The sequence below is a fragment of the Thiothrix sp. genome (assembly GCF_028714775.1).
Lineage (GTDB): Bacteria > Pseudomonadota > Gammaproteobacteria > Thiotrichales > Thiotrichaceae > Thiothrix.
Genome location: NZ_JAQTLS010000008.1, coordinates 56,960 through 166,470 on the forward strand (window position 1 = coordinate 56,960; position 109,511 = coordinate 166,470).

A 109,511-nucleotide genomic window follows, 5' to 3' on the forward strand; every position below is an offset into this window, starting at 1 on the left:
TGTTGGATTGTTATCTGGTGATCAGCCAGGTGGATAACAAGATGTCCTTAAAAGTGAAGGCTTATCACTAATGGGGAGGGATGTGCAGTGGTTGCAAGGGGCTGGCGGGAAAGTCCGGGTATTGCTGATTTTCGTGAGCCTTGTTTATCTGGGCTTGTGTTTGGCGGCGGCGTTGGAAGTTTCACTTCCTTTGCATACCCTGATGGTGCATTTCTTTATGCTGCTGGCGGTGTTGGTGCTTGTCCGGCAAATGTTGCTGCTGTTTTTTGCGGGCTTGGCGCAAGAGTCTGAGTCGCTGCCGTATTTGGCTGACGAGGAGTTGCCTTATGTCAGCGTGATTATTCCAGCCTTTAATGAGGAAGCGGTGATTGCGCCTGCATTGCTCAGCCTGTTGCAACTGGATTACCCGCATTACGAAATCATTGTGGTCGATGACGGCAGTAGCGACCAAACCGTCCGCAATGTCCGGCAATTGCTGAACCACGCCAACCCGCGCCAGATTCCGGTCAGGATCATTTCCCACAGTAATGCCGGTAAAGCCAATGCTTTGAATACTGGGTTGATTCATGCGGTGGGGGAATTCGTCCTGTGTGTGGATTCTGATTCGCGTATTACCCCAGATAGCCTGCGCAATGGCCTGCGCCACTTTCAGGATCAACAGGTGGGGGCCGTGGCGGGGAATGTCATGGTTGCCAATGAAACCAATGTGCTGACCCGGCTTGAGCAGTTGGAATACATGATTAGCCAGAACTTTGTGCGTCAGGCGCTGGCATGGTTTGGTGCTGTCACTATTGTGCCGGGGCCGATTGGTTTGTTCCGGCGCAGTGCGCTTGCCCAAGCCGGTGGCTTCCGTGAAGACCGCCAATTGTTTGCTGAAGATGTCGATTTGAGTGTGCGCTTATTGGTGTTGGGCTGGCGGATTAGCAGTGAAGCCACCATGCAGGCGTTTACTGAAGCGCCCGATAACGTTTTTAGCCTGTTACGGCAACGCTACCGTTGGAAGCGTGGGATTTATCAGGCGATGCATGACAATTTCTTGGCGCTGATCCTTGCGCCGGGAATGCGCCGCCCTTTGATTGCGCTGTTTTTGGTGGTCGAAAGTTTCCTGCTCGAAATGCTGGGTTTCGGTGTCACCTTATTCATGGTGGCGAACATCATTTATTTTGCGCAAGTGAATATGTTGCTGGCGTGGCTTGGCATTCTGTTGTTGCTGGATGTATTGGCTTTGCTGCTGGCGACACCCTTTGCGCAGTTTTTTAAGTGGTTCCCACTGCTGATCCTGCAAAAGCTTTCTTACAGCTATGCCTTGCAAGCGTGGGGTGTACTGGCGCTGTTTGACGAATGGCGTTCCACCTTCATGTCATGGGACAAAGTGGAACGGCTCGGGATGCTGCAAGCAGGCGGTGAAGCATGAACTGGCAATTGCTAGGGGTCATGTTCCTCGTCCTGATCATCGCACTGATATTGGTGGGGGTGGTGATTTTTTACATCCGCCATTGGGCGAGCCGTGGTCAAGCGGCGGCGCAACGTGGGGATGGCTATGAGGGGAATTATTTTGTCCGTTACCTGCCTGCCAAGCAAAAAGCGTTTGTTAACGCGGGCAAGCTTCACGGCAAACCAGCACCTGCGAAGAAGCGGACATTCTTACAGTATTTGTTAACCGCCATATTTGTACTCGGTGTGGCGGGGGCGCTTATTGCCACCTTCTATGGCAACCGGGACAAGCTGGCAGCGCCGATTGACTTGACCGACCAAGAACAGCAAGCGCTGAGTGCTTACAGCTATCAGTGGAAAAGGCATGAAACCCAGCAATTGCTTTCGCTCCCGCAGCAGGTGGCTTACCTAAAAAAGCAGGGCATGGTGTTGGTGTATGACCATGCGGCGCTGGCATGGATGCATAACGGGCGCTCCCCCACGCAAATTGCTTTGTCCCAGTGGCGTAAGTTTGCCAATAGCTATCAGGTAAAAAGCGTCGATTGCGCATGGAAGCAGCTCGCGGAATGCCATAAACGTAATCCTCACGGCTTGTACGTCATCCTGCCGGGGCATTGGTCAGTGCCGCAAATCGACGGGTTGCTGGATCGCGGGGGAAAAGTCCTCGCCTATGGGCCGCCGCAACAGGCATTCCAAGCCGGAAATGCACCATTTACCTTGGATGGTTTGGTGTTTTCCTCAGCGGTTAGTGCCGATATGCAAGACATTGCTTTGGTGGGGGATCGTGAGCTGACCTTGGGCTTGGATGCTGGGCTGGTGCTGTCAGTCCAACCCGCTTTCCCCGATTACCAAGCAAGCAGCGCAAGGCCGCAAGGCATCGCCATCAACGATGACCATATTGCCGGAGGGCAGGGCAGTACCCGTTTATTTGCCCATGCGCGAGGCAAAAACGGGCGTTTGGTATGGATGGATTTTTCCCCCAATGCCGATGATCATGCCCCAGAAATCAACCGGGCGTATTTTCAGGCAACTCTTGCCGCCATTTTCCGCTATCTGGAAGGAAAGCCTTATGCATCTTGGGGGATGTGGCCTAGTGGCGCACCGTTTGCCGCGCTGATGGAGGAGGATACCGAAGACCAGTTCGGCAATGCGGAAGCGGTAGCTAAGTTTTTCCAGGCTAAACATTACCCGATTACTTGGTACATGCTGTCAAACGAGGCGCAACAGCACCGTGAACTCACCCGTTTGTTAGCAGCCACGGGGCAAGTTGCCTGTCACGGCGATAATCACCAAAGTTTTACCCGCAATGACCTCGAAACTCAGCAGCTTCGCTTGGCGCGTTGCAAAAAAGTGCTGGAAACCCTTACCGGCAAACCCGTGCTCACGTTCCGTCCCCCGGAAGAGCGGCATAACAACGATACCCTGAGCGCCCTGCTGAATAACGGCATGACGCACCTCATCACCCATATCGAACGCGATCGCTTTGTGCCCAGTGTGTATACCACGCAAGACGGGCAACATTCACTGGTCAATATCCCGCGCATGAGCACTGACGATTACGTGCTGTGGGACGATTACAAGCTGAGCGACAGTGAAAGCATCAAGCAATTGAAGCAGGAAACCGACTGGATCAAGCAAGTCGGTGGTTTGCTGATGTTTAGTTTCCATACCCAATTCATGGGTGATGAGGCGCACCTCCAGACGGTGGAGGCATTGGCGGATTACATCCATGACAGCAATGCCTATTTCGCCACCGCCAACGATATAGCCGGTTGGTGGCGGTTACGCCAACGTTTGCTGGAAAACAGCCCGGTTACTGAGCAAGACCTACAGGCATTTAAGCCCGTGCATTTGCAGGTGGGGAGCGATGGCAAGCTCACCCAGCAGCCTGTCACGGATACCAATACATTTTCAACACTAAAACATAAGGAACCCCAATGACAATACGAACTCCCCTTTTCGTGGGTACATCCATCGGTTTGGCACTCACTTCCCCCGCCGCATTTGCCGGTGGTGATGGCGGCAGCAATGACGACTGGTTTAGCCAGTTTGACAACGTTAATACCTCCGAGGGCTTTAAACGCCACACGGTCGAGCTTGGCTATGCCACAGAAATGCCGGGTGGTCGTTTAGGCGTCAAAGCTTCCCAACACAATTTGAAAGAACGTGACATCCGTTATAAAGCCTCCGAAGCAAAAGTCTGGGGCAGAAAAGACCTGAATGAGCGCGTTTTCATTGAAGGCGGTCTCGGCGTGGGCAAGGTAAAAGCCAATGACGGTAGCCGCAGCAAAAACCTGACAACCTATCGTGGGCGCGTCGAAGGCAAGCTGAGCGATAAAGTCACGGTCGGTTTGGAGCATGAAAAAGATTTTGCTTTCCGCGACGGCATGGTCGCTGATGATAATAATGACATCTTGACGCAAACCCGCACGCGGGCTGACATCAAATACCGCCCCAGCAAACGGGTACGTTTGGAAGCCAATACCGAACGCCGCCGCTTGAGTGATGGCAACCGCGCCCGCCAAAGCAAAGCCGGGGCGTATTACGGCATTTCCCCAGATTGGCCTTGGGTATGGACGGGGGTGGAAGTCGAACATTTGGATTACGCCCAAGAAAAAACCAATTATTGGACGCCTAAAAATAACCGCTCCGCCGCCGTGGTGCTGGATGCCAGTTTTCCGGTGAATGAGAAACTGGAACTCAGTTCCGGCCTCAGTGTGGGCAGGAGCCGCGCGGCTGGCACGAGTACCAGCAATGATTACGGTGTTTCGTTGGGGGCGAATTACAAAATCAGCAAGAATGCCAAACTCGCGCTGGACGCGCACCGTTACAAATCCAACCAAAATGATTCCAGATGGCATGAAAACGGCGTGACCGTGGGCGTGACCTTCGACTTCTAATTGAGCTTACGGTTGGGCTTGGCTAATGCCTCCCTCAATGCATTGCGCAGGGGAGGCGGCTTGTTTGGCTGCGTGTCATCTTGATCTAAGGCCAGTTCCCATACGATCAAGCCACCCAAGCCCTGTTCCCGGACAAACTCTAGCTTGGCGGCAATCGCTTGCGGGTCGTTGAAATTACAAAACATATCCTGCGCAGGGTCGGGGGAATCCACACTGAACCATGCCATTTGGGCAGCCTTATCCCAGCGGTACGTAGTTGGCATCCAGCCGCTTTGTGACATTTCCGCGTAACTGCGCTTGAAATACTGCGGTGCTTCCACCCACGGCTCCCGCGCTTGGGTAACACCTTGCCCTTCGCGGACGATTCCACCTTGCCAGCAAGCCACATCCAAGCTGATACCGATGCCGAGTTTGCGGCGCGGAATGCCTGCATCCAGAAATGCTTCCACCCAGTTTTCCACTGACGGTACTTCATGGGTGTGTCCGGGGAAAATGAAATCCCCATTGTGCAAGGCGCTATCAAACCACGGAACCCAGCCAGTATAAGGCTGTGCCATGTCGTAAGTCATGATATTGATCTGGTCAAACTGCGGGTAGAGTTTCGCCATTACATGACGGTCATTCAAACTCACCGCAGCGGTCAAGAGCGGTGGCCTGCCCAAACGCGGATTGTGGCGGGTTTGTAAGGCTTTGTGTAAGTCCTTGATGAACTGGATGAAATCAGGGTTGTCTGTTTTGGCCTTGCGGGTAATCGGCTCCATATCAATGTCCACGCCGTCGTAGCCATCGGTATCCAAAGTACGCAGGATATTGTGAATAAACATTTGGCGGGTGTCGGGGCGGATCGCGGCGCTGAAGGTTTCGTATGATCCCATGATCACCAGTAACACCGGGCGATGTGTTGCGCGTGCTGCCTGTACAGCCTGTTGGCGGTGTTCCGGGGTATACACATTCGCGGCTTCATCCAGCGTACCGTCGGGCAAGGGTTGGAATGAGGCGTGGGCAAGGTGGGTTAGCATCGCATAATCTTGCCTGCGCATGAAGCGGATGCCATCGTCACTTTGGCGGTAAGCAGGCAGGTAGCCCGTTACCCACGGGTTGGGGTTGTAAATGGGCGCATCCAGCAGTCGACGGATGGTGTGTTGCAGGAAAACGCTACCCGCTACCAGCGCGAACGCCAGTAAGAAAAATAACGCAAACCGCTGCACCTTATTCATGCTCACTCCCCAAATAGAAAACGCCCCGCAGTGGGGGCGTCTCTTGTCTAGCTTTCCAACCGCGAGGATTAGAGAGAATAGTACATCTCGAACTCGACCGGGTGAGTGGTCATGCGGAAGCGGGTAACTTCTTGCATTTTCAACTCAATGAAAGCGTCGATCATGTCGTTGGTGAAGACACCACCGGCAGTCAGGAACTCACGGTCTTTGTCCAGTGCGTCCAGCGCCATGTCTAAAGAGTGGCAAACCCGTGGGATGAGTTTGTCTTCTTCTGGCGGCAGGTCGTACAAGTCTTTGTCCATCGCTTCACCCGGATGGATTTTGTTCTTGATACCGTCCAAGCCCGCCATCATCAGAGCAGCGAATGCCAGATAAGGGTTGGCAGATGGATCAGGGAAACGCACTTCGATACGGCGGCCTTTGGGGCTGGCAACGAATGGGATGCGGATGGAAGCGGAACGGTTACGCGCAGAGTATGCCAGCATAACAGGTGCTTCAAAGCCCGGAACCAGACGCTTGTAAGAGTTCGTGCCGGGGTTGGTGATCGCGTTCAGGGCTTTCGCGTGCTTGATGACGCCGCCGATGTAGTACAACGCCTGTTCAGACAAGCCTGCATAGCCGTCGCCCGCGAAGGTGTTCACGCCGTCTTTCGCCAAGGACATGTGGACGTGCATCCCAGAGCCGTTGTCGCCTACGATAGGCTTAGGCATGAAGGTCACGGTTTTGCCGTATTGGTGGGCAACGTTGTGGATAACGTATTTCTGGCGTTGCGTCCAATCCGCACGGGTGGTCAGGGTTGCAAAGCGCGTACCAATTTCGCACTGGCCTGCGGTAGCCACTTCGTGGTGATGGACTTCGACCGGAACGCCGACTTCTTCCAGAATGTTACACATGGTGGAACGCAGGTCTTGGAAAGAGTCAACGGGTGGTACAGGGAAGTAACCACCTTTCGTGCCGGGGCGATGACCCATATTGCCGTCTGGATAAACTTTTTCGGAGTTCCAGCCAGCTTCTTCGGAGTCGATTTTGACGAAAGAGCCGCTCATGTCAGCGCCCCAACGCACGTCGTCGAAGATGAAGAATTCAGGTTCTGGGCCGAAGAATGCGGTGTCAGCGATACCTGTGGATTTCAGGTAAGCTTCAGCACGCATCGCGATGGAACGTGGGTCACGCTCGTAACCTTCCATCGTGGTCGGGTCAACGATGCCACAAGTGATGTTGACAGTTACGTCTTGGAAGAATGGGTCAATGAATGCGGTGTCTGGGTCTGGCATCAAAATCATGTCGGATTCGTTAATGCCTTTCCAGCCAGCGATGGAAGAACCATCGAACATTTTGCCTTCAGTGAAGGTGTCGTCTTCTACCGTGTGGGCAGGAACGGTGACGTGCTGCTCTTTGCCACGGGTGTCAGTGAAACGGAAATCAACGTATTTCGCGTCGTTATCTTTAATGAGTTTAAGAACATCTTGTGCGGACATGGACATTGCTGTCTCCTCCTGGTGGATTAAGTTCTAAAAACGGGATTTTTCAACCGATGACGAATGGTACGCAGAGTCAGGTAAACTGTAAATGGCTGTAGGGGCGGTTCGCGAACCGCCCCTACAGGGCTTATTACTTAATGAACAGCATTTCGCTGTACTTAGGCAGCGGCCACATTTCGTCAGCAATCAGCGTTTCGAGAGTGTCAGCGTGGGCGCGGACTTCAGTCATCAAACCACGCACGGTGTCAGCCAAGAAACGCATGTGGTCTTGTGCGCCGTCGAAGTCGTGTTTAGCACGCGCTTCGCTCAGTTTACCGACCGCAACCATCAGGGCATTGGCTTCTGCGGCAACGTTCTGTGCAACTGCGTTATCCAGCGTGATGCCGAGTTCTTGCAAGTTGGCAGCGGTTGCAGACAGCTCTGACAGGTAAGTTACTGCCGCTGGGTAGATCATGGTGGTTGCCATGTTAACCATCAGCTTGGCTTCTACGTCGATGCTGTTGATGTACTGTTCAGCATAAACTTCAAAGCGGCTGTGCAGTTCTGCTGGAGTCAGGACGCCAGTGCGTTCAAACAGGCCAGCGACTTCAGGGCTTAACAGCTCTGGCAATGCATCAGCAGAAGTTGGCAGGTTTTTCAGGCCGCGCTCTTCAACAGCAGCTTTGTGCCATTCTGGGGAGTAGCCATTGCCGCCGAATACCGCGTTACCGTGTTGTTCCATCAAGGTTTTCAGCACAGCCAATGTTGCAGAAGCAACGTCTTTGCCTGCATTGAGTTCAGCTTCCAGTTTGTCAGCAATCCAGTTCAGGGAATCAGCCAACATGGTGTTCATGGCAATCAGTGGGCCAGACACGGACTGTGAAGAGCCAACTGCGCGGAATTCAAAACGGTTGCCAGTGAACGCAAACGGTGAAGTACGGTTACGGTCGCCGGGGTCACGGTCGAAGTGCAGAATCTGGGACAGACCCAAATCCATCTTGCCGCCTTTGTCAGTTTTGAGGATTTTGCCGTCTTTGATGTCTTGGAAAACTTTTTCGAGTTGGTCGCCCAAGTAAACGGACAAAATCGCCGGAGGTGCTTCATTCGCGCCCAAACGGTGGTCGTTGGAAGCAGAAGCGATAACTGCACGCAGCAGCGGGCCAAATTGGTGCACACCACGGATGACCGCACCGCAGAATGCCAAGAAGTGCAGATTGTCTTCTGGGGTATTACCCGGATCAAGCAAGTTACCTTGCGTGCTGTTACCGACAGACCAGTTGACGTGTTTGCCGGAACCGTTGACGCCTGCGAATGGTTTTTCATGCAACATGCACAGGAAGCCGTGGGCTTTGGCGGTGGTTTTCATGATGGTCATCAGCAATTGCTGGTGATCGGCAGCAATGTTAGCCGCTTCAAAGTAAGGGGCAATTTCAAACTGGCCCGGTGCAACTTCGTTGTGGTGCGTTTTAGCCGGGATGCCCAGACGGTAGAGCTTGTCTTCGATGTCCTGCATGTAGACTTGCACGCGCTCAGGGATTGCGCCGAAGTAATGGTCATCGAATTGCTGGCCTTTAGCCGGAGGTGCACCAAACAGGCTGCGGCCGGACAACAGGATGTCAGGGCGGGCAGTAGCGAAGGCTTCGTCGATCAGGAAGTATTCTTGTTCTGCACCACAGCTTGAGTTCAGGGTAGCAACGTCAGTTTCACCCATCAGTTTCAGCACGCGCTGGGCAGCGCTGTTCATGGCAGCGTTAGAGCGCAGCAGTGGGATTTTCTTGTCGAGTGCTTCGCCAGTCCAAGACAGGAATACGCACGGGATCATCAGGGTTGCGCCGTTGGCGGTGTGCATGATGTACGCAGGGCTGGTTGGATCCCAAGCGGTGTAACCACGTGCAGAGTTAGTTGCACGGATGCTGCCGTTCGGGAAAGAGGAGCCATCCGGTTCGCCTTTAATCAGCAGGCTGCCGCTGAAGTCAGTGATGGCATTGCCTTCTGGGCTAGTGATAATGAAGCCGTCGTGCTTTTCAGCCGTGGCGTTGGTCATCGGGTAGAAAATGTGGGAGAAGAATTTAGCGCCTTTAGACATCGCCCATTCTTTCATCGCAGCAGCTACTACGTCAGCCGTAGCAGGGTCAAGTGGTGCGCCAGTCTGGAAAGTTTTCTTCATCGCTTTGAAGGCATTCTTGGAAAGGCATTCTTCCATGCGTGCCAGATTGAAAACGTCACATGCCCAAATCTTGCTCAGCGGATCGGTCTTACCGAGATCCATCGGGGAACGTTGGCTGATGGTATGGATTGCTTGGGTACGCGCTAGATTGCTGCTCATCTCGTAAACCTCATCATTTCATAAAAGCGGGAAGTGCCGCGCATTGGTTAAACGCGCGGTTAAATGAATGGTGAGAAGCAATTTATGTGCCACTTCATGTATTCGCCGAAGGGCTTGAGATTTCCGATGCTTGGTGGTGCATGAAATTTAAACGCGAGATTAATGCGCACCAAAATAACGCATTTCAGGGAATTTACGCGCTATTTTGGTGCAAGAAGCTTACCTGCTGGATACAGCTAACGCCCGCGCAAGCACCCCGGAAATCACTGAGTGCTTCAGCAGGGGGCGTGCTGCCCAAAATGATCTCCAGTTGGATTTTCCCATTGATGTAATGCAAGGTCATGTCTTTGACCAAGGGCCACAATGCGGCAGTTGCCGGGATAGCTTGCAAAGTTGCCAGCAAGTCGACCCGTGATGGCAGGTTTTTGCTGGGGTGGGCGATTTCGTCGTCTTCCGGGTCGATGTGGATCACGACATCACTGATATTGGGGAAGTGCCGCCGCAGCCGGTACATGACGGTTTCGCCAATGTGGTGGCCTTCGGAAACGCTGATGCGCCCGTCGACCTGCAAGTGCACGTCTGCCAGTACCCGCCCGCCCATGCGCCGGGTGCGTAACAGGTGCAAGCTTTCCACTCCGTTCATGGCGCAGATGAAATCGCGGATGTCCTGCACTTCTTGCGGGTCTAACCCGGTGTCGACCAGCTCGCTGGTGCTTTCAGCAATCAACTGGAATGCCATGTAGAAAATCATCACAGCAACCATGATGGCAGCAACAGCATCTAGCCACGGGAAGCCGAGTTGCGCCCCACCGATGGCAAGTAACACCAAAACGGAGGAAATCGCATCCGAGCGGTGATGCCATGCGCTGGCTTTGAGCATCGGGGAGCTGATGCGTTTAGCAACGTGCACGGTGTAATGGTACAACCCTTCCTTGCCAATGATGGCGAGGGCAGCAATAGCCATCGCCGCAGGTTCGGGGGTGATGATGGGGGCATCGCCTGCCAGCCGTTCCCATGCCCGCATGAAAATAACGACGGCGACCCCGCCGAGCAATAAACCGAGGATGACGGTTGCCAAGGTTTCAATGCGCCCATGCCCGTAAGGGTGCTTGTCATCGGCATCCTTGGCGGCATGGTGGGAGGCAAACAACACCACGATGTCGCCGATCAGGTCAGACAGGGTATGCATGGCATCGGCGACCAATGCCTGCGAATGGGTGAGGATGCCGCCGATGATTTGCGCAATGGTGAGGAAAATATTGACGCTCATACCCACCAGCGCGACACGGCGGGTCACGGCTTGGCGGCTATCGCCTGCGGGTATTTCTGTTAGGTGAGGGTGGTGTCCGCTCATGCCGTTTGCCCTGTTTTCAATACGACGGTGTATTCGCGCCCTTCGGTACGGGTTTCAAGTACGGTATGCCCGTGAATCCGTGCCCATGCGGGAATGTCGTGCAGTGCACCGGGGTCGGTGCAAATGGCAGTGATGGTGACGCCAGCGGGCAGCTTTTCCACCGCTTGTTGCACACGGATTACCGGCAAGGGACACAGCAGGCGGCGGGCATTGATGGTCATTTCCATAGGGTTACTCCCTGCAATCCGGTGCAGCAGTTTGGCGCGGAATTCATCCGGGTCTTTTTGTAAGGTCAGTTCGCCATCCAGCGGAGCAAATTTGATGACCAGCCGTGATAGCCAAAAGCGTAAGGCGGCAGCGCGTAGCATGGCAGGCCAGTATTCCTGTTCCAGCGCTTCCCACGGGCGTATTGCCTGATAGCTTTGTAGGCAGGCTTGTAAGCGCGGGGTATCCAGCGAACCGTCCGGCTGGCAACACCAATCATTGGCGACCACCGCAAGGTCGTAGAGCAAATTATCGTTGCAAGCGAAATACAAATCTAATATGCCGCTGAGATGCCCTTCGTGGAACAGCACATTGTCGCGGAACAGGTCGGCGTGGATGGTTCCCATCGGCAGCTTGCTGAAGGGGATGGTGTGCTGGAAAGCCATTTCCGCTTGCAACAGTTGCGCGTCTTTGGTGTCGAGTTGCGGCAACAGCTTTTCTGCGGTTTGCATCCGCCATTCGTGTCCCCGGTCGGCGGGGCGGTGTAAGGGGAAATCTTTTCCGGCAAGGTGCATCCGCGCCAGCATTGCGCCAATTTCTGCGCATTGGCTGACGGTGGTTTGGTCGGGATGGCTTCCCGGTAAACGTGTTACCAACGCTGCGGGTTTGTCATTGAGGAAACTGAGTAACTGTCCGTTATGCGTAGCAACCGGCGCGGCAACGAGAATGCCTGCTTCTGCCCAGCATTGCATCAGCGCAAGGAAATAGCCCAGCGCTTCCGGGCTATGCTGCTCGAACAGGGTGAGGACATATTCCCCCCCCGTGGTCGAGACGAAAAAGTTGCTGTTTTCGATGCCCGCGCTGATGCCTGCAAAATCCACCCGCGTGCCTGCTGGGTATTGCGTCAGGAAAGCATCCAGTTCAGCGGCACTGACAGGGGTATAAACTGACATCGCGGTTTACCAAGAAAAGGAATTTACCAAGAGAACAATTTCCAGCTAGAAATTTTCATGTCGCTTGCTTGATGGGCATTTTGGCTTTTGCCTTGTGAGCCGCTGGATTCGACCAAGTTGTAACCTTCCGCACTGCCGGTGGGGACGTAACGCACTTCGCTACGCATGGCCTGTACGCGGTCTTCTTCAATCGCACCGTAACGGTCTTCCACACGGATGTTTTGGATTTTCAGCTTACCAACGGTTTCTTCGTCGGTGGAAGTGGCGGCTGGCGCGTCAACAGCCGCAGTATCAACAACGGCAGTGGTATCCGCCATGTTATCAACGGCAGCAACAGTCGGGTCAACAGGTGCTGCCACGGTGTCGTCTGCGTAAGCTAGGGGATTGCCAAGGATTGCCAGCCCTAAGGTGACAGCGAGTAATGCTGTTGTTTTCATTCTTATATCTCCATGAAATTAGCGCGTTCTTCTGCGGATGGCCCGGAAATGGCGCGTTCGTAGTATTGGAAAATGTGACTGACGATAGCATCCGCATCATCCAGTATGACCAGCAAATCCAAATCGTCGGCGGCTATTGTACCTTGTTTTACCAGCGTATTCCTGAACCATTCGATCAATCCGCTCCAGAAAGGCTGGTGGACTAGCACAATAGGGATTTTGCGGGTTTTGCCAGTTTGCACGAGGGTGATGATTTCCGCGAGTTCATCCAGCGTGCCAAAGCCGCCCGGCATCACCACGTAAGCGGAGGCGTATTTGACGAACATCACCTTACGCGAAAAGAAGTGGCGGAAAAACAGCGAGATGTCTTGGTAGTTGTTGGTGCGCTGTTCGTGCGGCAGTTGGATATTCAAACCAATACTGGGCGATTTGCCCGCAAACGCGCCCTTATTTGCCGCCTCCATCAAGCCGGGGCCACCACCACTGACCACCGCGAAACCGGCATCGGAGAGCTTGCGGGCGATTTCTTCGGTCAGTTGGTACATGGGGTCATCGGGCGGTGTGCGGGCTGAACCGAACATGCTGACCGCAGGGCGCAAGTGCGCAAGGCGTTCAAAGCCATTCACAAATTCGCCCATGATTTGGAAAATCTTCCAGCTTTCGCGGGCGAGTTCGCGGTCATCAATCGGCAGGAGTGCGGGATGGTTGGAGCGGGCTATGCTATCCATGTGGTTGGCAACTTAAGCGGCTTTTTCAGCAGGTGTAAAGGTGCGGATGGTCAGCGCATGAAGCTGGCCTGAGGTAATGGCAGCATTGACGGCAGCGTAAACGCGCTGGTGGCGCTTGAGGGTGCTCAACCCGGCGAAGGCGTCGCTGACCACTTCGGCTTCGTATTTGTAGCCATCGCCATTGACCTCGATTTGGGCATCCGGGATTTGGGCTTGGATCATTTCTTTCACGGCTTCGTTGCTGATACTCATGCGGCGCTCCGGTCGGCATTATAAAACGCGGGATTATACTACGCGCCCGCCGACAACGCTTATTTCTATGCGTATAATGGGGCATTCAATCCATTTCTAGGGGAGCGTGTCATGAGCAAAATGAATAACGGGTTGGTGGAACAGGTCAAGGATACCTGTCAGGAGTTTTGTGCTGCGCTAACGGATGAAGAAATTTCGCGCTTTGTGCGTTACACCCGTATCCGCGAATTGGGTTCACAGGATGTGGTGGCTGATGTTGGGCAAATCAGCGACCGTTTCTACCTCGTGATCGGCGGTGCGGTCAAATTGCTGCAAGTGGATGGCGATAACGAGTTTGAAGTGGGACAAATTGAACCCGGCGGTTTGGTGGGAGAAATGTCCTTTTTCGACCATCGCCCGCGCACGGTACGCCTGCGTGCCCGCCGTAGCGGGGTGCGTTTGCTGGAAATTACCCGCCCGATGTATAACCGCATCCGCATTGAGGAACCTTATATCGCTACCAACCTATTGGAATTTGTGATCCGCAGTCTGGATTCGCTGGTGCGCCACTTGAGTGACGAAAACGCTAAGTTACACAAGCAGGTCACAAGCGCGGATGGCGCGGAAGGTATTCCGGCATAAAAAAGGCCAGCAGTTGCTGACCTTTTTGGTTCTGGGGGAGTTTACGGTTTAGTTTTGTCGCCTTCGGCAGGCTTAGCATCGGTTTTCGTGCTGTCTGCTTTAGCGTCGGTTTTTGCCTTGGCGGGCTTGTCTTCGGCCTTGGGGCTGTCCGCTTTAGGGGTGTCGGCTTTGGGGCTGTCTGCTTTGGCTTCCGGTTTAGCTTCTGGCTTAGCGTCAGCAGGTTTTGCATCAGTTTTTGCATCGGCTGGTTTGGCCTCAACGGGTTTGGCTTCCGTAGCGGGGGCAGGTGCTGGCGCAGGTGCTGCGGCAGCAGGTGTTGCGGGTGCAGCGGCAGTTTCCGATGCTTTTGCTCCTGGAACCGTGGTCAGGCCGAGTACTTCCCAATCCTGCATACCGCCGCGATACCATTTGATTTTGTCTGCCGGGTAGCCGAATGACAGCAAGGTTTTGATATTGGCTGGCGATTGCCCGCACCACAGGCCGTTGCAATACATCACCAAAGTTTTCGCCCCGGAATAGTCGAATATTTTACCGACCGCATCCCCACCTGCTGTCACTGCTTCATCAACCGCGAAAGCGTCTGCGTCAGCCGCCAGTTTCGCACCAAATTCATTGGTCAGGATTTCGATAATGCCTTCGGTGGTAGCACCTTCCTTGGGGCTGAGGGCTTTCCACGAAATGTTTTTTGCGCCGGGAATCATGCCGCGTTCGACAAAATCCGGGGTGCGCGAGTCAATCACCAGAATGCTGGTGTCGCCTGCACTCATCTTTTGCAGGTAATCCAACACGCCCAGTTCGGCGATGGTATCTACGCCCGGTGCGACCTTGTCGGGTTGTATACAGAACGGTGGGCAGGGGCGGGATGTCTTGGCAAACAGCGGGTTAATCGTGGCGTTATTGTCTTGCTCGCGCTTGATTTCAATGTCTTGCCCGTTGTGTTTGACGGTAATGCCCATCAGTTCGGCGGTAATGCCAACAGGTTTGGGTTCTTCCGCCGCAAACGCGCCAGCAGTTAGGCATAAGCCCGCTGTTAGTGCCGTGATACGGAATAGGTTGATAAATTTCATGCTACATCCTCCAAGTTTTAGTAGTTCCTTGGCGAAACCTTCCTCTCTCCTGAAGGGTTCCGCCAATGCTTGATGGTAACCGATAAGGGTTAATTACAGTCGGCTTCCGGGTTGCCTGCTTTTTTCGTGCCGTCGGCGGTGGCCTGTTGACCATCGGCTGCGGGGGCGGGTGCTGCTTCGGTAGATTTGGCATCAGCGGGTGCTGATTCTGTTGCGCTGGCAACAGTGGTGGGGGGGGGCGGTGCGTCTTTGTCCCCACAAGCGGTGAGGCTCAAACTAAATAAAATAGCCAATAATACAAAAAAGGGTGGGTTTGTCATATTTTGCGATCCTGCTATACAAGTGAACTCTCTCTATAAGCCGTTATAGGTGTAGCAGAAAAATTTTATACCGACAAGGAAACCTGCATTCAAGGTCTTAACCAAAATGTCACAGGGCCGTCATTAAGCAAGGAAACTTGCATATCGGCAGAAAATATTCCCGTAGCCACGACAGGGTGTTGCTGCGCTGCGTAGTCGCAGAATTCAGTAAACAACTGCCGCCCCAACTCAGGCGGTGCAGCCGTGGTAAAGCTGGGGCGCATCCCCTTGCGGGTATCCGCAGGCAGGGTAAATTGCGGCACGATTAACAACCCGCCGCCAATTTCGCGCAGCCCCAAATTCATCTTGCCCGCTTCGTCGGGGAAAATGCGGTAGCCCAATACCCGTTCCAACAAGCGTTTGGCGTGGGCGGAAGTGTCTTCCTTTTCCACCCCGAGCAGCAGCAAGATGCCGCGCCCGATTTGCCCGACGGTTTCGCCGCCCACCTCCACACGGGCGTGGGCAACCCGTTGGATCAGGCCAATCATGCCAGTTTCTCCAGCAATGCCTCGGTGGCTTCCACCAGCGCTTGTTGGATCAAGGCTTCGCTGGCAGCATGACCGCAGCCGGGAATGATGTGGAAATCGGCATTAGGCCACGCCTCATGCAAGGCCAGTGCCTGTTCCAGCGGGCAAATCATGTCGTAACGCCCGTGGATGATGCTGCCCGGTAAATGCGCAATGCGTTGCGCGTCGCGGATCAGTTGGTCGTCGTCGAAAAAGCCTTGGTGGGTGAAATAGTGCGCCTCAATCCGTGCCACGCTCATGGCGGTGTACGGGTCGGAAAAATGCGCCAACACCGATTCTTTCGGTTGTAAGTTCGCCGTGCGCCCTTCCCACACTGACCACGCTTTGGCAGCTTGCATCCGCGCGATTTCGTTTTCCCCGGTCAGGCGTTGGTAATACGCCGCGACCATGTTGCCGCGTTCTGCTTCTGGGATTGGGGCGAGGTAATCCTGCCAGTAATCGGGGTAAATCCGTTCGATGCCATGCCCTTGCTCATAGAACCAGTCGATGTCACGTTGGCGGCACAGGAAAATGCCACGCAGGATCATGCCGCTGACGTGCGCCGGGTATTGTTGTGCATACGCCAGTGCCAGTGTCGAACCCCACGAACCGCCAAACAGCGCCCATTGGTCGATGCCCAGCGCTTCGCGGATCAGTTCCATGTCGCTGACCAAATCCCATGTCGTATTGTTCACCAGTGACGCATGAGGGCGGGAACGCCCACAACCGCGCTGGTCGAACAGCACAATGCGGTAACGGGTGGGGTCGAAAAATTGCCGATGCCACGGTTCGCAGCCGGAGCCGGGGCCACCGTGCAGGAACACGACAGGTACACCGTGCGGGTTGCCACACTCTTCGATGTAAATTTCGTGAGTGTCATCCACTTGCAGGTAAAAATGCCGGTATTCGTGGATAGGTGGGTAAAGTGCGCTCAAACGGTGTCTCCTGTAGGCTAATCCTGCCACAAAGTTTAGACGAAATGTCCGCAGCCCTCAAAGAATGCTACGCTAAGCAAAAATCGCTAGGAAAAGGAGGAGGTTATGGACAAGGTATGGTTGCCAAGTTATCCGTCGCATGTTCCGGCGACAATTGATACCCATCAATACCATTCGCTGGTTGACCTGTTCTTGCGCAGCGTTAGCCAATTCAGCGCCCGCCCAGCGTACAGCAACATGGGTAAAGTGGTTACTTATGCCGAGTTTGAGCGCCTGACCCGCCAGTTTGCCGCTTACCTGATTTTCGGCGCGGGCTTGAAACCGGGGGACCGCATTGCGCTGATGCTGCCCAACTTACTGCAATACCCGGTGGCACTGTTCGGCGCATTGCGTGCTGGTTTGGTGGTGGTGAATACCAACCCACTGTACACCGAGCGCGAACTCGAACACCAATTGAAAGACTCCGGTGCAACTGCCATTGTAATCCTCGCCAATTTCGCCCATACGCTGGAAAAGGTGCGGGACAAGGTTGCCATCAACACCATTATTACCACGGAACTGGGGGATTTGCTGGGTTTTCCCAAATCCCTTGTGGTGAATGTGGTAGTCAAGTACGTGAAAAAGCTGGTTCCCGCGTTCAAATTGCCGGACGCGATTACTTTCAATCAGGCATTGCGGCTGGGCAAGGAATATGCGCACGGCTACAAGGATGCAGCGCCGGGGCATGAAGACGCCGCGTTCCTGCAATACACCGGCGGCACAACGGGCGTGGCGAAAGGGGCGGTACTCAGCCACCGCAACCTGATTGCCAATATGTTGCAAGCCGAAGCGTGGGCAGCGGCTGACCTCGTGCCGGGGCAGGAAATCGTCATCACCGCTTTGCCGCTTTACCACGTGTTTGCCTTAACCGCGAACGCCCTGTTTGCCTTGAAAATGGGCGCGAAAAGCGTGCTGATCACCAACCCGCGTGATTTGCCCGCGTTCGTCAAGGAACTGGCGCGGGAACCGTTCACCTTCATCACTGGGGTCAATACCTTATTCAATGCCTTGCTGAACCAGCCTGAAATTGGCACGGTGGATTTTTCCCGCCTCAAGATCGCGCTTTGCAGCGGCATGGCAGTGCAACGCGCAGTGGCGGAACGTTGGAAAGCCCTGACCGGCGTTACCCTGCTGGAAGCTTACGGGCTGACTGAAACGTCCCCGGCGGTGTGCGTCAATCCGGTCAATCTGGCGGATTATAATGGCATGATTGGGTTGCCGATTTCTTCCACGGAAGTGTCGATCCGCGATTTGGATGGCAATGAACTCGACATCGGTACAGAGGGCGAGTTGTGGGTACGTGGTCCGCAAGTCATGCAAGGTTATTGGCAGCGCCCGGATGAAACCGCCAAAGTCATGCCCGGTGATGGCTGGTTACGCACGGGCGACATTGCGGTGATGAATGAACAGGGCTTCATCAAACTGGTTGACCGCCTCAAAGACATGGTGCTGGTTTCCGGTTTCAACGTGTACCCCAATGAGGTGGAGGACGTGCTCGCCAGCCACCCTAAAGTGCTGGAAGTCGGCGTGATCGGTGTGCCAGACGAACATTCCGGTGAAACCGTCAAAGCTTTCGTGGTGAAAAAAGACCCCAGCCTGAGCGAAACAGAACTGCGCGAATACTGCCGCCAGCAGCTTGCAGGCTATAAACGCCCGAAACAAATTGTGTTCGTGGATACGCTGCCGAAGAGCAATGTTGGGAAAATTTTGCGCAAAGAACTGCGGCAGTTAAGTGTATAGAAAACAATACTTGCGGCGTTACATTTTGGGCAGTAGGATTTCGCGCAGAAATGGCGCACGGCTCTCTTTTTGCTTAAAAGCGCGTCATTTCGTCCCCGTGAAACGTCGTTACATTTTGGAGTATTTATGAACAAACGTTCTATCGCCCTGATCGTTGGCTCTTTGTTGGCAGCTAGCGTTGCCCTGACTGGTTGTGCAACTGCCCCTGAAGCAGCAAAAGCACCTGAAGCAGCAGCACCAGCAGCGAAAGTAGCACCTGCGGCTAAGCCAGCAGCTAAAGCAGCAGCACCTGCTGCGGCAAAACCAGCAGAAGCAGCTCCAGCTAAGAAAGAAGTTTCCCCGCCAAAGAAAAAAGCGAAGAAAGTTAAGAAAGTCGTGAAGAAAGCGGCTCCTGCAAAAGCTGCGGCTCCAGCGGCTGACGCAAAGCAAGCAGCTCCTGCGGCTGATGCAAAGCAAGCAGCTCCAGCTACCGATGCTACTCAAGCAGCACCAGCGGCTGACGCGAAGCAAGCGACTCCAGCTACCGATGCTACTCAAGCAGCACCAGCGGCTGAGCAAAAGAAGTAATCGGTACGCGGTGACAGCTTTGTAACCGCTAACGATGTCCGGTAGGTTTATCACCTGCCGGATTCCTCACCCGCCGCAAATCCCCTCATTTCTTAAAGCGCATCACGACCTTGGTATAACCACCCGCTGGGTATTGGTAGGTATTCAGGTATTTTGCCGCCGACTTATAGCCGACCACGTAAGTCACGACACCTTCAAAATTGCCAACGTTTTTAACGTCTTGAATCTGTGAGTCAGGCAAAGATAACTGATGGTTGGTCGAACACATCCAGTCCATGATCGCAAAATTAATTTGCTTGAATACCGTGCCTTTAACCTTAACGATTGTCCCGCTGGGGTCGTGTTCAAAGGGCGGCTTGACGCTTGAAACTTTGTAAGTGCCAGTCATGGGGGACTTTACGGTGAAAATCACGTATTCATACAAACCCGCAGGGCTGGTGTCTTGGACTTGCACCAACGAGTTAGCAGCCGAACAGGCGGCAGCCATGCCCACATTGGCAAACCCCAACAAGCTGCTGGCTAACAAGGCGGTCAGATAGTATTTTTTATTCATGGCGGAATACTCTTTTGCAGTAAGTCACTCCATGACTGTAGTCCAGAATGCCGCCTATAGCTTAATGTACGTCAAAGACGTATGATCTAACCATGTTAACAGTAATCGAAACCCCATTATTTACTTCGCTATGGCCTGACTATTGGTCGGAAGATGAACGCGGCGCATTTGCGTCATGGTTAGCGGAAAACCCCGAAGAAGGGGATGTTGTGCCAAAAAGCGGTGGTGTGAGAAAGATACGCTGGTCGAGGAAAGGCATGGGCAAGCGCGGCGGTGTTAGGGTGATTTATTACAACCGATTAGCCAACGGTGAGATATGGTTGCTCCTGATCTATGCCAAAAACAAGAATGAGAACATCCCCGCGCACGTATTGAGGGCTATCAAAGAGGAGTTAGAACGATGATGACCGAAGAACAATTGATTGAGCGTGACTCCAAGCGTGATCTTGGGGTGGAACTGCTGGAATCTATCCGCCAAATGAAGGCTGGGCAAAAAGGCGCAGTCCATCAGGTGCAAATATCAAAAGTGGCAGAAGCACGGCACAAGGTCGGGTTCTCTCAACGCCAGTTTGCCGAATTACTGGGTGTGTCTACCCGCACATTGCAGGAATGGGAGCAAGGCAGGCGCAACCCTAGTAGGGCGGCAAGCTCATTGCTGAAACTTGCCATTGAACGTCCTGATGTACTGAGGGATGTATTCAAGGTTGCTGCATAGCGCAATTCCACTGTCTTGTGGGATATGCATAGGCTGTAATTCAACTTATTGAAAAAAATGTTATTTTTCTTCCCGCAATTGTAGCTCCCACATTGGCGGAGAAATTGACTTTTCACGATTAAAAACAACAACTTAACCAACATATAAGGCAAGCAAAAAGACACCAATAGTTACCATTATGACCCTATGAAAAACAAGCACTTACCTGTTAGTTTTACAAATTGATTTTCTGTTGCGAAGAAATAGCAGGGCAACACATCAGCCGACATTGATCGGCTTTTTTGTGCCTGAGTTTCTTGGAATGCCAAGCAATCACCCTGTACTAAAACTTACAATATTTAGTACATAGGTCAAAATCTTGTAGCACGGCGTAGAACAAGGGTTTACGGGGTAGCAAAACTGTACTAAAAGTTGTAACAAAACAGTGTTAGCAATCATCTAAGATATTTAGTACAATAGTTACAAGTTAAGTTACACTTTTGACACAACACGCCACGGCATGACACAAATTTAGGTGATTCTCTATGAAAATCGGATATGCACGAGTTTCAAGCACTGGACAAGACTATCAGACCCAACTCGACAAGCTGCAATTGGCTGGATGTGAGAAAGTCTTTCATGAAAAGCAATCTGGCAAAAGTGCGGATGACCGGGCGCAACTGCAAGCGGCTTTAGAATTTGCCCGTGAAGGTGATGTATTCGTGATTACGAAGCTAGACCGCCTTGCACGCTCCATGAACGACCTGACCACTATCACCAGCCAATTGCAAAAGAAGGGTGTAGGCTTCGTTGTCACGGATCAGCAAATTGACACCACCAGCCCAACAGGAAAGCTACTGTTCAACATCCTTGGTTCATTGGCAGAGTTCGAGAGAGATTTGATTAATGCCAGATGCGAAGAGGGACGCAAGGCGGCAAAGCTGAAAGGCGTACAGTTTGGGCGCAAACCCAAGATGACCGATGAACAGCTTGATGCACTGAGGGCAGACGTTAAGGCAGGCATCCTTTCCATGCAGGCGATAGCGGACAAGTACCAGATTGCACGAAACAGCGTTTACAGGCTGGTAGGTGCAAAAGAAGCAGCATAGCCGTATTCCTCGTAATGAATGCGGCGGTTAGCTTGCTATTGTTGTATAGTCATATTGTGCATACAATTAGGATGTAAGATGAAGATCGACTATGACCCCAAAAAGGACGCTTGGAATGTTGAACATAGAGACTTGCCGTTCGCTTTGGTTGAACACGTTGATTGGGATACGGCGTTGATTCGAGAGGATACGCGCTATGACTATCCAGAACAGCGTTACATCATGTTGGCTTGCATGAATGGCGGCTTATATGTGGTGTGTTTTACGCCCATTGTTGACGGTATCCGAGTAATTAGTTTCAGGAAAGCAGACAAACCAGAGAGGCGGAACTATGAGCGACACTATCACCCGTGCTAACCAACCCCTGACAGATGACAACGGCGAAGTTCGGGAACTGACCAGTGCAGATATGGCAGCATTCCGACCCCTTGGCGATGTCTTGCCAGCACTAGCGCAAATCATCCAGAAACGCGGTAAGCAAAAATCACCGACCAAAGAACGGATTACTATCCGGCTCTCCTCTGAGGTGGTGCAGTATTTCAGGGAAAGCGGCGAAGGCTGGCAAACCCGACTTGATGAAGCGTTAATGAACTATATCGCCGATCACCGAAAAGCGGCATAAGCACTCTGTCAAACCCTACCCAAGAGCCGGACAAGTTCCGGCTTTTTTGTGTCTGGCTTCCTGAGAATCCACGGAAATAACGCAAACCCTTCACTACCCTGCACACTCTGCGCAATCAATAACTTAGCCGTCACAAACCCTGCATCAACCCTGCATCAACCCTGCACTTTCGCAAACTCTGAACGCTGGAAACGCGCCAAACAGACCAACTTGAAACCCGTTTAACATTCAAGTATCGAATTTAACGAGACTTGACATGACCACAAACAATCACGGCGGCGCACGACCCGGAGCGGGCAGAAAGCTGATCGAACGGCTAACGCTGCAAATTGACTTGGGCAAGGGAACGCCCTCCGGCAATCTGGACAATATGGGCTTTGCCGACCTTCACGGAAAACGGCGACAACACCAAGACGCGCTAGTAGTTGCAAATCGCTGCAAGCAAATGTTGCTCGATATTGGGCTTAGTGAAAATCAGCAGCTAAACGACATGGTGCAGGGCTTCCAGCGCGAAATTGCAGACTTAACCGCAGAAATCAATGCCCGCAACGCATCCGCAGCACCATACCTCCGGGCAGCATTTTCGAGGGAATTTGAACTTAACGCCCTAATTTCTCAAGCCCGAAACCGCATCAAAAACGGTCAAGCCGATGCTGAACGCAAAAGAGCGGAACTTACCAAGGCTGGCGTTGACGGCGCAGACACGCTTATCGAGGATTACGACGCATCCAGCGACCTTGCAGAAATCAAAGAGCTTGAAGCCGAAGCCGCGAAATGGGCGCAATTCCAGCAAACGGAACTTGTCCGTGATTTACCGCCAAATGCCGCCGAAAGCGTGGCGCGAATCGGTGTGTACAGCAGCGTAAAAGAATCTTTTGGCATCCCTTTGTGACATGAAGCGACACACTGCATATTCAGCAAAACGTGCAGTAATCAGGCGGTTACTGCAAGGCGAAGTGGGGCGCGTAGAACTTGATCGGTTGATTGATTGGACAAACTGCTGTCAGTGCATCCATGAATTGCGTAGTGCAGGTTTCGGGATTGTGACCACGTTGGATGATGACAGACGGGCTGTCTATTCCCTGCCATTCAGCGATAAGCCCAAGGCGCATGATTTTCTAAAATAGACGGATTTAGACGATGGAAAGCAAAAAAACACGGCTCAAAACAGGTGGACGCAAGCGCGGTTCTGTAAACAAGGCAACGCGCACTATCCGAGAGGCTGCGCAAGAGTACACGGACGATGCTCTTAAGGTGCTGGCAGAGGTAATGAATGACCACGATCAACCCGCACTAGCGCGGATTGCGGCGGCATCTCAAATTCTTGACCGTGGACATGGGCGACCTACGCAATCCGTTGAAGTTGATGCATCCGTGAACAATCGGCGCATGGATTTAAGCCTCATTGATGCGGAACTAGCAAAAGCCGCAGAGGAACGCGCCAGACGGCAAAAGGAGCTTGAGGAAAGTGGTGTGCTTGGCAAGTTTGAAACCTAAAGGATAGCTGATGTACCAATTTTTAGGCTTGAACGAAAACCTGATTGCCAGAATTTACCCCGTGAATCCTCAAGGAATACGGCTAGCTGGCAGTGCTGAAATACAAGCACCACTGACCGGAACGCGCCACAAGCCACAAACCCCATAAAGCCGTAAACTTTCACCATAACACGCGCTAGTCGTCTATACGGGGCGTGTGTGCGTTACTGACGGCGTTTGTCGAGTTCATCGCTCACAGTCTTAACGCTGATTTTTGGATTTTCTTTAGCCGCCGATGCTAACAACATTTGCGTAGCTCCACGGACGGCATCAAGTGGCAGTAGTTCCGCACTAGAAATAATTTTTGCTATCAGCTCTTCTCTCATAGCTTCCATAGCCTTTTCCAATTGAAGCACACGATCTTCCATAGGGATATTCGCGTTTGAGTTCTCCTCCTTGGAAGTTTCAAGTGACACGCCAAGTCTTAGCAAAATCTCTGCATGAAGTGATCTACCACCTGCACGGGCGAATTCTTCCAGTCGCCTACGCATTGAGGCTGGAAGGCGGATTGAATAAGTTGCTGGAAGCTGCTGTTCATCTTTGTTCATACGCTGATTATGCGAATCGAAATGAATACTTGCAAAGTGTTTTTTTGTGTTCATATTGATTACACCAGGGTTATGCTTTATCCTTGTGTTCAAATGTAATCTTGGAGAACACATGAAAGACAAAAAACCACCCCGCTCAATTCGTCTTGACACTGATGTGGATGCTTGGGTGAAAGACCGAGCGAAAGACAGTGACCGCAGCGTAAACGCTGAAATCAACCGCTTGTTGCGACAAGCAAAGGAGGCAGACGAACAGAAAGCGCAAGCGGCATAAGCCACAAACGAAAACACCTAACCCACTAATTTTTAAACAAAATGGCAAGCAACCCATAACCCAACGGAATAATGATGATGAATGTAAAGGCAAAAATCGAGCCGATAGAAAAGATGCTTAAGCAGTTGCGTGACAAGCTGGAAAGCAAAGGCGGGGAGCTGGTAGCCGATGCGGATTGTGTTCTTGACGCTCTTTCTCTGTTGGAAAGTGAATTCAGCGAACACTCGGAAGCACTTAGCGACCAAGTTAAAAGTTTTTTGAGCCAGCAAGCTAAGCAGGAAAACCGTGTTACGCCGAGTTATGCGCGGGACATACAGCAACAGATTACCCAAAGAGAGCTATGGATTAGCAGCTTGAAGCGACAAAAATCAGGCGGCGTATTAACTAGCAGACCGGGTTTACCAGCAGACGCTATTAGCGAAATTGACCAAAAAATAGAGGAGTTTCAACGCGAAATCAGAGAGCTTGGGTGAAAGACAAGCGCATAAACAAAAATGCCCCATCACTGGGGCATCCCGGCTGCAAGGTGTTGGAACCACCCAAACGGCCTACTGAAAAACCCTTACAAAGCATTTATTTAGGAGATTCAGCAATGAATAATCTTAGCACAAAATTGGCTGTAGAAATCAATCAGTCATTACGCGAACAAATCCGCACCGAAACCACGTCTTTCCTTGATGCGGTTGATAGCGGCGACAGAGCGCAAGCACTCTCCGAATTATCGAATCTTTGGGGATTGCTGACCCGAAACCGCTTTGACGATCTGAACGATTTTGAGTTGCGCGAATCCGCAGAGGCGGCACTGACAGACGCAACGTCTCTATTGCGCGTTCTCACATTTTCAGACTTTGACAACCTCACCAGCGATGATTTACGCGGCGTTCTTTCAATGGCAATCGGGAAAATTGAACCCGTCCTTTTGTCGGTTCGTGGGGCGCAACCATGAACGGCCTGATTATCTTCTTCGCTGGCATCATCACCGGGCTATGGGTATCTGCCCAAGCGAAAGCCCTGAACCTGCCCGTGTTCCACCACATCGACCCGCTGGCAGTAGTGCTATGCGCTGGCGTGGTGCTGTTCGCCCTCTCAATGCGCGGCAAGCGCACCGGGGGCAAACCATGAAAGCACGTATCGCTGAATTATTCGCAAACCTGACCTATGAAATGGTTTTCAAGTGGATAACCATTTTATGCGCTTTGGGATTCATCTTGTTCTACGCCATTGCTGCAATACATGGATTTAATCCCGACAACCCACTAACCAGCATCCCGGCACTGATGCGCGTATCGGCCTGCATTGGCATCACGCTTTTAATGGGCGGGACACCTGCATTGTCATTAATGCGTGTCGTTCAATTGCTGACAATGTTGCTAATAGCGAACTTAGGTTAAGGGGGTGTTTTATGTCGATCATTAAGGGCTATGACCTACACGCGCAAATCAGCGCACTAACAGCAGATGCTAACGAAAATGATGCATCATTCAGGGTAACAAAATATGCACAAACATTCCTAACCATTGCCACTACGCTAATTTATTACAGCTTTACTTCTGTAATATTTGCAGGGGTTAGCGTTTGGGCGTTCCAACAGTATGTTTTTGAGAATGGGACAAATGTAAACGGCTTAATCTACACGGTTGCTCTTGTGGTTTCGACTCCCATAGGGCTTGCGCTTGCAAAGCATGGAAATTTCCGCGCAATGGCACACGCGCATTCTTTTAGGGAGTTCGTTGTTAGGGCTATATTGGCGCTAGCGGTGATTACTGGCGTATGGTACGAAGCTGTTAGCAGTTCCAGTAATTTGCAGGAAAAGGCTTTCCATAGCGTCGAATCATCAAATGCAGGTAAGAGCATCCTTAATTCAGGCGTTACCATTTCAAGCGGCAACACTGCTTTAGCTGATGCTGAATTTAAGCTAGTTTCATGCCAGCGCAAATTGAAGGAAGGAAGTGTTAAGGATTGCCTTAATTCAGAGGCAAGAGTTAATTCCCTGAAAGAGCAAGCGGCATTAGACCGACAGTCTGCCAATGATGCAAGCATTAAGGCCGTGACCGTAAAGCAGGCGGCTTTATCAAAGGAACGTGATGAACACGCATTGCCCGCTGCTAAATCATTTGCCGGAATGTTTGATACATCCCTAGCGACTGGGACTATGTTTATCGTGGTGCTTTCGTCGCTGTTCTTCGAGTTAATCCACCTGACAACCATTTACAACGAACGCCAGTATTTAGCCAAATTGCAACATACCCGCGAATCATTGCAAATGCTCAAAGGTGATTATTTCAAAGCTGTCGGAAAAGTGTATTCACCGGATGACTTCAAGGACGATAAGACGCTAGACGTTGATGAATTGCGTTCTAATGGTGTTATCCGTGATTTTAGCGATGAATTGCCGGATACGCTGGACGATAAAGACACCGCTTTTAAAATCACGACACGTGGTAAGCCGTATGAAGACCCTAAACCCGGTTTCGGTTTCGTTCCGCAGAGTGCCAAGCTCTTTAAGTGGCAAGACCAAAATGAACCGCTTCCAGCGAAAGCAGAAAAGCTGCCTTTCGGGTTTATTCCAAAATCGAAGGCGCAAGCAGATAGCCCAGAGATGCGCGAATCTAGCGGCTTCCATCAAACACCTGAACAGCGGGCGAACGTCCAGAAACTTGCTGATGGAATGGCAGTACACGCACCTACACGCAAGCCCCTACACGGGCGTGTAGGCGATTCCGACCCCTTACACGGGCGTGTAGATACACGGGCTGATGATGCGTACACGCAGGCACTTGAAGCCAAGGCCGGGGAGTATGTTGACTGCCCACAATGCGGCGGTAAGTTCCGCAAGGTGAACAAGCAACACACCTTTTGCAAGTCAGCTTGTAAGGACGAATGGCACAACACAAAAGACCCGAAGCGGCTCGAAGCCTTGAAAGCCAAATCTCGTAAGCGAAAAGGGTAGCTGCAAATGGGCGGGGTGTGCAAACCCTGCCCAATGCGGGCTGTTTTTCTTGGAAACACGCAAAAATTAACCACAAAAACACCCCGCACAATATGCCAATCGACACAACAGGATTAGCAAAATGCAACAGACAATTATTACTACCGACGACCCTCTAATGGTTATGACCGAAATCACAGCAGCATCACGGCTATCTCGCTGGACGATTATTCGCAAAGTAAAAGCCGGGACTTTCCCAATGCCTTTACGGTTATCGGAGGGGCGCATCGGCTGGCGAAAGAGTGATTTTGATGCGTGGAAAAACGGACTGACTACGGGAGCGGCGCAATGATTGCAGCAATTGACAGGGGGGCATCCCCCAAAAAAGTAAGCCCCGCCAGCAGCAAACTAAACGGGGCAACCGATAAGAGATACGTTTTTGATTATACCAAAAGCTACGGACAACTGCACCATCTTGATTCCAGTTCAATTGCTGAGAAAATCGAGCATTACCGCGAAGCAATTAAATTAGCCAACACCACGGCTGATTTGTGTCAGCAATGGGCGGACGAATATCAACAAACCGCCGATTATTGGCGCGGTGAGGCTGGACACGCGGCGTTATTATTACGCTTGACCCTTATCCAAAAGTGGAGGGCTGGCAATGTCTAATACTCCCCATGACAAGCAAATTGATGGCAGCTTGCCGCAAAACAAACTAGCAAGTGACATTGCAAAAAAACTAATTACGTCGGTGCGCTGGGATGATTCGACGCAGCAATGGTTTACAAAAAAGGGCTATGTCTGGAAGCCTATCAGAGACATAGTGATTCAACGGAAAATTAAAGGCGAATTGGATAAAGCAAAGTCTGATGACGGTTATTCTTTTGCGCTCATTTCTGCAATCGAGAAATTTTTAAAAATCGAATTGCAAGTTGAAGAATGGGAAGTAAGCCGACATCTGTTACCGATGGCTAACGGAGTCCTTAACTTGCAAACTGGAAAATTAGAATCCTATGGCAATCGGCTGTTTACTTGGCAATTGCCTTACGCATTCGACCCGCTTGCCATCTGCCCAACCGTGGAACATTACCTAACTACGGTTACTGGCAATGACGTATCCATGATTATGTTCCTGAAAGCGTGGATGCGTGTTGTTCTAACGGGGCGCTATGATTTACAAAAATACCTTGAAATTATTGGTAGTGGTGGGACTGGCAAAAGCACGTTTATTGAGCTTTGCACTTTGCTAGTGGGTGACGAAAACCGTGTTGTCACCGATCTAAAGCGACTGGAAGGAAGCCGTTTTGAGTCCGCGAATTTGAAAGGCAAAAGACTGGTTGTTATTACAGACTCAAGCCAACATAGGGGAGAGGTGGCTAACTTAAAGGCTATTGTTGGTAGTGACCCACTGCCTTACGAAAAAAAGGGCATACAAGCTGCTGAACCATTTATTTACAATGGGCTGTTAATGATAGCCGCAAATGAAGCTATCCAGAGCAGCGACTACACTAGCGGGTTATCGCGTCGGAAAATACCAGCAGAATTTAATATTAGAGCGACCGACGAGGATAAAAACCGTTACCGCAAACAAGGCGGGATTATAAAAGTAATGCAAGCGGAAATGCCGGGATTAGTAAATATGCTGTTATCCATCAACGAGGACGATGTGATAGACCTAATTAATAATCCTCAAGGCTCAATGTTGCGCCAAAAGATCGAAACCGAGATTAACACAAACCCTATCCTTGGTTGGCTGGATGATTGCGTTATCCCGTGCGAGAAAGGCGAAAAAGAGAGTGGCATAGGCAATGCAGAGGGTGACTACAGCACACATCTGTATCCGTCCTATGTAAAGTGGTGTTCCACTCAGGGTAGGCAACCAAAGTCTATGACTTCATTCAGCAGCTTGGTTATTGACAACTGCAAAACATACGGCATCGACACTGCAAAACACAAAACAAGCACAGGGATGGTCCTGCTTAAAATTAGATTAAGGACATCTTCCGATTATGGTAAGCCATTATTAATATCTTCCAAAAGTGAAGGGTTAGATAGTAAAAGTGAAGGGTTGATGCAGGGTAAAACCCGCGAAAGTGCAGAGTTTGCAGGGTATGACGGGTTAGAGTCGCCAGTAAAATTTAATGACGAAATGGAGGTTGCACTATGACCGCAATAACGCAAATTATCCGCGATATTAATGCTACTGGTGCGCAATTTGTCATTAATGCGCATGGCGGTGTAGGGCTTGACCGTGCTATACCTGTCGACCTTCTGTCTGTCGCAAAGCAACACAAGGATGGTATCCGAGAGGAGCTAATCAGGCTGGAAGGCATACGGCGGTTGGGAGTGGCGGCGGAAGGTTTGCCGTTGGACTTTGCCGACCTGCAAGCATTCTTTTTCGAGGATTTGCCGGATTTTGGGAGTGGTGCTGTATCAATGGAGGGTATCCGTCATGCCTGCGAGTGGTTTGCTTACACCTACAAGGGGAGGGCGCAAGCGTGAAAAAATTAGTCCTCCTTGAAACATGGGCAAAAATGCGCTATCCAGACCTAACACCCACTATCCGCACACTTCGCCGTTGGGTGAAAGAGGGCAGGATACAGCCACAACCGATCAAACACGGCAAGTACTTCCGCGTTCGTGAGGATGCGGTTTACTTTGACGCTTACGAGGGTATTGGTGAATGAAAAAGCGCAAGCCACAAGGTTTGCATAGTTTCACGGCGAAGAATGGCACGGTGTATTACACCTGCCTTCATCCCGAAACTAGCAAGCGTCATTCGTTGGGCAAGGATTTTGTGCTTGCCTGTAAAGTTCTTCACTCACTGCAAGCGCAATACCGTACTGACCGTGAACAGAAAATACTGAATCGCATCAATGGTGGTGGTAAGACGTTTGCTGTTTTCGTTGACACAAAGTATCTGCCAATGATCGAGGCCACCGATATGCGGCTAAATACCCGTAAGGAAAAGCTGTATTACGCTAAATTGCTGGTAAAGCAATTCGGTCATAAGCCAATGACAGAGGTATCGACGCGAGTCATTAGTGATTTCCTTGATGGATATGTTTCGCAGGGAAAAGAGCGAACCGCTCAAGGTATACGCACCAGCCTGATAGATATTTTTTCCTTGGCAATTGACAAGGGATGGATGCCAGCTACTCACAACCCCGCAAAAATTACCCGTAGCCCAAATGTTAAAACGAAACGCTCACGGTTGACGCTGGAACAGTTCAAGCTGATTTATGCGCAATGTACGGAAGAGTGGGAACGGCGCATGATGGAACTGGCGATTTTAACAAGCCATGCAGGTAGCACAGACCTTTCAGCAATGCAGAAGCCCAAGGACGGCTTCCTATGGATTCGCCGCACCAAGACAGACGAAGGCGTTAAAATCCCCTTAGACCTCACCCTAGACGCGCTAGGATGGAATTTAGGGGATACCGTCAAGAAATGCACATCCACTAAAGTGCTTTCGCCTTACTTGCTGCACCACGTTGAAAACCACGGCGCAGCTAAGCGCGGATGCAAGATGGAAAAAAACCGTCTTACACACGCATTCGCCGCACTGGTGAAGAAGTCCGGCATTGATTGGGGCGATAAGTCACCAGCGACGTTATACGAAGTCCGTAGCCTTTCGGAGCGTCTCTACGCTGACCAAGGCATCGACACGAAAACACTGTTAGCCCACAAATCCGCTAAATCCACTGCAAAATACCACGACACTAGGGGCGATGACTGGCACACGCTGAACCTGAAAAATGATGCAGGGGATACAAAAGGCTTACAAAAACCTTACAACGGCAAAGCAAGAGATTGAAAATAAAGGTTATTTTTCTTCCCGCAATTGCAGCTCCCACATGTGGAAATATTGCCCGCGCAACGCTAGCAATTCCGCGTGTGTGCCTTGTTCCACGACCTTTCCGCCATCCATCACTAAAATCCGGTCGGCGTCCACAATCGTCGACAGTCGGTGCGCAATCATCAGCGTGGTGTGGTAGCCCGCGACTTCGTGCAAGGTTTGCTGGATGGCCTGTTCGGTGGCGCTATCCAGTGAAGAGGTGGCTTCGTCGAAAATCAGGATCGGCGGTTGTTTGAGGATGGCGCGGGCAATCGCCACACGCTGTTTTTCCCCGCCGGAAAGTTTCAAACCGCGTTCGCCCACCACCGTTTCCCAACCGTCCGGTAGGCTGTCGATGAAAGTGCGGATGTGCGCCATGTCGGCGGCGCGTTCCAATTCCGCTTGGGTGGCTTGCGGGTTGCCGTATTGCAGGTTGTAACGGATGGAATCGTTAAACAGCACGGTATCTTGCGGCACGATGCCAATGGCTTTGCGCAGGCTAGCTTGGGTGGCAAGGGCAATGTCTTGCCCGTCGATCAGGATGCGCCCGCCCGTTACGTCATAGAAACGGTACAGCAGGCGCGAGAGGGTGGATTTGCCCGCGCCGCTATGCCCGACGACCGCGAGTTTGCTTCCGGCAGGCACGCTGAACGATACGCCGCGCAAGATCGGACGTTCTGGCTGGTAGGCGAAATCGACAGCCTCGAAGCGGATTTCACCCTGCGTGACTGCCAGCACAGTTGCAGTGGGCGCGTCTTTCACTTCCTGCGGGGTTTCCAGCAGACGGAACACCATGTCCATGTCCGCCAACGTGTATTTTATTTGGCGGTAAACGATGCCGAGCGTGCCGAGCGGCAGGAACAGTTGCAGCATGAAGGCATTCACCATCACCAGATCGCCGATGCTCATTTCCTTGTGCACCACTGCGTTGGCGGCGAAAAACATGATGATGGTGACGCCGATGCCGATGATCGACGATTGCCCAAAGTTCAGCAGCGACATGGAGGTTTGGCTCTTGACCGCCGATTCTTCCCACTGCCCCAGCGTGTTGTCGTAGCGTTCCAACTCCAGTTTTTCGTTGTTGAAATATTTGACCGTCTCGTAATTGATCAGGCTGTCGACTGCTTGGTTGCTGGATTGCGAATCAAAGCGGTTCATGGCGTGGCGGTGATCCATGCGCCATTCGGTAATTTTGACGGTGAAAAGCACGTACACCGCGACGGTCGCAAAGGTGATCAGGGCAAATGCGGGGGCGTAGTTCTTGAGCATAATCACTGCCACCAGCGTAAATTCCACCGCAATCGGGATGATGCTGAACACCATGAAATTCATCAGCGTACTGACCGACCCCGTGCCGCGTTCGAGGTCGCGGCTGATTGCGCCGGTTTTACGTTCGAGGTGAAAACGCAGTGACAGGTTGTGCAAGTGTTCCAACACCCGCACCGACAGCTTGCGCATTGCGTGGTAGCGTACCCGCGCAAACACCGTGTCACGTAATTCATTGAACAGCGCACTCGCCAGCCGCAATGCGCCGTAGCCCAGCAGCAGGATGACGGGCAATACCAGCACTTGTTCCGGCTTGCCTTGCAGGGTGTCCACGATGGATTTGAGGATCACCGGGACACCGACGTTCGCCACCTTCGAGGCAATCAAGCAGATGAGGGCGAATAGCGCCCGCCCCCGGTATTCCCACAGGAAGGGCAGCATGGATTGCAGGTTATGCCAGTCGCGGCGGTCAGCAGCGGGGCGTTCGGTGCGGTTGGGCATCATCGTGGCGTAGCATCCGGTTGGTGTTGTGGCGTGGATGATAGCGCACTACGGGGCGGGCGTGATAAGTAACGCTCCCGTCATTGATTGTTCGTCACCCAATCAATGAAACCTGCATGGTTATCACGGATCAAGCCTAGAAAAGCACAGTTGTATTTAAACCAAGCCTGATAATAGTCGAGCATTTCCTTTGTTTTAGGCGCATTGGGTTTTGGTAATTCAGTCATTTTTAGGCAATATTCTGAAACTTGTTTGCCAGTTTTAAGTATGGCGGCGGTTTCGTTATCTAGCGGTTTTACGCCCTGTATAGCCGCTTGCGACATATCCGTGCTCAATGTTGTTGTCGATGAGTTTCCCGCTTTCCACTCGGTTTTGGAAAGGGGGCGTGTCACATAGCTTCCGTCAAATAGCGTGGCGGGGTTTTTCCCATAAGCAAAGGTGTAGCGAACCCAAACGGTTTCTGATGTCGGTGGCCAGTTTGCGGGAAATAGCGGAGATTCGGTTTTTGTCCACATAATGTTAGTCGCTGGAGTGGCGGTGGATTCGGAGGAATTGGTGGGTAACGAGGTATTTGGCTGTGTTGCATCCGTTGGGGAACTGTTTGCAGAACTGCATCCCTGAAGAAAAACGGCTAATAGAATGCTGTTACCAATAAGCTGTAAGGGGTTTTTCCATACGCAAGCAGAAGGCTGTTTTTTTCTATATGACATGGGTTGTTGCTCCTGTGTCTGTTGATGGATAAGAATCATACGCCTGTGTATTCAGTGCCGACAATATTTTGCCGCGCCCGTCATGTTGAGGTGGTGGGGGCGCTGCGGCGCTTGCAGGGTGTCATTGCCGCCACTGCCGGATCGGGGCAGAATGGGCGGATCGTGCAACATAACCCTAGGTAAATACCATGCCAGACAATCACAGCAACCCCGCCGAACCCGTGTGGACAGTTGTCCAGCAAGCCGCCGCCGATGACGGTTTACACCTGTTGCGGGTGCTGGATGTGGGGGCGAATTTTCCGTTTCGGAACTACCCGGAACGTTTCAGCATCTTGTGGGAGTTTGCCGAACTCGATGCCGAAGGCTTGCCCAGTGCGGCAGAACTCACCCGCATGAAGGATTTTGAAAACGCTTTGTGCGCGGTGATGCAAGCCGACCATGCCGCGTTATTGGTGATGGTGTTCACCGAGCCTGCCCACCGCGAATTTATCTGGTTGGCACGCAATAAATCAGCCTTCCAGAATCGGCTCAATACGGAGGAAAGTTTGGGCGCTAAACTCCCCATCACCCTCGACCATGAAACCGATGCGCAAGGCGAGTTCTACCTGTCGTATGCGACGAAAGTCGTGGAACGCTTGAAACCGGCAGCGGGGTGAACCCTTGACTGGAGTTAACACTATGCAGCGATTCGGCTACAAAATTATGAAAAAGAATCTGGCGGAAGAAGCACAGGTCGTGCACGCCGCCATTGCCCAGCAACGCCCGCTGGAAGTCGGCCTGTATTCGGGCGATGAGACAATCTGGGAATTCGTTGTCGCCACCTTGCGCGAAGCAGCCCAGCCGATCCCCGTCAATACCCATTTCAACCATTACCAAGCGACGCTGTTTGGACTTGATCGGCAGGAAGAGGCATTGCATCAGCAATTTGCCTCCGCCAAAACCCTCGGTTCGGCGTATTCCATTATGCACGCCCACAAGTATTCGCTCAGTCAGCGCCCTGCGTTTCGTGACGCGCTGAGCGAACATCTGGTGCGGCAGTTGCGCTTGTTGGAATGCTTCTGCGCGGAATACGACCATCCGGTTCACATCGAAAATACCTTCCACTCGCTGGCGTTTTATCAGTGGCTGTTTGAACTGGTGGAACGGCTGGAGTTGCGTTATATCCACTGCTGTTTCGATCTGGGTCATGCTAAAATCTGGTCGCCGGAAAGCCTGCCGCAATGGTTGCAGTGGCTGCATGAACTGGAGGGCAAAGGCGTGCGGTTGCATTTCCACCTGCACGCCAACAACGGGTTGACCGACCAGCACCTCACCTTTGTCGAAAGCGAAAGCCTCGGTTTGAACCGGGCGGATGATTATACGCAGGCATGGGATTACTTCACGGCACTGGCGCAATTGCAGCAGCAGTTTCCTGACAGCCGCAAGGTGTTTGAGGTCAAACCGGCGCTGGCGGTGGCGAATATGGAGCTGGTGATGGCGCGGTTGGCTGCGCACTGAATGCCGTGAGTTTGCCCCAGTGCAGGCAAGGTGGGTTTGCTGCCACGACCCGATCGGGGCAGAATGGGCGGATCGTATTTTCAGGAGTTTCACCATGCGAATCCTTCACACCATGCTGCGCGTCGGCGATCTGGAACGCTCGATTGTGTTTTACACCAACGTCCTCGGTATGCAACTGCTGCGCCGCAAGGATTACCCAGCGGGCGAATTCACCCTTGCCTTCATAGGTTATGGCGACGAAACCGACCAGACCGTGCTGGAACTGACCTACAACTGGGGCGTGGATAAGTACGAACTGGGGACAGCGTTCGGGCATATCGCTCTGGAAGTGCCGGATGTGTACGCCGCTTGCGACAAAATGCGGGCAGCGGGCGGCAAGATCATCCGTGAAGCCGGGCCGATGAATGCGGGTACGACCATTATCGCCTTCCTCGAAGACCCGGATGGTTATCAGATTGAGCTGATTGGCGAGAAACACCAGCGTGGTTGATGTTACCTGTTACGGGCGGCTTGGGAGAAAACACTATGACCCAACTCAAACTCTATAGCCACCCCATTTCCGGCAATGGCTACAAGGTGCGCTTGCTGCTCGCCCTGCTGGGGCTGGAATACGAACTGGTGAATGTCGACCTGTTGGCAGGTGAAAACCTGACACCGGCATTCAAACAGCTCAATCCTCGCGGGCAAGTTCCGGTGCTGGCGGATGGTGACACCGTGATCTGGGATTCGATGGCGATTCTGGTCTACCTCGCCCGCCGCTACGGTAATGGCGTGTGGCTACCGACGGATGCGGTGGCAGAAGCGCAGGTGATGCAATGGTTGGCGGTTTCCGAAAACGAATTGCTGTACGGGCTGGCTAGGGCGCGGGCGACATTGTTGCTGAAACGCCCCTTCAATCTGGAACAGTGCCAAACCGAAGGCAGAGCCGGGCTGGCGGTGATGGAACAGCAGCTTACCGGGCATGAATGGCTGGTGGCGGGCAGGCCGACTATTGCCGATATTGCCTGTTACCCGTATGTGTTGCTGGCTCCCGCTGGTGAAATCAGCCTTGAGGCTTATCCCCATGTGCGGCAGTGGCTGGCGCGGGTGGAAGCGTTACCCGGTTGGGTTCCAATGACTGCCTGAAAGAAATCGGCACAACGGCTAATAGTGTCGTTGAGTGAAGCAACCAAACAAAACCAAGCCCTATGACGATCCAGTACCAGATAAACACACCCATTTCCGCAGACCAATTCATCGACCTGCTGCGCCGCTCCACCTTGGGCGAACGCCGCCCCATCGACGACCGCGAGTGCATGGAAGGCATGGTGAACAACAGCAACCTGCTGGTGACAGCGTGGGATGGCGGCAAATTGGTGGGTGTGGCGCGTTCCATGACCGACTTCCATTACGCCTGTTACCTGTCTGATCTGGCGGTTGATCAAGACTACCAACGGCAGGGCATTGGCAAGCAACTGCAAATCCTCACCCAGCAGCAATTGGGCAGGCATTGCAAACTGATACTGATTGCAGCTCCGGCGGCGAATGCGTATTACGGGCGGATTGGGTATACACACATGCCGCGTTGTTGGGTGTTGGATGGGGGGAGTCTTGGATGCAGGTGGAGCGCTAGAAACGAGGCAACACTCCGACCATCGGTTAGTGTAACAAATGGATAATCCCCATTTTCCCTGTCGGAAGTATTTGAGTCCCACCTCCTGCAAAGTAGACTATACTAAGATGCAAGATATGTATGCTTGGTACACTACCGCTGGGAGCGGTTAGTAGGTGGATCGTGCTTGCTTGCATATTGATTGATGTATGCTCATGTGGTAAAATATAAGTGCGCTGTGCTGTTAACTAATTGCGGACATGATTTTAAAGACTTTCTTGGTACAACTCATTGGAATAGGATGCAAAAATGTTTCAGTTATCGACTCACAAGTTGTGTCTAATTAATAATAACAAATAATTGGTAATGCTATGGATAACCTTCCAATAAAGCTTGAGAAGCAGCCGATAATAGATGGTCTTTTTGAGATTAGGTTTGTCTCATCTTCTGTTGTAAGACTGGGTAGTATTTTACCTGGGCTTTTATTTGCTTCACTAGAAGGTGAAAAATCACTTGCTACACTACCATTAAACCAATTTCCAGAACAGATGCGCGATTCTGATCAGAATCTAAAGTATCTTCCAATTCATAGAATGGATTGGGGTAAATTTTATATAAATATAGGTGATCATGCTATATCAGTTGGTTTTAAGTACCCATATCCTGGATGGGGTGATTTTAAAAAAGCCATTATGGATGTAATGATGCTTGTGCTAAAGAGCGGCGTCATCCAGACTATAGATAAATATATGATAAAAGCTGTTAATCTTATTTCATCAGATGATATTGGCGAGCAGGTGTCTTTTACAAACCTTAATGTAAAAATTGCGAATTATGCACTAAAAGAGAATTTTTTTAGTGTTCAGCTAGAAATTCCGAGCGGTGATTTCCTTCATAATATCAAATTGCTATCATCTGCAACGGCGAAAATTCACACTAATGAAGAAAAGCACGGGTTAATTATTGATATTAGCACTATATCTAATGTAAATGCTCTGATGACTGATGTTATGGATGGACTCCCATTAAAGCTAGAGGACATCCATACATCAAGCAAGAGAATGTTCTTTTCTTGCTTGACACCTGAAACACTAGATGGATTGGGGCCTATTTATGAGTAGCTATATTTCCAGCCAAAGTAGATTATTTGAAAATAATCAATTCGCAAATAGCTATTTATTGCCAACATTAATATTGGCAGGCAGTACTATATCTCCTGCTGTTGATATTGATCAGGGCTATAGTTCTGACTTCTATCGACATGAATTGGTTGAGTTGTTGGTCGATCTCCAGCAATCAAAAAGCTATGCAACATATACGGCTGGTTCGGACTTATTGTCTGAAAAAGATTATGCTGGAATCTTATCTAGCAGGAATAAGTATACAGAGGATGCAAAATCATTTTTATTAAATCAGTCCAATATTGCTCCAAAAGATGTTTCTGATCTATTAAGCTCTATTTTTTCAATTTATAATAAAGCTTCAACAAAAATAAGTATCTATAGAGACCTTGAAGAAGGGTGGGTTAAGCCAGTAATAATTATTGACTCAGGAATTAATGATTTTGATATGATTTATGATCTAGAAGACAAGCTCTTTGAAATTATGAGCGGCAATGACAGGCTATTAAAGATAGCTTCTTTCTTCATTATATCGCAGATTTAAATGAACTTTGATCCTGTAAGCTTTTATTTGTTGGCAGGCGCTCTTCATTGTAGTAAAGAGTTAGATTCAACATTAGACGAAGCTAAGTATCGAACTTCTATTTCAAAGTCTTATTATGCTGCCTTTTTGAAGGCAAGGGAAGGTTCTAGTGTCACAACAAGATCGGAGAGTGTTCATAAGCAAGTTATAGATTTTTACAAAGGAAAAAGAAAAGGATCACTATCCAATAGACTTGATAGCCTAAGAATAATGAGAGGAAATGCTGACTACGATATGGACTGTAAAATAACAGGAAGAGAATCTGGCAATGCATTATCTCTATCTCGCAAAATTTTAGAGGAACTCGGAGAAAAATTCCTGAACAAGTAGTTAAATGCAAATGAAATTTATATAGATTCTCTCTCTGAGTGAATTTAAGACCATTCATCATCTTTTTGCTTGCTGACGTTGATTGATAGTAAGATATATTAAGCATATCTCCTTGTGTGAGTTGAAAGTCCCTTAAAAGTCAATAATTTAATTTCGACGCCAAGCGCTTGATTTATATATAATTATGATAATATTGAGCGCCTAGGTAAAATTCTTCATGGTCTAAGAAATGCAATATACCCACGGTAATTGAGTTTTCGGTTTTCATATTTTGATGGCCTTGAAATTATCAGTCATCAGCGTTTTTAGTTCATCGTGGTACTTGCCGATCCCCCGGAAGAAATCCTTCTCTTTGATATTATTCGTGACTAGCGACACCTCCAAACTCAGCGCATTAGCAGCAATCATCATGTTCAGTGCCCCAATCGGCTGGTCATATTTTTCCAGATCAGCCCGTAGCTCGCCATAAGTATATGAACCTAAGTTTTCGTGCATTCGTAGCATGAAGATTCAATGAGTTACGTTCATGGAATGCGTGAAAACTTCAGCCCGGCTACTTACAAGAAGGATGTGGACTCATTGTAATCAACAATACGGAACGGCAAGAGGAAAGCATTCAGGGCTTCCAGATTGGTTTGTGCCTGCTGGCTTTTTTGTCAGTGTCTCTACTGCAAATTATCTTGCATCTCAATAAAAATGCTATTAAAGTCATATTACCTGCAAATCATTAAGAGCAACAACAATGGCATGGATAGTCCTGTTCGAGACACATTTTGAAGAAGAATTCGACGATCTGCCTGATGCCGTACAGGATGAATTGTTGGCTAAAGCCAAGCTGTTGTCACACTTCGGCCCCGTTCTAAGCCGCCCACATGCTGACACGCTCAAAGGCTCAAATTATGCCAACATGAAAGAGTTACGATTCTCCGCTGCGGATGGGGTATGGCGTGTTGCATTTGCGTTTGACCCGGAGCGGCAAGCGATTCTGCTGGTTGCTGGAGATAAATCCGGCAGTAGTGAAAAGCGGTTTTACCGCGACTTGATAAAAAAAGCAGATTCCCGTTTTGCGCAACACCTGCAAACACAGGAGGCAAATAAACCATGAAAACCCTAGAAGAAAAGTTACAGACATTGCCAGCACATCGCCAACAGGCCATTGCAGCCCGCGCAGATGCCCTGATTCTGGAGGAAATGACCCTGCAAGCCTTACGCAAAGCCCTGACCATGACACAAGAAGAAATGGCGGCGCGGTTGCAGGTTAATCAGGAAAATATTTCCCGGTTGGAAAAACGCTCCGACATGAAAATTTCGACCCTGCAAGGTTATATTGAAGCATTGGGCGGCAAGTTGAATCTGACCGTAGATTTTCCCGGTCGTGCGCCTATCCGCTTGCAGGAGATTGGTACGGCAGTTTGATGGTGGGCTGGCTTACAGTCGCTCCTGAACCCGACGGTTATGCAGCCACAACAGCAGCCCCGCGCCCACGATCAGCCCGCTTCCCACAAAGAAATTCCACCCCAGCACATCCTGAAACAGCAACACGCTGAACAACGTCGCCGCAACCACCTGCGCATTCAGCCAAGGTGACAGTTCCGAGGCCGGGAGCAGCGTATACGCCTTGATCAGCAGGAAATGCCCAATCGCACCGAACGCGCCCATGCTGATCAGCAGCAGCCATTGCAGCGCATCGGGCGTTTTCCACCACAGCGGAATCAGGCAGCTCAGCACCACCGCGCCGACAATCGAGGTATAAAACAGCGAAGTGCGCGGATCATCGACACCCGCCACCTTGCGGGTCAGCAGAAAATACAAAGTCAGCAGCAGGGAGGCGAAAAACGCCAGCAACAACGCCGGTTCAAAGCTCTGGAAACCGGGGCGGATAATCACCAGTACCCCGACAAACCCGGCAGCCACCGCCAGCAAATGACGCGGCAGGATGCGTTCCCCCAAAAATACGCCCGCCAGCAGGGTAACGAGTATCGGTGCTAGGTACAGCAACGCGGTGGCTTCCGCCAGACTCGCCGTCTTGAGCGACATGTACAGCAAGGTATTGATGCCGACCATGCACAAGCCGCGCAAAAACTGCATTTTCGGCGCACGGGTCACAGCAAAATGACGCAAACCCTGCCCATAAAACAGCAGCGACACAATAATGCTGTGGAACAGGAACCGCGCCCACGTCACCTGAAAGGTCGAAAACTCGCGCATCAGGAATTTCCCCAGCGAATCCATGCCCGCCAAAATAACGGAGGCAATAATCGTGAGGACGATGGCAAGCAAGGCAGGGCGGTTTTTCATGGCAGCAGATTCTCATCATTCAGGGCGGGTGCTATATTCCCAACAAATCGGCGGATGTGAGCAGCAGACATGAAACCCAAAACAACCGTGGTAATGCGCAACATTATCCAGCAAATCCGGGAAAACTTCCCGTTTGCGATGAGCGAGCAAGAGCTATGCGCCGAAACCTGTAGCCACGGCTGTTCCATGAAACTGTTGGAGTACATGGATATGGAAATCACCGAGTGGGAACAGCGGCTGGACAATGGCGAGGTTCCCAATCTGGGCGATATTCAAAAGCTGTCCAAATCGAGCACCAAAATTTACCAGACGTTGGAAAAGAACCAGTTGGTGAAGGGCGCTGAAAGTAAACGCGGCTAAGATTTTTTACCTTGTAAAATGAAAGTTTAAGTTTTAAATTACATGGTATGGAAAGACACTTTACTGCATTCATCAACGAGCTGCTGACCCTGTTTCCGTGCGTGGCACTCACGGGGGTAAGGCAATCGGGCAAAACTACCGCTTTGCGTGATCTGCCGCAGCCGTGGCAACGCTATGATCTGGAAACTGCCAGCGATTACGACCTTGTGGCGCGTGATCCCGACCTGTTTTTTCGCCTGAACCCCAAACAGGTGGCATTGGACGAAGCACAATTATTGCCAGCCCTGTTCCCCGCCTTGCGCGTAGCGATTGATGCTGAGCGTAATAGCAATGGGCGTTTCGTTATCACAGGTTCAAGTTCACCGGAGTTGCTGCATTCCATTTCGGAAAGTCTCGCGGGGCGTGTGGCAATGGTGGAAGTTGCGCCGCTGATGATGAGCGAGGCATTTGCACAACCACCCTCCGGCTTGTATGAACTGATCCAGTCGCGGCGTTTGCTGGCGGATTTTGCCAGTTTGCAACCGAGCAACACCGATTTGCAGCAGCACCATGATTATTGGTTGCGTGGCGGTTATCCCGAACCTTGGCTCAAAAATAATGCCCGTTTCCACAAGTTGTGGATGCAGAACTACGTCAAAACCTATCTGGAACGCGACATTTTGCGCTTGTTCCCCAGTTTGCAACGTGAAAAGTACCAGTTATTCCTGCAAATGCTGGCGCAATTGTCGGGGACGATCATCAATTATTCCGACGTGGCGCGGACATTGGGTATTTCACCGCCGACCGTGCGCGAATATTTCAGGATTGCACACGGTACATTCATCTGGCGGCACATCCCGCCGTATGAAAAGAATGCCGCCAAGCGCATCGTTAAGCACCCCAAAGGTTACTTGCGGGATTCGGGGTTGTTACACCATTTCCTGCACTTGTACACCCAGAATGACTTGCTGGCGCATCCGCGCATGGGACATTCGTGGGAAACGATGGTGATTGAAAACCTGATCCGGGGGCTGAATGCGCAGGGTATCCTGTTTGATTACTACCATTACCGCACCAGTGCCGGGGCGGAAGTGGATTTGGTGCTGGAAGGCGAGTTTGGCCTGTTACCGATAGAAATCAAGTACAAGCAAACCGTATCGCTGCGTGACCTGAAAGGTATCCACAGTTTCATGGAGGAATACCAATGCCCTTACGGGATTGTCGTCAGCAATAACGAGCGGTTGGGGTTGGTGGGTGAAAAGCTGATCAATGTGCCGTTCCGGTATGTGTAAATATCCGGGCTGGATACCTGATAAGCGGTCATTCAGCGCCCTATGAGCCGTGACAAACAGCCTATACTATTAGCTGAGCATTTTGGTTTGAAAATATTTGTATAGCGGCACGAGGGTAGCAAACGGATGAAATCCTATTGGACGCACTGACTTCACGGACGTTTCGCCGTTTTGCACTGGCTGTTATCCTGCTGGCTACTGGTCTGTTGGCGTTCTATTGGCAGCAGGGTAACGCCAGCCAAGGCTCAGGAGTTACCCCTAAAATCAGTTATTACCATTGGGCGAATACCTATACGGATGACCCCGCCCGCCTCCACACTTACGCGCCCGTCCAGCTTTACCTCAAGCTGTTGGATATAGGCTATCGGGATCAAAACCTGTCGATCAACCCGACGGATATTCGCACGCCGCCTTCCGTACCCGTTACACCAGTGGTGTTTCTGGACAATGACGCCTTGAAGGATGCCGCACTGGACACGGTGTATGCACAAATCCTTACCCATATCCCGCCGCAAAAATACCAGCGTTTGCAGGTGGATTGTGACTGGACAGAACAGACCCGCGACACTTATTTCGCCTTCCTGACGCGCTTGAAAACCGATTACCCGTACCTGAGCGTTACCCTGCGCCTGCATCAGGTCAAATACGCAGCACGCACGGGCGTACCGCCGGTGGAACGCGCCGCGCTGATGTATTACAACATGAGCGATATTCGTGACCCGGAAACGCAAAATTACATCCTCGACACGGAAGTAGGGCAGCGCTACCTGCAAAACTTTGAGGAATACCCGCTCCCGCTCGACCTTGCGCTGCCGCTATACCAGCAAACGCGGGTGATCCGCCAAGGCAAGCTGGTGCATTTAGCCAACAGTGCCGAGATTAATGCGGCTAAAACCGAACGTTTGGAAGACAACCATTACAAGGTGACGCAAGGGCATTATTGGCAGGAATATTACCTTTACCCCGACGATGAGTTGCGGGTGGATACGGTCGACCTTAAAGCCTTGCAACAAGCCGCGCAGCAATTGACTGCTGTCATGCACCCCGATGAAGTTATTTTTTATACCCTCAGTGATGCCGCCCGTTTTACCCCAGACGGACTTGCCGCCATCGCCGCCGATTTTTCGCTAAGGAGCCAGCCGTAATGAAACACCTTAAAAAGCTATTCTGGACAGTGTGTATATCCAGTTTCTTGTTTTCCACGGCTGTTTTTTCGTGCGGCTGGAGTGAGACGGCGTATTTTTACTATAATAAAAGCCTCGATATTTTGTATGGCGAGCTGGTCAAACAGCATTTTGATCGCCGCCGCAGTTACTTTCCCGGCTCCTACAACAGCGATGAATACGATGAATCACAGGTAACGCAAACCTACAACGTGCAAACGTGGAGTAGCTACCTGAAGGTTTCGGCGGAAGATGCCAAAGCCATTGTGTATGACAAGGATGCGGAAAAACTGGCGGCCCAACCTGAAGCGGTCAAAACCTATCTGGGTATCGTGGCGAAACAAGACCCCCTTGCCAACCAGGGCGACCCACGCTGGTTGAACAAGGAAGAACAGCAGCAACAGAAAGAAGATAACCAGAAACTCGGTAAAGAAGTTCTTGGCGAGATCAAAAAGCAGCTTGAGACCGAAAAGGATGCCTTTTTACGCCAGCGTTACGCTTACTTGTTGATTCGCAGCCTGCATTACACCGGGCAATACCCGGAGGTGCTGAGCGAATACACACGCCTTGCACCTGACATCCAGCAGCCGGATAAGGAAGTCGCCGTCTGGACAGGCTTGCTGTATGCCGGGGCGTTGCAGCATACCGGCAAACGCGCGGAAGCGGCCTATCAGTTTGCCACCCTCCTTGCTAAAACCGACACCAAAAAACTGCAAGCCCAGATCAATTTCAGCATCAAGACTGACGAAGAGTGGAATGCCTTGATGGCCTTGTGCAAAAGCGAGGATGAAAAAGCCTTGATGCACTTCGTCCGCGCTTTGCGGGTCAATGCCAATTCGCTGGAGGAACTCAAGTCGATCTATGCGCTTGCGCCGGATTCCGAGTGGTTTGATGCGATGCTGTTCCGTGAACTGGCGTTTGTCCAGTTTGCCGACCGTGTGCCCGGCAACGAAGCCAACCCGTGGCTGCAAGCCTCCCGTGGGATCAACAAGGATGTCCTGATCGACGATCTGGGGGCGTATGAGGAAGCCAAAACCGACGCGGCGAAACAGAAATTACGTGACCGCCGCAGCCAATACCTGACGCAACTCAGCCAAGTGGTTGAGCAGGTCAGGCAGGACAAAAAGCGCAAAGACCTGTTCCTGTCCGACTATGCCTCGATCTACCTGAAAGTGTTATCAGCACAACCGATTGCAGTGGCAGATGTTAATACGTTCCTGTCAGCCTACCCGAATGATGCCCGTCTGCCCTATGTCAAACCGCTGGAACACCTAACCTATCTTGAAAACTTAGGTGCAATTGACCCCAGCAGTGAGACAGTGATTGCTGACGACATAACAGCCGTGGAAGCGCTGGAAAAATCCCTCAACAAAGAGGGCGGTGACGACGAATACAACAATGCATACAAGCGCCGCACCCAAGACATCATGACTTACACTTACGCCAAGCTCGAACCGCTGTATGCCAATGCCAAACAACCGGGCAAAGCCTACCTCGCCAAACAGCGTGGCAACATTGTGCTGGATGACATCAAGGTGGAGGAAATCCGCGAGTTGCAAGCCCTGCAAGCCAAACCTTCCCCGAACCGTCTGGAACAAAAGATGGTAGCCGATTTTGGCAATGCCTTCGGCGAGATCGACTATGAAACCAACAAGTTTGTGCTGAACAATGACCCCACTGAACTGATTGCCAGAAAGTACCTCGCTGCCGGTTCACTGGATCAAGCGAAAGCCGCCGCGCTGGAAGCCAAGGACAAGATTTTCAAAACCACTTACAACCCGTTCACCACCGGGCGCAGCGGTAATAACCGGGTCAAATCCAAACCCATGACCCTGCTGGAAGTGATCGACACCATGCAGTCACTGGAAAGCAAGGCTAAAAGCGACCCAAGCGATGCCCTCACTCAGTTCCAGTTGGGCACGGCCTATTACAATATGTCGTGGTTCGGGAATTCCCCCGTCCTGATCAAGACCGCACGCTCGACCATTTCTTGGAAAAAGGGTGAAACCGATTTCAGCAAGGCACGCGAACATTACGAACTGGCCTTGCAACAGACGAGCAACCGGGAACTGAAAGCCAAAACACTCTATGCCTTGGCAAAAATCGAGGAAGACGAGTTTTACATGCAGCAGGAGAAAAAGGGGACTGACATTTACAAGTATTGGCCTCATGGTCAAAACGACAAATATGCCAAAGCGGTGAAATTCGCCAAGAAAAATGGCCTCGGCACATACTTCAAGCAGATACGCGCTTATGAAGATACGCAGTATTTCAAAGATGTGATCAAACAGTGTGCAGATTACCGCTACTATTTCGCACGCTGAGCATGAAAGCCGTTGCTTTGCCTATGCTGCTGGCTTGCTGCCTGATGTTGGTGGTGGGTGTTCGTGCCGGTGAATTAACCGCTGCGCAACAACAGGCGCTGGCTTCGCCGCCCGCCAAAGTGACGCAGGAAATCGAGCATTTCCTGCCGCGCCTATTGGCTTGGTACGCAAAAGCTGAAACCGGGCTGTTACCGCAAGGCCGACCGCTGAACCCGGCAGAACGCAGCATTGCCCATACGCTTGCGATCCGCCAGCCGGACAACATCCGTATCGTGGTATTGGAAACGTTTCCTTTGCCGGATGATGCCGAACTCCGCGCCGATGCCGAAGCTAGCGGCATGGGCAGCGAAGATGCCCGCACGATGGGTGATGCCATCTTACTCAAGCCTTACGTGCACGAAGACCCCGCCGTGATTGCCCACGAACTGGTGCATATTGCCCAGCACGACCGGCTGGGGCGCGAAGCTTTCATGCGCCGTTACCTGACGGAACTGGAAGTGCTGGGCTATGACGCCGCGCCGCTGGAGGTGGAAGCCTACGAGCGGCAGGATGCATTGCTGGGTAAGGTCGCCGCGTTACGTTAGCTCGACAGCACCCGTTCCAGTTCCGCCATCCCCGCCGGTAAATCCAGCTTCGCGCCTGCATCACGCATACTCGAACCCAGTGCGTGCAAGGTGCGGAACAGGTTATAGGCGCGGCTTTGTTCGCCCATTTGCCCGATCCGCAGGATGTTCAAACCGAATGCGCCGGAAATTTCGACCTTGTGGATTCTCGACATGTGGGCGCGGACAGCATCGGCGGAAACGTGTTCCGGCACGACAATGCCCACCACGGAATTGAGGCGATGCGGCTTTTCGATCAGCAAGCTCAAGCCCATTGCTTCGATGCCCGCCTGCAAAGCGTCGGAACAGCGTTGGTGACGGTGGAAACGTTGCGGCAAGGTTTCGTCGCAGACCAAGCGCAGCGCTTCGTGCAAGGCGAGGATACCGGAAACCGGCGCGGTGTAGTGGTAGGATTTCTGGTTCCAGAACTTGTCTGCCAGTTGCGCATCTAGACACCAGTGGAACGGCAATTCTTCGCGGTGGGCGATTTTTTTCTCCCACGCGGTTTCGGAAAACGCCAGCAATGAGACGCCCGGAATTGAGGATAAGCCTTTTTGCCCGCCAGTGATGATCGCGTCGACTTGCCAGTTGTCCATTTCCAGCGGCATGGTGCTCAAGGTGCAAACCGCATCGACGATCACCAAGCAGCCGTAATGTTTGGCGAGTTTGGCAATTTGGTCGAGGTTTTTGTTGCACACGGTGTTGGAGGTTTCGCCCTGCACCAGCGTAACAGCGTCAAACTGCCCTTGTTGCAGGGCGCGTTCCACCACTGCCACATCCGCGCTTTGGTTGTGGGGGACTTCCAAAATAGTCACTTCGGCACGCACGCGCCGCGCAATTTCCGCCATGCGCTGGCTAAAATAGCCATTGGTGATGCACAGTACTTTGGAGCCGGGCGTGACCAGATTGGCAATTGCCATTTCCATCGCCGCCGACCCCGGCCCGCTGACCCCCATGACATGGCTGGAAGCGGTTTGGAACACGTAGCGCCCCATGTCTTTGACTTGTTCGATCACCCGGTTCATGGTTTCGCCCAAGTGATTGATGACAATGGAATTTGCCGCCGCAACTTTTTGCGGAATCGGTACAGGCCCCGCACCCATCATCAACAGTGGTTCATCCGGCAGGATATGCTCAAGCGGCACAATACTGGGCGGGGGGAGTAGTTCGATCATCTGCTGTGTCCGTTTTGTTAAAATAAGCCAAAGACCGCTATTGTAATGCAAAACCGGGAGCGGGTAGCAATCCGTGTGGGGGGCTTTATCGGTTTCTAGAAATATACTGGGCTTATAGGTAAAGTACAGGGATTGTACAATAGGAGGTAAGCAAGATGGATAGCCCCCAACGCGCTGCGGTTGAGTTTAGTCTGGCGTGGCAAAGCGAATTTGCTACCCATACCGACCGTTTCCATGTCAGTAAGCTCAGTTTTTGGCGCGATATTTTGCCGCCCGTGATGGAGCGCGATATTCAAAGCCTTACGCCTGGTTCGAGTTGCGCGGCAGATTTTGCGCCCGGTGAGTTAGTGCCAGCGCAGGATGGTCGGCGCATTACCACATTCCCGCGCCATGGGTTTGCGAGCCAGCAAGCCTGCTTGAGTGTAGAGCCGTGTGTGGGGCGTTTCTATCCGCAAGGGTATGCATGGGAAGCCTTGCATTGTTACAAGGGGGATTTTCGTCCGTTTCGCGTGATTGGTGCGGCGGCGGATAAGCTCATGGCTGACCCCAATCATCCGTTGGCGCGTTACCCTTTGCGCTTGCGTGCTTATTGCGTGCAAACCCTGCCACCACTGCCTGAACGCGGTGGGATGTGCAGCGACATTGCCGAATTGGTGACGGAAAAAGGCCCCGGAATGCAAGCGCCTTATCCGGCGGTCGCCAGTGATTTTTACCGCACTTACCCGTTTACCTGCCTAGATGGGCGCGATGATGGGTTGTTTTACGCCGCACCGCGCATGGTTCGCCATCTGGATGCCACCGCAATTGCACAGGTAACGGCGTTGTATGCCCGCTTGTTGCAGCCGGGGATGAAAGTCCTCGATTTAATGAGCAGTTGTGCTTCCCACTTGCCTGAAACGTTGGAAGGTTTGCATGTCACGGGCTTGGGAATGAATCAGGCGGAGCTGTCTGCCAACCCGCGCTTGCAGGATTCCTTGGTGCATGACTTGAACCAATCGCCCGCGCTGCCGTTTGCCGATAACGCTTTTGATGCGGTCATTTGTACGGTATCTGTCGAATACTTGACGCAGCCGTTGGAAGTGATGCGTGAGTTGGCGCGTGTCACCCAAACGGGCGGTTTGGTCATCATGACGTTTTCGACCCGTTGGTTCCCCAGTAAAGTCATTTCATTGTGGACGGAAATGCACCCGTTTGAGCGCCAAGGCTTGGTGTTGGATTATTTTTTACAGACAGGACGCTTTACTGGCTTGCATACCGAATCTATCCGGGGCTTGCTGCGCCCTGAAAATGACCCGCATTACCGTGAAACAGCCGTGTCTGATCCGGTGTTTGCCGTGTGGGGTTGTGTGAGTAGTTAGGTAAGTTGTGAGATTTTGTGAAAATTTGCGATATATCTATACAATACATGTACAGAATTAGTGTTTATTTGCTATTTATTGCATTTTTTCCTAAGCAAGATGCATCTCTATACTATACTTGGTTGAATTTTAGTGAATGCTTATAAACTAAATTCTTTTACTACAGCGTATTCTGGAGGCATACCATGAGTTCCAATGTACTGGGTCACATCTTGCTTGACCTAAATGAAACAACCCCCGCCATCGAAGCATCGGCCGTCATTTCTGTTGATGGGATGTTGCTGTATTCAGCACTACCCTTGGGCATGGACGGAGACTTGGCGAGTGCGATGAGTTCTGCTTTGTTGGCGGTGGGGGTGCGTGCTTCCACAGTATTGTCGCGTGGAAAAGTTGAGCATCTGTTGGTGAAATCAGCAGGCCATTATATTTTGGTTATCCCCGCCGGAGAGAGTGCTCTGGTCGCTTTCTGGGTGGCAGAAAACGCGCAAATGGACGGGGTATTTCTTGCTGCCCACCAGCTTGCCACGCAAACACGGGAATGGTTTGCTGTAAATGGCATTACCTGCCGCGAAACATGGTGACCCGTGGGTTCAATGCATCGCTGACAAGCAATTCCTCGCTGGCGACTGCATTACTTTTTTCTTGTGCTTCCCCTGCCTCGTGAAGGGTGTTTTCAAACAAGACGAAGGCTTCGCCCAAATTCTCGGGTAGCCAATGGATGGGCGCATCGTCGCTATTGCTGTCGGTGCTAACGGTGTTGCCCGCCATACCATAAACAAACAGTGGAATGCCTGCCAGCCTTGCGAGTACGGGCAGCGTTTCGGTATTTTCATGATGTATCAACACTACCGCATCCGCTTGGATACGCCCCAATGCCATTGGCAGGTGGTTAATGGCTATATCCCCCAGCACATTGACTTTGTACCCGTGGATATTGAACAGGTTCGCCAATAATAAGGCTGTTACCTGTTCATTTGTCCCGCTCGTGTTTGCCAGTAACAAGTGCTTGTTGGTCGCATGGACATTATGCTGCAAATAGCGCAGCCCCAGTTTGGCGCACAAAAATTCATGCAGGAACGTAAAGTCCACGGTCGTGGATGGCAGCAATTCGGCTTGTTTGAGGGTTTGGCGATACACTGGGAAAATCAGGTGTTCGGCAACCAGTTCGAGTGGGTAAAGGAAAATGGCCTCATTAAAAGCGGCGTCCAATGACTGTATGTCGAGCTTTTGGACGCAACGCCGAAACAGTTCCCGAAAAGCTGCCCACGGGGTATCACCGGATTTGCTCGCCAGCAGGGAAACGCTGGGGGCGGTGCTCATATTGTTGTCTAAGGCTTCGCGTACTTGGCTGGCGGCAATACCTTGCTTTAACAGCCCCACGATTTGCTTAACTCTATCCACGTCTTGTTGGCTATAAAGGCGGTGGCCTTTGGGGGTGCGGTAAGGTTCCAAGAGCTGATAGCGGCGTTCCCACGCCCGTAAGGTAACGCTGTTTACGCCAGTTTGCTCAGATACTGTACCGATAGGGAATAGCGCGGCTTCTTCGATGAGTGGCTTTTGCATGTGCTTTGTCAGCCTTGTGGAAATATCCTTTAATTATAAGTAAAGTACAGCCTATGTACAACATTAGGATTCCTGCCAAGAACGATGGAGATGCTGCATGACTAACGAAAAATCACCTGCCATCCGTCCTGTCCTGCTGCAAGCACTGCTTGACCATGCCGAACACGGTATCACCATTGCCGAGCGCGAAGGCAGCGACACCATTCTGCTGTACGTCAACCAAGCATTTGAACGGCTCACGGGATATGCAGCGGATGACTGCCTCTATCAGGATTGCCGCTTCCTGCAAAACGACGACCGAGACCAACCCGAGCGGGAAAAAATCCGCGCTGCCATTGAAAACGGGAAATCTGTACAAGTTATCCTGCGCAATTACCGTAAAGACGGCAGCTTGTTTTGGAATGAGTTAAGTATCACCCCTTATTTCGACGCGCAGGAAGGCGTGACGTATTACATCGGCATCCAAAAAGACGTAACCGATTTAGTCCTGTTGCAACAACAACTGGCAACCGCGCAAGAGCGCATCAAACAACTGGAAGAAAAGCCATAAATACCGAACCTTGCAACGATTCCCCCCAACGCATCACCATCGGTGTTAGCGCCTGTTTGATCGGGCACGAAGTCCGCTTTGACGCAGGGCACAAACGCGACCCGTACATCACCAATGTGCTGGGGCAATATTTCGATTTCGTGCCGCTATGCCCGGAAGTCGGGGCGGGTTTGGGCATCCCGCGCCCGACCATCCACTTGATCCGTCGTGATGACACGATCCGTGCGGTGAATGTGAAAAATGAAACCATTGACCACACCGACGCGCTGGGCGCTTACATCCACACCGTCATTTCCCAATTGCAAGACGTTTGCGGTTACATCCTGAAAAAGAATTCGCCCAGTTGCGGCATGGAACGGGTGAAAGTCTACAACCCAGACAAGCCGAAATTGCCGCCGGAGCGTGATGGGGTGGGGATTTTCGCACGAGGCTTACGCGAACATTTCCCGTTGTTGCCGATAGAGGAAGAGGGGCGCTTGTGCGATCCGGTATTGCGGGAAAATTTCATCGAGCGCGTGTTCGTCTATCACCGCTGGCGCAGTTTGGTGGCTGGCGGGCCGACTCCGGCGAAATTGGTGGATTTCCACGCTGACCACAAATACATCCTGATGGCACACGACCAGCACAATGCCAAGCAATTGGGGCAACTCGTGGCGCAAGCGGGCACGGCTGCCGATTTCCCGCAACTGATGGCAAGCTACATCCAATTGCTGATGGCGGCACTGGAAAAACGGGTGACACGTGGGCATCACGCCAATGTGCTGATGCACCTGATGGGCTATTTGAAAACTCAATTGGATGGCGAAGACCGCGCCGAATTGCTGGAAACCATCCACGATTACCGCAGCGGCTATGTGCCGTTGGTCGTGCCGATTACTTTGCTGAAACACCATTTCCGGCGGCATCCCAATGCCTACATTGAACGCCAGCATTACCTGAACCCGCATCCGGGCAAGCTGATGCTCAGAAATCAGTTGTGAGCAAAGACGCTCCATGACCGCTATCGTTTGGTTCCGCCAAGATTTGCGCCTCTCTGACAATGCCGCGCTCTACCACGCTTGCCGTGCGGCGGGGCAGGTAATTCCGCTTTTCATCCACGACCCCACGCCGACCACCGTTAGCCAGTTGGGGGCAGCGAGTTCTGTGTGGCTGCATCACAGTTTGCAAGCTTTGGATACGGATTTGCAGGCCGTGGGCAACCGCTTGGTTTTGCGCCAAGGCGAAGCATTGCCCATCCTGCAAGCCTTGATCGCGGCAACGGGCGCAACCCGCGTGTATTGGAATCGGGTTTACGATCCCGCCAGCCTTTCCCGCGACACGCAGATTAAGGCGGCGTTGCGGCAGGTTTGCGAAGTCCACAGTTTCAACGCCAGCTTGTTGAAAGAGCCGTGGGAAGTGCTCAAAAGCGACGGCACGCCTTACAAAGTTTTCACACCGTATTGGAAGGCCATGCTGAAAAGCGGCATCCAGCGCTTGCCATTGCCCTCGCCACCACACATTCCCGCCCCTACAGTGCCTGTTGCCAGCGAATCGTTGGAATCCTTCGGCCTGTTGCCGCGCATCCGTTGGGACACGCCAATGATGGCGCATTGGCAAGTGGGCGAAACCGCAGCGCTGCAACGGTTGCTTGATTTCCTGCCAGACAGCGGCGCGGATTACAAGGATGCGCGTAATTTCCCCGCCCAACCCGCGACCTCACGCTTATCCCCGCATTTGCATTTCGGGGAAATCAGCCCCCAGCAAGCGGTTTACCACACGGAACACTTTCTTACGCAACACCCCGGCGCGGAAAGCGGCTTACGCCATTTCATGCAGGAAATCGGCTGGCGCGAGTTTAGCTATTACTTGCTTTGCCACTTTCCGCAGACGATTGATCAGGCGTTGGATGTACGTTTCCGGCAATTTCCCTGGGCAGAAAATACAGCAGAACTGCTGGAACGTTGGAAGCGCGGGCAAACGGGTTTCCCTATCGTGGATGCGGGAATGCGCGAGTTGTGGCACACGGGTTGGATGCACAACCGCGTGCGCATGATCGTGGCTTCGTTTTTAACCAAGAATTTGCTGATCCCGTGGCAGGCAGGGGAAAACTGGTTTCGTGACACCTTGGTGGATACCGACCTTGCCAGCAATGTATTCGGCTGGCAGTGGACAGCAGGCTGCGGGGCGGATGCTGCGCCGTATTTCCGTATCTTTAACCCGATCCTGCAAAGCCAGAAATTTGATGCGGCGGGTGATTATATCCGCCGCTGGGTTCCTGAATTGCCCTGTTCTTCGCCCATCGTTGACTTAAAAGCTAGTCGCGAGCGGGCGTTGGAGAGGTTTAAGCGGATTGCGGGCAGTGGCACGGTTTGAGTGAAAATCAGCGGAATCTCGCGCTTCACCCATTCGTAAACAGCAGCAGAACCACCGCAGCCTTTCCCACACCCGCCGGAACCACACCCCGCCGCCATTTCCCGTACCTTGCCCTGCTTTTGCCAATAACCCAGCGCAAAGCGGGCAGTGTCGGTGGCAATGTCGAAATGTGTCGCTACATCCTGCAAGCTGGCGTTACCCCGTCGTTGCAGATAGTCGCGGATTTCCCCCAGCATCATGACCTTTCCTCCCCGCCAAGTAAAAAGCATAAACGGTTAATGTAAATGCGCCCAGAATCAGCGCCGTCCACACCAGCGATTGCACGGGATGCAGCGCGAAAGTGGCAAGTTGGTAAAACAGCACTGCCGCGCCATACCCCAAGCCCGTACTCCACGCCACGCCCAAAGCCGCCCAGCGTGCGCCGGTTTCGCGGTACATCGCGCCCGTCGCTGCCACGCAGGGGAAATACATCAGGATGAACAGCAAGTAAGCAAACGCGCCGATCTTGCCATCAAACCGTTGCTGCATGGCACTAAAAGTGGCGCTGTTGACATCTGGTTTCTTATCGACCGCGCCAAAACCCAGCGGGTCGCTCAAGCTGCCTAACTTATCGGCAAGGTTAGCCGGAATGGTAGCAAGCGCTGCCTGCAAACCCGTGCCCAAATTGAAAGTATCATCTTTTGTAGGAGCCTGCCCCGCAGGCGATCCGCCCGTTTCCATCTGCCCGTACAGCGCATCCAACGTCCCCACCACCACTTCTTTCGCCAGCAAGCCGCTGACAATGCCGACCGTGGCAGGCCAGTTTTCTTGGCGTATCCCCATCGGGGAAAATGCCGGGGTGATGGCTTTGGCGGTGGCGCTCAGTACGGATTTTTCGGTGTTCTGGTTGCCGAAACTGCCATCCGTGCCGAGGCTGTTGGCGATATTGATCACCATCACCACCAGCACAATGATTTTGCCCGCACCGATGATGAAACCTTTCAGCTTGCCCCAGGTGTTGATCAGGATGTTGTACAAGCTAGGCACTTGGTAAGTCGGCATTTCCATCACGAAATGGTCAGCGCCGCCTTGCAGCAAGGTCTTGCGCATGATCAAGCCGGTGAGGATGGCAAACGCAATGCCCACCAGATACAGCAGGAACACAATGTTTTGCCCGCCTGTGGGGAAAAATGCCGCTGCGAACAGCGCATACACCGCCAGCCGCGCCCCGCAGGACATGAATGGCGCCATCAGCACGGTAAGGACGCGCTCGCGGTGGCTATCCAATGTCCGCGCCGCCATGATCGCCGGGACATTACAGCCGAAACCAACAATCAGCGGTACAAAGGCTTTGCCGGAAAGCCCCAGTTTGCGCATGAATTGATCCATCACGAACGCTGCCCGCGCCATGTAGCCGGATTCTTCCAACAAGGTCAGGAACAAATACAACGCGGCAATGATGGGGATAAAGGTCGCCACCACTTGTAAACCGCCGCCTAACCCATCCGCCAGCAATGTCACCAACCATTCCGGCGTACCGAAACCGCCCAGCCAATGGCGCGTACCATCCACCGCCACGGTTTGCAGGGTCAGGTCGAAAAAGTCGATGAAGGCCCCGCCCAAATTGATGCTAAACAGGAACAGCAAATACATCATCGCGAGGAAAATCGGCACGCCCGTCCAGCTTCCCAGCACCCAACGGTCTACCTTGTCGGAAAGGGTACGGCTGATCTTGCCGCGTTCGTGCACCACTTCCCGCGCAATGCGGGTGGCAAGGTCGAAACGCGCATCCGCCAGCAGGAAATCAAAGGCTTCACCGCTTTCGGTTTCGACCTGCTGGTGCAATGGGGCAACGCTGCTTTCGGTTTTGCTGGTTTGTAAGGTCAGTAAGGCTTCGCTGCGGTCACGCCCTTGGGTCTGCATGGTGTGCAGCACCTTTTCCACGCTTGCGTGATAAGGAATGTCGAAATGGATGGCGGAAGCGCTGGGCAGGTAGTGGCAAATCGCATGGTGGACAGGGTGTAAGTCTTTGTCTTGGCGCAGTGAAACCGGGATCACCGGGCAACCCAAGCGTTCGTGCAAGGCTTGGATGTCGATTTTCATGCCGCGCCGTTCCGCCACATCCATCATGTTGAGCAGCACGATCATGGGGACATTGAGTTCGCGCAGTTGCAGGGTCAGGTAAAGGCCGCGTTCCAGCGTGCTGGCGTCCACAATATTGAGGTATAAGTGGTCAGGATGCTCTTGCACGAAATTGCGGGCAACCCGCTCATCCGCTGAGGTATCGCTGTAATCCAAGGAATATGTGCCGGGCAGGTCAACCACATGCAAATCTTCGTTGAGCAGGCGGCATTGGCCTTCCTTGCGCTCAACCGTCACGCCGGGCCAGTTGCCAGTGCGTTGGCGTGCGCCGGTCAGCAGGTTGAACAGCGTGGTCTTGCCTGCATTGGGGTTGCCGAGCAGGGCGATTTCCCGTGCCAGCAGTGCTTTGGGGCAACGTCGGTCGTCGGTATTACAGCATTCCTTCGCCACAACTTACTCCTGTACGTGGACTACGATTTTATCGGTAATGGTATGTCCAAGGCTGATGCGGTTGTTGCCATTGCCCAGTACAATGTCGCCTTTACGGTTGCGCAAGATTTCGATCCGCGTACCCGTGCCTAGCCCCATGCCCAGCAAGCGGATGCGTGTCGGGGTGTCGGTCTGGACAGCATGGATGTGAGCAGAAGCGTGTTCCGCCACTTGGGAGAGGGTTTGGGTATTGGCTAAGCTCATGCTAGGGCTACCTGTATATGAAAATGATTCTCAACTTTATATCACGTCATGCTAATATTCAAGAGTCGCTGAACATTTTCTATAAAGGAATGTCATAAACCCTGACACGCAAGTTTGACTGTTGCGTGTTGGTTGTGGACTCCTCAAATTCCTCCCCGGCAATGTACCGGGGAGGGTATTTTTACTCTTCACAGATATGAGGGCTGCTGTGAAAACAACAAATTACTTACTTGCTGCATCAATCTTGCTGCTCACCGTGGGGGGCTGTGGTCGGGTGGAAAAAGACATGCTGGCAGCACCGGACGATGACCAACTTGACCGTTACGGTCTGGATGCGGTGAAACTGGGGGACAAACGCGCGGATGCAGGTAAACAATTGGATGCGCTGCTGAGCAAACCGATGCAATGCAAACCGGGCAAAACCGGGTTGGGTGACAAGCGCAAGGCTTACATCACCGAAGATTGCACTGCCGTGCCTGTCGACGGGCAGGTTGGCAAGCTGTGGGATGAAAAGCTCACCAGCTTTTCCGCTACCTTTGTGGAAAACCAACTGTGCCACCTGAAACTTGAGTTGCAGACTTCCGGCAATTACGAAGCCTTGTACGACAAGCACGGCAAGAAAATCATCAACCTGTTCGGCAAGCCCGATGAAACTGGCACGCAGTCGGTGAAATGGCAGCGCCAAGGCGATGAAGTTACCGTGCAAGACTTAGGCGATGGCAAGGTTGCGGTCGACATCAGCAATAAAAAGGTCATGCAGGCGCTGCATCATAAAGGCGACTGAAACCTGACGGCGGCAAGTTCTGCTATGATGCACGGGTGTTGACTACCTTGTGCATCCATGTCCCGTATTATCCTTTTCAACAAGCCGTTTGATGTCCTCTGCCAGTTTACCGACGGGCAGGGCAGGCAAACTTTGGCTGATTTCGTCACCGTCCCCAACGTTTATGCAGCCGGAAGGCTCGACCGCGACAGCGAAGGCTTACTGCTGCTCACCGATGATGGGCGCTTGCAGCATAAAATCGCCGACCCCAAACACAAAACCAGCAAAACCTATTGGGTGCAAGTGGAAGGCTCGCCAACCGAGGCCGATGTGCAGCCCTTACGTGATGGGGTAATGCTCAACGACGGCATGACCCGCCCCGCCAAAGTACAGATTATTGCCGAACCTGCCGGATTATGGGCGCGGAACCCGCCGATCCGCGTGCGCAAAGCCATTCCCGATGCTTGGTTGGAAATTACCATCAGCGAAGGGCGCAACCGCCAAGTGCGGCGCATGACCGCTGCGGTGGGTTTCCCGACCTTGCGTCTGATCCGCTACCGCATTGGTTCGTGGACGCTGGACGGCATTGCCAGTGGCGAATGGCGCGAAGCCTGACCACTTATCCCCGTAAAACCGCCAGTCATCGGCCTTCAGGTGTTGTTCAGCTATAAGCTGGGCGTATAGTCAGTTCATCGGCGTTTTATAGCCGCCGATACCCCCTATAACCAATTGAATACTAAAAATAAATGGAGAGTCGTTATGAAACTGCACGTTTTATCCGCTGCTGTATTAGGTCTGTGCCTGTGCGCCCCGGCGTTCGCGGGTGGTGATGGTGTTGCTTTGGAAGGCCAGAGCAAGCTGAACCAAGAGCTGTTGAAATACGATACCAATAAGGACGGCGTAGTCAGCCTTGAGGAAATGGCGGCGGCGCGGTCTGCTGAATTTGATGGCGCTGACATTGATAAGGATGGCTTCCTGACATGGGCGGAATACAAAGCCATGCTGGATGCCAAACGCAGTGTCCGCTTGGCGACCATGTTCAAGGTGATGGACAAGGACAACAGCGGTGGGGTGAGTTCCGATGAATTCCTCAGTGTGTTTGCCGTTGGGGAAAATGTTGCCCAAGCCGCCACGGTATTTTCTATCATGGATGGCAACAGCGATTTAAGCCTTTCCACCGATGAATTGAATGCCGCGTTGGTAGGGAATGAGCCGGTTGCCGGACAGATGTGGAAATTCGCCAGCATGGATACCATCACCCCGGATGCCAAGCTGTCAAAAGACGAATACGTTGCCAAGCCTGCCAAGTTGCCAAAACCACCGAAACTGCCTAAGCCAAAGGGCAGAAAGTAAAAAGCTGCTTGGGTAAATCCCGTAGGGGCAACTTCCTGTGGTTGCCCTTCTGCGGCAAACAGGGCAGACACCGAGGTCTGCCCCTACATCAGATTTAACCCGCTTGGGTAAGGCCAAAGTGCGCCGTTAATATTTCTGCGTGTTCGTGCGGTTCAAGGGTGCGTTGGGTGGTGATGCCATCCGCGATTTGCTTGAAACTGTCGCCAAACAGGATGTTGCGCCCGTTTGCGGTGAACAGCACCACCAGCGGTTTTTGGGTAAACACCGCGTCGGGGTGGGTGGAGTTCAACCAGTTGGCAGGGGCAAAATCAATCCACTCGACCGGGCAGCGGTTAAAACCGTACTGCTTCGCCCATGCGCCATCCACTTGCGCTTTGAGGACGAAATCGCCGCCTTCTTCGTCCAGCATGAAAGTATCGCCAGCTTGCATCACGGGCGTTTCCAACACATCCACGCGCAGCGGTTCGCGGATGCCGTAACTGCCAAACCCCAAATCACACAACCATTCCGCGCCATCCAGCGTGACCAGCAAAGCCATGTGGGTTCGGGGGCGTTTCATCGGGTAAAACATCGGGCGGGCAGCAACGAATTGGTAAGGAATCCCCAATGCTTGCAACGCCATCGCAAATAAACCATTCACCTCGTAGCAATAACCGCCGCGCTGCTGCCCAATGATTTTCGCCACAATGTCATCGGGGTTGAGCGAAATCGGCTTGCCTGCCAACACATCCAGATTTTCAAACGGCACACTGCGCAACTGGTGCTGCATCAATGCTTGCACGGTCGCAATGTCAGGGCGCAATTCGCCATCAAAACCGATGCGCTGGCAGTAATCGGTGAGGTTGAAAGTCTCGGCAATCATCGTCATTCCTTGGTTAGCTGTTCTGGCGGAAGAGTATAGGCGCTGCGGGGCGGGCGATACAGATGCAGGATACGGAAGTTTGCTTGTCGCTGTATATCTATCGGCGCTATACTTCCGGGCAAGGTTTGCTTATGCTTTGATTTTTTATCTAAATCAAAAGTCTATGGACTGACCGCAAGGCTTGCTATTATGACAACGGGAAAACCCGTAGCGATAGTTTCCGCAGTATTAACACTGTTAGCATCGAAGATGAAAAAGTACGAAATAACATTTAGCACCTTATACCCTGAAACTCCTCTTACTTTTTGGGTTCATGTGCCAAAAGTTAAAGGTGCAGCCTTTGATGTAAATAACTATGAGCCGCCATTGTCTAGGTTAGTTGGTGGTAAAGGCTTTCCTGTGTTAAGGCTTTATTTCTTGGGTATAGAATTACGGTTCAGCTCGCTGCATGAGATTTCGCATTTTACTGATGTGTTAGATCAGAAAAATTTACCTACCAGTATTTCGTTATCTTTAAAGAGAAATGCTGGAGTGGGTCCAAATGGTCATTGGCTTAGTAGACTTCCGGCAAAGCTAAAGCCATGGAAACAAAGAGTAAAGCTAGTACAATTGTTAAAACTCGCAAAAGCAGATTTTGCTAGTGTTTTCCTTTAATATAAAAATCAATGAATTTAAGTTAATCATTAACCATCAGGAATCGAGCGCTAATGCGTAAATTTGCTGCTGTGGTCGTACTCGCGGGTGTTGGAGCTTCAGTAGCGCATATGCAGTTTTGCAAAATAGCACCTCCGAAAGCCACTCGCAAAAACTTCACCATGCCCGAAGAAACGGCGCGGGAGTTGGATTTTCTGGCAACCTTGCTCCACAAGAAGCAAAATCAGGTCATTCATGAGTTGATTCACAATGTATCAACAGCCCAGCGTAATGATATGCGTCTTGCCAAGCTCAAGTAACTGAACGGGGCTTTTACGGGTTTGATTGGTGATGCATAGTCGATCCCGGACATGAAAGAGGTTGAAAATCTTGGCAATCATTGTCATTCCTTGGTTAACTTGTTCTGGCGGAAGAGTATAGGCGCTGCGGGACGGGCGATGCATATGCAGTCTGCGGAAGTTTACTTGTCACTTTCTATCCATCGGTTGTATAATTTCATGCAAGGTTTGCTCATGCTTTGATTTTTCCACATGAATCATAGCCTGTTGCATGATCGAAAGGCTTGCTATTGTGATAAGAGGAAAAACCTGGTGCGATAGTTTTCGTATTATTGACACTGTTAGAGTAAAAAATAGAGCAACTATGCTGCCGAAATTTAAAATTAGTACTATATTAACAATTATTGCTGCTATGGCATCAGTATTTGTCATGTATCTGCAATATAGAGATGGTCACTATTTTTATAGTAAAGATATAGAAAATACGCCCACATATACTTTTAATATTAAGACTTTTGATAAGGATAAAATACCAGAAGACATATATGATATATTATCAAAAGACCTCATTAATAAAAAGCAAGACATTAACAATGAATTTGATGTTAAGCATGTTTCGGGTAAGTCCCTAAAAGATATAAAAATAGATATAAAATCGGAAACTGAGATAAAAGATGTGGTTATTAAAAATGGAGATATAAAAACGAAAGTTGATATTTCAAAGGATAAGAAGTCGGCACGCATTGCAAAAGATGAATTAATCCCTGGTTCTGCGATGTCAGGAGTTGTAATAACCACAAATCTTTCTAAAGTAGAGATGCTCGTGTATTCTGATAACGCAAAATACGTAAAAATAGAAGAAAAAAGTGAACAGCCCAAAAAGATAAAAGAGGAATCTCTTATTTCTTCGGTTATGAAGTTGGTGCAAAGCATGTTTTCTATCATTTTTCTACTGGCTATCCCGTATCTTATATACAAATCTATTGATCATGAAAAATACAAGTATACTTATGACAATGTATACACATATTACTTATATCTAGGGTTGGCAATAAGTGCAAATTGGGGTTCTATTTTGGCAAATATGTTTTTTGCTCATGCGTTATATTTTCTTGGAACTCGTGAAGCATTAATTACGGCGGCGCTAGAGAAAATAACTAATCCAGAAGTCAAGAAACTCTAACGATTATGCCGACGATGGACGCAATGACAGCCCGCAACTTCACCCAATTTATTCCATGCCGTGCTCGTCATGTTGACATTAATGTGGAAGTTTGTTTGTCGCTGTATATCTATCGGCTGTATAATTTTATGTAGGGTTTGCTCATGTATTTATTGTGTTTTGTAAATCAATTGGTTAGGTTTGACTGAACACTGAGCGGTTGGCTATTGTGAGTAAGAGGGGAGGGGCGGTTTTATAGTTTTCGTGTCGTTGATGCTGTTAGATTTGGAGATGCATTTTACATATGAGTTTGAAAAAATTTTTCTCTATTTGGTTTTATATATCTATTATTTTAATTTTAATTGGGCTGGTTGTAAGTGATGTTGTGAGTACTCATGAATCACATTTATATATATTAAAATTAATATCTTCTTTATTGCAAAATATAGGTATTGCTATTTTTGTGGCTAATATATTTACTTTTATAATTGGTACTGAGGAGTTTTTAACTCTTGTTAGGGAAAGGCTTGTAAATATTATTATTTCCAAAGATTTTATTGCGCGTTTGAGTTCTGAAGAGCAAAGAAAACTTCTTCATATTGTTTTGAAGCCAGCGAAAGAATTGTCTAATGTGTATTCTGGGATTAATGATTATTTCAATCAATATATTAATGATTCGATGAGTCTATTTGATAAATGTTACCGTGGGCACATGATATTGGATGCTGTCGCCTCTTATAATGAAGACAGAAATTGTATTCAGGTTGAATTTGATATTGATTATATAGTTTATAAAATTGGAGATAAGTTTGAGCCGATACTTCTTGGTCTTGAAGATGGGCGGTCAAAACATATTAAGACCATAATTCGAGGTTCGGGAGATATAGAGGAAGTATTAACGGATAAAAATGCAGAGTCAATTGAAAATAAAGACTCAACTATGTCCCAAATGTGGGAGATCAAAGTCCCTGAAAAATTCAATAATTTATCTCAGATCAATGTTTCAAGAAGAATAATAGAGTATGGGGAAGATCATTGGCAGGTTTTTTCATATAAAACTATTAAAGCTTGCGATCAATTGACTATAATTCTCAGGTGTGAAGATGGGCTGGTAATTAAAAAATGTAGTACATATGGTGTACAAAACAGATATTCTATTGATCAAGAAGATTCAAGAATTAAAGTAACCTATGGTAATTGGTTGAGTCCGGGATTTGGAGTTAATTTAATGGTTTCAAAACAAGGATTTCATGGAAAATCTAATAAGAACATCAGCGATGAACTCGGCGTCAGTCCGTGATTATTAATTTCTACTCTCCACCAAGTCCGTCATGTTGACGTTGTAGGAAAAACCTAAAATTGAAAGTTTCTTATAAAAACTAATGCACTGTGAGTGCACTGCTAACCATTTGCCTGATCGTAAAACTCGCTGAGCGACAAGCTGATCCCCAACGCATCCAGCACCAGCACATCATCCCGTTCGCTATAGACGCGCAGTAGCCATTCATCCCGTTTCAGGCGATGAAAGTGTTCGACAGACACGGCTTCGGGGTCAACCAGCAGATAATCCTGCAAGCCGGGAATCGAACGGTAATGTGCAAATTTGCTGCTGCGGTCGTACTCGCGGGTACTGGGCGATAACACTTCGACCAACAGGATCGGATTCAGCAGGGTGGTTTGCTTGTCGCCCAATTCCGGTTGCCCGCAATACACCGACACATCGGGGTAAGTGTCCAAACCCGACGGCGTATGCACGCGCATATCGCTGTTCATTGGTTGGCACGGTTTGCCGCGCAACAACTGGCGCAAACTCGCAAACAGGTTGCCCGCTACCCGTGCATGGTTGAATGTGCCGCCCGCCATTGCATACGCTTGCCCCTGCAAAAATTCGTGCTTTTCACCACTTTGCGTTTCCATCTGTAAATAATCTTCGCGGCTAAATAGCGGTTTTGCCTGCAACATCAACATTCTCCAACGGGCTGGACGATGCGAACCATTCTATGCCCGCGCCTACAGCCGTGCAAACGCAATGGTGTAGAATCAGGGGGTATGAAAGTACATGAAGGTACGTAATGGACACTCTGACTGATTTGATTGCCCAAAAAAAGCGCGATAAAGATTTCGATTTCTTCGCTGAGGTCAGTAAGCTCGCCGAAGTGCAGGGGTGGCGCTACGTCCTGAAGGCTGCTTTCAGCGTCCTTGAGAAAGCAGAGCTTGAGCCAGACTGGGAGGATGCCATAGATGTGGTGAGCTTCGGTCAGACGCACGTGAAGTTGCTGCCGTATTCTGTGCCGGAATGCATTGCCCGCCTGTATTTTTGCTGTGAAGCCAGCCCGACACTCGATACGCCCGACATGGATAATCAGGTTTGGTCGGCGGTGCATCAATGGTTGGGGCTGCCGTACACGTCTGGATGGGGGCCTTCTGACGATCCTGAAATCGTGGCAATCATGCAGCGGATGGAGCATGAGGCTAAAAATATTTCTGCGGATGCTGCTAAACAGTACAACCACTGCGTAGAATGACGGTCTAGAATAAGACGATAAGTAACATTAACTATACTGCGGGGAATCTTATAATGACAAAACCACCATCCTTGTTGCGTTTCCTGCTGCTGTTATGGCTGATGTCAGGTGCAGCGGCTTTGAGCGGTTGTGATTCTGGCTCCAATCCCCCCTCGGCGGACGTGGCGGCAACAACCTCTGCCCAGCCCGACCCGGCAGCGCAAGACCGTTCCCGTTTGCTCACCGAGCTATTTAGCCAACGCCCACCTAATGTGCAGCCGCGCAATAAGCCGCTCGCTATCGGTTTCCGCCAGCCCGTGATCAGCGCCGATAAAGTGGGCAGCAGTGCCGATGCTTACCTGAGCTTTTCGCCGAATGTCGCAGGCAAAGCGCAATTTGATACCCTCAGCAGCATCGCGTTTATGCCGGATGCGCCACTGGCTTCCGGGCAAGCCTACACCCTGACGGTAAAACCTGATGGCTTGCTCAATATCCCCGCTGATACCAAGCCTATCGACTTCGCCTTCAAAACCGCTGCACTGGAAATGGAAGTGCAAACCCAAGGGCTTGACCCGGTAGCTGATAAACCCACGCAAATGCAGTTGGAAGGCAAAGTTTTTACCTCCGATTTCGTGGCTGCTGATGTCGTGGAAAAAGTCCTGCAAGCGACCTCGCAGAAAAAACCGTTGGGCATCGGTTGGGAACACAATGAAACTGGCACGGAACACCGTTTCGTCGTCACCGCCATACCGCGTGAAACTTTCGCCACCGACTTGCACCTGAGTTGGGATGGCAAGGGGCTGAATGCGCAAGGGGCGAACAGCAGCGGCGCACGCGATTTCGTGATTCCTAGCCAACAAACTTTCAGCGTTACCCGCATTGATACCTTGAGCGAAGACGCGGAAGGCAAGCCGCACGTCAGCGTGAGCTTTTCCGACGCGCTCGATACCCAGCAAGACCTGAAAGGCTTGGTGCAATTGGGCACAGGCGATGTCAGCACCCAAATCGTCGGCAACCGTCTGCTGGTTTACCCCGCTACCACGCTCGAACCGGGCGAACACAAACTGATCCTGCAAGCGGGCATCAAAGCCGCTTCCGCCACTTTGGGCAAACTCGCGGAACGCAGCGAACAATCCATTACCCTAGGGCCACCGAAACCAGCGGTACGTTTCGTCGGCAAAGGCAGCATCCTGCCTGACAACGAGAGCATGACCATTCCGTTGGAAGCGCGTGGCGTGAATGCCGTGCAAATCACCGCGATGGAAGTATACCCAGAAAACATTGCGCAATTCCTGCAAGTCAACGGCTTGGATGGCGACTCGGAAGTGGAGCGCGTCGGGCGTTACGTATGGCGCAAAACCATTCCGCTGACTTCCGCCAACCCCAACCAGTGGAACCGTTACAGCATTGATGCCACGCAATTGTTCAAAACCAAACCGGGCACGCTGTATCGCTTGGAACTGTCGATTGACCGCCGCCACTCCACGTTTCCTTGCCCCGCTGGAACACCAGCGCCTGAAATCAGTGACAAACCGCTGGAAAACCACGAAGACGACAACAGCGCCCAAGCCAGCGGTTGGGATGGCATTGAAGAATACGCTGCCGACAGCGACGGCCCCGATTACGACTGGGACAAGCGCGAAGATGCCTGTAATGACAGCTACTTTGCTAACAGCGACGACGTTAAATCCACGCACAATTTCATTGCCAGCAACCTCGGCCTGATTGCCAAGCAAGACGGCAATGGCAAAGTGCACGTAATCGCCACTGATTTGCGCACTGCCGCCGCAGCGAACAATGTCAGCCTGACCATGCGCAATTTCCAAGGGCAAACGCTGGCAACCACCACCACCAATGGCGACGGCTTTGCTGAACTGGCTAGCCCCAACACGCCATTCCTGTTGATTGCCCAACAAGGTGACGACCGCGCTTACCTCAAACTCAACGGCGATAATGCGCTGGAAACCAGCCAGTTTGATGTCGGCGGTGAAACCGTGAAAAAAGGCTTGAAAGGCGTGCTCTACGGTGAACGTGGCGTGTGGCGTCCCGGCGATGACATCCACCTCACTTTCGTCATGCAGGATCGCGCTAAAACCTTGCCGTCCAATCACCCGGTTACGGTGCAACTGTTTGACCCGACTGGCAAGCTCAAGCAAACCGTCACCAATAAAGAACCCACCGGGTCGTTTTACCCATTCACCCTGAGAACGGCAGAAAGCGACCCAACCGGCGATTGGCTGGTGAAAGCGGTACTCGGCGGCAGCACTTTCGACAAAACCCTGAAAATCGAAACAGTGCGCCCCAACCGCCTCAAGGTTGAACTCAATTACGGCGTGACCGCACTGCATGGCTACCGCCCACTGCCGGACGGCAAGCTGTTTGGCCAATGGCTGCACGGCGGTACGGCTAGCAATTTGAAAGCGGATGTCAGCGTGCGTTTGCGCGAAAAGACCACCGCGTTTACCCGCTTCAACGATTACACCTTCGACGACCCAACCCGCAAACTCGACAGTGCTGAACAGCAATTGCTTGAAGGCCGTTTGGACGAACAGGGCAACCTGACTTTCAACAAGAGCTTCCAGCCAGAACAACCTGCGCCGGGAATGCTCAGCGCGTGGTTTACCAGCCGTGTGCATGAAGAGGGCGGCGGTTTCAGCATCAGCAAACAGGAAATCGACTACCACCCGTTTGAACATTACGTCGGCATGAAACTGCCCAAAGGCGATGATGAACGCGGCATGTTGCTGACCGATACCGAACACACCGTCAGCATTGCCAGCTTGAATGCGGATGGGCAGGAAGTTTCCCTGCCGCAAGTCGAAGTCACCCTCTACAAAATCGAGTGGAAATGGTGGTGGGATAAAACCCCCGATTCGCTCGCCGAATACGCCGATTCCAGCCACAGCAGCAAATTGCAGCAATCCATCGTCAGCACCACCAATGGCAAGGGCGAATGGAAATTCCAGATCAAATACCCTGAATGGGGGCGTTATTTGATCCGCGCTTGCGACTTGCAGGGCAAACATTGCACTGGGAAAACCTTATACGTCGATTGGCCCGGTTGGGCAGGGCGTGCGCAGGAAGAGGGCAGTGGTGCTGCCGCGATGTTGCGTTTCAGCAGTGACAAAACCAGCTATCAGGTTGGCGAAACCGCGCAAATCCAATTGCCGGAAGCGCAAGCCGGACGTGCCTTGTTCACCGTCGAAACCAGCAGCCAGATTCTGGAACAACGCTGGATCGACTTTAACGGGCAACGTACCCAAATTCCGTTGCCGATTACCGCAAACATGGCTCCGAACGCCTACGTCAGCGTGACCTTGTTGCAAGCGCACCAGAACAAGCAGAATGACCGCCCGATCCGTTTGTACGGCATCATTCCGCTATTGGTCGAAGACCCGGCAACCAAACTGCAACCCGTGCTGAAAGCGGCGGAAGAATGGAAACCAGAAAGCACGCAAACCTTCAGCATCAGTGAACAATCTGGGCGGGCAATGGATTACACCCTTGCCGTGGTGGACGAAGGTTTACTCGGCTTGACCCGCTTTGAAGCCCCCGATTTGCACAAAGCCTTCTACCGCAAAGAAGCGCTCGGCATTAAAACGTGGGACTTGTTCGACAGTGTAATCGGTGCATACAGCGGCAATCTGGAACGCATTCTCGCTATCGGTGGTGGCGACGAAGCGCAAATCGACGATGCTGCCAACAAGCCGAAACGCTTCCCACCCGTGGTACGTTTCCTCGGCGCATTCCATCTGGATGCGGGGCAAACCAAGGAGCACAGTGTTGAGCTGCCGTCTTACCTCGGCGCGGTACGCATTATGGCGGTTGCCTCGGACGGTACAGCTTACGGCAAGGCGGAACAGCCTGTGTTCGTGCGCCAACCGTTGATGTTGCTGTCGTCTTTGCCGCGTACTTTGAAAGTCGGCGAACGTATCGAAGTGCCGCTGACCGTGTTTGTTTCCGACCCAGCAGTGAAATCGGTACAAGTGAAGGTGGAAGCCGATGGTGCATTCGCCAGCGTTGGCCCCGCACTCACCGTACCCTTCACGCAAGCGGGCGAAAAAGTCGTGACCCTGTTCCTCAAAGCGGGCGACAAGCCGATGCAAGGCAAGCTGAAATTTACCGCTACCAGCGGCAAACTCAGCAGCAGCCACGAAGTGAACTTAGCGGTGCAAGCCCCGAACTTGCCAAGCCTGCGCACGGTCAGCACCACGCTCGAACCCAAAGCAGACTGGCAATCCGCCATTACCCCGCACGGCATGGTCGGCACGAACCAGAGCACTTTGGAGCTTTCCAGCCTGCCGAACCTGAATCTGGAACAGCATCTGGATTACTTGGTGAACTACCCGCACGGCTGCTTGGAGCAAACCACTTCGGCGGTGTTCCCGCAGTTGTACTTGCCCAAGCTGCTCAAGCTTGACCCGGAACGCCAGAAACAGGTGGAACACCACATCAAACGTGCCATCGCCAAACTGGGCGATTTCCAGAGCAGCAATGGCAACCTGATGTACTGGCCCGGTTCAACCGAAGCCAATGATTGGGCGAGTTTGTACGCTGGGCATTTCCTGATTGAAGCGCAAAAGCAAGGCTATAGCGTGCCGCTGGGCATGATGACTGCATGGCAAGCCTATCAGGCCAAACAGTCGCAAGACTGGACGCCAGTCGCCAGTGGTACGGAAGACACCAGTTCCACCCAAGCCTACCGCTTGTACGTGTTGGCTGTGGCAGGCAAACCGCAGATGGGCGCAATGAACCGTTTGCGCGAATCCGGCAAAGCCAACCCGCAAGCCCGCTGGTTACTCGCCGCCGCTTACCTGTTGTCAGGGCAAGCCGAAGCTGCGCAGCAAACCACGCAAGGTTTAGTGGCTACCGAGCTGAATACGCCGACTTCCGAGCAAACCTTCAGCCAGAAACTGGGGCAACTCGGTTTGCAACTGGAAACCTTGCTGGCACTGCAAAAAATGCAGGATGCCGATCTGGTGGTACAGCAAATTGCCACGGAACTGGGCAGCACTACTGCGCAGAATACCCACGACATTAGCTGGGCATTGCTGTCGGTCGCGCATTACCTCAGCAGCAGCAAGCAACCGTTGGCCGCGAGTTTCACCCTCGACCAAGCTGCCGCTACGCCGTTGAACAGCGCACAACCGCTGATCAGCCAGTTGCTCACCGCGCAGGATAAAGCCTTCCAGCTTGCCCTGCACAATGACGGCGACCGCAAGCTCTACGCCACAGTGACCCAGCGCGGCATTGCTCCGGCTGGCAACGAACAGGCGGAAGCGCAAGGCATGACCCTGCAAGCCGAACTGCTCGACAAGCAAGGCAACAAGGTTTGGGACACCGCCACGCCATTGGCAGAAGCACTGAAATTGCAGCAAGGCCAAGACTACGACCTGAACGTCAATGTCACCAACAGCGGAACGGCAGCGCTTAAGCATGTAGCACTTTCCACCTTGCTGCCATCCGGTGTGGAACTCGGCACGACCGTGACCGAAACGGCTCCCGAAGCTAAACCTGCCAAAAAAGAGGACGGTGCAGCAACGGAAGGCGACGGCGAGGGTGAAGGGGAGGCTGCGGCTGCAACCACGGCAGCAGCAAATATCGCTACTACCCCTGCGCCAGCGGAAAAACCAGCCGCTAACCCTACTGGGCTGAGTTATCAGGACGTGCGTGACGACCGCGTGTTGAGCTATTTTGATCTGGCAGCAGGTGAAACCAAAACCGTCAAGGTCAAACTCAATGCCGCGTTCTTGGGCGAGTTTTACTTCCCGGCAATCAGCAGCGAAGCGATGTACCAGCCTGCGACACGGGCGCGGACAGCGGGTTTGCCAGTGAAAATCATGAGGGTTGTGCCAGTGGCGGCAGCAGCGGCGGAGGTTAAGCCGGAGCCGACCAACTGAAAAGGGTATTGAGGGGGATATTCCCCCTCCTGTTGGTGGCATTCGTGGGGTGGTGGTATTTCTACAGCCTCCCCACGACGCTCTTCGCCACCACTCATTCCCACCTGCTGTTAGACCGCAACGGCAGGCTGTTGAGTGCACACATTGCCGCCGACGGGCAATGGCGTTTCCCCGAACTCGAAAGCGTGCCGGATAAATTCGCTACCGCCCTAATCCAGTTTGAAGACAAGCGTTTCCAGCAACACAGCGGCGTGGATTTTCTCGCCCTTGCCCGCGCTACCTATGACAACCTGCGAGAACAGCGCATAGTCAGCGGTGCAAGTACCTTGAGTATGCAAGTCATCCGTCTATCACGCGGCAATCCACCCCGTACTTTGACCGAAAAGGGTGTGGAACTGCTTCGGGCATGGCGGTTGGAAAGCCGTTACAGCAAAGATGAAATCCTTAAACGCTACGCCAGCCACGCGCCGTTTGGTGGCAATGTGGTGGGTTTGGAAGCGGCCGCTTGGCGTTATTTTGCGCGTAGCCCCGAACAATTGTCGTGGGCAGAAAGCGCCATGCTGGCGGTGTTGCCCAACAATCCCGCGCTGATCCACCCCGGACGCAACCGCGAGCGTTTGCTAGCGAAGCGCAACCGTTTGCTCAACCAGCTTTTCACCCAGAATGTGCTGTCGAAGCTGGAATACGAGTTGGCAGTTGCTGAACCCTTGCCCGAAGCGCCGCATCTGTTGCCCCGCCTTGTGCCACATTTGCTGGATACGTTGGCAGCGCAACACCCTGACGGGCAACGTTTCCGCACCACGCTGGATGCCAATTTGCAGCAGCAACTCAATACCTTGGCGCAACGCAGCGGTGAACAACTGGCTCTGGAAGGTGTGCAAAATCTGGCAATTCTGGTGCTGGATAACCGCACGTTTGAGGTGATGGCGTATGTGGGCAATCGTCCCGACATGGCTTACAACGTGGAACAGGGTCACGCGATTGACATGATCCAGCGTCCGCGCAGTACCGGCAGCACCCTCAAGCCCTTGTTGTTTGCGGATATGATTGAGCAAGGGCTGATCTTGCCGGATTCGCTGGTGGCGGATGTGCCGGTGAATTACAGCGGTTTTTCCCCGCAAAATTACAACCGCCATTACCACGGCGCGGTGAGTGCGCGGGAAGCTTTGGCGCGGTCGCTGAATATTCCGATGGTGAATCTGCTGAGTGTGCGCGGGGTCGAGCCGTTTTTGATGCAATTGCGCCAACTGGGTTTCAGCCACTTGACCCGTTCGGCACGGGATTACGGTTTGAGCCTGATTCTGGGCGGGGCGGAAGCGTCGTTGTGGGATTTGAGCGTGGCCTACGCCAACCTTGCCAACCGTGCCGCGCAAGATCAGCAGCACCAGCAAACCTTTTGGCAACAAGGCCGGATGCTGCTGGCGGACAATGCCAATACTCAGCAGATTGCTACACTTTCCACGGCTTCCGCATGGCTGACGATTGATTCCTTGCTGGAAGTCGCCCGCCCCGGCGACGACGGTTACTGGGAGAAATTCAGCAGCAGCCGCAAAGTCGCGTGGAAAACCGGCACGAGTTACGGGCAGCGCGATGCGTGGGCGATAGGCACTACCCCGGATTACACCGTGGGCGTGTGGGTCGGGAATGCCGCTGGCGAAGGGCGAGCCGGACTGACCGGGACGCAAAGTGCCGCGCCGATCTTGTTCAATACCTTCAGTCTGTTGCCGTCGAATCGCGGCTGGTTCCAACGCCCCGATTGGCAAATGAGCAAGGTGGAGGTATGCCGTGATGATGGCTATCTAAGCAATGGCGCGTGCGAAACCAAAACGGTGTATATGCCGCTCAGCAGCCACTTTGCGCGGATTACGCCTTACCATCAGCGTATCCATCTGGATGCCAGCGGGCAATGGCGCGTCACCAGCGATTGCGAAGCGGTGGCGAACATGCAAACCCGCAACTGGTTTGTGTTGCCACCGGATCAGGCCGATTATTACCAGCAATTTCATGCCGATTACCTACCGCTGCCGCCGTGGCGTGCCGATTGCCAAAGCGATATCGACAGCCAGCAGGACGCGCTTACGCTGGTGTACCCGCAAGACCATACGCAGATTTACCTGCCGCGTGAACTTGACGGTAAGTTGGGGCAAACGATTTTCCGCGCCGTGCCTAGCCGCCCGGAAACACTGCTGTACTGGCATTTGGATAACCAGTTTATCGGTACGACCCAGACGTTCCACCAGCAGGCAGTGCAACCCGCAGCGGGCAAGCATCGGCTGACGGTGGTGGATGAGGCGGGCAATCGGGTGGAGCGCGAGTTTGAGGTGTTGGTCACGGCGCAGGAGAAGTAGCCTGATAAGCTGCTGGGGCTAGGCGCTATATGGATTAGATTGTCCCGGCGGTGTATTTTTATAGCGCTTGTAAGACCACATATATTGTGCTGGGGCAATGGCAATGCACTGTTCAACGCCTTCATTCAGCGCCCGTGCAGCCAGTAATTCATCAGGCGAAGTAAACTCTGGGTTCACGGGCAGAAAATGGATGCGGTATCCGCGTCCTTTGGGGAGCCGTTCTGCAATTCCCCACAATACGGCTGCTTGGGCGGTTTGTGCCAAGCGTGAGGCTAAAGTCATGGTTTTGGCAGGATGCCCGAAAAAATCTGCATAAACCCCTGATGACTTGCCGGGGTCTTGGTCGGGTAGAATGACGCTGACCTGATTTTCGGCGAAGGCTTTGCGCAATGCCTTGACGCCACGGGCATTGGTCGGCACTAAGGTTGCCCCAGTGCGTTCACGGGCGCGAACGGTAAAGGCTTCAAGGCTGCTCAAGCGGGGAGGGCGGTACAGCGCAGTCATCGCTGATTTGCTGGCAAGGTAGGGCGAAAATAATTCCCAAGCGCCCAAGTGAGGGGTCAGGATCATGACGCCTTTGCCATGTTGCTGTGCCTGCTCGAAAAGCGCTAGCCCCCGAACTTCCACGATCTTTTTCAGTAAGGTGGTAGGTTGCCATAACCATAACGGGGCAATTTCAGTGGTGGTTTTACCCAATTCGATCAGGCTTTGTTTAGCAAGGAGCAAGCGTTCGGCTTCACTCAACTGTGGGTAGGCAATTTGCAGATTCTGTAAGGTGACGCTGCGTAGCTTATTGGGTAAGTACCAACTTAGTAGACCTAGCGCCGCACCCAGTGCATGATTTATCTGTAGCGGCAAAGTGCTAAGAATATGCATAAGACCAATAAAAAGACTGCCACGAAGCCGGTCTTTTACAGGGATGGTTTGGGTGGGGGGTAATGCTGTCATTGGCTGTGGATGCTACCATCATGCGTTTGAATCTTCCATTCAGGTTTTGAGCATGAGGCAAGGTATTGCACGCATTGGCATTTTGACAATTTCCGACCGCGCTAGCCGTGGCGAGTATGAAGACAAGGGTGGCCCGGCGATCCATGCGTGGTTTGCCCGTGTCTTGAGCAGCCCGTGGGAAGCGGTTGCCCGCGTGATCCCTGACGAACAGCCGTTAATCGAAGTTGCCCTGCGCGAGTTGAGCGATGTGGAAAAGTGCAGCCTGATCGTCACCACCGGCGGTACGGGGCCTGCTTTGCGTGACGTGACCCCGGAAGCTACCGAAGCCGTATGCAGCAAGATGATGCCGGGTTTTGGCGAGTTGATGCGCACGGCTTCGCTGAAGTTTGTGCCGACCGCGATCCTGTCGCGCCAAACCGCAGGCATTCGTGGGCAAAGCCTGATCGTTAACCTGCCGGGAAAACCCTCGGCGATTGACGACTGTTTGCAGGCGGTGTTCCCGGCAATCCCTTACTGCATTGATTTGATTGAAGGTGCGTGGCTGGAATCTGACCCGGCACAGTGCAAGGCATTCCGCCCTGCCCATGCCAAAGTACAGTCACCAGCTTAAACCAGCACTTGGCGCGTTTCTGTGAGGAAAAGCTGGATTTGCCGCTCAATGCGCGGGTTAACCATCACCGCAGGATGCTTGCCATTCGGGCAGGCCAGTCGTGGGGTCGTGCCAAACAGACGGCAGATCAGCGGGCGTTCCGCATAGACTTGACAGCCTTTTTCACCAAGGTGCGGGCAGCGTAGGTCAGCGAGCGCCTCTTCGTGCTCCGCATCAGTTTTGACCGGCAGCCGCGCCATCTCTTCGCTGGAAGTGGTGACGGGGCCGCAGCAGTCGTGGCAACCGGGTTCGCAGGCAAACGCGGGAATGTGTTTGCGGAAAAACCGGATTTTCTGGCTATTGGTGGTCATTGCGGTGTTGCAAGCCTTAGCAGCACTTGCCGCCGCTGCAACAATTACCCACGCTGATTTTTGATCCCAGCAACCAGCCTTCCACACTGGCTTTGGATGGAATCCCACCCGCGTGAACCACCTTGCCATCCACCACGACACCGGGCGTCGACATCACGCCGTAACCCATGATGGTGGGTAGGTCTTCGACCTTTTCCAATTCCAGCGTCACGCCTTTGGCTTTGGCAGTGTCTTCGATCAGCTTGTAAGTGGTGTTGCAGCTAGCACAACCCGTGCCGAGTACTTTGATTTCCATAAAAACTCCTGAATGAAACGTTATAAAACCAGATTAAATACATAACCGACCAGCAAGATGCCGAGTGCCACAATGCCCACGAATGTAGCAATCAGTCGCGGTTTCAGCACCTTGCGCAGGATGATCATTTCGGGCGCTGACAGGGCAATCACGCTCATCATGAATGCCAGTACCGTGCCCAGTGCTGCGCCTTTCGCCAACAATGCCTGCACGACGGGTATCACACCAGCGGCGTTGCTGTACATCGGCACACCCAGCAATACTGCTGCGGGAACTGCCCACCATACATCTTTGCCCATGAAAGACGCCATGAAATCTTGCGGCACGTAACCGTGGATCAACGCGCCCAGTGCGACCCCCGCGATGATATAAGGCCAGACTTTGCCGACGATTTCACGCACATGTTGGAAACCGTGGTTGATGCGTTCCGCCCACGCCATGCGACCACCCGGCACATCAGCGGAGCGCGTGTTTTGCATGGCACGTACCCAGTCTTCGAGGTATTGCTCCATCCCCAGCTTGCCGATCAGCATTCCGGCAACGATGGCAATCAGCAAGCCCATCGCCAGATACAGCGCTGCCACCTGCCAGCCAAACAGCCCGAACAGCAATACCAACGCCACTTCATTTACCATCGGCGCAGCAATCAGGAACGAGAACGTCACTCCCAACGGTACGCCCGCTTGCAGAAAGCCAATGAACAGCGGCACGGCGGAACAGGAGCAAAACGGTGTAACAATGCCCAGCGTTGCCGCCATCACATTACCCACACCGAGGCGCTTGCCGGAGAGCATCGCACGGGTACGTTCCGGCGACACGAAGGTGTGGATGATGCCCATCACGAACACGATGCCAGTGAGTAACAGCAACACTTTGGGGGTGTCGTACAAAAAGAACTGCAACGCACTACCCAGATGGCTGTCACGGTTGAGGGGCAGGGCGGCAACCAGCGCTTCCGAAACGGGGATCAGCGATTGGTAGAGTAAAAACCAGACCACCGCCGCTAACGGTAAAAACCAGCGTTTTTCTGAAATGACCATCAGCAGCACGCCTGCCCGGAAGCGGTTGGGGTGCAGCAAGCGCCACCCACAGTGACCACAGGTGCGGCAACGGACTGTTCATCGAATGCAACATCCAGCTTTTGCGCCGCTTCATCGCGGATGTGGCGGGCGATTTCCACCGCTGTGTTGATATGGTCTTCCGACACACCTAAGGAGCGCAGCCGCTGGACTTGGCATAAGCCCATGCTGGGGTGTTTGGCGGCAATCCCCGCTGCTAGCGAAATCAGCGCGACAATGGAAGAATGTAAAGGGGGTTGATCATTCATATTTTAAGCTCCAAGTTAAGGGGTGTGAGATACAGGAAAATGTTGATGACAACCACACTCCGCCGCGACCGTTTCAATCTGCACGGTCGGGTGGTGGATGCCAAACTGTTCTCGCAGCGCAGCCGCCAAGTCGGTCAGGAATTGATCCCCCGGACTGTCGGCGGGCATCAGCAAATGCGCCGTCAACGCCACTTCTGACGTTCCCAGCGCCCAGATGTGCAGGTCATGCACCTGTTCCACACCGGGCAAGGCTTCCAGATGGGCTTTCACCGCTGGCAAGCTGATATGGTGTGGCACGCCATCAAACAGTAAGTGCAACGATTGGTGGAACAAACCCCATGTTCCCAGCACGATGATGATGGCAATCGCCAGACTCACCAAAGGATCAAGCCAGCCCCAGCCAAACCACAACGCCAATGCCCCGGAAATGACCACGCCGATCGACACCAGCGCATCCGCCGCCATGTGCAGGAACGCACCCCGGATGTTCAAATCCTCTGAACCACGCATAAACAGCAACGCCGTCAAAGTATTGATCACCACCCCCACACTTGCCACCCACATGATGGTGTAGCCATCGGGCGGAATACTTGACCCAACGCGCCCGACCGATTCCCACATCAACGAACCCATTACTACCAGCAATAACAGCGCGTTAGTGAATGCCGCTAAAATCGAGGCACGCTTCCAGCCGTAGGTATGGCGCACATCGGCGGCTAACCCACCTGCCAGCATCCCGCCCCATGCTACCACCAGCCCCGCCACATCACTCAGGTTGTGGCCTGCATCCGCCAGTAATGCCAGTGAATTGATTTTCCAGCCGAAAAAAGCCTCAATGCCGACGAAACCAAGATTCAGGGCAATACCCAAGCCGAATGCTAGATTGAAAGAAGAAGGGGCATGATGGTGGTCATGAGAGTGTTCCATGGTGTTCCCGTTGTATTAACGTTGGACAATGCCCTGCCAAACCCACCACGAACCCGCCAGCAACAGGATCATGGCGAAAGTGCGCCGCCCCGGTAGCCAGTGGTCGTACTGGGCAATCTGGCGGATCAGGGTATTTGCCGTCGCAGGCATTGCCCCTGCGACAAACAGCAAGATACTGTGACCGATGCCGTAAACCAGCAGCAGTAACATACCCCACCACAAAGACGCGCCCAGCCATGAGCCAGTGCTAACCAGCGTCAACACCGCCGCCAACGCGGGCGTGGCACACGGGCTAAGTACCGTACCGATCAGCCCACCCAACACAATTGCCCCCCATGTCCCTGAATGGGCGAACTTTTGCTGGATACCGACGGGGAGGCTTAAACCACAGGATTGGGCAGGGCGCAAGCCCAACCACAATGCTGCTGCTACCAGCAATGCCCCGACTAAGATTGACCAAGTGCCGGAGACATTACCGAACAGCAGCCCCATCCGCGCCGCCAGCAAACCAAAGCCCAACAACGTCAAGTTCATCCCCAGCACAAAGGCAAACGACAACCACCAAGCACGGCGCGGGGTGTCGGCACGACTACCGACATAACCGACCGTTACGGGAATGGCTGCCAACGCGCACGGTGAGGTCGAAGTCAGGATACCGCCCAGCAATGCAACGAGCAGCCCTTCCCACCCCGACATCAGGATTTGCCTGCCGGAATGCCTAAAGCATCCAGAATTTCCTGTTGGGTAAGTGGCCCCATGTGCCGCCAGGTTTCCTGCCCATTGGCATCGAAGAACACTTGGGTAGGCATCAGCATGATGTGGTACTGCTTGGCATAATCCGGTTCTTTGACAATATTGACGTGCGCCACTGACAACTGCGTGGCGTAGTCTTGTTCTAACTGATTCAGCACTTTCGACATTTCTTGGCAGGTGCGGCAACTGTCAGAACCGAACTCTGCGATGGTAGGTTTACCCTGCTGCAAGGCTTGCGCAACCATGTCACCTTCGATTGCGTGTGCTTTGGTGGATAGTTGCACCGTGCTTAAGCCCAGTATCCCCACTAGCGCCAGCAGCATCAGCCACGTCATGATGGGCAGTTGGAACTTGCCTGATTGCCATTTCATAATGCGTATTCTTCATCATAGGCGTTGTCGCCTTGTACCACTGGCAAGGTCATTGCCCTATCCCATACACCCCAGCCACCGTTGAGGAAGCGCACATCTTTGTAACCTAAATTCTTGAGTTGCAGCCAGCCTAAACTCATACGGAAACCGTCGTGGCAGTAGATGTACACCGTTTTGTCGTTGGGGATGTCCTTGTACAAGGCAGCAATGTCTTCAGCCGATTTCCACAGTTGGGTTTGCCCATCCGTGCCGTCAATGCTGACGATGTTGATCGCACCGGGAATATGCCCACCCTGCACGGCATGTTTGATGACTTTGCCTGTATACATATCAGCCGGACGGGCATCAACTAGCACCACGTTAGGGGCACGGCGGGAAACCACATCGTCGTACACAGCCATCCATTCCACCAGCATCTTGGGGTTGGCATCTTTTAGGGTGACGTTGCCTTCTTTTGGCGTGGGAGTGGATTCTTTGGTGAGTTCGTTGAAACCAGTCCAGCCAATCGTGCCACCATCAAGGATTTTCACCTTGCTCATGTCATAGCCAAACAATTCCAGCGTGCCATACAGCCTAGAAGCCAAAGCCGTACTGGAATCGTCATAAATCACCACTGTAGAGCTGTTGTTGATGCCCCATGAACGTAAGGTTTTCTCAAACACATTTTTTGCCGGGAAGCGCATGATTGGACTGCCCAGATTATCGCCCAAATCCTTGAAACGCTTTACCTGCACCGCACCTTCAATATGCCCGACAGTGTTATAACGGTGCGGATGATAACGGACTTCAAGAATCACCAAATCTTTATTGCTTTGCTTTTCGGCTGCCAGCCAATCGGCATCAACCAAAAAGTCGCGGCCTTCTGCCCATGCAGGCGACAGCAAAAACATACTCAGCAGTAACAGGGCTGCACCCATGCGTTTTAACCGTAATGCCATTCTATTTTTTCCTCTCCTAACGTTTAAGAACCTTCTGCCCCCGCTTCATACCAGCCGCGTGTACGATTGACGATAGCAACGACGGACAGCATTACCGGCACTTCCACCAATACCCCGACCACGGTAGCCAGCGCAGCACCCGAATTGAAGCCAAACAACACAATCGCCGTTGCTACCGCCAGTTCAAAGAAATTGCTTGCCCCAATCAGCGCGGAAGGGGCTGCCACACAATGCGCCACCCCAAACCGACGATTGAGCCAATACGCCAGCATCGAGTTGAAATACACCTGAATCAGAATCGGGATCGCCAGCAATAAAATGATCAGTGGCTGCGCCAACACCTGTTGCCCCTGAAAGCCAAACAGCAATGCCAGCGTTGCCAGCAATGCCCCCAACGACCACGGTTGCAGCGTTTTTAACGCAGCTTCCAGCTTGCCGGATGCGAGCAACCACTGCCGCAAACCTTGACTAATCAGCACTGGAATCACGATATAAATCACTACCGACAAAAACAGCGTCGCCCACGGCACACTGATAGCCGACATTCCCAACAGCAAGCCCACCAACGGCGCAAACGCAAAAATCATAATGGCATCATTCAACGCCACTTGTGACAAGGTGAAATGCGGTTCGCCATCCGTCAGATTGCTCCATACGAACACCATCGCGGTACACGGTGCAGCCGCCAACAAAATCAACCCAGCAATGTAACTATCGAGTTGTTCAGCAGGCAACCATTCCGCAAACAGCACGCGGATGAACAACCAGCCCAGCAACGCCATCGAAAACGGTTTCACCAGCCAGTTGATGAACAGCGTTACCCCAATGCCTTTCCAGTGCTGCCCGACCTCATGCAAGGCGCGGAAGTCGATTTTCAGCAACATTGGAATGACCATCAACCAGATCAGCACGGCTACGGGCAGGTTGACTTGCGCCACCTCCATTTGCCCGATGCCTTGGAATGCGCTGGGGAACACACTGCCCAAGCCGATCCCGGCGAAAATGCACAGCAACACCCACACGGTTAGGTAGCGTTCAAATACACCCATTGCCGCTTTGGTGGCACGTTTGGCAGTGACTTCACACTGGGCGCTCATCTCACGCATCCTTGGTGGGTGGCAGGGTGGTTTGCCCGATGTCTTGCAACTGCTGTTGCAGGGAAAGTTCATCCAGCGAACCCATCGGCAGGTTGACGAAAATATCAATGCGGTTGTAAAGCTGGCGGTAGGCTTCGCGGAAAGCGGCTAAACGGGTGATTTCGTCACCTTCAACATCCGCCGGATCAGGCACACCCCAATGGGCGCTCATGGGTTGACCCGGCCAGATGGGACACATTTCAGCCGCCGCTTTATCGCACACGGTAAAAACAAAATCCAACTTGGGCGCATCAGGTGCGGCAAATTCAGCCCAGTCCTTGCTACGCAAATCCGCCGTGACATAATTCAGGCGATCCAGCAAGCTGGTGGTCATGGGGTTGACTGCACCACGTGGATGGCTGCCTGCGCTATAAGCCTTGAATTTGCCCATGCCCAAACGGTTCAGGATGGCTTCTGCGATAATGCTGCGGGCAGAATTACCCGTGCAAAGAAACAGGACGTTGAACATAAAATTATCCTTCTTCAAGCAGTTGTTAAAGAGGATAACATATACGTCAAATCGAATATATGGAATGGACTAAGTATTATGTCACAAAAGATTCATGTTTTTCAGGCAAGCGTAACGACAGCAACAACGCCGCCAACACAAATCCCGCCGACAGCCACAAACAACCTTCCAACCCGTATTGCTGGTATGACCAACCCGACAACACCGTACCCGCCAGCCGCCCACCTGCATTCGCCATGTAATAAAACCCGACCTTTAACGCCACCTTATCATGATCCGCGTAAGCCAGAATCAGGTAAGAATGCAGCGCGGAATTGATGGCAAACACCACGCCGAAAATCAGCAAACCCGCGACCAACACAGACCCGGCATCCCAGCCCTGTCCTAATACCAGCGCAATACCTGCGGGAATCAACAACAACACCAACGCCCAGAATTGGGCAGCGCCCGCCCCCGGCGCATGTTGTTTCAAGCCCAGCAATGCAGGCGCACTCGCTTGCACCACCCCGTAGCCGATTACCCACACCGCCATGAAACCTCCGACCTGCATGAAGCTCCAGCCCAATACCGCGTGCATGAATACTGGCACTGCCACCACGAACCACACATCCCGCGCCCCAAACAGGAAAAACCGCGCTGCCGACAGCCAGTTAATCGCCGCATTATTGGAAAACACTTGGGTAAATTTCGGTTTGGATTTCGCTTTGCCAAGCTCATCCGGCAACAGCAGCAGGGTCAATAGTGTCACCACGAACAACCCACCCGCGAGGATCAGCAGTGCATTCTGGAAACCAGCGACTTGCAACAAAGCCGCACCGAGGAAAAAGCCCACGCCTTTCAGCGCATTTTTCGAGCCGGTGAGGATCGCCACCCACTTGAATAGCTTCGCATCCGCATCTTTCGGCACGAGGGTTTTGACACTCGCTTTCGCCGACATCTTGTTCAGGTCTTTGGCAATGCCGGACAGGGCTTGCGCCGCCATCACATAGGGCACAGACAGCCATGCGGTGGGTAGCAACATCCCCAACGCGGCAATTTGCAATACCATGCCGAGGTGCATCGTGACATTCAGCCCCAGCCGCGCTGCCAACCAGCCGCCGACCAGATTGGTGACAATGCCGAAAAATTCGTAGAACAAGAACAGCATCGCCACCTGAAACGGCGAATAGCCGAGCTGGTGAAAATACAGCACCACCAGCATCCGCAGTGCGCCATCAGTGAGGGTGAATGCCCAGTAGCCACCCGTGACAGTGAGGTAATTGCGCAGGTCAAGGGTCATGCTTACAAACTCGCCACAACTTTCGCCGTCAACTCCATCATGCGGTTCATATAGCCCCACTCGTTGTCATACCACGCATAGATTTTCACCTGCGTACCGTCGATGACCATTGTGGAAGGCGCGTCGATGATGGACGAACGCGGGTCATGCTTGTAATCCACCGATACCAGCGGGCGTTCTTCGTAACCCAAAATGCCTTTGAGGTAGGTGTCCGCCGCTTCCTTGAAATAGCCATTCAGCTCTTCCGCCGTCACCTCACGCGCTGCTTCAAACACAAAGTCGGTGAGGGAGGCATTCAACAAGGGGATGCGCACCGCATGACCGTTCAATTTTCCCGCGAGTTCGGGGAAGATTTTGGTGATGGCTTTGGCAGAACCCGTGGTGGTGGGGATCATGGATTCGCCACACGCCCGTGCCCGGCGCAAGTCCTTATGCCCCTTGTCGATGATAGTTTGGGTGTTGGTGATATTGTGCAAGGTGGTCATGCAGCCGTGTTTGATGCCGACCTTTTCGTGCATGACTTTGACCACGGGTGCGAGGCAGTTGGTGGTGCAAGAAGCGGCAGTGATTAAATGATGCTCATCCGGCTTGTACCAATCGTCATTCACGCCATACACGATATTCAACGCGCCTTCCACAGGAGCGGCAACGATCACTTTTTTCACGCCTTGGTCGAAATACGCCTGTAACTGCTCAATTTTGCGGAACTTGCCGCTGCATTCCAGCACGATGTCGCAGCCAGACCAATCCGTGTCTTCGATAGCTTTATTGGAGGTGTAGGAAATGGTTTGACCATCAACGGTCATAGTGCGGTCATCGGCACTGCATTCCGGCGACCAGATGCCGTGGATGGAATCGAACTTCAGCAAATGCGCGGATGTAACCGCATTGCCCGCGATTTCATTGACTTGCGTGAAGGTGAACGCCGGGTTGCCCCATGCTGCGCGGATGCCCAAGCGCCCCATGCGCCCGAAGCCGTTGATGCCGATGATTGCCATGAGCTGCTCCTGAACCTATATTAACGTGCGGCTCATTATATTCGCCAAATCAAATATAGCGATATTTTTTATTATTTTTAACAAAAGGTTCATGCGCAGGGTAAGCATACCTCACTTTGCCGTTCCGCTCCTGTCAGGCGTTGGCGGTCAGTGTGGAAAGGCTCCTCACCTTCGCTGCCCAGTCGCAAACTTTCCAGCGTATCCAGCAACCAGCACGGCAGGTCGGGATGCAGGCGGTAATACACCCACAACCCGGCCTTACGGTCTAGCAACAAACCGCCTTCGCGCAACACGGCAAGGTGGCGGGAAATCTTCGGTTGCGCCAGTTCCAGTGCTTGCGTGAGTTCGCACACGCACAGTTCCGCCTTGCCCACCAACAGCAGCAGGATGCGCAGGCGGGTCTGGTCGGCAAGGGCTTTGGTGAAAGTTTCCAGTTGCATTGTCGTTTGGTCAGTTAACAGGGTACTGCCGAGTATAGCGCGGTTAAAGCTGGCTGCGCACCCAGTGGTTGCCATTTTGTACCGATTGTCAGTAAATGCTTTTATTTATTCTGAGTATTGTGTTTGTTGGCTTTTAGCATTAATTGATAGTTACAATAATTTGTAACTTGTCTTTGGTATAATGAAGCGTTAAGTTTATAACCTAAGTATCAGCCCGCGCTATTTGTTTGGCGCAAGATAATATTTTCACCTATACGATATAACAGTTTAAGAAAGATACGTAATATGCCTTTAGCATCTGGTGTCAATGTCACAACCTGCCCGTACTGTCGGGCACGCGCCCATCAGGCACGCCCCGCTTGGTGGATGCGCTGGCTCTTGGATAGCAGGCTAGTGTATGTCTGCTATGTTTGTAAACGCCATTTTCGGCAGTGATTGGGTGGATAGTCGTGAGGTGTAATTGGTTTTTTTTATGAGTTGCGGATGATAAGGTTTCATTTCCCTTTGCTTAAGTTTGATTTGCCGTAATAAGATTATCATGTAAAATAATGTTCACTCCCTCGCAAGTGTAAAGCCACATTGTTTTCCGGCAATGTGGCTTCTTTTTTGTAGCTCAATATGCGTTTCAAGGTCTTAATATCCCTGCTTGCCATCGGTAAGTAATTACCTAAAATCAGCCAAGGAGCGGCATAGATGAGCAAGCTGATACATCAGTGTGCATCACCCGTAACCATCTGGGGGTAATGAGCAAGTCCGCACTGGCATTTGCCAGTGATACCACGCAGTTGGTTGATTTCACCTTGCCAGCGACGGATGTGTACGGCAGTTACGCACGTCTGGATAATGCCAGTTTCGCGGCTAACTACATCGTCAACGGCGGTGTCCCGAAATAACTGGCACAGGGATGGAAACGGATAGCCTCAGCCGGGCGACTGGCTGGGGCTTTTTCGTATTCGTGTTTAAAGCTGGCTGCGCACCCAACGTACAATATCTGCCGCACCCATCGCCCCGGATTGGCGGGAGATTTCCTGCCCGTTACGGAACAGCACCATCGTTGGGATACTGCGAATATTGTATTGCGCCCCCACCATCTGGTGGGCTTCGGTGTTGAGTTTCGCTAGCCGTACCTGCGGTTCCAGTTGCCCTGCGGCTTGCTCGAATGCCGGAGCCATCTGGCGGCAAGGCCCACACCACGGAGCCCAGAAGTCGACCAGCACCGGAATGTCATTACGGCTGACGTGTTTGGCGAAATTCGCCCCGCTCAGTTCAACCGGGTGCGCGTTGAACAGGGCGCTGTGGCACTTGCCGCACTTGGGTTGGTCTTTGGTGCGGTCAGCGGGGATGCGGTTGGTTACGTCGCAGGCAGGGCAAACCAAATTCAGTACATCGCTCATGTGATTTCCTTGTGAAATTTTTACAGAATGCGCTGAATATGGGGGCAAATCTATCGACTTTCTACCCCAGATTCGTTGATGGAATGAAATTTAATGTCCGGTCATCGACGTTACACGGATGTGTAACTATGGGTGTATACGTTCCAATGCTACAGTTCAAGCCAGTGAGTTAGGAGCTTCATTTAAATGAAGCGGGGGTTGCCAGATTACTCTTGCGGCAACCATTTTTAGCAAAAAAAGAAAATGGATCGCCACTTAATGTGTAAAAATATACGTCATGCCTGTGGCAGATGTTTCTGGAGAGAGGACTAGCTTAGGCACGCTACCCCGCATACAGCTATACTGTGTGCTGTGGTATGCCAAAGCCCAAATATCTTATGGAAATTGATGCCCTCACCATACAAAAGGAGTTGGAAAGTATTCTTTCTAGCCGTTGCTTCCGCTCCCGCAAAGCTTCAAAAAAACTCCTGCGTTACATTGTTACGGCAAGTATTACCGGAAACCCTCAGCCTCTCACCCAACATGCGATTGCTGTTGAAGGGCTGGGCAGGCAACCTGATTTTAATGACATTTACAACCCTCTAGTGCGTGTCCAAGCGGGGCGTTTGCGTAAACAATTGGAAGAGTATTATGCAACGGAAGGGCTTCTGAATCAGGTGCGTATCGAGCTTCCACTTGGCAGTTACCAACCTGTTTTTACACGTCATGAGCATGAACTCCGCAATCCGTTACCTGTACCAGCAGATGAGTCCTTCAGTATTTCCCAAGGCCCCAGTATTGCTTGTGTGCCGCGTAACTTTTTAGCAGATGAAACGGTCGGTTGGCCTTTCATCACTCACGTGACCCGTGAATACGTCAATGCCTTGACCCGTTTTAATTTTTGTCAGGTCATGTTTACTGAGGATACGCCTGCCCGCGTACCGATAGAACGGACGGATTTTATCCTTTTCTTTGACTTGCACAGCAGCGGGGAGAGCTACAGCCTCAAGTGCAGCTTGGTGCAAAACCAGACCCTCCAGATTATCTGGGCAGAAAGCTTTGCATTAGGTAGCCACGACCCCACCCCAGCGTTACTAAACCCAATTTTCAAACGCATTGCCAACGACACCGTTAGCCTCGAATGTGGCCTCACGCACGATGTTTGGGTGCGGCAATTACTGGATTCAGGCAAGCCTATCGCTGCCCACCATCAAGTCATGGTGGCAACTCGCCAGCAACTCTGGGAATTGTCCCCCGTCAACTTCCGCAACCTGCGGCTGGTGTGTGAACAACGCTTGGAACAATTCCCACATGATGTGCAAGCAACACTGATATACGCTGACCTGTGCCGTTCGGAATATTTGCTGAAATACCGTGAATTTGATTCATTGAAAACCCACTGGGCACAAGTTGCGGACACCCTCATGCAACTGGCTCCCGGCAATGCCCATTCTCACCTGTACGCTGCCGGTGCTTACTTGTTGGATGAGGAATACGAACTGTGCTTGGAAGCATTGGCAAGAGCGCAGTCCATGAATCCACTGGATACACACTTAAACACCATCAGTGGGCTGATTCACATCGGGATGGGCGACTGGCGAACGGGGGCGCAACTGATTCAGGATTGCGTCGACATCAGCCCGATTTACCCGGACTGGTATCACATTCCCTTGTGCCTTTCCCATTACCGGGAAGGCCGTTTTCGGGTAGCCATGCAGGAAGCTAAAAAAATCCGGCTTAAACATTGCTGGGGGCCCATGTTGCGGGCTGCCCTCTATCAGCACAATGACTTATGGGAAAAAGCGGGGGTCGAATACCAACGATTGGCGAATAACCACCCCGATTTTATCCAGACTGGCAAAAACCTCGCGCAAGGTTTCACCAGTAAAGCCAATCGGGTGATTGGCAAGATATTATCGGATTTCCCCCCCAAGCCTTAACGCGACTCCACTCCATGTTCGCGGGTGGAATGGAATTTAACGTCCGGCCATTTTTCCTGTGCCATTTGCAGGTTGATGCGTGTCGGGGCGATGTAAACCAATTCCCCCGCATGGTCGTAAGCCAAGTTTTGCGCGGCCTTGGTTTTGAACTCTTCAAACTTTTTCTCGTTGGTGGATGTGACCCAACGCGCGGTTTGCACGTTCACGCCTTCAAACAGCGCGTCGACTTTGTATTCGTCTTTCAGGCGCTGCGCCACCACGTCGAACTGCAATACTCCGACCGCGCCGAGGATCAGGTCGTTGTTATTGAGCGGTTTGAAAAGCTGGGTTGCGCCTTCTTCGCACAACTCCGCCAAACCTTTTTGCAACTGCTTCATTTTCAGCGGGTCACGGAGTTGCGCACGGCGGAACAATTCCGGTGCGAAATTGGGGATGCCGGTGAATTGCAGGTTTTCGCCTTGCGTAAACGTATCGCCGATGCGGATGCTGCCGTGGTTGTGCAGGCCGATGATGTCACCGGGGTAAGCGTCTTCCACATGCTCGCGGTCAGATGCCATGAAAGTCAGCGCGTCAGGGATTTTGACATCCTTACCGATGCGCACGTGCTTGGCTTTCATGCCCTTTTCAAACTTGCCGGAACACACCCGCAGGAAGGCCATGCGGTCGCGGTGTTGCGGATCCATATTGGCTTGGATTTTGAAAACGAAACCCGTGAACGGCTCTTCGCCAGCTTCCACTTTGCGCGTGGTGGTGGGGCGGGCTTGTGGTGCGGGGGCGTTTTCCACGAAATCGTCCAGCAATTCGCGGATACCGAAGCTGTTTAATGCCGTGCCGAAATACACCGGGGTCATTTTGCCGTCGAGGTAGGCTTGCAGGCTGAATTCGTGGCTTGCACCTTTTACCAATTCGATTTCTTCGCGTAATTCGTCGGCTTGTGTGCCGAGTTTTTCGTCCAATTCGGGGTTATCCAGCCCTTGGATTTCGTCGTAGTCGAGTTTGCGTTCGGTGCTGGGTTTGTAGAGGATTACTTTATCCTGATACAGGTGGTAAATGCCTTTGAGGCGTTTGCCCATGCCGATAGGCCAAGTGATCGGAGCACATTGGATATTGAGGACGGTTTCGACTTCATCCAGCAATTCAATCGGCTCTTTGCCTTCGCGGTCGAGCTTGTTGATGAAGGTCATGATCGGTGTATCGCGCAGGCGGCAAACTTCCATCAGCTTGATGGTGCGTTCTTCGACCCCTTTCGCCACGTCGATAACCATCAGCGCGGAGTCAACTGCGGTCAAAACGCGGTAGGTATCTTCCGAGAAATCCTCATGCCCCGGCGTGTCGAGCAAGTTGACGATGCGCCCGTTGTAGGGGAACTGCATGACGGATGAGGTGACGGAAATCCCACGTTCCTTTTCCATCGTCATCCAGTCGGAAGTCGCATGGCGGGCAGCTTTGCGCCCCTTGACTGTACCCGCAAGCTGGATCGCTCCCCCGAACAGCAACACCTTTTCGGTCATGGTGGTTTTCCCCGCATCCGGGTGGGAAATGATCGCGAAAGTGCGGCGGCGGGCGGTTTCTTGTAGGCGGTCGGTCATGGTGTTCACGGGGTCAAGGAGTTGGAAAGAGGGCGATTATAGCGGAAAGGGAGTGATTGCTACAGCATTCCAAGATTGCGTATTTACGTCCACGGATTCACTAACACTAACCCCGGCAGAAAATCAAAATCCGTCACGTTCCGCGTTGCCAGTACGCAATCATTTGCCTGTGCCACCGCCGCAATCAACATATCCTCAACACTCATCGGCGGCTTGCTTGCCGGTAACTCGGAAATGACGTTGGTATCCAGCAAGATCATGTAGCATCCCCGGAAAAGTCGGGGGCAGGGCGGGGAAGGGAGCGTGCGGGTAAGGGCAAATCAATCCCGTGCGTCAATACAACGACCTGTTGGTGTACGCGAGTTCCAAAGCCTTTTTGAGGGTTTTGCGGGGATAGGATTTGTTGCGGAGTGCGCAACGGTGGCTTGCGGGTGTCCTTTCGATTACGGATTTTCAGCATTACCATCGCCAGTACTACCTAGTGCAGTGAGATTGCTATGTATTGTAGGCAACACGCCCACTGAGTGCAAAGGCTGCGATATTCCCACCGATAAGCTACCATTGCCCCACAAATGGAGGTTTTTCATGGGTAAAGCAATGTTGGCTATCGCCTTGGGCGCGAGTGCAGGAGCCGTGTTACGTTGGCTGCTGGGGGTAAAGCTCAATGGCCTGTTTCCAGCAATTCCGTTGGGCACATTATCGGCGAATCTGGTGGGGGGCTATATTATAGGTTTCGCCATCGCGTATTTCGCACAGATGCCGAACCTTGCCCCGGAATGGCGCTTGCTGATTATCACCGGATTTTGCGGCGGATTGACCACGTTTTCCACCTTTTCGGCGGAAGTAGTGACGTTGCTCCAGCAGGGTAGGCTAACATGGGCAATGGGCGCGATCAGCATCCATGTGGCGGGGTCGTTGCTGATGACTTTGGTTGGGATGGCGACGTGGCAGTGGTTGAAAATGCGTTAAGGAGGCAGGCGTATGGATGGTTATCAAGTTACTTTTTTCACCCAGCAGAGCCGTAGTCATCAAGGTAAGCCGTTGGTCGATTGGTTGGTGCATTTGTCCGGGGAATTGGGCTTGCGTGGCGTGACCGTGATTCCGGCGAGTATTGGGATTGGGCATGACCACCAACTGCATTCGGCGCATTTTTTCGAGCTGAGCGACCAGCCAGTGCTGGTGATTATGGTGGTGACGGCAGAGGAGTGCGCCCGCCTGTTTGTGCGATTGGAAACCGAAACCGTGAAAATTTGTTACACCAAAGCGGCGGTGACGTTTGGTACAGTGGGGAAAGCCCCTAACTGATGCAACGCGCCTACCATTTCCTCAACACCGTCTACGGTTACAACGATTTCCGCCTTAACCAGCGCGATATTATTGAATCACTGCTGCAAGGCCGTGACGTGCTTGCGCTCATGCCCACGGGCGGTGGTAAGTCTTTGTGCTACCAGATTCCAGCCTTGGCGCGGGACGGTGTGGGCATCGTGGTTTCGCCGCTGATTGCCTTGATGCAAGATCAAGTGGATGCGCTGCAACAGTTGGGCATCCGTGCTGCTTACCTCAATTCGACCTTGGATTTCGCCAGTGTGCAGCAGGTGGAACGCGATTTGCTGGCAGGCACGTTGGACATGCTTTATGTCGCGCCCGAACGTTTGCTCAGCGACAAAATGCTGAGCCTGCTCGACCGTGTGCATGAAACCGTGGGTGTGGCGCTGTTTGCCATTGATGAAGCGCATTGCGTGTCGCAGTGGGGGCATGATTTTCGCCCGGAATACCAGCAACTGTCGGTATTGGTAGAACGTTACCCCGGCGTGCCGCGCATTGCTTTGACGGCGACTGCTGACCTGCGTACCCGCGAAGAAATTATCCAGCAACTGCGGCTGCAACAGGCGGATGTTTTCGTCAACAGTTTTGACCGCCCCAATATCCACTACGCGATTACGCAGGGGCAAAACGCCCGCCAGCAATTGTGGCATTTCATCGAAGCCAACCACCCGCAGGATGCAGGCATTGTTTACTGCCTGTCGCGCAATAAAGTCGAAGACATTGCTGCGTGGTTGTGTGACCAAGAGCGTGTGGCTCTGGCCTACCACGCGGGGATGGATGCTGCCACCCGCCGCGACCACCAGCAACGTTTCCTGCGCGAAGAGGGCGTCATCATGGTCGCCACCATCGCGTTTGGGATGGGCATCGACAAGCCGGATGTGCGTTTCGTCGCCCATTTGAGCTTGCCCAAAAGCATCGAAGCCTATTATCAGGAAACCGGACGTGCCGGGCGCGACGGCCTGCCCGCGAATGCGTGGATGGCGTATGGCCTGCAAGATGTCATTTCCCTGCGGCAAATGATGGCGCAATCGACCGCCAGTGAACAGCAAAAGCGCATCGAACACCACAAGCTCGAAGCCATGCTCGGCCTGTGCGAAATGACCGCCTGCCGCCGCCAAGCCTTACTGGAATATTTCGGCGAAGCTGCCCCCGAACCGTGCGGCAACTGCGATAACTGCCAACATCCGCCGGAAGCGTGGGAAGCCTCCCTCGCCGCACAAAAGGCATTGTCTTGCGTCTACCGCACCGGGCAACGTTTCGGCGTGAATTACGTGGTGGATGTCTTACTGGGCAAGGACGATTCGCGCATCAGTCAATTCCGCCACGATTTGCTCACCACTTACGGCATCGGCAAGGAATATTCCTCCCCCGAATGGCGCAATATTTTCCGCCAATTGATTGCCTTGGGGTATTTGAGTGTGGATGTTGACGGGCACGGCGGTTTGCGCCTGACCGATAAATCCCGCCCATTGTTGCGCGGCGAGCAGGAGTTGCACTTACGCAAGGAGCAAAAGCCAGAAAAGCGCCGCAAGGAACGCAACCGCACCGAACGCGCCGACAAACCGCGTTTCGACCGCGAAACCTTGCCCGCCGAGGCTGAAGCGTTATGGGAAGCCTTGCGTACCTTGCGCCTGCAATTGGCGCGGGAACAGGGTGTGCCGCCTTACGTCATTTTCCACGATTCGACCCTGCTGCACATGGCAACTGAACGCCCGTCCACGCTGGAAGCCATGCGCGGCATCACCGGCGTGGGTGAAAGCAAGCTGGAAAAATACGGGCAGGCGTTTTTGGATGTGGTTACAGCAAATTTGCCAACTTGACGAAATCTTCAACGGCAAGGGTTTCTGCCCGCCGTGTCGGGTCGATGCCGATGCTTTCCATTTGTTCCACCGTCACCAAACCTTTCAGGGTATTGCGTAAGGTTTTGCGCCGTTGTGCAAACGCTTGTTTCACCAGCTTTTCAAACTGTTCCACGTCGTTGGCGATGTGCGGTTGGATTGCCCACGGTTTGAGGTAAACCACGGCGGAATCCACTTTCGGCGGTGGGGTAAATGCGCCGGGGCCGATTTTCAGCAGGTAATGCGGTTCGCAGAAATATTGCACCATCACGGAAAGCCGCCCGTAATCGGCGCTGTCCGGTTCGGCGGTGATGCGGTCGACCACTTCCTTTTGCAGCATGAACAGCATGTCGCGGATGTGTTCGCGGTGGTGCAGGAAATGGAAAATCAGTGGGGTGGAAATGTTGTAGGGCAGGTTGCCAATGATGCGCAGTTTCTCACCTTCGCCGTGCAAGGTCGCGATGTCGAGCTTGAGCGCGTCTTGGGCGTGGATATTGAGTTTGCCTTGCGCTTGCGGCTGTTGTTGCCACCACGCAATTACATCGCGGTCGATTTCTACCACGTCCAGTTGCGGGAGTAGTTCCAGTAAAGGGAACGTGAGTGCGCCGGGGCCGGGGCCGATTTCGACGACATGATCAGTCGCTTGCAAATTGAGGGCGCGGAGCATTTTGTCGATGACATTGCGGTCGTGCAAGAAATGCTGACCGAAGCGTTTTTTGGCTTGGTGTTCGTAACGGGACATAGGTTTCCGGGGAGTAATGCCCTCCCCAGATAAGGGGAGGGCTAGAGTGGGGGCTTCTTACGGTAGGATTTTCAATTCAACCCGGCGGTTTTGCGCTTTGCCTTCTGGCGTGGCGTTATCCGCAATCGGTTGGTTGGGGCCGTAACCTTTGGCACTGAGCAGCTCGGCTTTCGCACCTTTTTCAACCAGATATTTCATCACGGTTTCCGCGCGGGATTGCGAGAGTTTTTCGTTCGCCGCTTTGTCGCCGCTGCTGTCCGTGTGCCCGCCGACTTCGATTTTTAGGTCGGGGTACTTTTTCAGGGTGTTGGCAGCTTCATCCAAAATCGGCAAGGAAGTGGCGGTCAGGATGGATGAACCTGTTTCAAAGTTCACGCCTTTGAGGTTGATGTTCTCAGTTTTGGCGCAACCGACCTGATTGACTTCGCTGCCAGCGGCAGTGCCGGGGCAAAGGTCAGCATCGTCGGCTACGCCGTCTTTGTCGGCATCAGCAATCGCATCGCAGCCTTTGTCGTCGACTTTCGCACCTTCTTTGCTGTCTAGGCACTTGTCAGCGTCATCCGCAACGCCGTCTTTGTCGCCATCAGGCGGAGGCAGGTCACAGCCTTTATCATCGACTTTCACGCCTTCTTTGGTATCAAGACATTTGTCCGCGTCGTTAGGCACGCCGTCTTTGTCGTCATCAGCCGGAGGCGGAGGAGGCAGGTCGCAGCCTTTGTCGTCGACTTTCACACCTTCTTTGGTATCAATGCATTTATCCGCATCGTTAGGCACGCCGTCTTTATCGTCATCAGCCGGAGGAGGCGGAGGCAGGTCGCAACCTTTTTCATCGACTTTCACACCAGCCGCAGTGGTTGGGCATTTATCCGCATCGTTAGGCACACCGTCTTTGTCGTCATCAGCCGGAGGCGGTGGCGGTAAGTCACAACCTGTGGCATCAACTTGCACACCTGCTGCGGTGGTGGGGCATTTGTCGAGCTTGTCAGGGATGCCGTCTTTGTCGTTGTCCTTGGTTTCGGTTTCAAGGGTGCTGGCGAGACGCTGCTTTTCGCTTTCCAATGCCGCGTAGTTTTCACGCAATTTGGCAAACTCTTGGGAAACTTCGGCGATGGCACTGACCTTGGTGTTCATTTCAGTGACTTTGCCTTCCAGCTCGCCTTTTTCAGCTTTGCAGCTTTCCAACTCGGCTTTTTTGACGCTTGCTGCCAATTCACCTTGCAGGCTGTCGAGCTTTTGTTGGAGGTTGGATTTGCCGCTGCTGGCTTCTTCGAGCTGCTTTTTCAGGTCGGCAATGGTCTTTTCTTGCACGGACAGGGTTTCTTGGGTTTTGCTGACCAAATCAGTTTGCTGTTGGCGCAACGTACCAAGGGTTTTGTTGAGGCTGTCGATTTGCTGGACAGTACCGCTTTGGTTGGCGGTATTTGTCTGTGTACCAGTTAGGTATTGGTTTGCCGTGGTGTTGTAAGCATTGCTGTAACCCATGCTAGGCCATGAAAAAGTGGGCATGGGCGGCAACATGAGCGGTGGTGGTGCAGGCGGAACCATCATCGAACCGGGCATGAAATACCCCGGATTGTAATAAGAGTTGCTACCTGTGTACCCCCGGTTCATGTAGGGATACTGGTAAGTGTTGCCCCACGTTGAGGTGCTTTGCGGCATGGTGTAGCCGTAAGTGTAAGTGCTCGGGCTTAAGGCATACGTGCCGGGGCTAACCGTGGTTGCCGTGCCGGTGGTTGCCGCTGTTGCGCCCGCTTGGGGGTAAACATACGTACCGGATGTTGCGGTAGCTGCCGGTGTTGTTGCGCTGCTGGCTGCTTCGGTTCCACTGGTTGTGGTCGTTGTTGCCGTCGGCTGGCTGGCGGTGTAACTCCATTGGGTAGACGTGGTGTTGCTGGAGCCGTCATTACTGGTCGTGGTTTCTGTCTTTGCTGTGGCGTCTGGCGGAAGCGTGCTGGGGTCAGGGAACTTCGGCGTTTCCGCATACGCGGACACGGTGAGTACCGAAGTCATAGTCAGGCAGGCGATGAGTTTGTACATGTTGGAACCTTCCTCTCTAAAACAATGAAATAGTTAACGTTGTGCTTGTCACGTTTTGCCGCCAACGGACAGGTCGCGGCGTGCGGCGGATATGGTAATGGTAAAACCAGCAATGACATCCAAAAATGACATAGCCGTCAGAATCAGGAATACGGAATTTCCACCCCAATCATAAATGAGCCATGCGGTCAGGTAGGCTATCAGCACAAAAGTGGAAAATAAATGGTCAATGATGGTGGCTTCCGATGTACGGGTAGACTTAAACAGCTCCAAGTACAGTGTGCCAACCCCGAGCAGGATCATAATATCGCCCCACGTCGGTTTCCACCAAGCGTTGGAGGGCAGGTGCATGTGGAACAGTACATGGTCTAATTTTTCAGGAAAAAAGCCGATTTTTACCGCAAGCCAGTAAAAGACGAACAGCACGCCAAACAGCGGGACAACTTGTAGGACTCGAAACATCATCATGGCAGTAATCGGTTAGTTACATGGTTAGGAGTATAAAACAAAGGCTTGCCGCCGTCAGGCATAACAAATGAAATGTTCGTTCGTCGGGTGAATTTGTGGTGTTCGGGCGACACACAATATAGTTGCTCGCAAGTGTCATTGGATACATAAAAATAAAGACACACAACAGAAGAGATAACAATCATGAACAACAAAAAATTCCGTATTTCCCGAAGGGCTCTTTTGCCATTGCTGTTTTGCTCCGCTGCTGTGCTGGCGGGTGACGGTGGTGTCGAAGCACCGTATGGGCAAATGCCTCCTGCCTCCCAAAATGCTTTAACCCTCGAAGATGAAGCTGCGGTTGCTCCTTGTGACAGCGGTGATCCTGCGCGTGGTGACTGCCCAGAAATGGCTGCTGAAGCGCCAGCGATGGTAGCAAGTGCCGAGGCAGCGCCAGCACCAGATACCATGCAGCAAGCCCAACAATTGGGTAAAGAAAGCGATGGTTTCGTCGATGATGCTAGCCAAACGGGCGCACCTAGCCTCAATACTGGCTATGTCGGTGGGCAAACCCGCATCGGCGTGGGCATTGATTCCGAATTCAAGGGTAAAGCCGATTTGAGCCATGTCTTTACTGAAAACGAAGACAGCGCGGTTATCGGGCAAGGTTACGTCGGTGTAGACCCAAGAAAAGGCACTTCAACTGGGCATATCACGGGTGCTGGTGCTAAGTTGAACTACCATTGGGTTTCTAAAGATGGCGCTGGGCAAGTCAGCCATGTTAATAAAGTATACGGTGCTTACGACCAAAACGGCGCATCCGATAAAGACGGTAAGCAAGGCAAAAAAGTAACCGTTGGTTACGGTCAAGAACGTGAAAACATGTTCTGGTCGGGCAGCGTGATGAAAGGCTTGTCTAGCAAGGCCGACACTGGCATGAAAGACGCTAACGGCAACACCATTTATGAAAAAGCCTACGATTGGGGTGTTGGTGGGCGCGTGGGTACGTTCATTTCCGAACAGCAAATGCGGGTACAAGGTGGTTTGGATTACGAATGGGGCAGTGAACATGCCGCCAACGAAAGCAAAGCCAAACAGTTAACACTGACTGGCGGCGTGGAAAAATTTATTCCAGATTCACCGCATAGCGTGAATGCCAACGTTGATGTGTACAAAAAATCCGGTGGTTATGAAGACGGCAGCCAAAAAACCCAAGTCCGTGGTGGCGTAGGCTACCGCTATGACATCGCCAGCGAAGCGGGCATTTGGCAAGCGGACAAAATGTACCGCCGTGTGCGCACAGAAATTCCGGGTGAATCCGTCAAGCAGCCGCCTAAAATTGAGCGCAAGCTGGTCAAGCACACCATGGAACTGGAAGCGGATACCTTCTTCAAAGTGGACAGCGCCAAGCTGACACCAGAAGCACAGGATCGCCTGAAAGCCGTTATCGCGCAAATGCGTGCATCTGGGCATGAAGGTAACATCCGTATTTCCGGCAATACCTGTGACATCGGTTCAACAGCACATAACCAATCGCTTTCCGAACGTCGTGCGAAAAGTGTGCGCGAATTCTTGGTCAAGCAAGGTTTTACGGCAGATGAGCTGATCGCCGAAGGTTTGGGTGAAACTCATCCGAAATACCCGAATACCAAAGCGGAACGGCACAAAAACCGCCGTGTAGACATTGAGTACGTGTCTTACCAAAGCGAGTACAAAGACCAAGTTATCGAGCAAGGCGGCACAACTGCGACCGACCCGAAAGTGGTTTGGAAGCAAGAGCTGATTCCATCTCCGCCACTGTGGGTACGTCAGGCATTGCATAATGTGGCTGATCACAAGCAACGTGTTGATACCTATAAGACCACAGCGGGTGGTGCACCAGCGGTTTGTAGTATCGCGGCAGACAATGATGACTATCCTGTTGCTAAGGATAGTACGGATAACCCACTCAATGTATTGGATGGAGATGAGGGATGCGATAGCACCATTACCATCACTGCGGTAGGTACACCAGAGCATGGTACTGTCACTATTCATCCTGATGGGGAGTGGGTGGTCTATACGCCAACAACGGGTTACACCGGGTCAGATACCTTTACCTATACCATTACGGATGCTGATGGTCACACCAGTACTGCGACGGTTACTGTTACTGTTGGTAGTGGCGCTTGTAGCATCGCGGCAGATGATGATGATTACGGAAATATTAAAAACGGCGACTCTGCAACCCCGATGAACGTCTTTGATGGTGATACGGATTGTGGTGGTAGTCCAATCACTGATCCAAAATCCGTAACAGTTAATATTGTGGCTCCACCAACACACGGTACTGTAGACATTGGCACTGATGGCTATCCATTTTACACGCCGGGTGCTTCCTATGTGGATAGTGATAGCTTCACTTACACGATTACGGCAAATGGTCATACATCGAATGTGGCGACAGTGACTATTGGAGCGTGTCCATCAACAGGCAGTTGCAGTTGTGCAGCAGATAAAGTAGGCAGTTTCAGCTATGCCTACAATAACGTAACACCTGCGGTGGGTTCTATTAATCCAGCAAGCTATTTGGATTCCGCTGATGTGATTGAGTCTGTATCTTTTGATGCAGCAAGTAGTCTTGCTTCCAAGCAGTTCTACGCGACAACAGTATCTGGAACTCCAATTTATGCGGGGGTATTCGCTGTTCAGTCTGATAACACCATTAAGTTTACGCAAAGCTCTAATGGATATTGCCAGAATGGTACGCTTGTCTTCTACATTAAGAAGCAAGGTTGCGATGCACCCATTAAAGTAACTATTGACGTTACACAGACTGCGCCAGCGCCATAAAATGACTTTTGCGCAATGAAAAAAGCCGCCGGGGAAACTCGGCGGCTTTTTATTTGGGTAGGATTAATTGTCAGGCATTCCCGCCATCATCCATTGGGCAAACAGACGTACTTTGTCGATGTCCCAGCGTGGGCCATCGTCCCGAGGCATATTGCCGCTGGTGACTTCCAGTAAGATTTTATCTGCATGTTCACGTACTGCATCGAAAAGGTGCAGGTCAAAACTGACATCTTCGGCAAGTCGATTAGGTTGCGGTTTGCGGGCGCGGAGCATACAGCCCCGGTTTAGGTCAGTGAATAACGGACGGATGTTTGTTTTCCAAGAAACCATGGTTTACTCCTTCAATCTTTAATCGTGGTGGATGTAGTTTCTCAGCCTGAAATGCCGATGCTCCTCTGTCGAGTCATCAACCCCACGGGTATGTACAGTGGCATTGTAAGGAACATCCTTATGTTCAAGGCGGTCACTGTCCAGCCAACGGGCAAACATGCGGATTTGGTCGATATTCCATAAAACACCTGCCGGGACATTCCCTGCTGACACTTCCATCAATACCTGTGGGGAAATGATGGGTTGTGGCAAGGTCTCCATGATTTTTGCGTCGAAGGGCAGTAACTCATACGTCAACAATTCATAAAGTGTTGGCTCATACTTGGTGGGCGGTTCTTTCCCGTAGTATTTTTTATAGCCTTTATTGAGGACAGGTAGGATCAGTTTCTGGAAAAAGGGTGCGTACTTTGTTTTAAGGTAGGTTTGTTGAGCCTTGCTCATCATGGGCAAGATGTGGTCGTCAAAATAGATAGTGTTAGGAAAGTCTGCAATTGCTTTCATCGTGTTATCCTCTCGCTGTAACTCAAAGAGGATAGTACATGAATGAAAAATTGGCAGTGCCGTTAGTCAGGAATAACCCTAGTTTTTATCAGAAGCGTTCATCGGCGCAGCAATGAATATCCCAACAATCCCATACCGCTTATACCCATTCCCCAGCTCAACAGCGAAATTCCCAATGCTGCCGGAAGCAGTGCCGAGCTGGCAGTTAATGTCGCGGTAATCAGTAACGCACCGCCGACAATTGCCAGCCGGTTGCTGCGTTGGGAATACTGCATTTCCTTACGTAAGGTTTCCAGTTGCTGCGATTCCCACTGCATTTTGAGCTTTTGTTGGGCAGTTTGCTGCATGATGTCGTGCAGCAGGTTGGGCATGTACGGCAAGTTTTCCAGAAACTTCGGCAGGTTGACTTTCGCGCCATTGATCAGCGCCCGCACGCCGACTTGCTCATCCATCCAGCGTTCGATGAACGGTTTGGCGGTTGACCACAAATCCAAATCGGGGTAAAGCTGGCGTCCTAGCCCTTCGATGTTCAGTAGGGTCTTTTGCAGCAGCACCAATTGCGGTTGCACTTCCATATTGAAACGCCGCGCAGTTTGGAATAGCCGCAGCAGGAAATGCCCGAAGGAAATGTCCTTGATCGGCAGGTTTAGGATCGGCTCACACACCGAGCGGATGGCGGATTCAAATTCATCCACGCGGGTAGCAGGCGGAACCCAACCGGATTCGACGTGCAATTCCGCGACCCGTTTGTAATCGCGGTTGAAAAAAGCGTAAAAGTTTTCCGCCAGATAACGCTTATCGGCGGGGGCAAGCGTACCAACGATGCCGAAATCCACCGCCATGTATTGCGGTTCATTGGGGTTCTTGGCATTGACGAAAATATTGCCGGGATGCATGTCGGCATGGAAGAAATTGTGGCGGAACACTTGAGTGAAAAACACTTCCACACCCAATTCGCCCAGCCGTTTGAAATTAACGCCGAGTGCCTGTAAGCGAGGGATGTCGCCGACCGGAATGCCGTAAATGCGCTCCATCACCATCACGTTGGGGTGGGTGTAATCCCAGTAAATTTCCGGCACATACAGGGTGGTTGTCCCCTCGAAATTGCGCCGTATTTGGCTGGCATTGGCGGCTTCACGCACCAGATCAAGTTCGTCGAAAATGGTTTTTTCGTATTCGGCGACCACCTCGACCGGGCGCAAGCGGCGGGCATCCTTCCAGTAACGCTGCACCAAACTGGCGATCAGGTACATCAACTCCACGTCTTTGCGGATGGTTTTTTCGATGCCGGGGCGCAGCACTTTGACCACTACTTCCTTGCCGTTCCACAATTGTGCGGCGTGGACTTGGGCGATGGAAGCTGAGGCCATCGGTTCGGTTTCAAACTGTTTGAACACTTCCGTGACGGGTTTGCCGTAAGCCTTTTCCACCATATTGCGGGCTTCGATGCCACAGAAAGGCGGAACCCGGTCTTGCAGTTTGGTCAATTCATCCGCGATGTCATCCGCCAGTAGGTCGCGGCGAGTGGAAAGCATTTGCCCGAACTTGATGAAAATCGGCCCCAAATCTTCCAGCGCACGGCGGATGCGCACACCGCGTGGGCGGGTTTCCTGTTTGCCCCAATTCCACGGCGACAGGTGGTAAATGAAGGCAATTGGGCGCAGGAAGGGGATGGTGAAGACGAGCTCATCCAGACCGTGGCGGATAAAGACACGGTTGATTGTCCACAGGCGTAGCAGGCGGGTGAAGGGTTTCATGCACTTAAAGCCAAACAGTCAGGGTGAAAGCCGGGCAGTTTACCACATCAAATCGTCCGGGATTTTGTAATCCGCGTAAGGATCGTCTTCTTCCGCCACTTGTTGGGTGCTGCCGGTGTTTTGCACCAGAATGCAAGCGGCATCACGTTGGGCGATTTTCTCGGCAATTTGTTTGGGCACGAGTTCGTAACCGTCACCGAATTTGACCAGCGCAATCACGCCGTAAGCAAGTTGGTCTTGCAGCTTGTCGGTAACGTAGATGTTTTTAATCTTGCTGCCGTCAGCGAATTGGTAGGAAAGGTTGCCGTGCTTGCGGTCGATGCGGTTCATGCTGATCAGTTGCTTGATCTGCGCTTGGATGGCTTTTTGCTCAGCTTGCTCGCGTTGGATGCGGTTCAGCTCTTTGGAGCGTTCGGCCTTTTCTTGCAAGGCTTTTTTCGCCAGCAGTTTGGTTTCGTCCACGATGACTTCACCACTTTTTTTGGCCTGTTTCTGCGCCTTGGCGGTTTTCTGATGGGCTTGCTTGCGCTGTTCCTGTTCGGCTTTTTGTGCCTTGGACTGGTCGATCAGGCCAGCCTTGAGGAGTTGGTCTTTGAGTGACATGAAAGTATCCGTCATGTCTCCAAAATGGAAACGTTAGTAAGGAATGGGTTAATGATGGTCATGTTACCGATTTGTTGCCCGTGTTGCATGTCTTCGCTCAAGATGTAGGTGCAATCCTGAACCTGCGCAGCCGACAGGATCAGCGAATCCCACCACGAAAAGCCGTAGCGTTCCTGAATCAACCACGCATTTTCGATGACCGTGCTATCGACTGCAATAGGGTTCCACAGTAACAGGCTGCGAATATCCGCTTGTGCTTCGGGACGGGGCAGTCCCGGTTTGAGCCGTTGCGTTACGGTGACGTAAAACTCATTCAGGGTTTGGAAGCTAATCCTGCCCGAACGGTTTTGCCATAAAATGCTGAGCCAATCGAGTGCAATAGCTTGTTTGGCTTCTTCCGATTTATCCCGTGAGTAAACCAGAATATTGGTGTCAACGAATGTCCTAACGCTCATAGAGCGATTCCCGGCCGGGGTAACGTTCGGCTTTGGGCTTCAATGCCTTGGGTGTACGCGCAAGGAATTGTTGCATGGCTGCTTGGTAGCCATTTTCTTCCCGCATTCTGTTGCGCAATAGGTTGCCCAGCAATTGTGAGATACTGGTGTTCTGCTTGGCAGCCCAAACGCGAACCCATTGGGCGACTTCATCTTCGAGTGAAACCGTTACATTTTTCATAACACAAACTCCGTGCTACACGAATTTAGTGTTAATTGTAGCGTGATTGGCCTGAGTGGGGTAGCGCTATATTCTGTTTGTGGCATGGTGCGTATACTGATGCTGCTATCTGTTTGCGAGACTGATTTATGAGCGAACTATTACCATCAGCGCCTTTACTGGCAGCTTTTCCTGGCCGCCAGTTTCCTACTCGCTATCACGCCCGACCCCGGCGTTTTCTACATCGTTATCCGCAGTCTTACCCAAGGCCGCCGTTGCGGTCTCGCTTCGGTTGCAGGTGTGGCACTGGGTAATCTTGGCAATGCCATCGGTGCGTCCATCGGATTGGCGGCATTGTTTGCGGTGTCGTCACTGGCTTTTACCCTCATCAAATATGCTGGGGCAGCCTATCTGGCGTATCTCGGCATTCAGGTCTTGCGTGCGCCCAGTGAACCGCTACCCGGTAGCGTGCCTGAGCCTGCAAAGTGGGGGCGGATTTTCCGCGATGGTTTTATCGTGGCGCTGTTTAACCCGAAAACCACGGTCTTTTTCGCTGCTTTCCTGCCGCAATTCATGGAGGTTGGGGCAGCCTCCACGCAGGGAATAATGTTGAGCATTTTGTTTGTTGTCATTGCTGGCGTGACCGATAGCGCCTACGCTCTTGCTGCTGGTACGGTTGCGCCGCTGTTGGGGCAGGGCATAGGAATCCGGCGGTTTGGGCGTTACCTCAGTGGCAGTGCCTTCATTGGACTAGGAATTTTCACGGCTTTTGCTGGAGCGCGTACCACCCAGTAAGATGACCAGAACGGAACCAACGAGGAGCAGATATGAACCCCAGAATCAGCATGATCACCTTGGGCGTGCGCGATATGGTGAAAGCGGTCACTTTTTATCGTGATGGGTTGGGTTTTCCGCAGATGGAATCACCGCCGTCTGTAGCGTTTTTTACCCTCAATGGCAGTTGGTTGGGGCTGTATGGGCATGACGAACTGGCGGAAGATGCCAGCGTTTCTGCCGCAGGCAGCGGTTTCAAGGGTTTTGCGCTTGCCCATAATGTTGCTTCGGAAACGGAAGTCGATCAGGTATTGGCGCAAGCGGTTGCCGCAGGCGCGACCCTGACCAAACCCGCGCAGAAAACCTTTTGGGGCGGCTATTCCGGTTATTTTCAAGACCCGGATGGGCATTTGTGGGAAGTTGCCCATAACCCGTTTTTCTGGGTGGGGCCTGCGGATAAATAAGTATCATCAGCAATGTAGGAAGACGGTTATATGCAACAAGAAGACATACGTTACGTGCCGATCTGGTCGGGTTGGGTACGTTTGACCCACTGGCTGATGGCGTTGGGGGTGCTGTTCCAGATCATGAGTGCGTGGGCGATCCAACTCGGTAGCAGTGATTACGAATTCTGGCGTGATTGGCACATGATCAGCGGGCAATTGCTATTGCTGGCGGTAGTCGGGCGTGTAATTTTGATGTTCATACTGCCGGGTACGGGTAGTTGGCGGGCATTTCTGCCTGACCGGGTGCAAGGGGAGGGCGTGTTGCAGATGCTGCGTTTTTACTTCAGTTTTGCGCGTTTTTCATTGCCCAATTGGTTTGCGCACAACCCATTCTGGCGGCAACTTTACCCGCTGATATTGTTGGTGCTGATTGGCTGTGGCATCAGCGGGCTGGTGTATAACGCGCCGTATACCTTTGCGGGCGTGGTGATGCATCAATGGCACAGCGTGTTGGCGGAGGTCATTGTCTTTTTCAGCGTGGCGCATGTGCTGGCGGCCTTTTTGCATGATTTGAAAGGCAAAGGTGCGGCGATTTCCGGGATGATCAGCGGTTTCCGTTATTTCCATGTGCCTGCCGCTGCCAAGAAGCCGGAACAGGCCAGCCCGTTCAAGGGCAGTACGCCGCCTGTTTATGTGTCGGTGGACAGCATCAAGCGGCGTGAACCATGACCCCCATCCCGCTTTCCCTCTACATCCACATCCCGTGGTGTATCCGCAAATGCCCGTATTGTGATTTCAATTCCCACGCTGCCCCCAGCGGCTTGCCGGAAAAGCAGTATGTGCAAGCCTTACTCGCCGACTTTGCCAGCGAATTGCCATCCATTTGGGGGCGCAAACTGGAATCCATCTTCATCGGTGGCGGTACGCCCAGCTTGTTTTCGGCGGAAAGTATTGATGAATTGCTGTGTGGAATCCGTGCGCTGTTGCCGTTCCGCCCCAACATTGAAGTGACGATGGAAGCCAACCCCGGCACGTTTGAGCAGGAAAAATTCAAGGGTTTCCGTGAGGCCGGGATCAACCGCTTGTCGGTCGGCATCCAGAGTTTCAGTGACACGCAATTGCAGGCATTGGGGCGGGTACACAACCGCGATGAGGCATTACGTGCGGCGGAAATTGCCCGCACTGCCGGGTTCGATAATTTCAACCTTGACCTGATGTTTGGCTTGCCCAACCAGACCTTGGAAGAGGCGATGCAGGACTTGCAACAAGCGATTGCCCTGCAACCCACGCACCTGTCGTGGTATCAATTGACCCTCGAACCCAACACGCTGTTCTACCAACAACCGCCAATGTTGCCCGATGATGATCTAGTCGCAGAAATTCAGTTTTCTGGGCAACATTTAATCAATGCGTCGTGTTACACTCAATATGAAGTTTCCGCCTATGCCAGACCGGGTTTCCAATGTCGACATAACCGGAACTACTGGGAATTTGGTGATTACGTAGGCTTAGGTGCTGGCGCACATGGAAAAATAACGAACCCTTGCGATGCCACTATCACCCGCTATCACAAATACCGGCAACCGGCAGAATACATGCAGCAGGTAAGCCAAAGCAAAACCCGCAGCGGGGAACAAACCCTTACCCCGGCGGATTTGAGCTTTGAATTCATGTTGAATGCTTTGCGCTTGCGTGACGGTTTCCCACTGCCTTTGTTCACTGAACGTACCGGTCTGGCATCCCATCACCTCAAGGCGGGGCTGGATCAGGCATTGCGGCGTGGTTTGCTGGTAGTTGAGGGCGGGCATATCCGCGCAAGTGAAACCGGCTGGCAATTCCTGAATGAGGTTATACAACTCTTTTTGGAGGATTGATCATGTCGCAGGCGTTAACTTACACCAACATTACCTGCCCTTACTGCTATTCAAATTTCGCGACGGAAATCGACATTACCGCTGGCAGCCAAGACTATTACGAAGACTGTCAGGTGTGTTGTAACCCGATTGAGCTGTTCATCCACATTGATGCTGACGGGGAAATTACCCGGATTGATGTGAAACCGGGGAATAGTTGAGCAGTCATTGACCTTATCACCGTAGCGCCATGCAAGTTACGGTGTGTTAATGAATGATGACGTGCGGGGTGTGGATGTTGCCCCGTGCGTTAGCCAGCACATACAATGTCGCTAGGTATGTATTAGCGGTATAGTATGAAAATGAGATTTTCCCCTCCGACACTGATTGTGCTGGTCGCAGTATTTATTGCCGCTACGCACAATCAGGCGCTCTTCAAGTTACTCTCCGAACGTCTCGATGCGCTGTCATGGCAAGGTTTCGGCTATGCCGCGTTTGTCGGTATGCTGGTGACAACCTTGCTGAGTTGGTTGTTGCTGGTGGTTGCCCAACATTTTTGGCTGAAACCCACGTTGATGTTGGTATTGCTGGTGTCAGCGGTACTGAGCTATTTCACCCAGAGTCTTGGTGTCCTGTTTGATGTCGATATGATCCGTAATATGGCTGAAACGGTACGCGACAATAATCGGGCAGAGGCACAGGAGTTGATTTCTTGGCCGTTGATTAGCCATGTTTTGCTGTGGGGAGTGATGCCGGGGATTGTTGTTGTATTGTTCCCGCTAGCCAGTTCGGGCAGTTGGTGGCGCGGGGGGCTGCGGCGGCTTGCTTATGCAGTGGTGTTGTTTGCGGTAACAGCAGCTTTACTGCTGGTTAACTACAAATACGCCACGTATTTCTCGCGAGAGAATCGCGATGTGCGCAATTACGTGACCCCGCTGTTTGCTTTCAACTCTGTATATAAATATATCAATAGCTTAAGGGCGCAGGATAAGATGCAGTTTGTTGAGTTGGGAACTGACGCCAAGCAGCATAAAACGACGCCAGCACGTACTATTGGCATTATGGTGGTGGGTGAAACCGCCCGTGCAGACCATTTCTCGCTCAACGGCTACGGTAGGGATACCAATCCTTTGCTTGCTAAGGAAAAAATCACCAGCTTTAAGCAGGCCAACGCTTGCGGTACATCAACGGCTTTTTCAGTCCCCTGCATGTTTTCCTTTTTGGGACGGGAAAATTACAGCCCAGAAAAAGCGGGGGCAGAGTCTAATGTGCTGGATGTTTTACAGCGTGCAGGTGTGAAAGTCTTATGGCTCGACAATAATTCCAGTTGCAAAGGCGTGTGTGAGCGGGTTGAAAATATCAACCTAAGGGGTACGCCAGATGAGAAGCATGAATTTTACAGTGATGGTGGTTATTACGACGAGGCGATGCTAGATTATTTGGCGGATGCGGTCAAAAGTTCGCAGGATGTGCTAATCGTCTTGCATACCCTTGGCAGCCACGGGCCTACTTACCACAAACGTTTTCCTGCCGCCTTTGCCCAATTTAAGCCGTATTGCCAGCAAGATACGCCCCAAGCCTGTGGGGATCAGGAAGTGATCAACGCCTACGATAATACCTTGCTGTATACGGATTATGTGCTGGAACGGTTTATTACTTGGCTCAAGCAGCAAACCGCGCAGGATGACACTTTCCTGTTGTACGCATCTGATCATGGCGAGTCGTTAGGGGAAAACGGGGTTTACTTGCACGGTTTGCCGTATTTCATTGCGCCCGCCGCGCAGACGCATATCCCTATGTTGTTGTGGTTGTCGGACGGTTATTTACAACATAGCCCGACAGCGTGGTCAACCGCACAAGGGAAGGTTGACCAGCCATTATCCCACGACAATTTGTCTCACACGCTGTTAGGGATGTTTGGTGTGCAAACAACGCTTTATCAGTCGCAACTCGATTTATTGCGCTGAAGTTGGGGGCGTTGCTTGCTGTTTGATTGGAATCAACCAGCCGAATAAGCCGCCCAGCAACGATGAGCCAAGGATGAATAAATGCGCATTGACCGCGCCAATGGTGGCGGTATGCACATCCACAATCCGCGACAGTGGGGCAATAATCCCCGCCTCATAGGTGCCGAAACCACCGGGGGCGTGGATGGGCAATACGCTGGTCAGTTCCCCGCCGACCACGCTGGTCAGCAGCAAATTCCAGCTTGCGGCGGGTACAAACTGTTGCAGTAACCACGCAATCGTTACCAGCTTGACCAGCCAGTTTGCCCAAGTCATTGCCCAACTGCGCCAGAATTCACCCCAATTGTCCGGTAAGCCGTACATTGCCTGCTGCGCCAGTTCGCTGAATTTGCCGTCTTTGCCTGCAAACCAGATTTCAATGCGGTTGTGTAACAGGTAAGCAACGAGCGGCACCGTCATCCACAGCAATAGCAGCGGTGTTGCCAGCTTTTTCAACGGGGTAATCATCAGCAGTGGGAATACTGCAAACGTCAGGATCGCGTGCAAATCCAGCAAGCGGAACCACAGCAATGCCGACACCGAATGCGCGTAACTGACCCCGAAATAGCGTTTCATCAGCAGTGGGAAACTCGCTTCCCCGGTGCGGGCAGGCAGCAAATTATTCAGTGCGTTATGGATCAGCATTAGCCGCCAGGTTGCAAACCATTGCCCCGTCAGGTATTGCGGAAAATAGTCATACATCCGCCACGCCCGCAGCGCATAGCTCAACACCAGCAGTGCCAGCGCGATTAAACCTTGCGCCCAACTAAACTGTGCCCACGGTGCAAGAACCGTTTTCCAGCCAATCCAGTGCTCAACTGCGGCAATAAATAGCAATAGGACTAACCATGAAACGATCAGTCTCCAGCGTTGGCCTGATGTATTGTTCTGTTCTGTCATCCTTCACCTGCTTTACCGTATAATCCGTGCCAATTGTAGCCTAAGTGGGTCGTTACACATGACAAATTCTGTTGATACCGTCAGCATCATCGTGCCTTTTTACAACGAGGAAGGTAATGTTCTGCCGCTGGTGGAGCGCGTGAATGCGGCGTTGGCAGACTTTGCGCTGTCGTGGGAATTGGTGTTGGTTGATGATGGAAGTTCCGACCAAACCTTGAAGCGCCTCAACGAGGCAGCAAAAACGTTTGGTGCATACGTGCATGTGGTCGAGTTGCAGCGCAATTTCGGGCAAACTGCCGCTATGCAGGCGGGCATTGACCAAGCGCGTGGTTCGTTACTGGTCACGCTGGACGGGGATTTGCAAAATGACCCCGCCGATATTCCCGCCATGATTAAAGATTTGCAAGAGCGTGACCTTGACCTGTTGGTAGGTTGGCGTAAAAATCGCAAAGATACCTTGGTCATGCGCAAAATCCCTTCACGTATTGCCAATAAGTTGATCCGCAAAGTTACCGGCGTACACCTGCACGATTACGGTTGTAGCCTCAAGGTCTACCGCGCCTCGGTGATGAAACGGGTGCGTTTGTATGGCGAAATGCACCGCTTTATTCCCGCATGGGTCGCCACTGCCGTGCCGCCATCACGCATTGGGGAATGCGTGGTGAACCACAATGAACGCTTAAGCGGTGAATCCAAATACGGCATTTCGCGCACCTTTCGGGTGATTATCGACTTGTTGTTCATGTGGTTCTTCATGCGTTTCCGGGCGCGTCCGGGGCATTTGTTTGGCACGATGGGCTTGGCGTTTGGTTTGGCAGGTTCACTCATCTTGTCATGGTTGGGTGTCGATAAATTCTTGCTGGGTAATGACATTGGTGGTCGCCCTTTGTTGTTGGTTGGAGTAATGCTGGTGATAACCTCCATCCAGTTTCTGACCACCGGCATTATCGCAGAGATGCTGTCGCGGATTTATTTTGAATCGTCCAGCCGTAACGCTTACGTCATCCGTCCACCCCGCCATGAAGTGGATTCGCGGGCTTGGCATAAGGACGTTTAAATGCGTGTCAGTACGAGTTTGCGTTATTGGTTACTGCAAAGCGGTGACGGTTTCCTGTTGCCCTTGGTGGTGTTGGCATTTTTCTGGCAATTGGGTACACCTGCGCTGTTTGACCTTGATGAAGGTGCATTCAGTGCGGCAACGTGGGAAATGCTCCAGCGCGGTGATTTCATCACCACCTTCCTCAATGGCGAGCCGCGTTTTGATAAGCCGATCCTGATTTACTGGGCGCAAGCCCTGAGTGTGTGGCTGTTTGGCTTGCACGAATGGACATTACGCTTGCCCTCCGCATTGGCGGCGAGTACGTGGGTGATGGCAACCTATTATTTCGCCAAACCACGTTTGCCACACAGAAGTGCGCTGATGGCTGCGCTGATGGTGGCGACTTCCGCTGCTATCGTGTTGATTGGACGGGCAGCGACTGCCGATGCCTTGCTGAATATGCTGATTGTGTTAAGCCTGTTTGACATTTGGCGCTATTGGGAAAAACCGACGCGCATGGTGTTGTTCCGGGTGTTTTTCTGGTTGGGTTTGGGCTTTCTGTGCAAAGGCCCGGTTGCGGTTGCCATTCCTTTGGTTGTCAGTGGCTTTTTGTTTATCGGCACGGGGCAGTGGAAAAGCTGGTTGAAAACGGTTTTCAATCCCTACGGCCTAGTGGTCTTTCTGGCAGTGGCGTTGCCGTGGTATGTGTTGGAATATCAAGCGCAAGGGCAAGCATTCATCGACGGGTTTTTCTTTAAGCACAATGTCAGCCGTTTTTCCGACACGATGGAAGGGCATGGCGGGCATTGGTGGTATTACGCGCTGGTGTTGCCTTTTATTATTATGCCGTTTGCGGGTTTGTTGGGGCAATTGGCAAGGCGCGTGGGGAAGGAAACCGATATTTTCGAGCGATTTTTGTGGTTCTGGTTCTTGGCAGTGTTTGTGTTGTTTTCATTTTCAAACACCCAATTGCCACATTATTTGCTGTATGGCATCACGCCTTTGCTGCTGCTATTGGCGAAGCATTGTGGGGAAAACCCTAACCGTTGGTTGGCGGTAATGCCTGCGATTTTATTGGCAGGTGTGTTGTTGTTTTTACCGGAATTGCTGAGTAATGCAGTGGCGAAAAATCCTGAAGCCTATTTACAGGGTCTACTAGAACAGTCGCAAAAAGTGACAGGTATGTATTACCGTGTGGCGGCTGGAGTTTATTTGGCGGCATTGGTTCTGCTGTTGTTGTGGCCACGGGTACAAAACTTTTGGCGTTTGGTGGGTGTCGCCTTGT

125 protein-coding genes (2 of these 125 running past the window's edge) are annotated in these 109,511 nt (G+C 52.2%); 73 read left to right on the plus strand and 52 right to left on the minus strand.

All coding sequences use genetic code 11. The features are described from left to right. The 4 genes in view from PHE17_RS08875 to PHE17_RS08890 are tightly spaced (at most 11 nt apart) and all read left to right on the plus strand, a layout consistent with a single transcriptional unit that may run on beyond the window. Window positions 1-71, plus strand: partial view of a hypothetical protein gene (locus PHE17_RS08875; protein WP_301015476.1) — the end only. Its footprint begins 508 nt before the window's first position; the window shows 71 of its 579 coding nt (coding positions 509-579); its start codon lies off the left edge, out of view; the stop codon is at window positions 69-71. Between the two features lie 11 nt (window positions 72-82). Beyond that, entirely contained in the window at window positions 83-1,414 is a 1,332-nt protein-coding gene (locus tag PHE17_RS08880; protein ID WP_301015477.1) for a glycosyltransferase family 2 protein, read from the plus strand. After that, a complete protein-coding gene (locus tag PHE17_RS08885) occupies window positions 1,411-3,375 on the plus strand; it encodes a polysaccharide deacetylase family protein (RefSeq protein ID WP_301015478.1) in 1,965 nt (654 codons plus the stop codon). The genes PHE17_RS08880 and PHE17_RS08885 overlap by 4 nt, the downstream gene beginning before the upstream one ends. Continuing rightward, window positions 3,372-4,334 carry a hypothetical protein gene (locus tag PHE17_RS08890; protein WP_301015479.1) on the plus strand — a complete coding sequence of 321 codons (963 nt, stop codon included), beginning with the start codon at window positions 3,372-3,374 and terminating at the stop codon, window positions 4,332-4,334. Before PHE17_RS08885 ends, PHE17_RS08890 begins: the two co-directional genes overlap by 4 nt. Here the strand turns inward: PHE17_RS08890 and PHE17_RS08895 are convergent. The 8 genes from PHE17_RS08895 to PHE17_RS08930 all read right to left on the minus strand — a co-directional run bounded on the left by PHE17_RS08895 (window position 4,331) and on the right by PHE17_RS08930 (window position 13,265). After that, window positions 4,331-5,551, minus strand: a complete 1,221-nt coding sequence (locus PHE17_RS08895) for a glycoside hydrolase family 18 protein (RefSeq protein ID WP_301015480.1) — start codon at window positions 5,549-5,551, stop codon at window positions 4,331-4,333. The two genes, PHE17_RS08890 and PHE17_RS08895, sit on opposite strands and share 4 nt — an antisense overlap. Before the next feature lie 68 nt (window positions 5,552-5,619). Then, a complete protein-coding gene (gene glnA, locus PHE17_RS08900; RefSeq protein WP_301015633.1) occupies window positions 5,620-7,029 on the minus strand; it encodes a glutamate--ammonia ligase in 1,410 nt (469 codons plus the stop codon). 133 nt (window positions 7,030-7,162) lie between these two features. Beyond that, window positions 7,163-9,337, minus strand: a complete 2,175-nt coding sequence (locus PHE17_RS08905; RefSeq protein WP_301015481.1) for a glutamine synthetase III — start codon at window positions 9,335-9,337, stop codon at window positions 7,163-7,165. A gap of 193 nt (window positions 9,338-9,530) precedes the next feature. Continuing rightward, window positions 9,531-10,691 carry a cation diffusion facilitator family transporter gene (locus PHE17_RS08910; protein ID WP_301015482.1) on the minus strand — a complete coding sequence of 387 codons (1,161 nt, stop codon included), beginning with the start codon at window positions 10,689-10,691 and terminating at the stop codon, window positions 9,531-9,533. Then, a complete protein-coding gene (locus PHE17_RS08915) occupies window positions 10,688-11,848 on the minus strand; it encodes a homoserine kinase (RefSeq protein ID WP_301015483.1) in 1,161 nt (386 codons plus the stop codon). The genes PHE17_RS08910 and PHE17_RS08915 overlap by 4 nt, the downstream gene beginning before the upstream one ends. Window positions 11,849-11,871: 23 nt before the next feature. Continuing rightward, window positions 11,872-12,285, minus strand: a complete 414-nt coding sequence (locus PHE17_RS08920; RefSeq protein WP_301015484.1) for a hypothetical protein — start codon at window positions 12,283-12,285, stop codon at window positions 11,872-11,874. A gap of 2 nt (window positions 12,286-12,287) precedes the next feature. Beyond that, the gene (locus tag PHE17_RS08925) at window positions 12,288-13,013 is read right to left on the minus strand and encodes a TIGR00730 family Rossman fold protein (RefSeq protein ID WP_301015485.1); all 726 of its coding nucleotides are present in this window, start codon (window positions 13,011-13,013) and stop codon (window positions 12,288-12,290) included. A gap of 12 nt (window positions 13,014-13,025) precedes the next feature. Further along, window positions 13,026-13,265 carry a BolA/IbaG family iron-sulfur metabolism protein gene (locus PHE17_RS08930; protein WP_301015486.1) on the minus strand — a complete coding sequence of 80 codons (240 nt, stop codon included), beginning with the start codon at window positions 13,263-13,265 and terminating at the stop codon, window positions 13,026-13,028. A 111-nt stretch (window positions 13,266-13,376) separates the two neighbouring features. On the opposite strand from PHE17_RS08930, the gene PHE17_RS08935 reads away from it, so the two are divergent. After that, window positions 13,377-13,886, plus strand: a complete 510-nt coding sequence (locus PHE17_RS08935; protein ID WP_301015487.1) for a cyclic nucleotide-binding domain-containing protein — start codon at window positions 13,377-13,379, stop codon at window positions 13,884-13,886. A gap of 41 nt (window positions 13,887-13,927) precedes the next feature. Here the strand turns inward: PHE17_RS08935 and PHE17_RS08940 are convergent, their stop codons facing one another. The 4 genes from PHE17_RS08940 to pip form a co-directional block, all read right to left on the minus strand. Beyond that, window positions 13,928-14,953 (minus strand): rhodanese-like domain-containing protein, encoded by a 1,026-nt coding sequence (locus tag PHE17_RS08940; RefSeq protein WP_301015488.1) that lies wholly within the window; start codon window positions 14,951-14,953, stop codon window positions 13,928-13,930. Window positions 14,954-15,042: 89 nt separating this feature from the next. After that, entirely contained in the window at window positions 15,043-15,273 is a 231-nt protein-coding gene (locus PHE17_RS08945) for a hypothetical protein (RefSeq protein ID WP_301015489.1), read from the minus strand. An 89-nt stretch (window positions 15,274-15,362) separates the two neighbouring features. Continuing rightward, window positions 15,363-15,800 carry a D-aminoacyl-tRNA deacylase gene (gene dtd / locus PHE17_RS08950; protein WP_301015490.1) on the minus strand — a complete coding sequence of 146 codons (438 nt, stop codon included), beginning with the start codon at window positions 15,798-15,800 and terminating at the stop codon, window positions 15,363-15,365. Then, window positions 15,797-16,753, minus strand: a complete 957-nt coding sequence (gene pip / locus PHE17_RS08955; RefSeq protein WP_301015491.1) for a prolyl aminopeptidase — start codon at window positions 16,751-16,753, stop codon at window positions 15,797-15,799. The genes dtd and pip overlap by 4 nt, the downstream gene beginning before the upstream one ends. Window positions 16,754-16,858: 105 nt before the next feature. Between pip and PHE17_RS08960 the strand changes: the two genes are divergently transcribed. After that, entirely contained in the window at window positions 16,859-18,532 is a 1,674-nt protein-coding gene (locus tag PHE17_RS08960) for an AMP-binding protein (RefSeq protein WP_301015492.1), read from the plus strand. Window positions 18,533-18,658: 126 nt separating this feature from the next. Further along, window positions 18,659-19,099: a hypothetical protein gene (locus PHE17_RS08965; protein WP_301015493.1), complete on the plus strand. Its 441-nt coding sequence runs from the start codon at window positions 18,659-18,661 to the stop codon at window positions 19,097-19,099. Window positions 19,100-19,184: 85 nt separating this feature from the next. Here the strand turns inward: PHE17_RS08965 and PHE17_RS08970 are convergent, their stop codons facing one another. Further along, window positions 19,185-19,652: a hypothetical protein gene (locus PHE17_RS08970; RefSeq protein ID WP_301015494.1), complete on the minus strand. Its 468-nt coding sequence runs from the start codon at window positions 19,650-19,652 to the stop codon at window positions 19,185-19,187. A gap of 92 nt (window positions 19,653-19,744) precedes the next feature. On the opposite strand from PHE17_RS08970, the gene PHE17_RS08975 reads away from it, so the two are divergent. The 8 genes from PHE17_RS08975 to PHE17_RS09010 all read left to right on the plus strand — a co-directional run bounded on the left by PHE17_RS08975 (window position 19,745) and on the right by PHE17_RS09010 (window position 23,722). Continuing rightward, window positions 19,745-20,056 carry a type II toxin-antitoxin system RelE/ParE family toxin gene (locus PHE17_RS08975; RefSeq protein WP_301015495.1) on the plus strand — a complete coding sequence of 104 codons (312 nt, stop codon included), beginning with the start codon at window positions 19,745-19,747 and terminating at the stop codon, window positions 20,054-20,056. Then, window positions 20,053-20,367 (plus strand): helix-turn-helix domain-containing protein, encoded by a 315-nt coding sequence (locus tag PHE17_RS08980; protein WP_301015496.1) that lies wholly within the window; start codon window positions 20,053-20,055, stop codon window positions 20,365-20,367. The genes PHE17_RS08975 and PHE17_RS08980 overlap by 4 nt, the downstream gene beginning before the upstream one ends. 524 nt (window positions 20,368-20,891) lie before the next feature. Continuing rightward, a complete protein-coding gene (locus tag PHE17_RS08985) occupies window positions 20,892-21,455 on the plus strand; it encodes a recombinase family protein (protein WP_301015497.1) in 564 nt (187 codons plus the stop codon). A gap of 78 nt (window positions 21,456-21,533) precedes the next feature. Further along, window positions 21,534-21,812: a BrnT family toxin gene (locus tag PHE17_RS08990; protein WP_301015498.1), complete on the plus strand. Its 279-nt coding sequence runs from the start codon at window positions 21,534-21,536 to the stop codon at window positions 21,810-21,812. Then, window positions 21,787-22,077: a BrnA antitoxin family protein gene (locus tag PHE17_RS08995; protein WP_301015499.1), complete on the plus strand. Its 291-nt coding sequence runs from the start codon at window positions 21,787-21,789 to the stop codon at window positions 22,075-22,077. Before PHE17_RS08990 ends, PHE17_RS08995 begins: the two co-directional genes overlap by 26 nt. Window positions 22,078-22,333: 256 nt before the next feature. Beyond that, the gene (locus PHE17_RS09000) at window positions 22,334-22,969 is read left to right on the plus strand and encodes a hypothetical protein (protein WP_301015500.1); all 636 of its coding nucleotides are present in this window, start codon (window positions 22,334-22,336) and stop codon (window positions 22,967-22,969) included. Window positions 22,970-23,217: 248 nt separating this feature from the next. Continuing rightward, window positions 23,218-23,574: a hypothetical protein gene (locus PHE17_RS09005; protein WP_301015501.1), complete on the plus strand. Its 357-nt coding sequence runs from the start codon at window positions 23,218-23,220 to the stop codon at window positions 23,572-23,574. 10 nt (window positions 23,575-23,584) lie between these two features. After that, a complete protein-coding gene (locus PHE17_RS09010) occupies window positions 23,585-23,722 on the plus strand; it encodes a hypothetical protein (protein WP_301015502.1) in 138 nt (45 codons plus the stop codon). A 55-nt stretch (window positions 23,723-23,777) separates the two neighbouring features. Here PHE17_RS09010 and PHE17_RS09015 read toward each other — a convergent pair whose 3' ends face one another. Next, entirely contained in the window at window positions 23,778-24,215 is a 438-nt protein-coding gene (locus tag PHE17_RS09015) for an Arc family DNA-binding protein (RefSeq protein ID WP_301015503.1), read from the minus strand. 58 nt (window positions 24,216-24,273) lie between these two features. On the opposite strand from PHE17_RS09015, the gene PHE17_RS09020 reads away from it, so the two are divergent. The 12 genes from PHE17_RS09020 to PHE17_RS09075 all read left to right on the plus strand — a co-directional run bounded on the left by PHE17_RS09020 (window position 24,274) and on the right by PHE17_RS09075 (window position 31,184). Beyond that, window positions 24,274-24,435 carry a hypothetical protein gene (locus PHE17_RS09020; protein WP_301015504.1) on the plus strand — a complete coding sequence of 54 codons (162 nt, stop codon included), beginning with the start codon at window positions 24,274-24,276 and terminating at the stop codon, window positions 24,433-24,435. 74 nt (window positions 24,436-24,509) lie between these two features. After that, the gene (locus PHE17_RS09025) at window positions 24,510-24,908 is read left to right on the plus strand and encodes a hypothetical protein (protein WP_301015505.1); all 399 of its coding nucleotides are present in this window, start codon (window positions 24,510-24,512) and stop codon (window positions 24,906-24,908) included. Beyond that, the gene (locus PHE17_RS09030; protein ID WP_301015506.1) at window positions 24,905-25,381 is read left to right on the plus strand and encodes a hypothetical protein; all 477 of its coding nucleotides are present in this window, start codon (window positions 24,905-24,907) and stop codon (window positions 25,379-25,381) included. The genes PHE17_RS09025 and PHE17_RS09030 overlap by 4 nt, the downstream gene beginning before the upstream one ends. Then, window positions 25,378-25,557: a hypothetical protein gene (locus PHE17_RS09035; RefSeq protein ID WP_301015507.1), complete on the plus strand. Its 180-nt coding sequence runs from the start codon at window positions 25,378-25,380 to the stop codon at window positions 25,555-25,557. The genes PHE17_RS09030 and PHE17_RS09035 overlap by 4 nt, the downstream gene beginning before the upstream one ends. Then, a complete protein-coding gene (locus PHE17_RS09040) occupies window positions 25,554-25,826 on the plus strand; it encodes a hypothetical protein (protein ID WP_301015508.1) in 273 nt (90 codons plus the stop codon). The genes PHE17_RS09035 and PHE17_RS09040 overlap by 4 nt, the downstream gene beginning before the upstream one ends. Before the next feature lie 11 nt (window positions 25,827-25,837). Beyond that, window positions 25,838-27,385 carry a hypothetical protein gene (locus PHE17_RS09045; RefSeq protein WP_301015509.1) on the plus strand — a complete coding sequence of 516 codons (1,548 nt, stop codon included), beginning with the start codon at window positions 25,838-25,840 and terminating at the stop codon, window positions 27,383-27,385. Between the two features lie 121 nt (window positions 27,386-27,506). Next, complete coding sequence (locus PHE17_RS09050; protein WP_301015510.1) at window positions 27,507-27,716, plus strand: AlpA family phage regulatory protein; 210 nt, start codon at window positions 27,507-27,509, stop codon at window positions 27,714-27,716. Continuing rightward, entirely contained in the window at window positions 27,713-28,036 is a 324-nt protein-coding gene (locus PHE17_RS09055) for a hypothetical protein (RefSeq protein WP_301015511.1), read from the plus strand. Before PHE17_RS09050 ends, PHE17_RS09055 begins: the two co-directional genes overlap by 4 nt. Further along, window positions 28,029-29,534 carry a phage/plasmid primase, P4 family gene (locus tag PHE17_RS09060; RefSeq protein WP_301015512.1) on the plus strand — a complete coding sequence of 502 codons (1,506 nt, stop codon included), beginning with the start codon at window positions 28,029-28,031 and terminating at the stop codon, window positions 29,532-29,534. Before PHE17_RS09055 ends, PHE17_RS09060 begins: the two co-directional genes overlap by 8 nt. Further along, window positions 29,531-29,869, plus strand: a complete 339-nt coding sequence (locus PHE17_RS09065; RefSeq protein WP_301015513.1) for a hypothetical protein — start codon at window positions 29,531-29,533, stop codon at window positions 29,867-29,869. The genes PHE17_RS09060 and PHE17_RS09065 overlap by 4 nt, the downstream gene beginning before the upstream one ends. After that, the gene (locus tag PHE17_RS09070) at window positions 29,866-30,054 is read left to right on the plus strand and encodes an excisionase (protein ID WP_301015514.1); all 189 of its coding nucleotides are present in this window, start codon (window positions 29,866-29,868) and stop codon (window positions 30,052-30,054) included. The genes PHE17_RS09065 and PHE17_RS09070 overlap by 4 nt, the downstream gene beginning before the upstream one ends. After that, window positions 30,051-31,184: a hypothetical protein gene (locus PHE17_RS09075; protein WP_301015515.1), complete on the plus strand. Its 1,134-nt coding sequence runs from the start codon at window positions 30,051-30,053 to the stop codon at window positions 31,182-31,184. Before PHE17_RS09070 ends, PHE17_RS09075 begins: the two co-directional genes overlap by 4 nt. Before the next feature lie 9 nt (window positions 31,185-31,193). Here the strand turns inward: PHE17_RS09075 and PHE17_RS09080 are convergent, their stop codons facing one another. Both PHE17_RS09080 and PHE17_RS09085 read right to left on the minus strand, forming a co-directional pair. Next, a complete protein-coding gene (locus tag PHE17_RS09080) occupies window positions 31,194-32,975 on the minus strand; it encodes an ABC transporter ATP-binding protein/permease (RefSeq protein ID WP_363320093.1) in 1,782 nt (593 codons plus the stop codon). Between the two features lie 77 nt (window positions 32,976-33,052). Then, window positions 33,053-33,682, minus strand: a complete 630-nt coding sequence (locus PHE17_RS09085) for a hypothetical protein (protein ID WP_301015516.1) — start codon at window positions 33,680-33,682, stop codon at window positions 33,053-33,055. Window positions 33,683-33,706: 24 nt separating this feature from the next. Between PHE17_RS09085 and PHE17_RS09090 the strand changes: the two genes are divergently transcribed. The 9 genes from PHE17_RS09090 to PHE17_RS09130 all read left to right on the plus strand — a co-directional run bounded on the left by PHE17_RS09090 (window position 33,707) and on the right by PHE17_RS09130 (window position 38,804). After that, complete coding sequence (locus PHE17_RS09090) at window positions 33,707-33,865, plus strand: hypothetical protein (RefSeq protein ID WP_301015517.1); 159 nt, start codon at window positions 33,707-33,709, stop codon at window positions 33,863-33,865. A gap of 5 nt (window positions 33,866-33,870) precedes the next feature. Beyond that, complete coding sequence (locus PHE17_RS09095) at window positions 33,871-34,338, plus strand: DUF695 domain-containing protein (protein WP_301015518.1); 468 nt, start codon at window positions 33,871-33,873, stop codon at window positions 34,336-34,338. Between the two features lie 22 nt (window positions 34,339-34,360). After that, complete coding sequence (locus PHE17_RS09100; protein ID WP_301015519.1) at window positions 34,361-35,179, plus strand: hypothetical protein; 819 nt, start codon at window positions 34,361-34,363, stop codon at window positions 35,177-35,179. A 94-nt stretch (window positions 35,180-35,273) separates the two neighbouring features. Further along, window positions 35,274-35,669: a lactoylglutathione lyase gene (gene gloA, locus PHE17_RS09105; protein WP_301015520.1), complete on the plus strand. Its 396-nt coding sequence runs from the start codon at window positions 35,274-35,276 to the stop codon at window positions 35,667-35,669. Window positions 35,670-35,704: 35 nt separating this feature from the next. Further along, window positions 35,705-36,304: a glutathione S-transferase N-terminal domain-containing protein gene (locus tag PHE17_RS09110; RefSeq protein ID WP_301015521.1), complete on the plus strand. Its 600-nt coding sequence runs from the start codon at window positions 35,705-35,707 to the stop codon at window positions 36,302-36,304. 62 nt (window positions 36,305-36,366) lie between these two features. Beyond that, on the plus strand, window positions 36,367-36,837 hold the full coding sequence (locus PHE17_RS09115) for a GNAT family N-acetyltransferase (protein WP_301015522.1): 471 nt from the start codon (window positions 36,367-36,369) through the stop codon (window positions 36,835-36,837). Window positions 36,838-37,141: 304 nt separating this feature from the next. Next, window positions 37,142-37,891 carry a TIGR04255 family protein gene (locus PHE17_RS09120; protein ID WP_301015523.1) on the plus strand — a complete coding sequence of 250 codons (750 nt, stop codon included), beginning with the start codon at window positions 37,142-37,144 and terminating at the stop codon, window positions 37,889-37,891. After that, window positions 37,884-38,435, plus strand: a complete 552-nt coding sequence (locus PHE17_RS09125; protein WP_301015524.1) for a hypothetical protein — start codon at window positions 37,884-37,886, stop codon at window positions 38,433-38,435. Before PHE17_RS09120 ends, PHE17_RS09125 begins: the two co-directional genes overlap by 8 nt. Further along, window positions 38,436-38,804, plus strand: a complete 369-nt coding sequence (locus tag PHE17_RS09130; protein WP_301015525.1) for a hypothetical protein — start codon at window positions 38,436-38,438, stop codon at window positions 38,802-38,804. It abuts the gene before it with no gap. Window positions 38,805-39,068: 264 nt separating this feature from the next. Here the strand turns inward: PHE17_RS09130 and PHE17_RS09135 are convergent, their stop codons facing one another. Beyond that, complete coding sequence (locus PHE17_RS09135) at window positions 39,069-39,308, minus strand: hypothetical protein (RefSeq protein ID WP_301015527.1); 240 nt, start codon at window positions 39,306-39,308, stop codon at window positions 39,069-39,071. A gap of 238 nt (window positions 39,309-39,546) precedes the next feature. Here PHE17_RS09135 and PHE17_RS09140 point away from each other — a divergent pair, with 238 nt between their 5' ends. Both PHE17_RS09140 and PHE17_RS09145 read left to right on the plus strand, forming a co-directional pair. Next, on the plus strand, window positions 39,547-39,909 hold the full coding sequence (locus PHE17_RS09140) for a type II toxin-antitoxin system RelE/ParE family toxin (protein ID WP_301015528.1): 363 nt from the start codon (window positions 39,547-39,549) through the stop codon (window positions 39,907-39,909). Continuing rightward, a complete protein-coding gene (locus PHE17_RS09145) occupies window positions 39,906-40,220 on the plus strand; it encodes a helix-turn-helix transcriptional regulator (RefSeq protein ID WP_301015529.1) in 315 nt (104 codons plus the stop codon). The genes PHE17_RS09140 and PHE17_RS09145 overlap by 4 nt, the downstream gene beginning before the upstream one ends. Window positions 40,221-40,232: 12 nt before the next feature. Here the strand turns inward: PHE17_RS09145 and PHE17_RS09150 are convergent, their stop codons facing one another. After that, on the minus strand, window positions 40,233-41,102 hold the full coding sequence (locus tag PHE17_RS09150) for a DMT family transporter (RefSeq protein ID WP_301015530.1): 870 nt from the start codon (window positions 41,100-41,102) through the stop codon (window positions 40,233-40,235). 69 nt (window positions 41,103-41,171) lie between these two features. Between PHE17_RS09150 and PHE17_RS09155 the strand changes: the two genes are divergently transcribed. The 5 genes from PHE17_RS09155 to PHE17_RS09175 all read left to right on the plus strand — a co-directional run bounded on the left by PHE17_RS09155 (window position 41,172) and on the right by PHE17_RS09175 (window position 46,804). Next, window positions 41,172-41,462, plus strand: a complete 291-nt coding sequence (locus tag PHE17_RS09155) for a hypothetical protein (protein ID WP_301015531.1) — start codon at window positions 41,172-41,174, stop codon at window positions 41,460-41,462. A 47-nt stretch (window positions 41,463-41,509) separates the two neighbouring features. Further along, on the plus strand, window positions 41,510-42,733 hold the full coding sequence (locus tag PHE17_RS09160; protein ID WP_301015532.1) for an ATP-binding protein: 1,224 nt from the start codon (window positions 41,510-41,512) through the stop codon (window positions 42,731-42,733). A 137-nt stretch (window positions 42,734-42,870) separates the two neighbouring features. After that, window positions 42,871-43,878 (plus strand): hypothetical protein, encoded by a 1,008-nt coding sequence (locus PHE17_RS09165; RefSeq protein ID WP_301015533.1) that lies wholly within the window; start codon window positions 42,871-42,873, stop codon window positions 43,876-43,878. Further along, window positions 43,878-46,220, plus strand: coding sequence for a hypothetical protein (locus PHE17_RS09170; protein WP_301015535.1), 2,343 nt, complete (start codon window positions 43,878-43,880; stop codon window positions 46,218-46,220). The genes PHE17_RS09165 and PHE17_RS09170 overlap by 1 nt, the downstream gene beginning before the upstream one ends. Window positions 46,221-46,222: 2 nt before the next feature. Then, on the plus strand, window positions 46,223-46,804 hold the full coding sequence (locus PHE17_RS09175) for a DUF4157 domain-containing protein (RefSeq protein ID WP_301015536.1): 582 nt from the start codon (window positions 46,223-46,225) through the stop codon (window positions 46,802-46,804). On the opposite strand, the gene PHE17_RS09180 is transcribed toward PHE17_RS09175, so the two are convergent. After that, window positions 46,801-47,997 (minus strand): alanine--glyoxylate aminotransferase family protein, encoded by a 1,197-nt coding sequence (locus tag PHE17_RS09180; RefSeq protein WP_301015537.1) that lies wholly within the window; start codon window positions 47,995-47,997, stop codon window positions 46,801-46,803. The two genes, PHE17_RS09175 and PHE17_RS09180, sit on opposite strands and share 4 nt — an antisense overlap. 155 nt (window positions 47,998-48,152) lie before the next feature. On the opposite strand from PHE17_RS09180, the gene PHE17_RS09185 reads away from it, so the two are divergent. Further along, window positions 48,153-49,355 (plus strand): methyltransferase domain-containing protein, encoded by a 1,203-nt coding sequence (locus tag PHE17_RS09185; protein ID WP_301015538.1) that lies wholly within the window; start codon window positions 48,153-48,155, stop codon window positions 49,353-49,355. Between the two features lie 185 nt (window positions 49,356-49,540). Then, on the plus strand, window positions 49,541-49,936 hold the full coding sequence (locus tag PHE17_RS09190) for a roadblock/LC7 domain-containing protein (RefSeq protein WP_301015539.1): 396 nt from the start codon (window positions 49,541-49,543) through the stop codon (window positions 49,934-49,936). On the opposite strand, the gene PHE17_RS09195 is transcribed toward PHE17_RS09190, so the two are convergent. Next, entirely contained in the window at window positions 49,914-50,918 is a 1,005-nt protein-coding gene (locus PHE17_RS09195) for a MerR family transcriptional regulator (protein ID WP_301015540.1), read from the minus strand. The genes PHE17_RS09190 and PHE17_RS09195 overlap by 23 nt on opposite strands. A 97-nt stretch (window positions 50,919-51,015) precedes the next feature. On the opposite strand from PHE17_RS09195, the gene PHE17_RS09200 reads away from it, so the two are divergent. Genes PHE17_RS09200 through PHE17_RS09210 form a run of 3 tightly spaced genes read left to right on the plus strand, consistent with a single transcriptional unit; the run spans window position 51,016 to window position 53,820 of the window. Beyond that, window positions 51,016-51,468, plus strand: coding sequence for a PAS domain-containing protein (locus PHE17_RS09200; protein ID WP_301015541.1), 453 nt, complete (start codon window positions 51,016-51,018; stop codon window positions 51,466-51,468). 38 nt (window positions 51,469-51,506) lie between these two features. After that, on the plus strand, window positions 51,507-52,448 hold the full coding sequence (locus tag PHE17_RS09205; RefSeq protein WP_301015635.1) for a DUF523 and DUF1722 domain-containing protein: 942 nt from the start codon (window positions 51,507-51,509) through the stop codon (window positions 52,446-52,448). Window positions 52,449-52,461: 13 nt separating this feature from the next. Next, window positions 52,462-53,820, plus strand: coding sequence for a deoxyribodipyrimidine photo-lyase (locus tag PHE17_RS09210; protein ID WP_301015542.1), 1,359 nt, complete (start codon window positions 52,462-52,464; stop codon window positions 53,818-53,820). Here PHE17_RS09210 and PHE17_RS09215 read toward each other — a convergent pair. The 3 genes from PHE17_RS09215 to PHE17_RS09225 are packed head-to-tail and all read right to left on the minus strand — an operon-like array spanning window position 53,703 to window position 56,574. Continuing rightward, window positions 53,703-54,059 carry a FeoC-like transcriptional regulator gene (locus tag PHE17_RS09215; RefSeq protein WP_301015543.1) on the minus strand — a complete coding sequence of 119 codons (357 nt, stop codon included), beginning with the start codon at window positions 54,057-54,059 and terminating at the stop codon, window positions 53,703-53,705. The genes PHE17_RS09210 and PHE17_RS09215 overlap by 118 nt on opposite strands. Beyond that, the gene (gene feoB, locus PHE17_RS09220) at window positions 54,016-56,331 is read right to left on the minus strand and encodes a Fe(2+) transporter permease subunit FeoB (RefSeq protein ID WP_301015544.1); all 2,316 of its coding nucleotides are present in this window, start codon (window positions 56,329-56,331) and stop codon (window positions 54,016-54,018) included. The genes PHE17_RS09215 and feoB overlap by 44 nt, the downstream gene beginning before the upstream one ends. 3 nt (window positions 56,332-56,334) lie before the next feature. Beyond that, window positions 56,335-56,574: a FeoA family protein gene (locus tag PHE17_RS09225; protein ID WP_301015545.1), complete on the minus strand. Its 240-nt coding sequence runs from the start codon at window positions 56,572-56,574 to the stop codon at window positions 56,335-56,337. A gap of 208 nt (window positions 56,575-56,782) precedes the next feature. Between PHE17_RS09225 and PHE17_RS09230 the strand changes: the two genes are divergently transcribed. The 3 genes from PHE17_RS09230 to PHE17_RS09240 all read left to right on the plus strand — a co-directional run bounded on the left by PHE17_RS09230 (window position 56,783) and on the right by PHE17_RS09240 (window position 58,690). Continuing rightward, window positions 56,783-57,358, plus strand: coding sequence for a hypothetical protein (locus PHE17_RS09230; RefSeq protein ID WP_301015546.1), 576 nt, complete (start codon window positions 56,783-56,785; stop codon window positions 57,356-57,358). A 57-nt stretch (window positions 57,359-57,415) separates the two neighbouring features. Continuing rightward, a complete protein-coding gene (locus PHE17_RS09235; protein ID WP_301015547.1) occupies window positions 57,416-57,952 on the plus strand; it encodes an rRNA large subunit pseudouridine synthase E in 537 nt (178 codons plus the stop codon). Between the two features lie 144 nt (window positions 57,953-58,096). After that, window positions 58,097-58,690, plus strand: a complete 594-nt coding sequence (locus tag PHE17_RS09240) for an EF-hand domain-containing protein (protein ID WP_301015548.1) — start codon at window positions 58,097-58,099, stop codon at window positions 58,688-58,690. A gap of 94 nt (window positions 58,691-58,784) precedes the next feature. On the opposite strand, the gene PHE17_RS09245 is transcribed toward PHE17_RS09240, so the two are convergent. After that, window positions 58,785-59,552, minus strand: a complete 768-nt coding sequence (locus tag PHE17_RS09245; RefSeq protein WP_301015549.1) for an arylamine N-acetyltransferase — start codon at window positions 59,550-59,552, stop codon at window positions 58,785-58,787. A 249-nt stretch (window positions 59,553-59,801) separates the two neighbouring features. Between PHE17_RS09245 and PHE17_RS09250 the strand changes: the two genes are divergently transcribed. From PHE17_RS09250 to PHE17_RS09265, 4 genes are all read left to right on the plus strand, one after another. After that, window positions 59,802-60,206, plus strand: a complete 405-nt coding sequence (locus PHE17_RS09250) for a hypothetical protein (RefSeq protein WP_301015550.1) — start codon at window positions 59,802-59,804, stop codon at window positions 60,204-60,206. 53 nt (window positions 60,207-60,259) lie between these two features. Further along, on the plus strand, window positions 60,260-60,505 hold the full coding sequence (locus tag PHE17_RS09255) for a hypothetical protein (protein WP_301015552.1): 246 nt from the start codon (window positions 60,260-60,262) through the stop codon (window positions 60,503-60,505). A 250-nt stretch (window positions 60,506-60,755) separates the two neighbouring features. After that, window positions 60,756-61,667 (plus strand): hypothetical protein, encoded by a 912-nt coding sequence (locus tag PHE17_RS09260; protein WP_301015553.1) that lies wholly within the window; start codon window positions 60,756-60,758, stop codon window positions 61,665-61,667. Between the two features lie 283 nt (window positions 61,668-61,950). Next, window positions 61,951-62,946 (plus strand): hypothetical protein, encoded by a 996-nt coding sequence (locus PHE17_RS09265; protein WP_301015554.1) that lies wholly within the window; start codon window positions 61,951-61,953, stop codon window positions 62,944-62,946. 101 nt (window positions 62,947-63,047) lie between these two features. Here PHE17_RS09265 and PHE17_RS09270 read toward each other — a convergent pair whose 3' ends face one another. Next, the gene (locus PHE17_RS09270) at window positions 63,048-63,608 is read right to left on the minus strand and encodes a Uma2 family endonuclease (RefSeq protein WP_301015555.1); all 561 of its coding nucleotides are present in this window, start codon (window positions 63,606-63,608) and stop codon (window positions 63,048-63,050) included. 110 nt (window positions 63,609-63,718) lie between these two features. On the opposite strand from PHE17_RS09270, the gene PHE17_RS09275 reads away from it, so the two are divergent. The 3 genes from PHE17_RS09275 to pbpC are packed head-to-tail and all read left to right on the plus strand — an operon-like array spanning window position 63,719 to window position 72,398. Then, window positions 63,719-64,171, plus strand: a complete 453-nt coding sequence (locus tag PHE17_RS09275) for a hypothetical protein (protein WP_301015556.1) — start codon at window positions 63,719-63,721, stop codon at window positions 64,169-64,171. 53 nt (window positions 64,172-64,224) lie between these two features. Next, window positions 64,225-70,050, plus strand: a complete 5,826-nt coding sequence (locus PHE17_RS09280) for an MG2 domain-containing protein (RefSeq protein ID WP_301015557.1) — start codon at window positions 64,225-64,227, stop codon at window positions 70,048-70,050. A 44-nt stretch (window positions 70,051-70,094) separates the two neighbouring features. After that, the gene (gene pbpC, locus PHE17_RS09285) at window positions 70,095-72,398 is read left to right on the plus strand and encodes a penicillin-binding protein 1C (protein WP_301015558.1); all 2,304 of its coding nucleotides are present in this window, start codon (window positions 70,095-70,097) and stop codon (window positions 72,396-72,398) included. Between the two features lie 18 nt (window positions 72,399-72,416). On the opposite strand, the gene PHE17_RS09290 is transcribed toward pbpC, so the two are convergent. Then, entirely contained in the window at window positions 72,417-73,346 is a 930-nt protein-coding gene (locus PHE17_RS09290) for a lysophospholipid acyltransferase family protein (protein WP_301015559.1), read from the minus strand. A gap of 52 nt (window positions 73,347-73,398) precedes the next feature. On the opposite strand from PHE17_RS09290, the gene mog reads away from it, so the two are divergent. After that, on the plus strand, window positions 73,399-73,956 hold the full coding sequence (gene mog, locus PHE17_RS09295) for a molybdopterin adenylyltransferase (RefSeq protein WP_301015560.1): 558 nt from the start codon (window positions 73,399-73,401) through the stop codon (window positions 73,954-73,956). Here the strand turns inward: mog and PHE17_RS09300 are convergent. The 13 genes from PHE17_RS09300 to PHE17_RS09360 form a co-directional block, all read right to left on the minus strand. After that, on the minus strand, window positions 73,953-74,306 hold the full coding sequence (locus PHE17_RS09300) for a YkgJ family cysteine cluster protein (protein ID WP_301015561.1): 354 nt from the start codon (window positions 74,304-74,306) through the stop codon (window positions 73,953-73,955). The two genes, mog and PHE17_RS09300, sit on opposite strands and share 4 nt — an antisense overlap. Window positions 74,307-74,322: 16 nt before the next feature. Next, window positions 74,323-74,601, minus strand: a complete 279-nt coding sequence (locus tag PHE17_RS09305; protein ID WP_301015562.1) for a thioredoxin family protein — start codon at window positions 74,599-74,601, stop codon at window positions 74,323-74,325. Window positions 74,602-74,621: 20 nt separating this feature from the next. Beyond that, on the minus strand, window positions 74,622-75,680 hold the full coding sequence (locus PHE17_RS09310; protein ID WP_301015564.1) for a permease: 1,059 nt from the start codon (window positions 75,678-75,680) through the stop codon (window positions 74,622-74,624). Next, window positions 75,641-75,928 (minus strand): hypothetical protein, encoded by a 288-nt coding sequence (locus PHE17_RS09315; protein WP_301015565.1) that lies wholly within the window; start codon window positions 75,926-75,928, stop codon window positions 75,641-75,643. The genes PHE17_RS09310 and PHE17_RS09315 overlap by 40 nt, the downstream gene beginning before the upstream one ends. Before the next feature lie 15 nt (window positions 75,929-75,943). Continuing rightward, the gene (locus PHE17_RS09320; RefSeq protein ID WP_301015566.1) at window positions 75,944-76,855 is read right to left on the minus strand and encodes a cation diffusion facilitator family transporter; all 912 of its coding nucleotides are present in this window, start codon (window positions 76,853-76,855) and stop codon (window positions 75,944-75,946) included. Window positions 76,856-76,870: 15 nt separating this feature from the next. After that, the gene (locus tag PHE17_RS09325; RefSeq protein ID WP_301015567.1) at window positions 76,871-77,551 is read right to left on the minus strand and encodes a cytochrome c biogenesis protein CcdA; all 681 of its coding nucleotides are present in this window, start codon (window positions 77,549-77,551) and stop codon (window positions 76,871-76,873) included. Then, window positions 77,551-77,979, minus strand: coding sequence for a thioredoxin family protein (locus PHE17_RS09330; protein ID WP_301015568.1), 429 nt, complete (start codon window positions 77,977-77,979; stop codon window positions 77,551-77,553). Before PHE17_RS09330 ends, PHE17_RS09325 begins: the two co-directional genes overlap by 1 nt. Then, entirely contained in the window at window positions 77,976-78,917 is a 942-nt protein-coding gene (locus tag PHE17_RS09335; protein ID WP_301015569.1) for a rhodanese-like domain-containing protein, read from the minus strand. The genes PHE17_RS09330 and PHE17_RS09335 overlap by 4 nt, the downstream gene beginning before the upstream one ends. A 23-nt stretch (window positions 78,918-78,940) precedes the next feature. Then, a complete protein-coding gene (gene arsB / locus PHE17_RS09340) occupies window positions 78,941-80,014 on the minus strand; it encodes an ACR3 family arsenite efflux transporter (RefSeq protein ID WP_301015570.1) in 1,074 nt (357 codons plus the stop codon). Between the two features lies 1 nt (window position 80,015). Next, on the minus strand, window positions 80,016-80,522 hold the full coding sequence (locus PHE17_RS09345; RefSeq protein WP_301015571.1) for an arsenate reductase ArsC: 507 nt from the start codon (window positions 80,520-80,522) through the stop codon (window positions 80,016-80,018). Window positions 80,523-80,598: 76 nt separating this feature from the next. Next, window positions 80,599-81,801: an organoarsenical effux MFS transporter ArsJ gene (arsJ, locus tag PHE17_RS09350; protein WP_301015572.1), complete on the minus strand. Its 1,203-nt coding sequence runs from the start codon at window positions 81,799-81,801 to the stop codon at window positions 80,599-80,601. Between the two features lie 2 nt (window positions 81,802-81,803). After that, window positions 81,804-82,799 carry an ArsJ-associated glyceraldehyde-3-phosphate dehydrogenase gene (locus PHE17_RS09355; RefSeq protein WP_301015573.1) on the minus strand — a complete coding sequence of 332 codons (996 nt, stop codon included), beginning with the start codon at window positions 82,797-82,799 and terminating at the stop codon, window positions 81,804-81,806. A gap of 89 nt (window positions 82,800-82,888) precedes the next feature. Continuing rightward, window positions 82,889-83,314, minus strand: coding sequence for a metalloregulator ArsR/SmtB family transcription factor (locus PHE17_RS09360; RefSeq protein WP_301015574.1), 426 nt, complete (start codon window positions 83,312-83,314; stop codon window positions 82,889-82,891). Window positions 83,315-83,982: 668 nt separating this feature from the next. Between PHE17_RS09360 and PHE17_RS09365 the strand changes: the two genes are divergently transcribed. Continuing rightward, complete coding sequence (locus PHE17_RS09365; RefSeq protein WP_301015575.1) at window positions 83,983-84,132, plus strand: hypothetical protein; 150 nt, start codon at window positions 83,983-83,985, stop codon at window positions 84,130-84,132. Window positions 84,133-84,198: 66 nt separating this feature from the next. Here PHE17_RS09365 and trxC read toward each other — a convergent pair whose 3' ends face one another. Further along, complete coding sequence (gene trxC, locus PHE17_RS09370) at window positions 84,199-84,633, minus strand: thioredoxin TrxC (protein ID WP_301015576.1); 435 nt, start codon at window positions 84,631-84,633, stop codon at window positions 84,199-84,201. A 356-nt stretch (window positions 84,634-84,989) separates the two neighbouring features. Here trxC and PHE17_RS09375 point away from each other — a divergent pair, with 356 nt between their 5' ends. After that, window positions 84,990-86,552 (plus strand): tetratricopeptide repeat protein, encoded by a 1,563-nt coding sequence (locus PHE17_RS09375; RefSeq protein ID WP_301015577.1) that lies wholly within the window; start codon window positions 84,990-84,992, stop codon window positions 86,550-86,552. On the opposite strand, the gene PHE17_RS09380 is transcribed toward PHE17_RS09375, so the two are convergent. Together PHE17_RS09380 and PHE17_RS09385 are read right to left on the minus strand one after the other, a co-directional pair. Further along, window positions 86,549-88,141 carry a peptide chain release factor 3 gene (locus PHE17_RS09380; protein WP_301015578.1) on the minus strand — a complete coding sequence of 531 codons (1,593 nt, stop codon included), beginning with the start codon at window positions 88,139-88,141 and terminating at the stop codon, window positions 86,549-86,551. The genes PHE17_RS09375 and PHE17_RS09380 overlap by 4 nt on opposite strands. Before the next feature lie 83 nt (window positions 88,142-88,224). Beyond that, window positions 88,225-88,401, minus strand: a complete 177-nt coding sequence (locus PHE17_RS09385; RefSeq protein ID WP_301015579.1) for a hypothetical protein — start codon at window positions 88,399-88,401, stop codon at window positions 88,225-88,227. A 325-nt stretch (window positions 88,402-88,726) separates the two neighbouring features. Here PHE17_RS09385 and crcB point away from each other — a divergent pair, with 325 nt between their 5' ends. The 3 genes from crcB to recQ are packed head-to-tail and all read left to right on the plus strand — an operon-like array spanning window position 88,727 to window position 91,287. Then, window positions 88,727-89,110 (plus strand): fluoride efflux transporter CrcB, encoded by a 384-nt coding sequence (gene crcB / locus PHE17_RS09390; RefSeq protein WP_301015580.1) that lies wholly within the window; start codon window positions 88,727-88,729, stop codon window positions 89,108-89,110. A gap of 12 nt (window positions 89,111-89,122) precedes the next feature. After that, a complete protein-coding gene (locus PHE17_RS09395; protein WP_301015581.1) occupies window positions 89,123-89,446 on the plus strand; it encodes a DUF190 domain-containing protein in 324 nt (107 codons plus the stop codon). Next, window positions 89,446-91,287: a DNA helicase RecQ gene (gene recQ / locus PHE17_RS09400; RefSeq protein ID WP_301015582.1), complete on the plus strand. Its 1,842-nt coding sequence runs from the start codon at window positions 89,446-89,448 to the stop codon at window positions 91,285-91,287. Before PHE17_RS09395 ends, recQ begins: the two co-directional genes overlap by 1 nt. Here recQ and rsmA read toward each other — a convergent pair. The 3 genes from rsmA to PHE17_RS09415 are packed head-to-tail and all read right to left on the minus strand — an operon-like array spanning window position 91,265 to window position 94,552. Further along, window positions 91,265-92,047 (minus strand): 16S rRNA (adenine(1518)-N(6)/adenine(1519)-N(6))-dimethyltransferase RsmA, encoded by a 783-nt coding sequence (rsmA, locus tag PHE17_RS09405; protein ID WP_301015583.1) that lies wholly within the window; start codon window positions 92,045-92,047, stop codon window positions 91,265-91,267. The two genes, recQ and rsmA, sit on opposite strands and share 23 nt — an antisense overlap. A 57-nt stretch (window positions 92,048-92,104) precedes the next feature. After that, the gene (locus tag PHE17_RS09410) at window positions 92,105-94,084 is read right to left on the minus strand and encodes an OmpA family protein (protein WP_301015584.1); all 1,980 of its coding nucleotides are present in this window, start codon (window positions 94,082-94,084) and stop codon (window positions 92,105-92,107) included. A gap of 48 nt (window positions 94,085-94,132) precedes the next feature. Then, on the minus strand, window positions 94,133-94,552 hold the full coding sequence (locus PHE17_RS09415; protein ID WP_301015585.1) for a hypothetical protein: 420 nt from the start codon (window positions 94,550-94,552) through the stop codon (window positions 94,133-94,135). A gap of 183 nt (window positions 94,553-94,735) precedes the next feature. Between PHE17_RS09415 and PHE17_RS09420 the strand changes: the two genes are divergently transcribed. Next, on the plus strand, window positions 94,736-97,363 hold the full coding sequence (locus tag PHE17_RS09420) for an Ig-like domain-containing protein (protein ID WP_301015586.1): 2,628 nt from the start codon (window positions 94,736-94,738) through the stop codon (window positions 97,361-97,363). Window positions 97,364-97,426: 63 nt separating this feature from the next. Here the strand turns inward: PHE17_RS09420 and PHE17_RS09425 are convergent, their stop codons facing one another. The 6 genes from PHE17_RS09425 to PHE17_RS09450 form a co-directional block, all read right to left on the minus strand. Then, complete coding sequence (locus PHE17_RS09425; RefSeq protein WP_301015587.1) at window positions 97,427-97,693, minus strand: hypothetical protein; 267 nt, start codon at window positions 97,691-97,693, stop codon at window positions 97,427-97,429. Between the two features lie 18 nt (window positions 97,694-97,711). Further along, on the minus strand, window positions 97,712-98,194 hold the full coding sequence (locus PHE17_RS09430; protein WP_301015588.1) for a hypothetical protein: 483 nt from the start codon (window positions 98,192-98,194) through the stop codon (window positions 97,712-97,714). Between the two features lie 98 nt (window positions 98,195-98,292). Then, complete coding sequence (gene ubiB, locus PHE17_RS09435) at window positions 98,293-99,951, minus strand: ubiquinone biosynthesis regulatory protein kinase UbiB (RefSeq protein ID WP_301015589.1); 1,659 nt, start codon at window positions 99,949-99,951, stop codon at window positions 98,293-98,295. A 39-nt stretch (window positions 99,952-99,990) separates the two neighbouring features. Next, window positions 99,991-100,569 (minus strand): DUF2058 domain-containing protein, encoded by a 579-nt coding sequence (locus PHE17_RS09440; RefSeq protein ID WP_301015590.1) that lies wholly within the window; start codon window positions 100,567-100,569, stop codon window positions 99,991-99,993. Next, window positions 100,566-101,009, minus strand: coding sequence for a PIN domain-containing protein (locus PHE17_RS09445; protein ID WP_301015591.1), 444 nt, complete (start codon window positions 101,007-101,009; stop codon window positions 100,566-100,568). The genes PHE17_RS09440 and PHE17_RS09445 overlap by 4 nt, the downstream gene beginning before the upstream one ends. Beyond that, a complete protein-coding gene (locus PHE17_RS09450) occupies window positions 100,999-101,229 on the minus strand; it encodes a DUF6364 family protein (protein ID WP_301015592.1) in 231 nt (76 codons plus the stop codon). The genes PHE17_RS09445 and PHE17_RS09450 overlap by 11 nt, the downstream gene beginning before the upstream one ends. A 195-nt stretch (window positions 101,230-101,424) precedes the next feature. Here PHE17_RS09450 and PHE17_RS09455 point away from each other — a divergent pair, with 195 nt between their 5' ends. The 6 genes from PHE17_RS09455 to PHE17_RS09480 all read left to right on the plus strand — a co-directional run bounded on the left by PHE17_RS09455 (window position 101,425) and on the right by PHE17_RS09480 (window position 106,248). Then, a complete protein-coding gene (locus PHE17_RS09455; RefSeq protein ID WP_301015636.1) occupies window positions 101,425-102,003 on the plus strand; it encodes a LysE family translocator in 579 nt (192 codons plus the stop codon). 32 nt (window positions 102,004-102,035) lie between these two features. Continuing rightward, a complete protein-coding gene (locus PHE17_RS09460) occupies window positions 102,036-102,446 on the plus strand; it encodes a VOC family protein (RefSeq protein WP_301015593.1) in 411 nt (136 codons plus the stop codon). Between the two features lie 30 nt (window positions 102,447-102,476). Then, window positions 102,477-103,157 (plus strand): cytochrome b/b6 domain-containing protein, encoded by a 681-nt coding sequence (locus PHE17_RS09465; protein WP_301015594.1) that lies wholly within the window; start codon window positions 102,477-102,479, stop codon window positions 103,155-103,157. After that, the gene (hemW, locus tag PHE17_RS09470; protein ID WP_301015595.1) at window positions 103,154-104,302 is read left to right on the plus strand and encodes a radical SAM family heme chaperone HemW; all 1,149 of its coding nucleotides are present in this window, start codon (window positions 103,154-103,156) and stop codon (window positions 104,300-104,302) included. Before PHE17_RS09465 ends, hemW begins: the two co-directional genes overlap by 4 nt. A 2-nt stretch (window positions 104,303-104,304) precedes the next feature. Beyond that, entirely contained in the window at window positions 104,305-104,502 is a 198-nt protein-coding gene (locus tag PHE17_RS09475; protein WP_301015596.1) for a CPXCG motif-containing cysteine-rich protein, read from the plus strand. A gap of 135 nt (window positions 104,503-104,637) precedes the next feature. Beyond that, a complete protein-coding gene (locus PHE17_RS09480) occupies window positions 104,638-106,248 on the plus strand; it encodes a phosphoethanolamine--lipid A transferase (protein WP_301015597.1) in 1,611 nt (536 codons plus the stop codon). Here the strand turns inward: PHE17_RS09480 and PHE17_RS09485 are convergent. After that, on the minus strand, window positions 106,237-107,187 hold the full coding sequence (locus PHE17_RS09485; RefSeq protein ID WP_301015598.1) for a lysylphosphatidylglycerol synthase transmembrane domain-containing protein: 951 nt from the start codon (window positions 107,185-107,187) through the stop codon (window positions 106,237-106,239). The two genes, PHE17_RS09480 and PHE17_RS09485, sit on opposite strands and share 12 nt — an antisense overlap. A 58-nt stretch (window positions 107,188-107,245) precedes the next feature. On the opposite strand from PHE17_RS09485, the gene PHE17_RS09490 reads away from it, so the two are divergent. Further along, window positions 107,246-108,244 carry a glycosyltransferase family 2 protein gene (locus tag PHE17_RS09490; RefSeq protein WP_301015599.1) on the plus strand — a complete coding sequence of 333 codons (999 nt, stop codon included), beginning with the start codon at window positions 107,246-107,248 and terminating at the stop codon, window positions 108,242-108,244. Then, a protein-coding gene (locus tag PHE17_RS09495; protein WP_301015600.1) for a glycosyltransferase family 39 protein crosses the window boundary here: on the plus strand, window positions 108,245-109,511 show its 5' portion. It continues 308 nt past the right edge of the window; 1,267 of the gene's 1,575 nt are visible here — the first part of the coding sequence; the start codon lies at window positions 108,245-108,247; the stop codon falls past the right edge of the window.

Excerpts from the sequence above, each read along its gene's own strand:
- PHE17_RS08885 (WP_301015478.1), top strand. The coding sequence starts at position 1,411 with ATGAACTGGCAATTGCTAGGGGTCATGTTCCTCGTCCTGATCATCGCA.
- PHE17_RS08890 (WP_301015479.1), top strand. The coding sequence starts at position 3,372 with ATGACAATACGAACTCCCCTTTTCGTGGGTACATCCATCGGTTTGGCA.
- PHE17_RS08895 (WP_301015480.1), bottom strand. The coding sequence starts at position 5,551 with ATGAATAAGGTGCAGCGGTTTGCGTTATTTTTCTTACTGGCGTTCGCG.
- glnA (WP_301015633.1), bottom strand. The coding sequence starts at position 7,029 with ATGTCCGCACAAGATGTTCTTAAACTCATTAAAGATAACGACGCGAAA.
- PHE17_RS08905 (WP_301015481.1), bottom strand. The coding sequence starts at position 9,337 with ATGAGCAGCAATCTAGCGCGTACCCAAGCAATCCATACCATCAGCCAA.
- PHE17_RS08910 (WP_301015482.1), bottom strand. The coding sequence starts at position 10,691 with ATGAGCGGACACCACCCTCACCTAACAGAAATACCCGCAGGCGATAGC.
- PHE17_RS08915 (WP_301015483.1), bottom strand. The coding sequence starts at position 11,848 with ATGTCAGTTTATACCCCTGTCAGTGCCGCTGAACTGGATGCTTTCCTG.
- PHE17_RS08920 (WP_301015484.1), bottom strand. The coding sequence starts at position 12,285 with ATGAAAACAACAGCATTACTCGCTGTCACCTTAGGGCTGGCAATCCTT.
- PHE17_RS08925 (WP_301015485.1), bottom strand. The coding sequence starts at position 13,013 with ATGGATAGCATAGCCCGCTCCAACCATCCCGCACTCCTGCCGATTGAT.
- PHE17_RS08930 (WP_301015486.1), bottom strand. The coding sequence starts at position 13,265 with ATGAGTATCAGCAACGAAGCCGTGAAAGAAATGATCCAAGCCCAAATC.
- PHE17_RS08935 (WP_301015487.1), top strand. The coding sequence starts at position 13,377 with ATGAGCAAAATGAATAACGGGTTGGTGGAACAGGTCAAGGATACCTGT.
- PHE17_RS08940 (WP_301015488.1), bottom strand. The coding sequence starts at position 14,953 with ATGAAATTTATCAACCTATTCCGTATCACGGCACTAACAGCGGGCTTA.
- PHE17_RS08945 (WP_301015489.1), bottom strand. The coding sequence starts at position 15,273 with ATGACAAACCCACCCTTTTTTGTATTATTGGCTATTTTATTTAGTTTG.
- dtd (WP_301015490.1), bottom strand. The coding sequence starts at position 15,800 with ATGATTGGCCTGATCCAACGGGTTGCCCACGCCCGTGTGGAGGTGGGC.
- PHE17_RS08960 (WP_301015492.1), top strand. The coding sequence starts at position 16,859 with ATGGACAAGGTATGGTTGCCAAGTTATCCGTCGCATGTTCCGGCGACA.
- PHE17_RS08965 (WP_301015493.1), top strand. The coding sequence starts at position 18,659 with ATGAACAAACGTTCTATCGCCCTGATCGTTGGCTCTTTGTTGGCAGCT.
- PHE17_RS08970 (WP_301015494.1), bottom strand. The coding sequence starts at position 19,652 with ATGAATAAAAAATACTATCTGACCGCCTTGTTAGCCAGCAGCTTGTTG.
- PHE17_RS08975 (WP_301015495.1), top strand. The coding sequence starts at position 19,745 with ATGTTAACAGTAATCGAAACCCCATTATTTACTTCGCTATGGCCTGAC.
- PHE17_RS08980 (WP_301015496.1), top strand. The coding sequence starts at position 20,053 with ATGATGACCGAAGAACAATTGATTGAGCGTGACTCCAAGCGTGATCTT.
- PHE17_RS08985 (WP_301015497.1), top strand. The coding sequence starts at position 20,892 with ATGAAAATCGGATATGCACGAGTTTCAAGCACTGGACAAGACTATCAG.
- PHE17_RS08990 (WP_301015498.1), top strand. The coding sequence starts at position 21,534 with ATGAAGATCGACTATGACCCCAAAAAGGACGCTTGGAATGTTGAACAT.
- PHE17_RS08995 (WP_301015499.1), top strand. The coding sequence starts at position 21,787 with ATGAGCGACACTATCACCCGTGCTAACCAACCCCTGACAGATGACAAC.
- PHE17_RS09000 (WP_301015500.1), top strand. The coding sequence starts at position 22,334 with ATGACCACAAACAATCACGGCGGCGCACGACCCGGAGCGGGCAGAAAG.
- PHE17_RS09005 (WP_301015501.1), top strand. The coding sequence starts at position 23,218 with ATGGAAAGCAAAAAAACACGGCTCAAAACAGGTGGACGCAAGCGCGGT.
- PHE17_RS09010 (WP_301015502.1), top strand. The coding sequence starts at position 23,585 with ATGTACCAATTTTTAGGCTTGAACGAAAACCTGATTGCCAGAATTTAC.
- PHE17_RS09015 (WP_301015503.1), bottom strand. The coding sequence starts at position 24,215 with ATGAACACAAAAAAACACTTTGCAAGTATTCATTTCGATTCGCATAAT.
- PHE17_RS09020 (WP_301015504.1), top strand. The coding sequence starts at position 24,274 with ATGAAAGACAAAAAACCACCCCGCTCAATTCGTCTTGACACTGATGTG.
- PHE17_RS09025 (WP_301015505.1), top strand. The coding sequence starts at position 24,510 with ATGATGAATGTAAAGGCAAAAATCGAGCCGATAGAAAAGATGCTTAAG.
- PHE17_RS09035 (WP_301015507.1), top strand. The coding sequence starts at position 25,378 with ATGAACGGCCTGATTATCTTCTTCGCTGGCATCATCACCGGGCTATGG.
- PHE17_RS09040 (WP_301015508.1), top strand. The coding sequence starts at position 25,554 with ATGAAAGCACGTATCGCTGAATTATTCGCAAACCTGACCTATGAAATG.
- PHE17_RS09045 (WP_301015509.1), top strand. The coding sequence starts at position 25,838 with ATGTCGATCATTAAGGGCTATGACCTACACGCGCAAATCAGCGCACTA.
- PHE17_RS09050 (WP_301015510.1), top strand. The coding sequence starts at position 27,507 with ATGCAACAGACAATTATTACTACCGACGACCCTCTAATGGTTATGACC.
- PHE17_RS09055 (WP_301015511.1), top strand. The coding sequence starts at position 27,713 with ATGATTGCAGCAATTGACAGGGGGGCATCCCCCAAAAAAGTAAGCCCC.
- PHE17_RS09060 (WP_301015512.1), top strand. The coding sequence starts at position 28,029 with ATGTCTAATACTCCCCATGACAAGCAAATTGATGGCAGCTTGCCGCAA.
- PHE17_RS09065 (WP_301015513.1), top strand. The coding sequence starts at position 29,531 with ATGACCGCAATAACGCAAATTATCCGCGATATTAATGCTACTGGTGCG.
- PHE17_RS09075 (WP_301015515.1), top strand. The coding sequence starts at position 30,051 with ATGAAAAAGCGCAAGCCACAAGGTTTGCATAGTTTCACGGCGAAGAAT.
- PHE17_RS09080 (WP_363320093.1), bottom strand. The coding sequence starts at position 32,975 with ATGATGCCCAACCGCACCGAACGCCCCGCTGCTGACCGCCGCGACTGG.
- PHE17_RS09085 (WP_301015516.1), bottom strand. The coding sequence starts at position 33,682 with ATGTCATATAGAAAAAAACAGCCTTCTGCTTGCGTATGGAAAAACCCC.
- PHE17_RS09090 (WP_301015517.1), top strand. The coding sequence starts at position 33,707 with ATGGATAAGAATCATACGCCTGTGTATTCAGTGCCGACAATATTTTGC.
- PHE17_RS09095 (WP_301015518.1), top strand. The coding sequence starts at position 33,871 with ATGCCAGACAATCACAGCAACCCCGCCGAACCCGTGTGGACAGTTGTC.
- PHE17_RS09100 (WP_301015519.1), top strand. The coding sequence starts at position 34,361 with ATGCAGCGATTCGGCTACAAAATTATGAAAAAGAATCTGGCGGAAGAA.
- gloA (WP_301015520.1), top strand. The coding sequence starts at position 35,274 with ATGCGAATCCTTCACACCATGCTGCGCGTCGGCGATCTGGAACGCTCG.
- PHE17_RS09110 (WP_301015521.1), top strand. The coding sequence starts at position 35,705 with ATGACCCAACTCAAACTCTATAGCCACCCCATTTCCGGCAATGGCTAC.
- PHE17_RS09115 (WP_301015522.1), top strand. The coding sequence starts at position 36,367 with ATGACGATCCAGTACCAGATAAACACACCCATTTCCGCAGACCAATTC.
- PHE17_RS09120 (WP_301015523.1), top strand. The coding sequence starts at position 37,142 with ATGGATAACCTTCCAATAAAGCTTGAGAAGCAGCCGATAATAGATGGT.
- PHE17_RS09125 (WP_301015524.1), top strand. The coding sequence starts at position 37,884 with ATGAGTAGCTATATTTCCAGCCAAAGTAGATTATTTGAAAATAATCAA.
- PHE17_RS09130 (WP_301015525.1), top strand. The coding sequence starts at position 38,436 with ATGAACTTTGATCCTGTAAGCTTTTATTTGTTGGCAGGCGCTCTTCAT.
- PHE17_RS09135 (WP_301015527.1), bottom strand. The coding sequence starts at position 39,308 with ATGCTACGAATGCACGAAAACTTAGGTTCATATACTTATGGCGAGCTA.
- PHE17_RS09140 (WP_301015528.1), top strand. The coding sequence starts at position 39,547 with ATGGCATGGATAGTCCTGTTCGAGACACATTTTGAAGAAGAATTCGAC.
- PHE17_RS09145 (WP_301015529.1), top strand. The coding sequence starts at position 39,906 with ATGAAAACCCTAGAAGAAAAGTTACAGACATTGCCAGCACATCGCCAA.
- PHE17_RS09150 (WP_301015530.1), bottom strand. The coding sequence starts at position 41,102 with ATGAAAAACCGCCCTGCCTTGCTTGCCATCGTCCTCACGATTATTGCC.
- PHE17_RS09155 (WP_301015531.1), top strand. The coding sequence starts at position 41,172 with ATGAAACCCAAAACAACCGTGGTAATGCGCAACATTATCCAGCAAATC.
- PHE17_RS09160 (WP_301015532.1), top strand. The coding sequence starts at position 41,510 with ATGGAAAGACACTTTACTGCATTCATCAACGAGCTGCTGACCCTGTTT.
- PHE17_RS09170 (WP_301015535.1), top strand. The coding sequence starts at position 43,878 with ATGAAACACCTTAAAAAGCTATTCTGGACAGTGTGTATATCCAGTTTC.
- PHE17_RS09175 (WP_301015536.1), top strand. The coding sequence starts at position 46,223 with ATGAAAGCCGTTGCTTTGCCTATGCTGCTGGCTTGCTGCCTGATGTTG.
- PHE17_RS09180 (WP_301015537.1), bottom strand. The coding sequence starts at position 47,997 with ATGATCGAACTACTCCCCCCGCCCAGTATTGTGCCGCTTGAGCATATC.
- PHE17_RS09185 (WP_301015538.1), top strand. The coding sequence starts at position 48,153 with ATGGATAGCCCCCAACGCGCTGCGGTTGAGTTTAGTCTGGCGTGGCAA.
- PHE17_RS09190 (WP_301015539.1), top strand. The coding sequence starts at position 49,541 with ATGAGTTCCAATGTACTGGGTCACATCTTGCTTGACCTAAATGAAACA.
- PHE17_RS09195 (WP_301015540.1), bottom strand. The coding sequence starts at position 50,918 with ATGCAAAAGCCACTCATCGAAGAAGCCGCGCTATTCCCTATCGGTACA.
- PHE17_RS09200 (WP_301015541.1), top strand. The coding sequence starts at position 51,016 with ATGACTAACGAAAAATCACCTGCCATCCGTCCTGTCCTGCTGCAAGCA.
- PHE17_RS09210 (WP_301015542.1), top strand. The coding sequence starts at position 52,462 with ATGACCGCTATCGTTTGGTTCCGCCAAGATTTGCGCCTCTCTGACAAT.
- PHE17_RS09215 (WP_301015543.1), bottom strand. The coding sequence starts at position 54,059 with ATGATGCTGGGGGAAATCCGCGACTATCTGCAACGACGGGGTAACGCC.
- PHE17_RS09225 (WP_301015545.1), bottom strand. The coding sequence starts at position 56,574 with ATGAGCTTAGCCAATACCCAAACCCTCTCCCAAGTGGCGGAACACGCT.
- PHE17_RS09235 (WP_301015547.1), top strand. The coding sequence starts at position 57,416 with ATGTCCCGTATTATCCTTTTCAACAAGCCGTTTGATGTCCTCTGCCAG.
- PHE17_RS09240 (WP_301015548.1), top strand. The coding sequence starts at position 58,097 with ATGAAACTGCACGTTTTATCCGCTGCTGTATTAGGTCTGTGCCTGTGC.
- PHE17_RS09245 (WP_301015549.1), bottom strand. The coding sequence starts at position 59,552 with ATGATTGCCGAGACTTTCAACCTCACCGATTACTGCCAGCGCATCGGT.
- PHE17_RS09250 (WP_301015550.1), top strand. The coding sequence starts at position 59,802 with ATGAAAAAGTACGAAATAACATTTAGCACCTTATACCCTGAAACTCCT.
- PHE17_RS09255 (WP_301015552.1), top strand. The coding sequence starts at position 60,260 with ATGCGTAAATTTGCTGCTGTGGTCGTACTCGCGGGTGTTGGAGCTTCA.
- PHE17_RS09260 (WP_301015553.1), top strand. The coding sequence starts at position 60,756 with ATGATCGAAAGGCTTGCTATTGTGATAAGAGGAAAAACCTGGTGCGAT.
- PHE17_RS09265 (WP_301015554.1), top strand. The coding sequence starts at position 61,951 with ATGAGTTTGAAAAAATTTTTCTCTATTTGGTTTTATATATCTATTATT.
- PHE17_RS09270 (WP_301015555.1), bottom strand. The coding sequence starts at position 63,608 with ATGTTGCAGGCAAAACCGCTATTTAGCCGCGAAGATTATTTACAGATG.
- PHE17_RS09275 (WP_301015556.1), top strand. The coding sequence starts at position 63,719 with ATGGACACTCTGACTGATTTGATTGCCCAAAAAAAGCGCGATAAAGAT.
- PHE17_RS09280 (WP_301015557.1), top strand. The coding sequence starts at position 64,225 with ATGACAAAACCACCATCCTTGTTGCGTTTCCTGCTGCTGTTATGGCTG.
- PHE17_RS09290 (WP_301015559.1), bottom strand. The coding sequence starts at position 73,346 with ATGACAGCATTACCCCCCACCCAAACCATCCCTGTAAAAGACCGGCTT.
- mog (WP_301015560.1), top strand. The coding sequence starts at position 73,399 with ATGAGGCAAGGTATTGCACGCATTGGCATTTTGACAATTTCCGACCGC.
- PHE17_RS09300 (WP_301015561.1), bottom strand. The coding sequence starts at position 74,306 with ATGACCACCAATAGCCAGAAAATCCGGTTTTTCCGCAAACACATTCCC.
- PHE17_RS09305 (WP_301015562.1), bottom strand. The coding sequence starts at position 74,601 with ATGGAAATCAAAGTACTCGGCACGGGTTGTGCTAGCTGCAACACCACT.
- PHE17_RS09315 (WP_301015565.1), bottom strand. The coding sequence starts at position 75,928 with ATGAATGATCAACCCCCTTTACATTCTTCCATTGTCGCGCTGATTTCG.
- PHE17_RS09320 (WP_301015566.1), bottom strand. The coding sequence starts at position 76,855 with ATGGAACACTCTCATGACCACCATCATGCCCCTTCTTCTTTCAATCTA.
- PHE17_RS09325 (WP_301015567.1), bottom strand. The coding sequence starts at position 77,551 with ATGTCGGGGTGGGAAGGGCTGCTCGTTGCATTGCTGGGCGGTATCCTG.
- PHE17_RS09330 (WP_301015568.1), bottom strand. The coding sequence starts at position 77,979 with ATGAAATGGCAATCAGGCAAGTTCCAACTGCCCATCATGACGTGGCTG.
- PHE17_RS09335 (WP_301015569.1), bottom strand. The coding sequence starts at position 78,917 with ATGGCATTACGGTTAAAACGCATGGGTGCAGCCCTGTTACTGCTGAGT.
- arsB (WP_301015570.1), bottom strand. The coding sequence starts at position 80,014 with ATGAGCGCCCAGTGTGAAGTCACTGCCAAACGTGCCACCAAAGCGGCA.
- PHE17_RS09345 (WP_301015571.1), bottom strand. The coding sequence starts at position 80,522 with ATGTTCAACGTCCTGTTTCTTTGCACGGGTAATTCTGCCCGCAGCATT.
- arsJ (WP_301015572.1), bottom strand. The coding sequence starts at position 81,801 with ATGACCCTTGACCTGCGCAATTACCTCACTGTCACGGGTGGCTACTGG.
- PHE17_RS09355 (WP_301015573.1), bottom strand. The coding sequence starts at position 82,799 with ATGGCAATCATCGGCATCAACGGCTTCGGGCGCATGGGGCGCTTGGGC.
- PHE17_RS09360 (WP_301015574.1), bottom strand. The coding sequence starts at position 83,314 with ATGGCAACCACTGGGTGCGCAGCCAGCTTTAACCGCGCTATACTCGGC.
- PHE17_RS09365 (WP_301015575.1), top strand. The coding sequence starts at position 83,983 with ATGAGCAAGTCCGCACTGGCATTTGCCAGTGATACCACGCAGTTGGTT.
- trxC (WP_301015576.1), bottom strand. The coding sequence starts at position 84,633 with ATGAGCGATGTACTGAATTTGGTTTGCCCTGCCTGCGACGTAACCAAC.
- PHE17_RS09375 (WP_301015577.1), top strand. The coding sequence starts at position 84,990 with ATGCCAAAGCCCAAATATCTTATGGAAATTGATGCCCTCACCATACAA.
- PHE17_RS09380 (WP_301015578.1), bottom strand. The coding sequence starts at position 88,141 with ATGACCGACCGCCTACAAGAAACCGCCCGCCGCCGCACTTTCGCGATC.
- PHE17_RS09385 (WP_301015579.1), bottom strand. The coding sequence starts at position 88,401 with ATGATCTTGCTGGATACCAACGTCATTTCCGAGTTACCGGCAAGCAAG.
- crcB (WP_301015580.1), top strand. The coding sequence starts at position 88,727 with ATGGGTAAAGCAATGTTGGCTATCGCCTTGGGCGCGAGTGCAGGAGCC.
- PHE17_RS09395 (WP_301015581.1), top strand. The coding sequence starts at position 89,123 with ATGGATGGTTATCAAGTTACTTTTTTCACCCAGCAGAGCCGTAGTCAT.
- recQ (WP_301015582.1), top strand. The coding sequence starts at position 89,446 with ATGCAACGCGCCTACCATTTCCTCAACACCGTCTACGGTTACAACGAT.
- rsmA (WP_301015583.1), bottom strand. The coding sequence starts at position 92,047 with ATGTCCCGTTACGAACACCAAGCCAAAAAACGCTTCGGTCAGCATTTC.
- PHE17_RS09410 (WP_301015584.1), bottom strand. The coding sequence starts at position 94,084 with ATGTACAAACTCATCGCCTGCCTGACTATGACTTCGGTACTCACCGTG.
- PHE17_RS09415 (WP_301015585.1), bottom strand. The coding sequence starts at position 94,552 with ATGATGATGTTTCGAGTCCTACAAGTTGTCCCGCTGTTTGGCGTGCTG.
- PHE17_RS09420 (WP_301015586.1), top strand. The coding sequence starts at position 94,736 with ATGAACAACAAAAAATTCCGTATTTCCCGAAGGGCTCTTTTGCCATTG.
- PHE17_RS09425 (WP_301015587.1), bottom strand. The coding sequence starts at position 97,693 with ATGGTTTCTTGGAAAACAAACATCCGTCCGTTATTCACTGACCTAAAC.
- PHE17_RS09430 (WP_301015588.1), bottom strand. The coding sequence starts at position 98,194 with ATGAAAGCAATTGCAGACTTTCCTAACACTATCTATTTTGACGACCAC.
- ubiB (WP_301015589.1), bottom strand. The coding sequence starts at position 99,951 with ATGAAACCCTTCACCCGCCTGCTACGCCTGTGGACAATCAACCGTGTC.
- PHE17_RS09440 (WP_301015590.1), bottom strand. The coding sequence starts at position 100,569 with ATGACGGATACTTTCATGTCACTCAAAGACCAACTCCTCAAGGCTGGC.
- PHE17_RS09445 (WP_301015591.1), bottom strand. The coding sequence starts at position 101,009 with ATGAGCGTTAGGACATTCGTTGACACCAATATTCTGGTTTACTCACGG.
- PHE17_RS09450 (WP_301015592.1), bottom strand. The coding sequence starts at position 101,229 with ATGAAAAATGTAACGGTTTCACTCGAAGATGAAGTCGCCCAATGGGTT.
- PHE17_RS09460 (WP_301015593.1), top strand. The coding sequence starts at position 102,036 with ATGAACCCCAGAATCAGCATGATCACCTTGGGCGTGCGCGATATGGTG.
- PHE17_RS09465 (WP_301015594.1), top strand. The coding sequence starts at position 102,477 with ATGCAACAAGAAGACATACGTTACGTGCCGATCTGGTCGGGTTGGGTA.
- hemW (WP_301015595.1), top strand. The coding sequence starts at position 103,154 with ATGACCCCCATCCCGCTTTCCCTCTACATCCACATCCCGTGGTGTATC.
- PHE17_RS09475 (WP_301015596.1), top strand. The coding sequence starts at position 104,305 with ATGTCGCAGGCGTTAACTTACACCAACATTACCTGCCCTTACTGCTAT.
- PHE17_RS09480 (WP_301015597.1), top strand. The coding sequence starts at position 104,638 with ATGAAAATGAGATTTTCCCCTCCGACACTGATTGTGCTGGTCGCAGTA.
- PHE17_RS09485 (WP_301015598.1), bottom strand. The coding sequence starts at position 107,187 with ATGACAGAACAGAACAATACATCAGGCCAACGCTGGAGACTGATCGTT.
- PHE17_RS09490 (WP_301015599.1), top strand. The coding sequence starts at position 107,246 with ATGACAAATTCTGTTGATACCGTCAGCATCATCGTGCCTTTTTACAAC.